Source organism: Streptomyces sp. NPDC002994, assembly GCF_040611155.1.
Classification (GTDB): domain Bacteria; phylum Actinomycetota; class Actinomycetes; order Streptomycetales; family Streptomycetaceae; genus Streptomyces.
The window spans coordinates 43,472-155,148 of the sequence record NZ_JBEXNQ010000005.1; the positions used below are offsets into that span (position 1 = coordinate 43,472).

104 protein-coding genes, 2 tRNA genes and 2 pseudogenes (1 of these 108 cut by a window edge) are annotated in these 111,677 nt (G+C 70.1%); 36 read left to right on the forward strand and 72 right to left on the reverse strand.

Features of this window, described 5'->3' with window-relative positions; all coding sequences use genetic code 11:
• The first annotated feature begins 236 nt into the window (after positions 1-236).
• Complete coding sequence (locus ABZX79_RS07410; RefSeq protein WP_355253082.1) at positions 237-1,928, forward strand: threonine/serine exporter family protein; 1,692 nt, start codon at positions 237-239, stop codon at positions 1,926-1,928.
• A gap of 15 nt (positions 1,929-1,943) precedes the next feature.
• Here the strand turns inward: ABZX79_RS07410 and ABZX79_RS07415 are convergent, their stop codons facing one another.
• Positions 1,944-2,642: a VTT domain-containing protein gene (locus ABZX79_RS07415; RefSeq protein ID WP_355253085.1), complete on the reverse strand. Its 699-nt coding sequence runs from the start codon at positions 2,640-2,642 to the stop codon at positions 1,944-1,946.
• Between the two features lie 146 nt (positions 2,643-2,788).
• Here ABZX79_RS07415 and ABZX79_RS07420 point away from each other — a divergent pair, with 146 nt between their 5' ends.
• Positions 2,789-3,154, forward strand: a complete 366-nt coding sequence (locus ABZX79_RS07420; RefSeq protein ID WP_355253087.1) for a YbjQ family protein — start codon at positions 2,789-2,791, stop codon at positions 3,152-3,154.
• An 81-nt stretch (positions 3,155-3,235) separates the two neighbouring features.
• Here the strand turns inward: ABZX79_RS07420 and ABZX79_RS07425 are convergent, their stop codons facing one another.
• Entirely contained in the window at positions 3,236-3,994 is a 759-nt protein-coding gene (locus ABZX79_RS07425; protein WP_355253090.1) for a MerR family transcriptional regulator, read from the reverse strand.
• A gap of 122 nt (positions 3,995-4,116) precedes the next feature.
• On the opposite strand from ABZX79_RS07425, the gene ABZX79_RS07430 reads away from it, so the two are divergent.
• A complete protein-coding gene (locus ABZX79_RS07430) occupies positions 4,117-5,535 on the forward strand; it encodes a glutamate decarboxylase (protein ID WP_355253093.1) in 1,419 nt (472 codons plus the stop codon).
• A gap of 49 nt (positions 5,536-5,584) precedes the next feature.
• On the opposite strand, the gene ABZX79_RS07435 is transcribed toward ABZX79_RS07430, so the two are convergent.
• The 7 genes from ABZX79_RS07435 to ABZX79_RS07465 form a co-directional block, all read right to left on the reverse strand.
• Positions 5,585-6,769: an exo-alpha-sialidase gene (locus tag ABZX79_RS07435; protein ID WP_355253096.1), complete on the reverse strand. Its 1,185-nt coding sequence runs from the start codon at positions 6,767-6,769 to the stop codon at positions 5,585-5,587.
• Between the two features lie 116 nt (positions 6,770-6,885).
• Positions 6,886-7,683, reverse strand: a complete 798-nt coding sequence (locus tag ABZX79_RS07440) for an ABC transporter permease (RefSeq protein ID WP_355253099.1) — start codon at positions 7,681-7,683, stop codon at positions 6,886-6,888.
• Positions 7,680-8,639 (reverse strand): ATP-binding cassette domain-containing protein, encoded by a 960-nt coding sequence (locus tag ABZX79_RS07445; protein WP_355253102.1) that lies wholly within the window; start codon positions 8,637-8,639, stop codon positions 7,680-7,682. The genes ABZX79_RS07440 and ABZX79_RS07445 overlap by 4 nt, the downstream gene beginning before the upstream one ends.
• Positions 8,640-8,716: 77 nt before the next feature.
• Positions 8,717-9,334, reverse strand: coding sequence for a PadR family transcriptional regulator (locus tag ABZX79_RS07450; protein ID WP_355253105.1), 618 nt, complete (start codon positions 9,332-9,334; stop codon positions 8,717-8,719).
• Positions 9,335-9,350: 16 nt separating this feature from the next.
• Positions 9,351-9,902 carry a DinB family protein gene (locus ABZX79_RS07455; protein WP_355253108.1) on the reverse strand — a complete coding sequence of 184 codons (552 nt, stop codon included), beginning with the start codon at positions 9,900-9,902 and terminating at the stop codon, positions 9,351-9,353.
• A gap of 90 nt (positions 9,903-9,992) precedes the next feature.
• Positions 9,993-11,450, reverse strand: a complete 1,458-nt coding sequence (locus ABZX79_RS07460; RefSeq protein WP_355253111.1) for an aldehyde dehydrogenase family protein — start codon at positions 11,448-11,450, stop codon at positions 9,993-9,995.
• A 63-nt stretch (positions 11,451-11,513) separates the two neighbouring features.
• The gene (locus ABZX79_RS07465) at positions 11,514-12,377 is read right to left on the reverse strand and encodes a helix-turn-helix transcriptional regulator (RefSeq protein WP_355253114.1); all 864 of its coding nucleotides are present in this window, start codon (positions 12,375-12,377) and stop codon (positions 11,514-11,516) included.
• A gap of 342 nt (positions 12,378-12,719) precedes the next feature.
• Between ABZX79_RS07465 and ABZX79_RS07470 the strand changes: the two genes are divergently transcribed.
• Positions 12,720-13,238, forward strand: a complete 519-nt coding sequence (locus tag ABZX79_RS07470; protein WP_355253117.1) for an ATP-binding protein — start codon at positions 12,720-12,722, stop codon at positions 13,236-13,238.
• Positions 13,239-13,289: 51 nt separating this feature from the next.
• Here the strand turns inward: ABZX79_RS07470 and ABZX79_RS07475 are convergent, their stop codons facing one another.
• The 5 genes from ABZX79_RS07475 to rpmG all read right to left on the reverse strand — a co-directional run bounded on the left by ABZX79_RS07475 (position 13,290) and on the right by rpmG (position 15,492).
• Entirely contained in the window at positions 13,290-13,532 is a 243-nt protein-coding gene (locus ABZX79_RS07475) for a DUF397 domain-containing protein (protein ID WP_189715548.1), read from the reverse strand.
• Positions 13,533-13,649: 117 nt separating this feature from the next.
• Entirely contained in the window at positions 13,650-13,886 is a 237-nt protein-coding gene (gene rpsR / locus ABZX79_RS07480; protein WP_355253696.1) for a 30S ribosomal protein S18, read from the reverse strand.
• A gap of 8 nt (positions 13,887-13,894) precedes the next feature.
• Positions 13,895-15,043, reverse strand: a complete 1,149-nt coding sequence (locus ABZX79_RS07485; RefSeq protein WP_355253120.1) for a GTP-binding protein — start codon at positions 15,041-15,043, stop codon at positions 13,895-13,897.
• The gene (locus ABZX79_RS07490; RefSeq protein ID WP_215133704.1) at positions 15,043-15,288 is read right to left on the reverse strand and encodes a type B 50S ribosomal protein L31; all 246 of its coding nucleotides are present in this window, start codon (positions 15,286-15,288) and stop codon (positions 15,043-15,045) included. Before ABZX79_RS07490 ends, ABZX79_RS07485 begins: the two co-directional genes overlap by 1 nt.
• 39 nt (positions 15,289-15,327) lie before the next feature.
• The gene (rpmG, locus tag ABZX79_RS07495) at positions 15,328-15,492 is read right to left on the reverse strand and encodes a 50S ribosomal protein L33 (protein ID WP_138898864.1); all 165 of its coding nucleotides are present in this window, start codon (positions 15,490-15,492) and stop codon (positions 15,328-15,330) included.
• Positions 15,493-15,542: 50 nt separating this feature from the next.
• Here rpmG and rpmB point away from each other — a divergent pair, with 50 nt between their 5' ends.
• Genes rpmB through ABZX79_RS07510 form a run of 3 tightly spaced genes read left to right on the forward strand, consistent with a single transcriptional unit; the run spans position 15,543 to position 16,618 of the window.
• Positions 15,543-15,779 carry a 50S ribosomal protein L28 gene (rpmB, locus tag ABZX79_RS07500; RefSeq protein ID WP_214973879.1) on the forward strand — a complete coding sequence of 79 codons (237 nt, stop codon included), beginning with the start codon at positions 15,543-15,545 and terminating at the stop codon, positions 15,777-15,779.
• Complete coding sequence (rpsN, locus tag ABZX79_RS07505) at positions 15,779-16,084, forward strand: 30S ribosomal protein S14 (RefSeq protein ID WP_215133705.1); 306 nt, start codon at positions 15,779-15,781, stop codon at positions 16,082-16,084. Before rpmB ends, rpsN begins: the two co-directional genes overlap by 1 nt.
• A 39-nt stretch (positions 16,085-16,123) precedes the next feature.
• Complete coding sequence (locus tag ABZX79_RS07510; protein ID WP_355253125.1) at positions 16,124-16,618, forward strand: hypothetical protein; 495 nt, start codon at positions 16,124-16,126, stop codon at positions 16,616-16,618.
• A gap of 74 nt (positions 16,619-16,692) precedes the next feature.
• Here ABZX79_RS07510 and ABZX79_RS07515 read toward each other — a convergent pair whose 3' ends face one another.
• Together ABZX79_RS07515 and ABZX79_RS07520 are read right to left on the reverse strand one after the other, a co-directional pair.
• Positions 16,693-17,895, reverse strand: a complete 1,203-nt coding sequence (locus ABZX79_RS07515) for a DUF2786 domain-containing protein (protein ID WP_355253128.1) — start codon at positions 17,893-17,895, stop codon at positions 16,693-16,695.
• Positions 17,895-18,311, reverse strand: coding sequence for a helix-turn-helix domain-containing protein (locus ABZX79_RS07520; RefSeq protein ID WP_355253131.1), 417 nt, complete (start codon positions 18,309-18,311; stop codon positions 17,895-17,897). The genes ABZX79_RS07515 and ABZX79_RS07520 overlap by 1 nt, the downstream gene beginning before the upstream one ends.
• Before the next feature lie 87 nt (positions 18,312-18,398).
• Here ABZX79_RS07520 and ABZX79_RS07525 point away from each other — a divergent pair, with 87 nt between their 5' ends.
• The 4 genes from ABZX79_RS07525 to ABZX79_RS07540 all read left to right on the forward strand — a co-directional run bounded on the left by ABZX79_RS07525 (position 18,399) and on the right by ABZX79_RS07540 (position 24,269).
• Positions 18,399-19,235, forward strand: a complete 837-nt coding sequence (locus tag ABZX79_RS07525) for an NAD(P)H-binding protein (protein ID WP_355253133.1) — start codon at positions 18,399-18,401, stop codon at positions 19,233-19,235.
• Positions 19,236-19,308: 73 nt separating this feature from the next.
• Entirely contained in the window at positions 19,309-20,034 is a 726-nt protein-coding gene (locus ABZX79_RS07530; RefSeq protein WP_355253136.1) for an ABC transporter ATP-binding protein, read from the forward strand.
• Positions 20,028-22,178 carry an ABC transporter permease gene (locus ABZX79_RS07535; protein ID WP_355253139.1) on the forward strand — a complete coding sequence of 717 codons (2,151 nt, stop codon included), beginning with the start codon at positions 20,028-20,030 and terminating at the stop codon, positions 22,176-22,178. Before ABZX79_RS07530 ends, ABZX79_RS07535 begins: the two co-directional genes overlap by 7 nt.
• 399 nt (positions 22,179-22,577) lie before the next feature.
• On the forward strand, positions 22,578-24,269 hold the full coding sequence (locus tag ABZX79_RS07540; RefSeq protein ID WP_355253141.1) for a bifunctional 3'-5' exonuclease/DNA polymerase: 1,692 nt from the start codon (positions 22,578-22,580) through the stop codon (positions 24,267-24,269).
• 18 nt (positions 24,270-24,287) lie between these two features.
• Here ABZX79_RS07540 and ABZX79_RS07545 read toward each other — a convergent pair whose 3' ends face one another.
• Together ABZX79_RS07545 and ABZX79_RS07550 are read right to left on the reverse strand one after the other, a co-directional pair.
• Positions 24,288-25,586: a hypothetical protein gene (locus tag ABZX79_RS07545; protein ID WP_355253144.1), complete on the reverse strand. Its 1,299-nt coding sequence runs from the start codon at positions 25,584-25,586 to the stop codon at positions 24,288-24,290.
• Between the two features lie 44 nt (positions 25,587-25,630).
• Positions 25,631-26,152, reverse strand: a complete 522-nt coding sequence (locus ABZX79_RS07550; RefSeq protein ID WP_355253147.1) for a SigE family RNA polymerase sigma factor — start codon at positions 26,150-26,152, stop codon at positions 25,631-25,633.
• A 139-nt stretch (positions 26,153-26,291) separates the two neighbouring features.
• Between ABZX79_RS07550 and ABZX79_RS07555 the strand changes: the two genes are divergently transcribed.
• From ABZX79_RS07555 to ABZX79_RS07575, 5 genes are all read left to right on the forward strand, one after another.
• Positions 26,292-26,702 (forward strand): DUF6479 family protein, encoded by a 411-nt coding sequence (locus ABZX79_RS07555; RefSeq protein WP_355253150.1) that lies wholly within the window; start codon positions 26,292-26,294, stop codon positions 26,700-26,702.
• An 88-nt stretch (positions 26,703-26,790) separates the two neighbouring features.
• Positions 26,791-27,264: a DNA starvation/stationary phase protection protein gene (locus ABZX79_RS07560; protein WP_355253153.1), complete on the forward strand. Its 474-nt coding sequence runs from the start codon at positions 26,791-26,793 to the stop codon at positions 27,262-27,264.
• A 28-nt stretch (positions 27,265-27,292) separates the two neighbouring features.
• The gene (locus tag ABZX79_RS07565; protein WP_355253156.1) at positions 27,293-28,738 is read left to right on the forward strand and encodes a cytochrome P450; all 1,446 of its coding nucleotides are present in this window, start codon (positions 27,293-27,295) and stop codon (positions 28,736-28,738) included.
• 53 nt (positions 28,739-28,791) lie between these two features.
• The gene (locus tag ABZX79_RS07570) at positions 28,792-30,273 is read left to right on the forward strand and encodes an ornithine decarboxylase (RefSeq protein ID WP_355253158.1); all 1,482 of its coding nucleotides are present in this window, start codon (positions 28,792-28,794) and stop codon (positions 30,271-30,273) included.
• 75 nt (positions 30,274-30,348) lie between these two features.
• Positions 30,349-31,164 carry a VOC family protein gene (locus ABZX79_RS07575; RefSeq protein ID WP_355253161.1) on the forward strand — a complete coding sequence of 272 codons (816 nt, stop codon included), beginning with the start codon at positions 30,349-30,351 and terminating at the stop codon, positions 31,162-31,164.
• Positions 31,165-31,255: 91 nt separating this feature from the next.
• On the opposite strand, the gene ABZX79_RS07580 is transcribed toward ABZX79_RS07575, so the two are convergent.
• Entirely contained in the window at positions 31,256-32,602 is a 1,347-nt protein-coding gene (locus ABZX79_RS07580) for an FtsX-like permease family protein (RefSeq protein WP_355253163.1), read from the reverse strand.
• Between the two features lie 3 nt (positions 32,603-32,605).
• Positions 32,606-33,415 (reverse strand): ABC transporter ATP-binding protein, encoded by an 810-nt coding sequence (locus ABZX79_RS07585; protein ID WP_355253166.1) that lies wholly within the window; start codon positions 33,413-33,415, stop codon positions 32,606-32,608.
• 255 nt (positions 33,416-33,670) lie between these two features.
• Between ABZX79_RS07585 and ABZX79_RS07590 the strand changes: the two genes are divergently transcribed.
• A complete protein-coding gene (locus ABZX79_RS07590; RefSeq protein WP_355253168.1) occupies positions 33,671-35,134 on the forward strand; it encodes a Gfo/Idh/MocA family oxidoreductase in 1,464 nt (487 codons plus the stop codon).
• 27 nt (positions 35,135-35,161) lie between these two features.
• Positions 35,162-36,169: an NEW3 domain-containing protein gene (locus ABZX79_RS07595; RefSeq protein ID WP_355253171.1), complete on the forward strand. Its 1,008-nt coding sequence runs from the start codon at positions 35,162-35,164 to the stop codon at positions 36,167-36,169.
• 208 nt (positions 36,170-36,377) lie between these two features.
• Here ABZX79_RS07595 and ABZX79_RS07600 read toward each other — a convergent pair whose 3' ends face one another.
• On the reverse strand, positions 36,378-37,208 hold the full coding sequence (locus ABZX79_RS07600; protein WP_355253174.1) for a DeoR/GlpR family DNA-binding transcription regulator: 831 nt from the start codon (positions 37,206-37,208) through the stop codon (positions 36,378-36,380).
• Positions 37,209-37,354: 146 nt separating this feature from the next.
• On the opposite strand from ABZX79_RS07600, the gene ABZX79_RS07605 reads away from it, so the two are divergent.
• Positions 37,355-38,323 carry a sugar isomerase gene (locus tag ABZX79_RS07605; protein WP_355253177.1) on the forward strand — a complete coding sequence of 323 codons (969 nt, stop codon included), beginning with the start codon at positions 37,355-37,357 and terminating at the stop codon, positions 38,321-38,323.
• Here ABZX79_RS07605 and ABZX79_RS07610 read toward each other — a convergent pair.
• From ABZX79_RS07610 to ABZX79_RS07670, 13 genes are all read right to left on the reverse strand, one after another.
• Positions 38,286-38,840: a 2'-5' RNA ligase family protein gene (locus ABZX79_RS07610; protein ID WP_355253180.1), complete on the reverse strand. Its 555-nt coding sequence runs from the start codon at positions 38,838-38,840 to the stop codon at positions 38,286-38,288. The two genes, ABZX79_RS07605 and ABZX79_RS07610, sit on opposite strands and share 38 nt — an antisense overlap.
• Positions 38,841-38,977: 137 nt before the next feature.
• Positions 38,978-41,257 carry a catalase gene (locus tag ABZX79_RS07615; protein WP_355253183.1) on the reverse strand — a complete coding sequence of 760 codons (2,280 nt, stop codon included), beginning with the start codon at positions 41,255-41,257 and terminating at the stop codon, positions 38,978-38,980.
• 349 nt (positions 41,258-41,606) lie between these two features.
• Positions 41,607-41,680 (reverse strand) — tRNA-Thr (locus ABZX79_RS07620).
• 109 nt (positions 41,681-41,789) lie between these two features.
• A complete protein-coding gene (locus ABZX79_RS07625) occupies positions 41,790-43,325 on the reverse strand; it encodes an alpha/beta hydrolase (protein WP_355253186.1) in 1,536 nt (511 codons plus the stop codon).
• Between the two features lie 136 nt (positions 43,326-43,461).
• Positions 43,462-44,676, reverse strand: a complete 1,215-nt coding sequence (locus ABZX79_RS07630; RefSeq protein WP_355253189.1) for a DNA polymerase III subunit delta' — start codon at positions 44,674-44,676, stop codon at positions 43,462-43,464.
• Between the two features lie 171 nt (positions 44,677-44,847).
• Positions 44,848-48,063, reverse strand: coding sequence for a dTMP kinase (gene tmk / locus ABZX79_RS07635; RefSeq protein WP_355253192.1), 3,216 nt, complete (start codon positions 48,061-48,063; stop codon positions 44,848-44,850).
• A gap of 147 nt (positions 48,064-48,210) precedes the next feature.
• A complete protein-coding gene (topA, locus tag ABZX79_RS07640) occupies positions 48,211-51,123 on the reverse strand; it encodes a type I DNA topoisomerase (RefSeq protein ID WP_355253195.1) in 2,913 nt (970 codons plus the stop codon).
• Positions 51,124-51,335: 212 nt separating this feature from the next.
• Positions 51,336-51,533 (reverse strand): hypothetical protein, encoded by a 198-nt coding sequence (locus tag ABZX79_RS07645; protein ID WP_355253198.1) that lies wholly within the window; start codon positions 51,531-51,533, stop codon positions 51,336-51,338.
• 133 nt (positions 51,534-51,666) lie between these two features.
• On the reverse strand, positions 51,667-53,187 hold the full coding sequence (locus ABZX79_RS07650; RefSeq protein WP_355253201.1) for a methyltransferase: 1,521 nt from the start codon (positions 53,185-53,187) through the stop codon (positions 51,667-51,669).
• 93 nt (positions 53,188-53,280) lie between these two features.
• Entirely contained in the window at positions 53,281-53,862 is a 582-nt protein-coding gene (locus ABZX79_RS07655; RefSeq protein WP_355253204.1) for a small secreted protein, read from the reverse strand.
• A 221-nt stretch (positions 53,863-54,083) separates the two neighbouring features.
• Complete coding sequence (locus tag ABZX79_RS07660; protein ID WP_355253207.1) at positions 54,084-56,501, reverse strand: sodium-translocating pyrophosphatase; 2,418 nt, start codon at positions 56,499-56,501, stop codon at positions 54,084-54,086.
• A gap of 263 nt (positions 56,502-56,764) precedes the next feature.
• Positions 56,765-57,244: an ATP-binding protein gene (locus tag ABZX79_RS07665; protein WP_355253210.1), complete on the reverse strand. Its 480-nt coding sequence runs from the start codon at positions 57,242-57,244 to the stop codon at positions 56,765-56,767.
• A 94-nt stretch (positions 57,245-57,338) separates the two neighbouring features.
• Positions 57,339-57,692, reverse strand: coding sequence for an STAS domain-containing protein (locus ABZX79_RS07670; protein WP_028810414.1), 354 nt, complete (start codon positions 57,690-57,692; stop codon positions 57,339-57,341).
• An 81-nt stretch (positions 57,693-57,773) separates the two neighbouring features.
• Between ABZX79_RS07670 and ABZX79_RS07675 the strand changes: the two are divergent.
• Positions 57,774-60,227, forward strand: a pseudogene (locus ABZX79_RS07675) (DEAD/DEAH box helicase); the annotation flags it as partial.
• On the opposite strand, the gene ABZX79_RS07680 reads toward ABZX79_RS07675, so the two are convergent.
• The 7 genes from ABZX79_RS07680 to ssd form a co-directional block, all read right to left on the reverse strand.
• Positions 60,214-60,672 (reverse strand): Rv3654c family TadE-like protein, encoded by a 459-nt coding sequence (locus tag ABZX79_RS07680; RefSeq protein WP_355253698.1) that lies wholly within the window; start codon positions 60,670-60,672, stop codon positions 60,214-60,216. The pseudogene ABZX79_RS07675 and the gene ABZX79_RS07680 sit on opposite strands and share 14 nt — an antisense overlap.
• Positions 60,673-60,839: 167 nt before the next feature.
• Complete coding sequence (locus tag ABZX79_RS07685; RefSeq protein ID WP_355253700.1) at positions 60,840-61,217, reverse strand: TadE family type IV pilus minor pilin; 378 nt, start codon at positions 61,215-61,217, stop codon at positions 60,840-60,842.
• Positions 61,204-61,404, reverse strand: coding sequence for a DUF4244 domain-containing protein (locus ABZX79_RS07690; RefSeq protein ID WP_355253214.1), 201 nt, complete (start codon positions 61,402-61,404; stop codon positions 61,204-61,206). Before ABZX79_RS07690 ends, ABZX79_RS07685 begins: the two co-directional genes overlap by 14 nt.
• Positions 61,405-61,430: 26 nt before the next feature.
• Positions 61,431-62,222 (reverse strand): type II secretion system F family protein, encoded by a 792-nt coding sequence (locus ABZX79_RS07695; RefSeq protein WP_355253216.1) that lies wholly within the window; start codon positions 62,220-62,222, stop codon positions 61,431-61,433.
• Positions 62,219-63,043: a type II secretion system F family protein gene (locus tag ABZX79_RS07700; protein ID WP_355253702.1), complete on the reverse strand. Its 825-nt coding sequence runs from the start codon at positions 63,041-63,043 to the stop codon at positions 62,219-62,221. The genes ABZX79_RS07695 and ABZX79_RS07700 overlap by 4 nt, the downstream gene beginning before the upstream one ends.
• 35 nt (positions 63,044-63,078) lie before the next feature.
• Positions 63,079-64,227: a TadA family conjugal transfer-associated ATPase gene (locus tag ABZX79_RS07705; RefSeq protein ID WP_355253219.1), complete on the reverse strand. Its 1,149-nt coding sequence runs from the start codon at positions 64,225-64,227 to the stop codon at positions 63,079-63,081.
• Positions 64,224-65,333, reverse strand: coding sequence for a septum site-determining protein Ssd (gene ssd / locus ABZX79_RS07710; protein ID WP_355253222.1), 1,110 nt, complete (start codon positions 65,331-65,333; stop codon positions 64,224-64,226). The genes ABZX79_RS07705 and ssd overlap by 4 nt, the downstream gene beginning before the upstream one ends.
• 452 nt (positions 65,334-65,785) lie before the next feature.
• Here ssd and ABZX79_RS07715 point away from each other — a divergent pair, with 452 nt between their 5' ends.
• Positions 65,786-66,661: an HAD-IB family hydrolase gene (locus ABZX79_RS07715; RefSeq protein ID WP_355253224.1), complete on the forward strand. Its 876-nt coding sequence runs from the start codon at positions 65,786-65,788 to the stop codon at positions 66,659-66,661.
• A gap of 320 nt (positions 66,662-66,981) precedes the next feature.
• Here ABZX79_RS07715 and ABZX79_RS07720 read toward each other — a convergent pair whose 3' ends face one another.
• On the reverse strand, positions 66,982-67,806 hold the full coding sequence (locus tag ABZX79_RS07720) for an oxidoreductase (RefSeq protein WP_355253227.1): 825 nt from the start codon (positions 67,804-67,806) through the stop codon (positions 66,982-66,984).
• Between the two features lie 96 nt (positions 67,807-67,902).
• On the opposite strand from ABZX79_RS07720, the gene ABZX79_RS07725 reads away from it, so the two are divergent.
• Positions 67,903-68,895 (forward strand): ATP-binding protein, encoded by a 993-nt coding sequence (locus tag ABZX79_RS07725; protein ID WP_355253704.1) that lies wholly within the window; start codon positions 67,903-67,905, stop codon positions 68,893-68,895.
• A 225-nt stretch (positions 68,896-69,120) separates the two neighbouring features.
• Here ABZX79_RS07725 and ABZX79_RS07730 read toward each other — a convergent pair whose 3' ends face one another.
• Positions 69,121-70,413 carry a hypothetical protein gene (locus tag ABZX79_RS07730; RefSeq protein WP_355253230.1) on the reverse strand — a complete coding sequence of 431 codons (1,293 nt, stop codon included), beginning with the start codon at positions 70,411-70,413 and terminating at the stop codon, positions 69,121-69,123.
• 280 nt (positions 70,414-70,693) lie between these two features.
• Here ABZX79_RS07730 and ABZX79_RS07735 point away from each other — a divergent pair, with 280 nt between their 5' ends.
• The 6 genes from ABZX79_RS07735 to ABZX79_RS07760 all read left to right on the forward strand — a co-directional run bounded on the left by ABZX79_RS07735 (position 70,694) and on the right by ABZX79_RS07760 (position 78,900).
• Positions 70,694-73,243, forward strand: coding sequence for a SulP family inorganic anion transporter (locus tag ABZX79_RS07735; RefSeq protein WP_355253233.1), 2,550 nt, complete (start codon positions 70,694-70,696; stop codon positions 73,241-73,243).
• Between the two features lie 199 nt (positions 73,244-73,442).
• Positions 73,443-75,410, forward strand: a complete 1,968-nt coding sequence (gene acs, locus ABZX79_RS07740) for an acetate--CoA ligase (protein ID WP_355253236.1) — start codon at positions 73,443-73,445, stop codon at positions 75,408-75,410.
• 188 nt (positions 75,411-75,598) lie between these two features.
• Positions 75,599-77,077, forward strand: coding sequence for a Na+/H+ antiporter NhaA (gene nhaA, locus ABZX79_RS07745; protein ID WP_355253239.1), 1,479 nt, complete (start codon positions 75,599-75,601; stop codon positions 77,075-77,077).
• Positions 77,078-77,147: 70 nt separating this feature from the next.
• Positions 77,148-77,612: a phage holin family protein gene (locus ABZX79_RS07750; protein WP_355253242.1), complete on the forward strand. Its 465-nt coding sequence runs from the start codon at positions 77,148-77,150 to the stop codon at positions 77,610-77,612.
• Positions 77,609-78,607, forward strand: a complete 999-nt coding sequence (locus ABZX79_RS07755) for an alpha/beta hydrolase (RefSeq protein WP_355253245.1) — start codon at positions 77,609-77,611, stop codon at positions 78,605-78,607. The genes ABZX79_RS07750 and ABZX79_RS07755 overlap by 4 nt, the downstream gene beginning before the upstream one ends.
• A gap of 104 nt (positions 78,608-78,711) precedes the next feature.
• Positions 78,712-78,900: a hypothetical protein gene (locus ABZX79_RS07760; protein WP_251061080.1), complete on the forward strand. Its 189-nt coding sequence runs from the start codon at positions 78,712-78,714 to the stop codon at positions 78,898-78,900.
• A gap of 12 nt (positions 78,901-78,912) precedes the next feature.
• On the opposite strand, the gene ABZX79_RS07765 is transcribed toward ABZX79_RS07760, so the two are convergent.
• The 4 genes from ABZX79_RS07765 to nth all read right to left on the reverse strand — a co-directional run bounded on the left by ABZX79_RS07765 (position 78,913) and on the right by nth (position 83,114).
• Entirely contained in the window at positions 78,913-80,295 is a 1,383-nt protein-coding gene (locus ABZX79_RS07765) for a 6-phospho-beta-glucosidase (protein ID WP_355253248.1), read from the reverse strand.
• 28 nt (positions 80,296-80,323) lie between these two features.
• The gene (locus ABZX79_RS07770; RefSeq protein WP_355253251.1) at positions 80,324-81,523 is read right to left on the reverse strand and encodes a MarP family serine protease; all 1,200 of its coding nucleotides are present in this window, start codon (positions 81,521-81,523) and stop codon (positions 80,324-80,326) included.
• Between the two features lie 12 nt (positions 81,524-81,535).
• A complete protein-coding gene (locus ABZX79_RS07775) occupies positions 81,536-82,297 on the reverse strand; it encodes a CoA pyrophosphatase (protein ID WP_355253254.1) in 762 nt (253 codons plus the stop codon).
• Between the two features lie 67 nt (positions 82,298-82,364).
• Positions 82,365-83,114: an endonuclease III gene (gene nth / locus ABZX79_RS07780; protein WP_355253706.1), complete on the reverse strand. Its 750-nt coding sequence runs from the start codon at positions 83,112-83,114 to the stop codon at positions 82,365-82,367.
• 377 nt (positions 83,115-83,491) lie between these two features.
• Between nth and ABZX79_RS07785 the strand changes: the two genes are divergently transcribed.
• Together ABZX79_RS07785 and ABZX79_RS07790 are read left to right on the forward strand one after the other, a co-directional pair.
• Positions 83,492-84,166 (forward strand): Crp/Fnr family transcriptional regulator, encoded by a 675-nt coding sequence (locus tag ABZX79_RS07785; RefSeq protein WP_123460131.1) that lies wholly within the window; start codon positions 83,492-83,494, stop codon positions 84,164-84,166.
• 123 nt (positions 84,167-84,289) lie between these two features.
• Positions 84,290-84,835 carry a Uma2 family endonuclease gene (locus ABZX79_RS07790; protein ID WP_355253258.1) on the forward strand — a complete coding sequence of 182 codons (546 nt, stop codon included), beginning with the start codon at positions 84,290-84,292 and terminating at the stop codon, positions 84,833-84,835.
• 11 nt (positions 84,836-84,846) lie between these two features.
• Here ABZX79_RS07790 and ABZX79_RS07795 read toward each other — a convergent pair whose 3' ends face one another.
• The 4 genes from ABZX79_RS07795 to ABZX79_RS07810 all read right to left on the reverse strand — a co-directional run bounded on the left by ABZX79_RS07795 (position 84,847) and on the right by ABZX79_RS07810 (position 87,240).
• On the reverse strand, positions 84,847-85,677 hold the full coding sequence (locus ABZX79_RS07795) for an MBL fold metallo-hydrolase (protein ID WP_355253261.1): 831 nt from the start codon (positions 85,675-85,677) through the stop codon (positions 84,847-84,849).
• Positions 85,674-86,543, reverse strand: a complete 870-nt coding sequence (locus ABZX79_RS07800; protein WP_355253264.1) for an NUDIX hydrolase — start codon at positions 86,541-86,543, stop codon at positions 85,674-85,676. Before ABZX79_RS07800 ends, ABZX79_RS07795 begins: the two co-directional genes overlap by 4 nt.
• Positions 86,544-86,611: 68 nt before the next feature.
• On the reverse strand, positions 86,612-87,082 hold the full coding sequence (locus tag ABZX79_RS07805) for a RidA family protein (RefSeq protein WP_355253267.1): 471 nt from the start codon (positions 87,080-87,082) through the stop codon (positions 86,612-86,614).
• The gene (locus ABZX79_RS07810; protein ID WP_019355547.1) at positions 87,079-87,240 is read right to left on the reverse strand and encodes a DUF4177 domain-containing protein; all 162 of its coding nucleotides are present in this window, start codon (positions 87,238-87,240) and stop codon (positions 87,079-87,081) included. Before ABZX79_RS07810 ends, ABZX79_RS07805 begins: the two co-directional genes overlap by 4 nt.
• 70 nt (positions 87,241-87,310) lie before the next feature.
• On the opposite strand from ABZX79_RS07810, the gene ABZX79_RS07815 reads away from it, so the two are divergent.
• Together ABZX79_RS07815 and ABZX79_RS07820 are read left to right on the forward strand one after the other, a co-directional pair.
• A complete protein-coding gene (locus ABZX79_RS07815; protein WP_355253270.1) occupies positions 87,311-88,300 on the forward strand; it encodes an ArsA-related P-loop ATPase in 990 nt (329 codons plus the stop codon).
• Positions 88,297-89,622, forward strand: a complete 1,326-nt coding sequence (locus ABZX79_RS07820; protein WP_355253273.1) for an ArsA family ATPase — start codon at positions 88,297-88,299, stop codon at positions 89,620-89,622. The genes ABZX79_RS07815 and ABZX79_RS07820 overlap by 4 nt, the downstream gene beginning before the upstream one ends.
• Before the next feature lie 48 nt (positions 89,623-89,670).
• On the opposite strand, the gene ABZX79_RS07825 is transcribed toward ABZX79_RS07820, so the two are convergent.
• Positions 89,671-90,012 (reverse strand): WhiB family transcriptional regulator, encoded by a 342-nt coding sequence (locus ABZX79_RS07825; RefSeq protein WP_355253276.1) that lies wholly within the window; start codon positions 90,010-90,012, stop codon positions 89,671-89,673.
• Positions 90,013-90,779: 767 nt separating this feature from the next.
• Between ABZX79_RS07825 and ABZX79_RS07830 the strand changes: the two genes are divergently transcribed.
• The gene (locus ABZX79_RS07830; RefSeq protein WP_355253279.1) at positions 90,780-93,044 is read left to right on the forward strand and encodes a transglycosylase domain-containing protein; all 2,265 of its coding nucleotides are present in this window, start codon (positions 90,780-90,782) and stop codon (positions 93,042-93,044) included.
• An 88-nt stretch (positions 93,045-93,132) separates the two neighbouring features.
• On the opposite strand, the gene ABZX79_RS07835 is transcribed toward ABZX79_RS07830, so the two are convergent.
• The gene (locus ABZX79_RS07835) at positions 93,133-93,597 is read right to left on the reverse strand and encodes a GatB/YqeY domain-containing protein (protein WP_355253282.1); all 465 of its coding nucleotides are present in this window, start codon (positions 93,595-93,597) and stop codon (positions 93,133-93,135) included.
• Positions 93,598-93,673: 76 nt separating this feature from the next.
• Here ABZX79_RS07835 and ABZX79_RS07840 point away from each other — a divergent pair, with 76 nt between their 5' ends.
• Both ABZX79_RS07840 and ABZX79_RS07845 read left to right on the forward strand, forming a co-directional pair.
• Positions 93,674-94,624, forward strand: a complete 951-nt coding sequence (locus tag ABZX79_RS07840; RefSeq protein WP_355253285.1) for a metallophosphoesterase — start codon at positions 93,674-93,676, stop codon at positions 94,622-94,624.
• 109 nt (positions 94,625-94,733) lie between these two features.
• Positions 94,734-94,807: transfer RNA gene (locus ABZX79_RS07845), tRNA-Pro, on the forward strand.
• 120 nt (positions 94,808-94,927) lie between these two features.
• On the opposite strand, the gene ABZX79_RS07850 is transcribed toward ABZX79_RS07845, so the two are convergent.
• The 14 genes and pseudogenes from ABZX79_RS07850 to ABZX79_RS07915 all read right to left on the reverse strand — a co-directional run bounded on the left by ABZX79_RS07850 (position 94,928) and on the right by ABZX79_RS07915 (position 105,806).
• Entirely contained in the window at positions 94,928-96,448 is a 1,521-nt protein-coding gene (locus tag ABZX79_RS07850; RefSeq protein ID WP_355253288.1) for a LacI family DNA-binding transcriptional regulator, read from the reverse strand.
• A gap of 22 nt (positions 96,449-96,470) precedes the next feature.
• Positions 96,471-96,821 carry a helix-turn-helix domain-containing protein gene (locus ABZX79_RS07855; RefSeq protein ID WP_355253291.1) on the reverse strand — a complete coding sequence of 117 codons (351 nt, stop codon included), beginning with the start codon at positions 96,819-96,821 and terminating at the stop codon, positions 96,471-96,473.
• A gap of 331 nt (positions 96,822-97,152) precedes the next feature.
• Positions 97,153-98,694: a YfjI family protein gene (locus ABZX79_RS07860; protein ID WP_355253708.1), complete on the reverse strand. Its 1,542-nt coding sequence runs from the start codon at positions 98,692-98,694 to the stop codon at positions 97,153-97,155.
• 69 nt (positions 98,695-98,763) lie between these two features.
• Positions 98,764-99,135: pseudogene (locus ABZX79_RS07865) on the reverse strand (DnaB-like helicase N-terminal domain-containing protein); the annotation flags it as partial.
• A gap of 148 nt (positions 99,136-99,283) precedes the next feature.
• On the reverse strand, positions 99,284-99,445 hold the full coding sequence (locus ABZX79_RS07870; protein ID WP_355253293.1) for a hypothetical protein: 162 nt from the start codon (positions 99,443-99,445) through the stop codon (positions 99,284-99,286).
• A 1-nt stretch (position 99,446) separates the two neighbouring features.
• Positions 99,447-100,055, reverse strand: coding sequence for a hypothetical protein (locus tag ABZX79_RS07875; protein WP_355253295.1), 609 nt, complete (start codon positions 100,053-100,055; stop codon positions 99,447-99,449).
• 10 nt (positions 100,056-100,065) lie between these two features.
• Entirely contained in the window at positions 100,066-100,254 is a 189-nt protein-coding gene (locus ABZX79_RS07880) for a hypothetical protein (RefSeq protein ID WP_355253297.1), read from the reverse strand.
• Between the two features lie 165 nt (positions 100,255-100,419).
• Complete coding sequence (locus tag ABZX79_RS07885) at positions 100,420-100,671, reverse strand: hypothetical protein (protein ID WP_355253299.1); 252 nt, start codon at positions 100,669-100,671, stop codon at positions 100,420-100,422.
• Between the two features lie 141 nt (positions 100,672-100,812).
• Entirely contained in the window at positions 100,813-103,065 is a 2,253-nt protein-coding gene (locus tag ABZX79_RS07890) for a cell division protein FtsK (protein WP_355253301.1), read from the reverse strand.
• A gap of 81 nt (positions 103,066-103,146) precedes the next feature.
• Positions 103,147-103,452, reverse strand: coding sequence for a hypothetical protein (locus ABZX79_RS07895; RefSeq protein WP_355253303.1), 306 nt, complete (start codon positions 103,450-103,452; stop codon positions 103,147-103,149).
• Positions 103,453-103,496: 44 nt separating this feature from the next.
• Complete coding sequence (locus ABZX79_RS07900) at positions 103,497-103,841, reverse strand: hypothetical protein (protein WP_355253305.1); 345 nt, start codon at positions 103,839-103,841, stop codon at positions 103,497-103,499.
• Complete coding sequence (locus ABZX79_RS07905) at positions 103,838-104,854, reverse strand: DUF2637 domain-containing protein (RefSeq protein ID WP_355253307.1); 1,017 nt, start codon at positions 104,852-104,854, stop codon at positions 103,838-103,840. Before ABZX79_RS07905 ends, ABZX79_RS07900 begins: the two co-directional genes overlap by 4 nt.
• The gene (locus ABZX79_RS07910) at positions 104,851-105,510 is read right to left on the reverse strand and encodes a GGDEF domain-containing protein (protein WP_355253309.1); all 660 of its coding nucleotides are present in this window, start codon (positions 105,508-105,510) and stop codon (positions 104,851-104,853) included. Before ABZX79_RS07910 ends, ABZX79_RS07905 begins: the two co-directional genes overlap by 4 nt.
• Positions 105,507-105,806, reverse strand: a complete 300-nt coding sequence (locus ABZX79_RS07915) for a hypothetical protein (RefSeq protein ID WP_355253313.1) — start codon at positions 105,804-105,806, stop codon at positions 105,507-105,509. The genes ABZX79_RS07910 and ABZX79_RS07915 overlap by 4 nt, the downstream gene beginning before the upstream one ends.
• A 636-nt stretch (positions 105,807-106,442) precedes the next feature.
• On the opposite strand from ABZX79_RS07915, the gene ABZX79_RS07920 reads away from it, so the two are divergent.
• On the forward strand, positions 106,443-106,826 hold the full coding sequence (locus tag ABZX79_RS07920) for a winged helix-turn-helix domain-containing protein (protein WP_355253315.1): 384 nt from the start codon (positions 106,443-106,445) through the stop codon (positions 106,824-106,826).
• Between the two features lie 216 nt (positions 106,827-107,042).
• Here ABZX79_RS07920 and ABZX79_RS07925 read toward each other — a convergent pair whose 3' ends face one another.
• The 5 genes from ABZX79_RS07925 to ABZX79_RS07945 form a co-directional block, all read right to left on the reverse strand.
• The gene (locus tag ABZX79_RS07925) at positions 107,043-107,606 is read right to left on the reverse strand and encodes a flavoprotein (RefSeq protein ID WP_355253317.1); all 564 of its coding nucleotides are present in this window, start codon (positions 107,604-107,606) and stop codon (positions 107,043-107,045) included.
• Positions 107,607-107,610: 4 nt separating this feature from the next.
• Complete coding sequence (locus tag ABZX79_RS07930; RefSeq protein ID WP_355253319.1) at positions 107,611-108,846, reverse strand: helix-turn-helix domain-containing protein; 1,236 nt, start codon at positions 108,844-108,846, stop codon at positions 107,611-107,613.
• Between the two features lie 1,080 nt (positions 108,847-109,926).
• Complete coding sequence (locus ABZX79_RS07935) at positions 109,927-110,496, reverse strand: hypothetical protein (RefSeq protein WP_355253321.1); 570 nt, start codon at positions 110,494-110,496, stop codon at positions 109,927-109,929.
• Positions 110,497-110,548: 52 nt separating this feature from the next.
• Positions 110,549-110,701, reverse strand: coding sequence for a hypothetical protein (locus ABZX79_RS07940; protein WP_355253323.1), 153 nt, complete (start codon positions 110,699-110,701; stop codon positions 110,549-110,551).
• Positions 110,702-111,006: 305 nt separating this feature from the next.
• Positions 111,007-111,677, reverse strand: partial view of a site-specific integrase gene (locus tag ABZX79_RS07945; protein WP_355253325.1) — the 3' portion only. 517 nt of this gene lie beyond the right edge of the window; the window shows 671 of its 1,188 coding nt (coding positions 518-1,188); its start codon lies beyond the right edge, outside the window — the gene reads right to left on this strand; the stop codon is at positions 111,007-111,009.

Genomic DNA, 111,677 nt, shown 5'->3' on the forward strand with positions numbered 1-111,677 from the left:
GGGCGCGGCCGGCCGCCCCCCCCGCCCCCCCCGGGGGCACCCCCCCCACCGGGGGGGGCCCCCCCCCCCCCGGGGGCCCCCCCCCCCCGCCGTGTGTTGAGCGGCGCGCAACGGGAAGGTGTCCGTCCGCATACTGGGCTTGTCGGGCCTTGGCCATGGCTTGGGCTCCCGGGCCCGGGCCCGGGTCGGGCAGGCGTGCTGACGTACTGGATCAAGGAATCGAAACGAGGCAAGTAGTGGCGGAGCCGAAGCGCGGCGGCAGCGGAGCCGAGAGTGAGGGCCCCGAGGACCGCAAGCCGCAGTCGGACGAGGCGCGCAGCGCCTTTACTCCGCCGGCCGGGGTGGAACAGCCGGAGCCGGTCGACGAGGACAGTCCGACCTCCGAGTTCGCACTTCCGCGGGGCACGACCACCGGGGAACACCCCATTCCGCCGGAGACCTCGGCCTTCGACACCCCGAGCACCTACAGCGCCCGGAACGCGCCGCCCGCGTTCACCCCGGCCTACGGGGTGCCCATGGTCCGGCTGACCAAGGAAGCGCCCTGGCAGGACCGGATGCGTACGCTGCTGCGCATGCCGGTGGGCGACCGTCCGGTCCCGGAGCCGGTGCAGCGCCACGACGAGGCCGGGCCCGCCGTACCGCGCGTGCTCGACCTGACGCTGCGTATCGGCGAGCTGCTGCTCGCGGGCGGTGAGGGCGCCGAGGACGTCGAGGCGGCGATGTTCGGGGTGAGCCGGGCGTACGGGCTCGACCGCTGCGAGCCGAACGTCACCTTCACCCTGCTCTCGATCTCGTACCAGCCGTCGCTGGTCGAGGACCCGGTGACGGCGAGCAGGACCGTACGCCGCCGGGGCACCGACTACACGCGGCTGGCGGCGGTCTACCACCTCATCGACGACATCACGTCGCCGGACACCGACGTCACGCTGGAGGAGGCGTACCGCACGCTCGCGGAGATGCGCCGTAACCGCCACCCGTACCCCGGCTGGGCGCTGACGTCGGCCAGCGGGCTGCTGGCCGGTGCGGCTTCCGTGCTGGTCGGCGGTGGGCCCGTGGTGTTCCTGGCGGCCGCGATCGGAGCGATGCTCGGTGACCGGCTGGCCTGGCTGTGCGCGGGGCGCGGGCTGCCGGAGTTCTACCAGTTCGTTGTGGCGGCGATGCCGCCCGCCGCGATAGGGGTGGCGCTCACGCTGGCACCGACTTCGGCGATGTGGGACGTCCGGCCCTCGGCCGTGATCACCGGTGGGCTGTTCGCGCTGCTGCCGGGGCGGGCGCTGGTCGCGGGCGTACAGGACGGCCTGACCGGCTACTACATCACCGCGTCGGCGCGCCTGCTCGAAGTCATGTACTTCTTCATCGCGATCGTCATCGGCGTGCTGACCGTGCTCTATCTGGGAGTGCAGCTGGACGCCGAGCTGCACGCGGCGACGTCGCTGGAGACCGTCGAACGGCCGGTGACGCAGATCCTCGCGTCGATGCTGCTCTGTTTCGCCTTCGCGATCCTGCTTCAGCAGGAACGTAACACCGTGCTGATCGTGACCCTCAACGGCGGAGTCGCCTGGCTTATCTACGGTGCGATGCACGACGTCGGAGAGATCTCGCAGGTGGCTTCGACAGCGGTGGCGGCCGGTCTTGTGGGCCTCTTCGGGCAGCTGTTCTCGCGCTACCAGTACGCCTCGGCGCTGCCGTACGTCACGGCTGCGATCGGTCCGCTGCTGCCGGGCTCGGCGACGTACTTCGGACTGCTGGGCATCGCGCAGAACGACCTCAACAAGGGGCTCGCGTCCCTGTCGAGCGCGGCGGCCCTGTCGCTGGCCATCGCCATCGGGGTGAACCTGGGTGGCGAGATCTCGCGGCTGTTCCTGAAGGTGCCGGGGGCGGGCCGTGGGGCGAGCCGCCGCGCGGCCAAGCGGACGCGCGGCTTCTGACTCCTCTGCCCGGCGTCAGCGCTTGGCGTGGCGGCCGCGCGAGGCCGGGGGCATGCCGTCGGCCTCGCCGCCGTCCTCGGCGGCCGCTGCCTTCTTGTTCTTGCTGCGGGCGCGCAGGTACTCGATGACGATCGGGAGCACCGAGATCAGCACGATCAGGATCAGGATCGCTTCGATGTTCTTGTGTACGAAATCGACCTTGCCGAGCGAGGCGCCGAGCAGCGTGACGCCCGCGCCCCAGAGCACGCCGCCGATGATGTTGTACGTGATGAACGAGCGGTAGTTCATCCTGCTGACGCCGGCGATGATCGGCGTGAAGGTGCGCACGATCGGCACGAAGCGGGCCAGCACCAGCGACTTCGGGCCGTACTTCTCAAAGAAGTCGTGGGCCTTCTCCACGTTCTCCTGCTTGAAGAGCCGGGAGTCCGGGCGCGTGAAAAGGGCGGGGCCGACCTTGCGGCCGAAGAGATAGCCGACCTGGTCGCCGATGATCGCCGCGAGGACGACCAGCGTGCAGACCAGCCACAGCGGGGTGTCGAGGGCGCCCGTGGTCACCAGCAGGCCGGTGGTGAACAGCAGCGAGTCGCCGGGCAGGAAGAAGCCGATGAGCAGGCCGGACTCGGCGAAGACAATGACCAGCAGGCCGATCAGACCGAACTGCTCCAGCAGATAATTCGGCTCCAGCCAGCTCGGTCCGAGCGCAAGCGTATTCACGGGTACCGGGCTCCAGGGTGGGATCGTCTGCGGGTTTGCTGCCCAAAGCTATCAACGCCGACGGGGGCCTTCTGGTTCCAGTAGCCCCCAAGGGGATGCGCCGGGGACGCACTGGGGCAAAGCTGTGCGGCAGGAGGTGGATGCGGATGAGCATCGAGGATTACGGCGGTGGACAGGGCACCCAGTCAGATGTGCTGGTGGTCACCACGAACGACGCACCCGGATACCGGGTGGACCGCGTCATCGGAGAGGTCTTTGGTCTCACAGTCCGCTCGCGGCACTTGGGCAGCCAGATCGGCGCCGGGCTGAAGTCGATGATCGGCGGCGAACTCAAGGGGCTCACCAAGACGCTGGTGGAGACGCGCAATCAGGCGATGGAGCGGCTGGTCGAGCAGGCGAGGGCGCGTGGTGCCAACGGTGTGCTGATGATGCGTTTCGATGTGACCGACGCCGCAGATGTGGGCACGGAGGTGTGCGCTTACGGCACGGCGGTCGTCCTCTCCAAGGAGTGACGAAGGTGCCCGTCCGGCCTCGGGGCGCCTCCGGGGCCGGACGGAACGGTTCGTTACTGCCGCTCCCGCACTGCCGCGCGGCTACGCGTGGCGGGCGGCGTTGGCCAGGATCGCCTCGCGCAGGTAGGCCGCCAGGCCGGGCTTCGCCGCGTCGATGGACGTGGTGAAGCGCTCGTCGGCGACGTACATCTCGGCGAGGCAGACGTGCATGTCGTAGCCGCAGTCGTAGTGATTGCGGCCGATCAGGGCGCGGTGCTCCTCGGCCAGGTCCATGGCCCGGACGGAGTCCGGCGCTGCGCCGGCCTCCATGGCGGCGACCAGGCGGGCGGTGTTCTCGTCACCCTCCGCCTTGATCCGCAGCCAGTCCTCCTTGGTGTACGACGCGGCCCTGCGCTGCGACTCCTTGTACGCCTCGCCGGCGCCCCAGCGCTGCTCGACTTCCTCGGCGTACTGCTCGGGGTCGTGGTCGCCGAAGACCTCGAACTTCTCTTCCGGGGTGAGATTGATGCCCATCTTCCGTGCCTCCATGGCGGTTTCGACGGCGGCGGCCATCTCCTGAAGTTTCGCGATCCGGCCGGACAGCAGCTCGTGCTGACGCCGCAGGTGCTCCCGCGGGTCCACGGCCGGGTCGTCCAGGAGAGCCGCCACCTCGTCGAGCGGGAAGCCGAGCTCCCGGTAGAACAGGATCTGCTGCAGCCGGTCCAGGTCGGCGTCGTCATAGCGCCGGTGGCCGGCGTGGCTGCGGCCGCCCGGGGAGAGCAGTCCGATCTCGTCGTAGTGGTGCAGTGTGCGCACCGTCACTCCGGCGAATCCGGCGACCTGTCCCACGGAGTAGCTCATCGCTTCCGCTCCTTCTGCTTCCTTTTCTTGGTACGCCCTCAGCCTGAGCCCTCACGTCACGTGAGGTGCAAGCCTTGTTCTTTGGAGTGTTACGTCCACTTATCCGCCCTTATGGTGAGCGCATGGCACTTCACCGAGGTGGTACGGGCCGGGACAGTCAGCAGCACCGCAGGCTCGCCCTCAATCCCTTCTACGGCGCGGCCGATCCGGTCGGCGGCATGGAGTCCGCCCCGCCCCGGCACCGGCTGCCCGACGGGCCAATGGCTCCCGCGACGGCGTACCAGCTCGTGCACGACGAGCTGATGCTCGACGGCAACTCCCGGCTCAATCTCGCCACCTTCGTCACCACCTGGATGGAGCCTCAGGCGGGCGAGCTGATGGGGGAGTGCCGGGACAAGAACATGATCGACAAGGACGAGTACCCGCGCACGGCCGAGCTGGAGCGGCGCTGCGTCGCCATGCTCGCCGAACTCTGGAACGCCCCGGATCCGACGGCGGCCGTCGGCTGCTCGACGACCGGGTCCAGCGAGGCGTGCATGCTCGCCGGGATGGCGCTCAAGCGCCGCTGGGCGATGAGGAATGCCGACCGTTATCCGGGCCGGGCCCGGCCCAACCTGGTGATGGGGGTCAACGTCCAGGTCTGCTGGGAGAAGTTCTGCAACTTCTGGGAGGTCGAAGCGCGCCAAGTGCCCATGGAGGGAGACCGTTTCCATCTTGACCCGCAGGCCGCCGCTGCGCTCTGCGACGAGAACACCATGGGGGTGGTCGGCGTCCTCGGCTCCACCTTTGACGGCTCCTACGAGCCCGTCGCGGAGATCTGCGCGGCCCTGGACGACCTCCAGGAGCGGACGGGTCTCGATGTTCCCGTGCATGTGGACGGGGCGTCCGGCGCGATGATCGCTCCTTTCCTCGATGAGGATCTGGTGTGGGACTTCCGGCTGCCGAGGGTCGCTTCCATCAACACCTCGGGACATAAGTACGGTCTGGTCTATCCCGGGGTCGGCTGGGCGCTGTGGCGCTCGCCCGCCGAGCTCCCGGAGGAACTGGTCTTCCGGGTCAACTACCTGGGCGGCGACATGCCGACCTTCGCCCTCAACTTCTCCCGGCCGGGCGCGCAGGTGGTCGCGCAGTACTACACGTTTCTGCGGCTCGGCCGGGACGGGTACCGGGCTGTGCAGCAGGCGTCGAGGGACGTGGCGCGGGGGCTGGCGGAGCGCGTCGAGGCGATGGGCGACTTCCGACTCCTGTCGCGGGGCGACGAGTTGCCGGTGTTCGCCTTCACCACCGCCTCCGATGTGCGGAGCTTCGATGTTTTTGACGTGTCGCGGCGGTTGCGGGAGCGGGGGTGGCTGGTGCCGGCGTACACCTTTCCCGAGAACCGGCAGGATCTCGCCGTCCTGCGGATCGTGTGCCGCAATGGCTTTTCCGCGGATCTCGCGGGGTTGTTGATGGAGAGCCTCGGTGAGCTGCTGCCCGAGCTGCGGGCGCAGCGGGAACCGGCGACTCGCGACGCGGCCGCCGCGACGTCCTTCCACCACTGAACCCGTAACGCCGCTGAGCTGAAGGCGCGGACACCAGCAGGGTGTGGGGTCAGTTCTCGCAGGTGCCTACCGTGAACGTCGTCCAGCGCTCGCCGTCCGCCGATATTCGGTGCCCGCAGGCGCCGGCCGTCACCAGGCGGCCGAGCGGGACCGTCGACGCGTGACCGAGGCCGGGGCCGCGCCCCGTCCGGTGGAAGGTGCGGCCGCCGTCCGGGCTGGTGAAGGTGCCGCTCTCAGCGTGGAGGCGCAGGGCGTCGCCCTTACCCGGAACGAGCACGCCCGCCAGCGTGCGCGGCTCGCGCTCCCGGCCCGTCGTCCAGGTCCGCTCCCAGGTGCGGCCGCCGTCCCTGCTGCGGTGAATCGCCCGTACCGGATTCTTGACCGGCTCGCCGGCCGGCAGTTCTCCCATCTCCGCCGCGTAGACGACGCCGTCGCCCACTGAGACCCGCACTCCCCAACCAGGCTTCTTCACCGGACTGTCCAGCATGCTCGTTGTCCAAGTCCGGCCCGCGTCACGGGATACCGCTACCGCCGGTGCCCCGGACGACGGGTCCTGCCCGGAGACCCACCACGAGCCGTCGGGCTCGGCGTACGTCGCCGGGTGCAGCCGTCCCGCCAGCGGTGGATTCGCGTTCAGTTGCCGAAGCCTTCCGTCGTCGGGGGACATCACCATGAGACGGTCCTTCGGGCACTCCAGCCCGTCGGGGGCCGTCGGAGGCCCGCAGAGCGTAGAGAGCGCGGCTCCCTTCGGGATCGACCGCACCTCCCCGGCGCGCTTCACGTCACGGACCTGCCAGGTCCGCCCACCGTCCGCCGTGAACCAGGTGCGGTGCCGGTCCTCCTCGATCCAGTCCCGCATCCATGCCCGGCCCGGGCCGAGCACCCTCAAGTCCGCCGAGATGCCGTCCGTGCCCGACTTTTCGGTCAGTGGTGCCTTGCGAAGCCGCCACTGCGACGCCCCCTTGTCCAAGATCGCCACATACTGGCGGCAGAACCCGTTCTCGGGCCGCTCCACGTCCTGCACGCACTTCGCGAGCAGCGCGAAACCGCTGCCGTCCGCTGCCAGGCCCACCATGTGTGCCCAGCCGGGCAGATCACGTCCGGACGGCACCTTCGGCGGCTGCGACGCCTCTTCCGATGGTGGATCAGGCGTTGTCGAACATCCCGCCAGCATCGCCAGCGCGATGAGCACGGCGGCGGTCAGCGCCCCGACTGTCGTGAGCGGCTTGCGCATTGCACTCCCCCGGTCTCGCGGTCTGCGGTCTGCGGTCTCGCCGTCGACCACTTCTCCTTCTGGTACACCGCAGACCGCGCCCGGGTTCCACTTCTCCACACGTCAGTTCGTGAGCTTTAGTGGCTCAGTCGTGCGAACCGCCTTACCGCCAGCGGAAAGAACACCGCCACCAGAACCACCGGCCACACCACCGCCAACAGCCCAGCATGCTCCGCAGGCCAGGAGCTTCCTGCCGCCGCTGGGTTGCCGAAGAGGTCGCGTACCGCTGTGGCCGTCGCCGACAGCGGGTTCCATTCGACGAAGGCGCCGAGCCATCCCGGCATCGACTCCGGAGTCGCGAAGGCGTTGGAGAGGAAGCCCACCGGCCAGACCAGGATCTGCACCGCCTGGACCATCTCCGGCTTGCCCGCGACCATCGCCAGCTGGATGCCGATCCACAGCATCGCGAAGCGGAGCAGCAGCAACAGCCCGATCGCGCCCAGGAATCCGAGCACCCCGCCGTGCCAGCGCCAGCCGATCGCGTAGCCCACCGCCACCAGGACCGCCAGGCCGGCCGCCGACTGCAGCATGTCCGCTATCGCCCGCCCCACCAGCACCGCGCCCGAGGTCATCGGCATCGACCGGAACCGGTCGATGACCCCCTTGTTGAGGTCCTGGGTGACCGCGAGCATCGTCGCCTCCAGGCCGAAGGCCATGGTCAGCGCCAGCATGCCGGGCACCAGGAAGTCGACGTAATCGCCCGACACGCCCTTCCCGCCGCCGACCAGGAACCCGAACATCAGCAGCAGCATCACCGGGAAGACCAGGCCGACGATCACCTGCACCGGCTGCCGCGCCCAGTGGGCGAGTTCGCGCCGCGTCATCGTCCAGGAATCGGTGACCGCCCATCCGACAGCCGCACCCGTGCCGCTCATGCCGCAACCTCCTTCGTGAGGTGCAGGAACGCCTCGTCGAGCGTCGGCCTGCGCAACGCGATGTCCTCCGCCTCGATCCCCGCCGCCTCCAGCGCCCGTACGATCCCGGTCAGCGCCGCCATCCGGTCCGCCACCGGCGCGCTGATCCGCCGCCGGTCCACGTCCGTCTCCGCGTCCGGGCCCATCAGCGTGGCCGCCGCGCCCAGTTGCCGTGCGTCGTGCAGCACCACGTCGATCCTGTCTCCGCCGACCTTGGCCTTCAGCTCGTCCGGCGTGCCCTCCGCGACGGCCCTGCCCCGGTCGACCACCGTGATCCGGTCGGCCAGCTGGTCGGCCTCCTCCAGATACTGCGTCGTGAGCAGTACGGTCGTACCTCCCCCGACCAGCGACCGCACCGCGCCCCACACCTCCGCGCGTCCGCGCGGGTCGAGCCCGGTCGTCGGCTCGTCCAGGAACAGCACCTGCGGATCGGTGCTGTGCCCATTACCGATCAGCGAGGCGGCCAGATCCAGCCGCCGCCGCATGCCTCCGCTGTACTTCCCGACCGGCTTGCGCCCCACGTCGGCGAGCCCGAACCGCTGAAGCAGCTCGTCGGCCCGTGCGCCCGCCCGGCGCGCCCCCAGGTGGTACAGCCGGCCGAACATCTCCAGGTTCTGCCGCCCGCCCAGCCCCTCGTCGACCGCCGCGTGCTGCCCGAGCAGCCCGATCTGCCGCCGCACCTCGCGGGAATGCGACCGTACGTCGTACCCGGCCACCTCCACCCGTCCCGCGTCGTGCCGCAGCAGCGTGGCCATGATCCGGACGATCGTGGTCTTGCCCGCGCCGTTCGGCCCGAGCACGCCGTGCACCGTGCCGCGCCCCACCACCAGGTCCAGCCCATCCAGGGCCCGCTTCTCCCCGTACCGCTTCTGTACTCCTTCGACGACGATCGCCGCGTCGGCGTCAGCCAATGCCATTCATCCCCTCCAGCGTCGTAGTCAAACTTGACTACGACGCCAAAGGTAAGCCCGCCCGCGCCATTCGTCAAACTTGATTAGCTGGCGTACGGATTCTCCTGGCCCTCCGCCAGCACCCCCACAAAGGGCTCACCGCCCTCACCCGCGAAGGTGTACGCCCCGCCCTCGATCCGGGAGATGAGGCCGCGCGTCCACTCCGCCCCCGCGTCCGCCGAGTGGACCCACATGTTCATGATTTCGCCGATGTGACCGATCGACTCCGGTCCGTCCTCCGGCGTGTAGTAATCGGTGACGGCCGACCGCCACCCCTCCAGCCCTCGCACCCGCTCGTTGAGCAGCTCGACCGCCTCGGCCCGCTCCAGGTCGACGATGAAGCCGATCCCCGCCGACAGCACGTCCATCTTCTGGTCGTACGTCGTCAAGGCCTCGCGGAGCAGCCCGAAGTACTCCTCAGTGCCCTTCTCCGTGACCTCGTACTCGGTCCTCGGCGGGCCGCCGGCCGTGCTCGGCGCGATCTCGTGGGCGTGCAGCAGTCCCTGCTTGGCCATCTGCTTCAGCGCGTGATAGATCGACCCGGGCTTGGCGTTGGACCACTCGTGGGCGCCCCAGAACTCCAGGTCGTTGCGTACTTGATAGCCGTGCGCGCGCCCGTGCTGACGGACGGCGCCCAGTACCAGCAGCCGGATCGCTGACATCGCCGCACCCTTCTACTCAACTTTGAGTAGAGAGTACGCGCTCCAGCGCCACCAGCTCGAACGCCGTCTTGCCGTCCAGGCTCTCGCGGATGATGTCGGCGTGGCCCGAGTGCCGGGACATCTCGGCGATCAGCCGCAGCAACAGCCACCGCATGGAGACCCGCTCCGAGTCGGGGAACCACGGCTCGTCCGGCAGCGGGAACGTGTCGTCCAGGCTCGGCACCGACCGGATGAACTCCTCGGTCTGCCGCGCGACCTTCTCCCAGTACGCCAGCCGGCTCTCGACCGTCTCGTCACCGACCAGCCGGAAGCTCTCGTGCCAGGTCTCCTCGGACCGCTGCACCTCCGGCGCGACCTGCTTCGCCCGGGACAGCCAGCCCTGCTCCACCTCGGAGACGTGCTTGAGGAGCCCGGACAGCGACAGCTCGCTCGCGCTCGGCTTCGTCGCGGCCTGCTCGTCCGTCAGCCCGAGCAGCGCCCGCCGGATTCCGCCGCGCTCGGCGTCCAGGAAGGCCAGGAGCGCGCCACGCTCGTCACCGGGGGCCTCTGCGTTCACGTGTACGACCATGATGTCCGCCTCTTGTCGTCGTCTCGTCGTCGAACTGACAAGACCTACGCTACGAACCCTCGCGGACAGCTTCTGTCCGCAACTCCCCCGTCAGAACGGAAACTTCGTCCGCCCGTGCTGCACGGAGATCCACTTCTGCGTGGTGAACGCCTCCACCGCCGACTCCCCGTTCAGCCGCCCGATCCCCGACGACTTCTCGCCACCGAAGGCCACCTGCGGTTCGTCCTGCACCGTCGAGTCGTTGATGTGGATCATCCCGGTCTCGACGCGCTTCGCGAAGCGCACGCCCCGCTCCAGGTTCCCCGTGTGGACCGCCCCGCTCAGCCCGTACTCGCTGTTGTTGGCGATCCGTACGGCCGCGTCCTCGCCGTCGAACGGGATCAGCAGGACCACCGGACCGAAAATCTCCTGCGCCAGGATCGGAGAGTCGGCCGGCAGCCCGCTCAGTACGGTCGGCTCGACAAGATTGCCGCGCGTAGAGCCTCGTACGAGCGCCGTCGCGCCCTCGGCGAGCGCCTGCTCCACCAGCCCCGTCAACGCCTCCGCCTGGAAGGTGTTGATGACCGGCCCGATGTGGGTCCTGGCGTCGGCCGGGTCGCCGGTGACCAGGGACCGTACCTTCGCGACGAACTTCTCCGTGAACTCCGCCTCGACCGAGCGGTCCACCAGGATGCGGTTGGCGGCCATGCAGACCTGCCCCTGGTACACGAAGCGGCTGAAGACCGCGGCGTCCACCGCGTAGTCGACGTCCGCGTCGTCCAGGACGACCAGCGCGCTGTTGCCGCTCAGTTCGAGCACCGCGCGCTTGAAGTGGCTCGCGGCGACGGCGGCCACGTGCCGCCCCACCTTGTCGGAGCCCGCGAAGGAGATCACCTTCGGCACCCGGTGCTCTATCAGCGCGTCACCGATCTCCGCGATGTCCGTGATCAGCACATTGAGCAGCCCGGCGGGCAGCCCGGCGTCCTCGAAGATCTTGGCTATCAGGCCGCCGCCGACGACAGGCGTGTTCTGGTTCGGCTTGATCACGACCGCGTTGCCCAGCGCCAGCGCCGGGGCGACCGATTTGAGCGTCACCAGGAAGGGGAAGTTGAAGGGGCTGATGACACCGACGACCCCGACCGGCAGCCGGTAGACGCGGTTCTCCTTGCCCTCCACGGGCGAGGGCATGATGATCCCCTCGGGCCGCAGCGCGCTCTGCATCGCCTCGCGCAGGAACTCCTTGGCGAGATGGACCTCGTACGCCGCCTTCAGCCGCGTACCGCCGAGCTCGTCGATGATCGCCTCGATGATCTCGTCCTCGCGGTCCTGCGTGATCCGCAGGGCGCGCTCCAGGACGTCCCGCCTCTTGTACGCACTCGACGCGGCCCAGGCCGGCTGCGCGCGCTCCGCCGCCAGATAGGCCTCGTCGACCTCGTCCACCGAGGCCACCGTGATCGCGGCGAGCTTCTCCCCGTTGTACGGGTTGAAGTCGATGATGTCCCACGAGCCGCTGCCGGTCCGCCACTCGCCGTCGATGTACTGATGGGCCAGGTCGGTGAAGAAGGACATGCGATCCCTTACTGCAGGGTGAGCAGGTGCGGACTCCTGATGAAACCTCATCCTACTGGCGGGTTACGTGAGTTGGAGTAGACCGCGCAGCACGTCCCGGGATTCCGCCGCGCTCGGGCTGTCCTTCTGGAGCCGCTCCATCACCCGCCGGTACTGGGCGACTTCCTCGCGCTTGTCCAGGTACAGCGCGCTGGTGAGCTGCTCCAGGTAGACGAGGTCCGAGAGATCCGACTCGGGGAACTGCAGCATCGTGAACGCGCCGCTCTCGCCCGCGTGTCCGCCGAAGCTGAACGGCATGACCTGAAGCGTGATGTTCGACTGCTCGGAGACCTCGATGAGGTGCTGCAACTGCCCCCGCATCACGGCCCGGTCGCCGTACGGACGGCGCAGCGCCGCCTCGTCGAGTACGGCATGGAAGTGCGGCGCGCGCTCGGACACGAGCACCTTCTGACGCTCCAGGCGCAGCGCGACCCTGCGGTCGATCTCCGCCGCGCTCGCCTGCGGCATGCCGCGGGAAACGACGGCGTGCGCGTAGCTCTCGGTCTGCAACAGCCCGTGAACGAACTGGACTTCGTAAATCCGGATGAGGGAGGCGGCACCTTCGAGTCCGATGTACGTCTGGAACCAGCCAGGCAGCACATCGCCGTAACTGTGCCACCAGCCCGCCACGTTGGCCTCCCGCGCCAGGCTCAGCAGCGACTCGCGCTCCGCCTGGTCGGTGACGCCGTAGAGCGTCAGCAGGTCCTCGACGTCCCTGGCCTTGAAGCTCACCCGTCCCAACTCCATGCGGCTGATCTTCGATTCGGATGCTCGGATCGAGTAGCCGGCCGCCTCGCGGGTGACCCCCCGCGACTCACGCAGCCGCCTGAGCTGGGATCCCAGCAGGATGCGCCGCACCACAGAGCCGCTCGACTCACCTGCGGTCACTTCTCCAGCCCTCCCCAGTCCGACAGTTCAGTAGCGGAGCGCCATCCCCCAGGTCTCCGAGAGCCGCAGTCTGCCATTAAAACGCTTCAGCCCGTACTCATCCGATTACGGAAATGGCAAGAGCTGTACAAGTCACCAAAAGAGGCGGCGGGGAGAAATGAGCAAGAACCGGCACGGGGTCGGACAGGTCCGGCGCGTGCACGTGCATCTGCCCTTGCATCTGCCGTACGCATTCGGAACCATGGTCCGCGCGCACCTGCATGCTCTTTCGTGCTGTCGCCGTACTACCGCCGCATCGCTACCGCTGTATCGCAACGACCGCGAATCCCGGGAGTGCCTCGCATGGGGACGAATGGATCGACCGTGCTCGAGCCGTTCGAGCCGTTGGAGCCGTTAAGACAAGGCCTTCCCCCCATCGACCCCGCGGAGGTCTCCAGCTCGGCCTCCTGCGCGCTGCCACCCAGGTACGAAGCGGTGCGCGGAGCCCGCCAGTTCACCAAGTCCACGCTGGCGCAGTGGGAGCTCGGCGAGTGCTTCGACGACGTGGCACTGGTCGTCTCCGAGCTCGTCACCAACGCGCTGCGGCACGCATTGCCGGCCGACACCCCGCGTACGAGCGAGCAGGACCCTCCCGTACGGCTGCATCTGATGCGCTGGACCTCGCGTCTGGTGTGCGCCGTGCGCGACCCCAGCCACGAGAGCCCGGTGACGCGTGAGCCGGACAACTTCTCCGCCGAGTCCGGACGTGGCTTGTTTTTGGTGGATTCATTCAGCGACAGCTGGGGATGGCACCCGCTCGCCGGGACGCTGAGCGGCAAGGTCGTGTGGGCGCTGTTCCGCCTCAGGAGCGAACAGCAGTAACACAGAGTGAACGGCTGGCGGGTTGGCGGGTGGCGGACCGGTTGATTCCGGTCAGCCGCCTGCTGTCAGGTGGTCGAACTCGCCGTCCTTGATGCCGAGCAGCATCGCCTCGATCTCGGCAGGTGTGTAGACGAGAGCGGGCCCGTCCGGGTGCCGCGAATTGCGGACTGCCACATTCCCGCCCGGCAATTTGGCAAACTCCACACAGGACCCCTGTGAGTTGCTGTGCCTGCTCTTCTGCCAGACCACCCCGTGAAGCTCTGTGGCCGCCATGCCGTTGTACGCGTGGTGCACAGGTCGCTCCCGGAAAGTGCAGATGTCAACTGCCCCGGATCATAGCTTTGTTCACTTGCGGATGCATGGGCAGATGCACGTGCACGCGGGGTGCTCTCCTGATTACAGCACTCCGGATCAGCGCGAGAGGTACGGCAACAGCGCCATCTCCCTGGCGTTCTTGATGGCCCGGGTCAGCTGCCGCTGCTGCTGGGCGGAGACCCTTGTCACACGTCGGCTCCGGATCTTCCCGCGATCCGAAATGAATTTCCGCAGCAGGTCGGTGTCCTTGTAGTCAATGTACGTAATCTTCGCCTCGTCCAGTGGATTGGGTCGGGACTTGAGGGGCTTACGAGGGTCTTTACCTCGGGACAGGCGGGACATCATGCCTCCAGAAGGGAATCAAAAGCGGGCGGCAGGAGCTTCCACGCATCACGCCCCGCCGCGTATTCGGCATCGGTCAACAAGCAGGATTCGAGGAGCTCTTCGAGCCCACCACGGTCGAGTCCCGGTGAAGTGAAGACCAGGTGCTGGCAGCAGTCCCCGTGCTCGGGGTGCCAGTCGAGCGCGGCCGCGGCCCGGCGTACGGGCGGGACCATTTCCCAGGCGGCGTCCGGCAGCGAGGCCAGCCACGGCCCCGCACTCTCCACACACAGCGCGCCGCCCGCCGCGTCCCACGCCATCAGCGTGTCCGGCCGGTCGGCGAGCCAGAACCGGCCCCGGCTGCGGGCGGCCGCGCAGGTCAGGTCCTCCAGTGCTTCGTACAGCCGCTCCGGATGGAAGGGGCGGTCGCGGTGCCACACCAGCGTGCCGACGCCCTTGTCGTCCGCGTCCTGCGGAAGCAGCGCGCACGCCGGGTGCTGGCGCGCCGCAGCGGCCTCTGTGTCGAAGCCGGCGAAGGCCGCCTCGGCCAGCTCGCCGGAGGCCGCCCTGACCCGGCGGGCCGTCGGGTGCAGCTGCGCGAGGAGCGCGTCGTCCTGCTCGTCCGCCTCCTCGCTGTCCACCACCGCGAGGACAGGGGCGTACTCCAGCTGCCGCGCCCACGTGTCCGCGACCGTGCGCTGGTCGGTCGCGGCCGCCGCCAGTCCGGCCTCGGCCAGATCGTCGCCGCAGCCGAGGTAGGGCAGGAGCAGCGCGGGGTCGACGGCCGTCATGACGGCGGTCAGGTCGAGTACGTCGCCGCCGTGCGCGACGACGACCTCCGCCATCGCCTTGGGCTCGACCGAGTCCCACAGCTCGACGACCGCGAGCCGGGTGAGGCCGCTGCCGGCCAGCCGCTCAAGCTCCGGCACCAGGTCTTCGCGCAGGGCGCAGCACGCGCAGTCGTTGACGAGCGGCGCGTCGCCCGACGAGCTCTCGCCGTGGGTGTCGCGGACGGTGCGGCGTACCGTTCCTTCAGCCGCGGTCGAGAGGTCGTGATGCAGGGCGACGCTGCCGGGGACCCGGCGCAGCAGCTGCTCCACCACCTCCTTACGGGCGTCGGAGTGCAGGCCGCCGACGATGACGACCGGCAGCTTCCCCTTCTGGCTCACTACTTCGCTCCGTAGCGGCGCTCGAAGCGCTCCACGCGGCCCGCCGTGTCCAGTACACGCGCCGTGCCCGTGTAGAAGGGGTGGCTCTGCGAGGAGATCTCCACGTCGACGACGGGGTACGTACGACCGTCCTCCCACTCCACCGTCTTGTCGCTGGTCATGGTGGAACGGGTGAGGAAGGCGAAGCCGCCGGCCTTGTCGCGGAAGACCACGGGGCCGTACGACGGGTGGATTCCGGGCTTCATGAAGTGATGCCCCTTTCTGCTCTGGTCACTACTGCTCGGTCAGCGCTCTTCGCGGAAGTCGACGTGCCGGCGGACGACCGGGTCGAACTTGCGGAGCGTCATGCGGTCGGGGTCGTTACGGCGGTTCTTGCGGGTCACGTACGTGTAGCCGGTCCCCGCCGTGGACCTGAGCTTGATGATCGGGCGGACTTCGTTGCGTGCCATGTGGTTAGTATATGGAAATGGTTCCCATTATCAAAGAGGAGTGATTGACCTTGTCCGCCCACTGCCAGCTGACCGGCGCCCAGCCGGGATTCGGCAACAACATCTCCCACTCGCACCGGCGCACCTCACGCCGCTTCGACCCGAACATCCAGCGCAAGCGCTACTGGCTGGCCAGTGAGGGGCGCCATGTGCGGCTCGTACTCAGCGCCAGGGCGATCAAGACCGTCGACCTGATCGGCGTCGAGGCGGCCGTCGCCCGCATCCGCGCGCGAGGAGTGAAGGTCTGATGGCGAAGAAGAGCAAGATCGCCCGCAATGAACGGCGCAAGGTCGTCGTCGAGCGGTACGCCGAGCGGCGGGCGGAGCTGAAGGAAATCCTCCGCAAGCCCGGAACGGGCGAGAGCGAGCGTGCGGCCGCGCTGGCGGAGTTGCGCCGTCAGCCGCGCGACGCGAGTGCGACGCGCGTACGAAACCGGGACAGTGTGGACGGCCGGCCCCGGGGCCACCTCCGGAAGTTCGGGCTCTCCAGGGTGCGGATGCGGGAACAGGCGCATGCCGGTTTCCTCCCGGGCGTACGCAAGTCCTCCTGGTAGCTTGGCGCGTTCCGACCTACCGAAAGTGGGGAGTCCGGCGTGCGTGAGCTTGTACGTACCACCGTCTCGGCAGCGGCCGTCGCGGCAGCCCTCGTACTGACCGGCTGCAGCAGCGACAGCGGCGGCAGCACGGGCGGCGACAAGGGCAGGGACAAGGGCGGCAGCGGGCAGAGCAGCGCTCCGCCCGCCGGGGACCAGGGGGCGTCGGCGGACGTCTCCGGGTCCTGGGTCGCGACGACCGACGGCAAGATCGTCATGCTGGTCGTCCAGGGTTCCGACGCGGCTGTCGCGGGCGAGCACGTCTGCTCCGGCACGGTCGCCAAGGACGCCAAGGACACCAAGGTGACGTTGAGACTGAAGTGCCCCGACGGCAACGCCGACCGTACGACCGGGCTTGTCACGCCGGGCGCGGGCGGCAACACGATCACCGTGAAATGGGGTAGCGGGATCGTGGACTCCTACAAGAAGTCCGCCGTCGGCGACAAGCTGCCGGAGGGCATTCCCACGGACCTGCCCAAGCTGCCGGGTTCCTGACTCACTGGCTTACGTTTCGGCTCCTCACGAGGCCGCGGCTCCTCACGGGGCCGCGGCCTTCGTCGTCCAGGGAGTCAGCGGGTCACGCCGGGACGGCGCGGCATCGTCGCCCGGTCCGCGGCCGCCGTGCCGTGTTCCCACCCCGCGTGGTCGTTGACGCCCCGTACCCGCGTCGACGTCGTCTCGGGGAACATCCGCTCCGCGCGGTCCTCCACCGCCACGTCCCGCGCCGCCAGCACCGGCAGCAGCGAGCCGCCTGCCTCCTCGGTGACGTGTTCCGTCGCCTCGGACAGGCGGTGGCCGACCCGGCTGGCGTACGCCGTCAGGAACGCCTGGCGGAAGGCCTTCGTACGCTTGCGGCCGCCCGCCCGCTGGGCCGCCTCCGCCCGGGTCATCGCCGCCGTGCCCTGCACGAGGAGGGAGGTGTAGAGCAGCTCGACGGATTCCAGGTCGGGTTCGAAGCCGACGACCGTGGAGAAGCCGAGCCCGCTGTTCCACACCGCGCGGCAGCGGTTCGCGGAGGCGGCGGCGTCGAGCAGGATCGCCTTGGCCGTCTCGTACGGCGCGTCGACGCCGATCCGGCACGCGACCGGTACGTCACCGGTGTGCCCCTGGGCGGCGAGCAGCGCGGCGTCGATGCTGTGGCGCGCCATCAGCTCCTGCGCCTTGGTGGTGAGGGCTTCCGCCTCCTCCGGATAGTCGGTCGCCTCCGCCTTGGCCAGCAGCGCGCGGATGCGGGTGAGCATGCGCGGCTCGTCCGGGGTGGGTGAGTGCGGGCGTACGTGCACGGGTTCGCCCGGGGGCGGGCCCACCGGCTCGATCGCGGGCAGCCGGACGAGGAGGCGGAAGAGCTCCAGGAGCGCCGTGGCGAGCGAGAAGCGGTCCGCCCGCTCGCGGGCCGCGAGGGCGTCGGCGTAACGGTCGTCACTGCCCCACCACACCTCGGCCGCCTCCAGGTCGCGGAGCTGCGCCTCCCAGCGGGGGGCCGTTCTGGCGTACCTGCGGTTCTCGGCGGCGATCAGGTCGGTGGTCAGGCGCACGTGGCGGTCGTCGAGGTCGCGGCGGACGATGCGTACGACATCGGCGGGTTGCCAGCCGCGCTCCCAGGCGCGACGTACGAACTCCTCACCCCGGCGCAGCAGTTCGCGGCCTGCTTCGGCCCAGGGAGCTGCGGCGGCGAGCGAGGCGCCGAGGTCCAGGCCGGCGTTGTCGTCGGCGGCGTACACGGCTGCCGCGACGGCCTTCTCGATCTGTTCCTTCTGTTCCTTCTGTTCCATCAGCGGATTCCCGAGGCTCGGGCGTGGGCCGCGTCCCATGCGCTGCGGGAGTCGGCCATCGCCTCCCGGTGGTCCAGGGACCAGACCGACAGGGCCTTGAGCACGTGAGTGAAGGAGTGGCCCATCGGCGTCAGCTCGTACTCGACCTGCGGCGGAATCGTCGGGTGGACGGTCCGCGAGAGCAGGCCGTCGCGCTCCAGGCGGCGGACGGTGAGGGTCAGCATGCGCTGCGAGATGCCGGGCAGGGCGCGCTGGAGCTGCCTGAACCGGCGGATTCCTGCGGCCAGTTCGACCACGACCAGGACCGACCACTTGTCGCCGAGCCGGTCGAGCACGTCGCGGATTCCGCAGTCCTCCTGCGGTTCGTCACAGCTGATCACGGGGTCGGTGGTTACTCCCGTGTGCCCCACTGACATCAATGTGCCTCCTTACGCGATCGCGCGCCGCCACCAAGGATGGTCCCAGTTACCAAGAGGAACCACGAACGCGGGGAGAGTCATTCCATGTCGAAGATCCTGGTCACCGGTGCGTCCGGTGGTCTCGGCCGGCTCGTTTCACAGCGCCTGGCGGACCGCGAGGACGTAGTTCTGGGTACGAGGAACCCCGCTCCCGGGGGCCGCCGTATCGACTTCGACGACCCCGCGTCCCTGGTCGAGGGCTTCGCCGGGATCGGGACGCTGCTGCTGATCTCCGCGGGAGAAGGGGAGGACGACGTCGTCATCGCGCGCCACGAGGCGGCGATCTCCGCCGCCGAGGACGCGGGCGTACGGCACATCGTCTATACGAGCCTGTCGTCCGACGGTGACCATCTGCCGTACGCGCTCGCGCACCGCTGGACCGAGCGGCGCCTGCGCGGGAGCAGCCGGCTGGAGTGGACTGTGCTGCGCAATGGGCTGTACGCCGAGTTCCTGGCCCACATCGCGGCGCCCGGCCCCGACGGGCGGATCACCGCACCGCTGGGCACCGGGCGGCTCGCCGCGGTGGCACGGGAGGACCTGGCGGAGGTGGCGGCTCGGGTGGCGGTGTCGGCGGCGTCGCATGTGGGGCTTACGTACGAGCTGACCGGGGAACGGGCGTTGGGCGGCGCGGACTTGGCGGCGGCTCTGTCGGTGCCGTACGAGCCGGGGAGCCTGGCGGGGGCCAGGGCGGCGATCGCGGGGGCGGGCAAGGCCGCGGCCTTCCAGGTGCCGATGCTGGTGGGGACGTATTCCGCGATCGCGGGCGGCTTCATGGACGGGGGCGACGGTAGGGAGAGCGAGCTGGCGCGGCTGCTGGGGCGGGCGCCTCGGTCGGCGCTGGATGTGTACGTGGAAGCGGTGGGCGGCGGGCGAGCGGCGTAGGTAGGGCCAGGCATACCTCAAGAGTCGGCTCAGGGGTCGTGCCCGGCGGGCCGCGGCGCGGAAGTCTGGGCACATGATCACACCGGCCGTGCGGCTGACCGCACTCCACAGGACATACCGCGAGGTCAAAGCCCTCGACGGGGTCGACCTCGACTTCGACAGCGGGACTTTTACCGCCGTCATGGGGCCCTCCGGTTCCGGTAAATCGACACTCCTCCAGTGCGCGGCGGGGCTCGACCGGCCCACCTCCGGGACGGTCACCGTCGGCGGCACCGAGCTGGGCGGGCTGAGCGAGCGCGGGCTCACGCTGCTGCGGCGGGACCGGATCGGCTTCGTGTTCCAGGCGTTCAACCTGCTGCCCTCGCTGACCGCCGCGCAGAACGTCTCGCTGCCGCTGCGGCTGGCCGGCCGGCGCCCGTCGCGTACGGAGGTACGGGCGGCGCTCGCGCGGGTCGGCCTCGGCGGGCGGGCCGGGCACCGGCCCGCCGAGATGTCGGGCGGCCAGCAGCAGCGGGTGGCGATCGCGCGGGCGCTGATCACACGGCCGGCGGTGCTGTTCGCGGACGAGCCGACGGGGGCTCTGGACTCCTCGACCAGCCGTGATGTGCTGGTGATGCTGCGGGAGTTGGTGGATACCCAGGCGCAGACCATCGTGATGGTCACGCACGACCCGGTGGCCGCTTCGTACGCGGACCGGGTGGTCTTCCTGGTCGACGGCCGCGTCGCGGACGAGGTCCATTCCCCCACCGCCGAGCAGGTCGCGGCCCGGATGACCGGTCTGGAGCGTACGCCGTGCTGATCGTCGCCCTGAGTACGTTGCGCAGTCGCTGGGCCACCTTTGCCGGGAGCTTCGTGGCGCTGACGATCGGCGTCGGCCTGATCGCGATCATGGGGCTCGGCCTCGCCTCGACCTTGGACCCGCCGGAGCGCGCGCCCGAGCGGTTCGCCGCGTCACCGGTGGTGGTCAGGGGCGACGACCGGCTGACGGTGGAGGTGGAGCGGGGGCCGGACACGGCGTGGGTGTCGAAGAAGCTGGAGCATCCGCGTCCGGTGGACACGCGGCTGGTGGGTGAGTTGCGGGAGCTGGGCCCTGTGGTCGTGGACACCGGTGGGGGTGATGCGGTGGATGCGGTGGGGGTGGATGCGCCGGTTGAAGCCGTGCGGCGGGTGGTCGGGGAGCGGGCTCAGGTCCTGACCGGGGACGAGCGGCGGCTCGCCGACCCCTGGGTCGAGCAGGACGCCGAGGCGCTGGTCGCGGTGAATTCGGCGCTCGGGACGGCCGGTGGCATCACCACCTTCGTGTCGGTCTTCGTCGTCGCGTCGACGTTCGCCTTCGCCGTCGCGGTGCGCAGGCGCGAGTTCGGGCTGCTGCGGACTGCCGGCGCCACGCCCGGCCAGCTGCGGCTGCTGCTGCTCACCGAGGCCGCTGTGGTGGGTGCGCTAGCGGGTGGCGCCGGGTGCCAGTTGGGGGTGTGGGGCGCGCCCCGGCTGGCCCGCGCCATGGTCGACGGTGGGCTGGCGCCGGAGTGGTTCGCCATCGGCGACGAGTCCTGGCCGCTGCACGCCGCCTTCTGGACGGGGCTGCTGGTGGCGCTCGCCGGGGCAGGGGCCGCGTCGTGGCGGGCCGGGCGCATCGGCCCGGCCGAGGCGCTGCGCGAGTCGTCCGTCGACAGCGCCGCGATGCCGCTCGGGCGGCGGCTGCTGGGGTACGGGCTGCTGCTGGCCGGGGTCGGCCTGCTGGTCTGGTCCCTCGCCACCGACCCTTCCCACCTGCTCAAGCGCAAGACGTACATCACTCAGCCCATGGTCCTGATCGTGGGTGTGGCGCTGCTCGCTCCCCTTCTCGTACGTCCTGTGGCGCGCGCCCTGCCGCTGCCGGGGGCGATCGGGATGCTGGTCCGCGAGAACACGGCCGCCTCGTTGCGCCGTACCGCCGCCATCGCGGCGCCCGTGCTCATCACGGTGGCGCTCGCGGGTTCGCTGCTCGGGTCCGCCGAGACGATCACAGCGTCGAAGGCGGGGGAGGCGCGGGCGCGGACGGCTGCGGATCTGGTGGTGACGGGGGAAGGGGACGGTGGGCTGCGGGTGGGCGGCCGGGTGGCGGGTGCGACGCTCTCGCCGTCGGCGTCCACGGCTGTGTACGTACGGGAGGAGCGCAGCGCGGTGATCCGTTCCGACGCGCGCGCGGTGACCGACCCGGCGGCGCTGGCGGAGGTCGGCCGGCTGCCGGTCGTCGCGGGCGATGTGCGGGATCTCGACGACCGGTCGATCGTCGTCAATGAGGAGTGGGAGCGGCCCGTGGTGGGCCGGCAGGTCGATGTGTGGCTCGGCGACGGGCGCGCGGTGAGGCTGCGGATCGTGGCGGTGCTGGGGGTGGGGACGGGGGACAACGGTGCGTACGTCACGGCTGCGAACGCGCCGTTGGCGCCGGTCGACCGTATCGACGTAAAGCTGTCGGAGGGGGTGGAGGCGGGGGCCGTCGCTGCGGCGCTGGGCACGATGACCGGGGGGCAGGTCGCCACGGTCGACGACTGGCTCGCGGCCAGCCATCCTCGGACGAGTGCGACGACCCGCAACGGGCTGTGGCTGGTGCTGGGCATCGCGCTCGTCTACACGGCCATCGCGCTGGCCAACACGCTGCTGATGGCCAACTCGGCCCGGTCTGCGGAGCTGAGTTCGCTGCGGCTGAGCGGCGCGACGCGGGCGCAGGTGCTGTGGGTCGTCGCGGGCGAGTCGCTGTTCGCGGTGGCGATCGGCGCGGTGCTGGGGGCGGCGGTGTCGGCGGTCAACCTGGCGGGGATGGGGGCGGCGCTGAGCGGCTTGTCGGTGCGGGTGGTGGTGGCGGTGCCGTGGGTGGAGGCGGGTCTGGCTGCGGGGGTGTGTGCGGTGGTGGCGGTGCTGGCGGGGCTGCTGAGCTGCCCCCGGGCGACGAAAACACGCTGAAGGTCACCGGCGCCGCCGCTGCGCGGGGCTTGTCGCCTACCCGCCCCTTCCCGCTGTGACACTCTGCGGCTCCGCCGCGTGGGGGGCAAGCCCCAGCCCCCAGACCACACAGACGCCCTACGGGCGTGTCCTCAAACGCCGGACGGGCTGGAAAATCCAGCCCCTCCGGCGTTTGAGGAGCGGGGTCTGGGGCGGAGCCCCAGCTGCCCCCGGCCGACTTCAGCCCGTCCGGCGTTTGAGGACCGGGGGGCTGGGGCAGCGCCCCCCACCACGCGGCGGAGCCGCAAAGTGTCACAGCGGGAAGGCGCGGGTCGGGGAAAGCCCGGCGCAGCGACCCGACGCACCGCACGCATCGCCACCCGCGGCCCGTTGTCAGTGCCGGGTGCCAGACTCGCACCCATGAGCGATCGCTGGGCCGTCGCCGCGACGGACGGAGGTGGGGCGCTGCTCGTGCCGCTGGGGCGGGACGGGCGGCCGGCCGGTGACGTGCGCGAGGAAGCCGATCTCGTGGCGGCGGTCCGCTCCAGGCCGAGCGTCGGCCGGTGGGTATGGCGGTCCACCGCCGAGATCTACCCGCGCCTGCTCGCCGCAGGCGTCCGCGTAGAGCGGTGCTACGACATCGAGGACGCCGAGTCACTGCTGCTCGGCCACGAAGGCCGACACGGCGAACCCCATTCCGCAGCGGCAGCCTGGGCACGGCTGCACAACCACCCCGTACCTCCCGATCCCCCGCAGCGCCCCGCCGAGCCCGGCTCGCAGTCCTCGCTCTTCGAGCCACAACCGGTCCCGGTGCCGTTCGAGGACCTGCTGGAGGTGTACGCCGATCAGCAGCACAGGCACGGCGCCGCCGAGCACCCCGACCGGATGCGGCTGCTGACCGCCGCCGAGTCGGCGGGGATGCTGGTGGCCGCCGAGATGAACGGCGCGGGACTGCCGTGGCGGGCGGACGTGCACCGGGCGGTGCTGGACGAGCTGCTCGGCGAGCGGTACGCCGGCGGCGGCGACCCGCGCCGCATGGCGGAGCTGACGGACGAGATCTCGGCGGCGTTCGGCAGGCGCGTACGGCCCGAGCTGCCCGCCGATGTGATCAAGGCCTTCGCGCAGGCCGGGATCAAGGTGAAGTCCACGCGGCGATGGGAGCTGGAGGAGGTCGACCATCCGGCGGTGGCACCCCTGATCGCGTACAAAAAGCTGTACCGGATCCATACGGCGCACGGCTGGGGCTGGCTCCAGGACTGGGTGCGCGCGGGCCGGTTCAGACCGCAGTACCTGCCGGGCGGCACGATCACCGGCCGGTGGGTCACCAACGGCGGCGGCGCCCTCCAGATCCCGAAGGTGATCCGGCGCGCGGTCATCGCTGACGACGGGTGGCGGCTCGTGGTCGCCGACGCGGACCAGATGGAGCCGCGGGTGCTGGCCGCGATCTCGCGCGACCCGGGGCTGATGGACGTGGCGGGACAGCCCGGCGACCTCTACAAGGCGGTGTCGGACCGCGCGTTCGCGGGCGACCGCGAGATGGCGAAGCTCGCCGTGCTCGGCGCTGTGTACGGGCAGACCTCCGGGGACGGTCTGAAGAACCTGGCCGCGCTGCGAAGACGCTTCCCGCGTGCCGTCGTGTATGTGGACGACGCGGCGCGCGCGGGCGAGGAGAAACGGCTCGTACGGACATGGCTGGGCCGGACCTGTCCGCCGGCGGCGGGCTCCGGGGACGAAGGGGAAGCCGGCATTCCGCAGGACGAGCCCGAACAGGCTGCCGACGGCGGCGAGTTCACGCCGGGGTACGCGTCGTCGAACGCCCGCGCGCGGGGCCGCTTCACCCGTAACTTCGTCGTGCAGGGCAGCGCCGCCGACTGGGCGCTGCTCATGATGGCGGCGCTGCGGCAGAGCCTGAAGGCCGCGGGGCTCCGGGCGGAGCTGGTGTTCTTCCAGCACGACGAAGTGATCGTGCACTGCCCCGCCGAAGAGGCGGAGACAGTCGCGGAGGCGATCCGCGCGGCCGGTGATCTGGCCGGGCGGATCGCCTTCGGGGAGACGCCGGTGCGCTTCCCCTTCACGACGGCGGTCGTGGAGTGCTACGCCGACGCGAAGTGAAGTGCCGGACGGCGAGGACTACTTCGCCATCCCCTGCATGCCTTCCAGCTCGTACCACTTGTCGCTGAGCGCGATGGCCCTGAGCTGCTTCATGCTGAGCGCGGGCTCGGCGCGGGTGGGGGCGTTGTGAGGCGTGTCCGAGTTGAGTGCCGAGACGAGGACACGGTCGCCGTTCTTCCTCATCACGTCGGCCGTCCACATCACGGCGCCCGCCACGTCCTTGTCACCCGCGCCACGGCGCTCGATGACGGTCGTCCCGTCGGGCAGGGTGGTGACCTCACCAGTCTTCTTGAGGTCGTCCAGCACGGACCCCATCCCCCGCTGCACCCCCACCTCGACCAGGCTCTTGCCCTTGCCGTCGTCCACCGTGACGTAGGCGGAATCGACCTGGCCGCCTTCGGTGGACGTCGTCAGGCCCTCGGGCAGCAGCGACTTGAACAGCGTCGAGAACTCGGCGGGATCCGTCTTCGCTACGTCGGCCGGCTCCTCCACGCTCCCGGCCGCCGGCAGGTCCTTCAGCGCCTTGTGCCACTTGGGCGAGGTGGCCAGCGCGCCCAATTGCGCCGGGGACAGCGGCGGGTTCGGACGGCTGATCTCCGCGTCCTTCTGCGCCGGGGCGTTCCATTCGCTCACATCGACGAGGTAGCCCTGCGGCGTGACGACCGTGGCGCGCCAGGACTTCGTGTCCACGCGGCGGTCCGGGTACTCGTACCCCTGGAAAAGCATCAGCGTGGAGCCGTCGTCCAGCTTCTTGCTGCTGCACGCGTCGTGCGGGGTGTAGGTCTGGTCCGGGCACTCGATGTGCTGGCGGGAGAACTCCGAGCCGGGGTCGACGCGATTCAGGCTGAGCGTGATCGCCGCCTTGCCCTTGCCGTCGTCGATGACGCCGAAGACGGCGGGGCCCAGCTCGTCACCCGTGCCGCGTGCCTGCGCGTCGGTCAGCTCGCCGACGGGCAGCACGCTCTTGAACGTCTTGATCATCTCGTCCGGGGAGACCGCTCCCGACCCCGGCCGCCCCTGGGGAGCAAGGGGCGCCGCAGGCGTCACCGCGGCGGGTCCCGCCACCGAGATCCCGCCGGTGCCGACGCCCACCAGTCCGCCCGCGTACGCCCCGACCGTGCCCACCAACGCCAGCGCCGCCACACTGCCGGTCACGGCGGCGACGCGCCGACGACGCAGGGCACGGCGGCCTCGGGCCATACCGGCGTCGACGAGCCCGGCGGGACGCTCGCTGGAGAAGCCGTCGCCGGTTCGGCGGAGCGCGTCGCCGAGTTCTTCCTCGAAGGGCTCTGAGTGGTCTGAGTGGTCTGAGGGCATGGTGAAACCACCACTTCCTGTTCAGTACTGGACGAGGTCAAGTGTTAGCGGGAGGCGAACTCGGCGAGACTGCCGCCGAGCTGTTCGCGGAGCTTGCCGAGCGCCCGCACCGATCTGGTGCGTACGGCGGCGGAGCTGACGTTCATCGCATCGGCGGTCTCCTCGATGCTGCGGTCCTCCCAGTACCGCAGCACCACCACCGCCCGGTCCTTCGGCGCCAGCCGCGCGAGCGCGTGGAGCAGCGCCAGCCGCAGGGCCGGGTCGTCCCCCGCCGAGCCGCCCGTCGTACCGCCGGTGTCGGGCAGCTCTGCGAGGGGGCGCTCGGCCGACGAGCGGCGCCGCTGATGCGTGAGGAACGTGCGTACGAGAACGGTCTGGGCGTACGCCGCCGGGTTGCCGATCCGGGAGACCCGCCCCCACAGCAGGTACATCCGGCCCAGCGTTTCCTGCACGAGGTCCTCGGCGAGATGGGTGTCACCGCTGGTCAGCAGGCATGCCGACCGGAACAGGTGGGTGGAGCGGCCTGCCGCGAATTCCCGGAACGCCTCCGTGCGGGACTGGCGCATGTCCTCCCCTTCTTCGTCGGCGTCTGTGTCCGGCAGCTGTGTCCGGTGTCGCCTTCACCCCACTGACGCGGTGGCACTGAGGAAATGTTTCACCTGTACGGCGGCTCATGACTCGGGCGCGCGTGGGTACCCGCCGCGCATGAGCGCACTCCAGAGCACGAGAACCAGCGAAATCGCCGGTCTCGCGGACCCCATGGCCGCGAGTGACCTCGTCATCGGCATCGCGCCGTTCATCGCGGGGCTGGCCATCGCGGCTGCTCTGATCGCCGCCGTGTGGTGGGGCATCCGCATCAGGAACCGCGAGCCGTCTCCTCCCACGCCCCAGGAGCAGCCGCACCGGCCGGACGACTCGGGCCCGCCCGAGGTCACCGAGCGCCGGGAACCCGACGAGGTGACGCCACCGGAAGGCGGACGCGGACGACTCCTCCCGCACGAGCTCAGAAACACCGGTAACGCCTCCGGCCGGCACAGCGAGGCGGACCCGAAGGGCCGGCCCCGGTGGGACGACAAGTCCGGTGGTGCGTTCGGCAGCGGAGGCCCCGGCGGCTAGGTCGCCGAGAGGCGAAACAGTGGCACCCGGCCAGAGACTGAACCCAGAGAACGAAGACAGACAAGAGTGTCGATAAGGAGCAAGCTGCATGACGGCCCTCAAGAGCACCCTTCCCGAAGCCGCCCGTCAGACCACCGCGGACGCCCTCCAGGGCGCACTGGTGGACCTGCTCGGCCTGTCACTTCTCGCAAAGCAGGCGCACTGGACGATCGTGGGCCCCCGCTTCCGCTCCATCCACCTCCAGCTCGACGAGGTGGTCGCCTTCGCCCGTTCGTACGCCGACGTCGTCGCGGAACGCTCGTCGGCCATCGGCGTCGCACCGGACGGCCGTGTCGAGACGGTCGCCAAGACCAGTGAACTTCCCGAACCCGCGAACGGCTGGACCCAGGACAGCGAGGTCGTGGCCCTGATCGTCGACGCGCTCGGCACCGTCGGCCTCAGGATGCGGGAGCGGATCGACGCGACCGACAAGCCCGACCCGGTGACCCAGGACATCTTCATCGGCCTCACCGCGGAGCTGGAGAAGCAGCGCTGGATGTTCCAAGCCGAAAACCAGCACTGAGGCCCACCAGCACTGAGGGAGCCGCACGATGGCCGGGACCGAACGAGCCGCCGGATGGGCCGACGGGACGGGACGTGGCAGACAGGGTGAGCTGGACGAGCCCGGAGAGTTCGGTGAGCTCGGCGAACGCGGTGAGCGAGCCGCACGCCGCGCCTCGACCCCCGCCCGCGCGTCCGCCCGGGACACCGCCCGCATCGCCGCCCGGGTGGCTCTGCCCGCCCTCGCGGGCGGCGTCGTCATCCGCCGCAAGCAGGGCGTGGCGCTCGCCGCCCGCCTCGACGCGGACCGCCACGCGGTGGAACTCCTGAACGAACTGCGCAGGCGGTACGGTCCCGGCCCGCTGCACCTGCGCCTGGCGGGCCGCGACGTCGCACTGCCCCTCTCCGCCGAGGACGCTCAGCGCGTACTGGAAGAGACACCGGAGCCGTTCAGCCCGGCGGCGCGCGCGAAGCGCGACGCGCTCGGCCACTTCCAGCCACACGGCGTGCTGGTCTCCACGGGCCAGGACCGTGAGGAGCGCAGGGCCTTCAACGAAGACGTCCTGGAAGCCGGGCGGCACCTCCACCACCTCGCCCCGCACTTTGTACGCACCGTGCGCGAGGAGGCCGACGAGCTGCTCCTCACAGCCGGGCCACTGGACTGGGACACCTTCGGCGCGGCCTGGTGGCGGATCGTACGCCGCGTCGTCCTCGGGGACGGGGCACGCGACGACACCACGCTCACCGACCTCCTCGGGCGGCTGCGCGGCTTCGGCAACTGGGCGTCTCTGATCCCTCCACGCGTCACCGCCGGCCCGCGCGAGCGCTTCCAGCGGCGGCTGCGCGCCCACCTCGACCGCGCCGAGCCGGGCAGCCTCGCCGAGGCGCTCGCCCAGACGGCCGCCAAGCCGGGCGTCGACCCGGCGGGGCAGGTGCCGCACTGGATGTTCGCGTTCGACGCCGCCGGCATCGCGGCCGCGCGGACGCTGGCGCTGCTGGCGACCCACCCGGCGCAGGAGCAGCAAGTACACAACGAGCTGGCCATACCGGACCTCACCCGGCCGCAACTGCTGCCCTACACGCGGGCATCCGTCATGGAGTCCGTGCGGCTGTGGCCGACGACGCCGTTCCTGCTGCGCGAGAGCACCCGGCAGACGCGGTGGGGCGAGGGAACTCTGCCCGAGGGCACGGCGTTCCTTGTGTACGCCCCCTACTTCCACCGGGACGGTTCAGCGCCGTACGGTGACCGCTTCGTACCGGAGATCTGGCTGGACGGCACGGCGCAGACCGGCCCCGAGCTGGTGCCGTTCAGCGCGGGACCCGGTGTGTGCCCCGGCGAGGACCTCGTCCTTCTCGTCACGTCGACGCTCGTGGCCGCGCTCATGGAGCGTCATGACTACCGGTTGCGCGATCCTGGCCGGCTGCGCCCCGGCGGCCCGCTGCCGTACACCTTCAATCACTTCGCTCTGCGCTTCAGCGTGGTCGCGAGGCATTGAGGCCGCGCGGCATTGAGAGGCATTGACCGGACCGTTCGAGGGACTCGTACGCCATGGACCACACCCACGCCCCGATATTGGAAGCACTCGAGCGCTACCACGAACGCGGCGAACTGGCCTTCACGCCGCCCGGACACAAACAGGCCCGGGGGGCGGATCCGCTCGCCAGGAAGGTCCTGGGCGACGCGGTGTACCTCTCCGACGTCCTCGCCACCGGCGGCCTCGACGACCACCGCAGCAGCGGCAACGTGCTGCTGCGCGCGGAGAAGCTGATGGCCGACGCCGTGCACGCCGAGCACACCTTCTTCTCCACCTGCGGCAGTTCGCTGTCCGTCAAGGCGGCCATGCTCTCGGTCGCGCATCCGCACCAGAAGCTCCTGCTGGGCAGGGACGCGCACAAGTCGGTCGTCTCCGGCCTGATCCTCTCCGGCATCGAGCCGGTGTGGGTCGATCCGCAGTGGGACGCGAAACTGAACCTGGCGCATCCGCCGTCCGCCGCGGACTTCGAGGAGGCGTTCGAGCGCGAGCCCGAGGCGCGCGGCGCGCTGGTGACCAGCCCGACGCCGTACGGGGCTTGCGCCGAGCTGTCCGCCATCGCCGAGATCTGTCACGCCCGTTCGGTCCCGCTGATCGTCGACGAGGCGTGGGGCGCTCATCTGCCGTTCCACGAGGGGCTTCCGTCGTGGGCGATGGACGCGGGCGCCGACGTCTGCGTGACCAGCATTCACAAGATGGGCAGCGGCCTCGAACAGGGCTCCGTGTTCCATCTGCGGGGCGACCTGATCGACCCGCAGGTGCTGAAGTCCCGCGCCGATCTCCTCGGCACCACCAGCCCGTCCGTCATCATCTGGGCCGGACTCGACGGCTGGCGGCGCCAGATGATGACGCAGGGCCACCAGCTCCTGGACGACGTACTGCGCCTCGCCTCCCACGTACGGGCGGAGATCGAGCGGATCCCGGGCCTGCACGTCAACGACCGCACCGACTTCACCGGTCCGGGGAAGGCCGCCGACTTCGACCCGCTGCCGGTCATCATCGACGTCCAGGCGCTGGGTACGACGGGCTACCGGGCCGGGGACTGGCTGCGCGAGCGGCGCAGTACCGACATGCACCTCATCGACCACCGCCGGATCGGCGCGCAGCTCACGCACGCCGACTCGCGGGCGACGACCGCGCCGCTGCTGGACGCGCTGAAGGATCTCGCCAACCACGCCGAGGAGTTGGCGGGTGCGCCGGTCGTCGACGTACCGGCCGGGCCGCAGATGCGGCTGGAGCAGACGTGCCTGCCCCGGGACGCGTACTTCGGCCGCACCGAGGACGTACCGCTGGAGGAGGCGGTGGGGCGGGTGGCCGCCGAGATGATCACGCCGTATCCGCCGGGGATTCCGGCCGCGCTGCCGGGCGAGCGCCTGACGGAGCCGGTGCTGCGCTATCTGCGCACGGGCCTGGACGCGGGCATGAACGTCCCGGATCCGGCGGACCCGAGCCTGAAGACGGTACGCGTGATCGCCGACCGCGACCGCGACCACGCCTGAGTCGGCCGACGGGCGGTTGTCAGTGGTGGGTGACACGCTGGTTTCAAGGGAGGGTCTTCGACCAAAGGAAGCGTCATGATCACCACCGACTTCGTGCCCGGTTCGCCTTGCTGGATCGACCTGGGCTCCCCCGATGTCCCCGCCACGGCCGACTTCTACCGCACGGTCTTCAACTGGGAGTTCCAGACCTACGGCCCGCCCGACGCACAGGACGCCAACGACTTCGGCGTGCTGAAGCGCGACGGCAAGAGCATCGCCGGAATCGGGAAGCTCACCGAGGAAGGGGCCCGCTCGGCCTGGATGATCTACTTCTGTACGCCGGACGCCGATGCCACCACCGGTGCCGTTGAACGGGCGGGCGGCACGGTGCGGGTCGCCCCGATGGACGCCGCCGAAGAGGGGCGGATGGCTCAGTACACCGACCCGCAGGGCGGTCAGTTCGCCGTCTGGCAGCCGGGCAAGACCAAGGGCATGGAAGCCGCTGACCAGCCCGGCACCCTGTGCTGGACGGAGCTCTACACCACCGACGCGGCCGCCGCGAAGGAGTTCTACGGCAGCCTCTTCGGCTGGACCACCCAGGACATGGAACTGCCGGGCGGCGGCGGGACGTACTCAATGATCACCCCCGCCGGCCAGCCCGAGGAGCGCATGCACGGCGGCCTCATGCAACTCCCGCCGGACGCACTCACCCTGACCGGCGGAAAGCCCTACTGGCACCCCGTGTTCGCGGTCGAGGACTGCGATGCCACAGTCGCCAAGGTCACCAGTAACGGCGGCAGCGTGCAGATGGGCCCCGAGGACGCCGAGGGCGTCGGACGGCTGGCTGTCTGCGTCGATCCGAACGGTGCGGACTTCGTGGTGCTCACGCCGTCCACGCCGATGCCGGCCTGAGAGGGGCTGACACCCCGGGAAAGCAATGGGGCCAGGCCGGCCCTGTGCCGACCTGGACTCCGGCGGCCCGGCGCCCGGCGCCCCAGCGCGCTCAAGCGGCCACCGTTACCGCCACCGCGCGCACCGCCGGTGTGCGCAGCGTGCGGTGAGCCGTCCCCAGGCTGGTGACGAGCGTCGCGGCCGCGGCGACCGCCACGATGCCGAGCCAGATCCCGAGCCCCTGGCCGACCGGGAGGATCTCGTCCGTACGGACGTAGGTGAACGGGACGATCCCGGCGAGCCCCGCTGCCGTGCCGAACAGCACCCCGGTCACGGTCAGTACGAGCCCCTCGCAGCCGACCATCCCCAGCACCTGCCCGGGAGTGGCCCCGGCGAGCCGATGCTGGCCGAACTCGCGGCGCCGGTAGGAAGTCGCGGCGTACAGGCTGTTGATCAGCACGACGCAGGAGAAGACCACGATGATGCCGACGACCACGAGGTTCAGAGTCTCGAGGTTCTTGTCCTCCACCGACTTGGTGAGGCCGGAGGCCTTGATCGCGTCGCTCTCGACGGCCTGCATGTAAAGCGTCGCGGTGGCCATGCCGGTGAAGAGGATCAGCGGCATGAGTACGCCCGCAAGTTCCGCCGCCCTGCGGCGCATGTTGTGCACCGTCAGATAGCCGCTGGGCCCGGCGAGAATCTCGATCGGCCGCCCAAGCCGGCCCAGCAGCGCCCGCAGCAGCACCGGTGAGAAGACCGCGAAGCCCACGGCCAGCAGGATCGCGCCGTACGCCGCCGGGGCCATCGCCATGGGATCGGTGCCGTCCAGGGCGAGGGTCGTGAGCGCCGACGCCGTACCGGCCGCGAGTGCGCCGTACCCGGCGAACTTCCGCCCCCGGCCGGTCGGTTTACGTACGGCCGACGAGGCTTTCGTCGCCCGGCGGACCGCCAGGAACGCGGCACCGACCGAGGCCAGCAGGGCGATGCTGACACCCGACACGAGCGCGACGGTCCCGAACACGTACTCCACGCCGACGGCGACCTGCCCGCTGTCCTGGAACATCCCGAGCAGCGCCCGCCCTGCGAACATCGCGGGCACCACCGCGAGCACCGCCCCCACCACGCCTACCACGGCCGATTCGCCGACGACCATCCGCTTGATCTGCCCCGGAGTCGCACCGGTGCTGCGCAGCAGGCTGATTTCCTCGCCCCGCTGCCGTACGTTCACGGTGAGCGTCGAGGCGATGGCGAAGAACACCAGCAGCGACCCGTAGCCGCCGACCACGGCGGCCGCCGTGGACATCGACTCGGCGCTGACGTCGTCGACCCCGCGCGCCCCTGCCGTGTCGTGCAGCGAGTTGAACGTCATGATGATCGCGGCCCCCAGGAAGGCGGACAGCAGCGTCGCGACGAAGCGCCCGGGGCGCTGCCGGACCGAGCTCATGGCCAGTGCGAACATCGCTCACACCCCCGCCGGAACATCGCCGCGGTCGCTGCCCCGGTCGTTGTCGCTGTCGCCCAGGTGCGCGAGCCGCTCCGCGACCGCGTCCACAGTCGGCGCGTTCAGATGCCCCGCCAGCCTGCCGTCCGCGAGGAAGACGACGGTGTCCGCGTAGGACGCGGCCACCGGGTCGTGCGTCACCATCACCACCGTGCGGCCGTGGATCCGTACCGCTGCCTGGAGCAGCCGCAGTACGTCGCGCGCGCTGCGCGTGTCCAGCGCGCCGGTCGGCTCGTCCGCGAAGACCACGCTGGGCTCGGTGACCAGCGCCCGCGCGATGGCGACGCGTTGACGCTGCCCCCCGGACAACTGGTCGGGGCGGTGGCCGAGGCGGTCACCGAGACCGACCTGGGTGAGGATGTCCCGCGCCCGGTCGCGGTCGATGCGGCGACCGGCGAGCTTCAGCGGAAGGGTGGTGTTCTGCGCGACGGTGAGGGTCGGCAGCAGGTTGTACTGCTGGAAGACGAAGCCGATCCGCTGCCGCCGGAACTTCGTCAGCTCCGCCTCGGTGCCGCCGGTCATCTCCTCGCCGTCGACCATGACCTGCCCCGCGTCCGGCCGGTCGAGGCCCGCCGCGCACTGGAGGAGGGTCGACTTCCCGGACCCGGACGGCCCCATGACGGCGGTGAAGGTTCCGGCACCCAGGCTCAGCGTCACCCCGTCCAGGGCGGTCACCGCGCTGTCCGCCGCCCCGTACACCTTGCGGAGCGAAACGAGCCGCAGGGCTTCGGCCGCCCTGCGGGTGTGCTCCTGCGTTGTGCGGCGGAACATCCTCATCAACTCCCTCGTGGCACGTGCTGTGCCGTCGGAATTGACGCTACGGACGGGGAGGCGCGGCGCCGATGGCCGTAGACACCGGCTGACGGTGTACCTGGGTACACCGCCACTTTGCCCTCTGGACGGCCCCGGATGCTTGATTTTGTTCGTAACAGGGTTCCTGCGAACACCTATTGACATGTAACTGGCGATCCGGCCAGAGTCGACCCCGCAAGTGATGCCGGTCACGTCACGAGGAGCGTTGTCGCCATGCCCGAAATCCCCTCAGTCTCACGTCGCTTGCTACTCGGAGGAACGCTGGCCACCGGAGCTCTCGCGGTGGGAATCGGCGCGGCCGGGAGCGCGGCTGCCGCGCCCACGTCCGCCCAGTCCGCCACTTCGGCCGCTTCCGCCGCTTCCGCCGCGACTCCCGGCCGCAGGCCGGGCCAGAAGTCGATGATCAACGTGCCCTTCGAGCCCCACAAGACCGTCCGCGTCGGCGTGATCGGCCTCGGCAACCGCGGCTCCGGAATGACCACGGGCTGGTCCGTGGTCCCCGGCTGCGTGGTGACCGCCGTCTGCGACATCCGCGCCGACCGCGCCAAGCGCACAGCCGATCAACTGGTCGCCAAGGGCAAGCCGCGCCCGGCGGAGTACGGCGGCTCGGCCGACTCGTACGCCGAAATGCTCAAGCGCGACGACATCGACCTCGTGTACATCGCGACGCCGTGGGAGTTCCACTACGAGCAGGGCAAGGCCGCGCTGCTGGCGGACAAGCACGTCGTCGTCGAGCTGCCCATCGCGACCGAACTCCGCGAGCTGTGGGACCTCGTGGACACCTCGGAGCGCACCCGCAAGAACCTGATGCTGTCCGAGAACTGCAGCTACGGCCGCAACGAGCTGGCGATGCTGAAGGCGGCGCACGAGGGCCTGTTCGGCGACATCACCAACGGCCACGGCGGCTACCTGCACGACCTGCGCGCGCTGCTCTTCTCCAACACGTACTACACCGACTCCTGGCGCCGCCTCTGGCACACCCGCAGCACCGCGTCCTTCTACGCCATGCACGGGCTGGCCCCGATCGCGGCGGCCATGGACATCAACCGCGGCGACCGCATGACGACGCTGAAGGCGACCGCGACCGCGCCGAAGGGCCTGGCCGACTACCGGGCGCGTTTCGTCCCCAAGTCCCACCCGTCATGGAACGAGACGTACATCAACGGCGACCTGGTGACCTGCGCGATCGAGACCGCGAAGGGCCGGACCATCCGGGCCGAGCACGAAGTGAGTTCGCCCCGCCCGTACAGCCGCATCAACTCCATCGCCGGGTCCCGCGGGATCTTCGAGGACTACGCGGGTACGTCAACGACGGGCGGCCGCATCTACGTCGAGCCGGATCACGGCGGCCACTCCTGGCGCGACTTCTACACGTACCGCAAGGAATTCGACCACTGGCTGTGGAAGAAGATCGGCGACGACGCCGCGAACAACGGCGGCCACGGCGGCATGGACTACGTCCTGCAGTGGCGCACGGTGCAGCTGATGCGCGCGGGGCTGGTCCCGGACATCGACGTATACGACTCGGCGGCCTGGTGCGCGCCGGTTCCGCTGAGCGTCATGTCCCTGGCGGACAAGGGCCGTCCGGTCGCGATACCGGACTTCACGCGCGGCGGCTGGGTCAACCTGCGCCCCGGACTCGACTCGCGCACCAGCGAGATGCCCCCGGTTTCCTGACCAGTCGGCCACCCGAAGGAGCACGTCATGAGATCAGCACGACTGATCGATCGGCTCAGAGTTGTGGCGGTCGCGTTGGCGGGCGCGGTCATGTTCGTCCCCGCCCAGGCGGCGGCCGCGGCCCCGGCCGGTCCGGAGGCGCCGGCGGCTGCCAGGACCGAAGTGACCATCTCGCCCGTGGACCTCGACGGTCCGGCCATCTCGACAGTGAAGGTGACCGTCAAGAACGCCGGCCCGCAGCGCATGCGTTCACTGAAGGTGTCGTTCGCCGGACCGGTCGGCTGGGCCGTCCAGCCGTCCGTACGCGCCGTGGACGGCTCCCTCACGACGGGCGCCTCGGCCAGTACGACGTTCCAGATCCAAGTCCCCGAGAAGCGGCCGGGTTTCGTGATCCGTACGTTCACGGCGACCGCGACGTACCAGGGCGGGGACGGCCAGGGCACAGCCACCGGCACCCGCTCCGAGCGGTCCGGGACTCCGCAGGCGAGCCTGTCGGCGGCGTACAACAATGTGGCGATCACCGACGAGTCCGCGACGAAGGCGGGCAACTACGACGGTGAGGGCAACAGCTTCTCGGCGCAGAAGCTCGCCGCGGTAGGCCTGACACCCGGGGCCACGGTCAACGCCCTCGGCGCCAAGCTGACCTGGCCGAACGTTCCGGCCGGCACGAAGGACAACGTGGCGAGCTCCGGGCAGGCCGTCACGCTGGGCGGCAAGGGCAGCAAGCTGGTGTTCCTCGGCTCGGGCGTCACCAGCGGGGCGACGGGCAGCGCCACGGTGTACTACACCGACGGGACTTCCGGCACGGGGTCGTTCGGCTTCCCCAACTGGTCGTTCGACCCGGTCACGGCGCACGGCGCGACGCTGGTCAAGTCGACCGACGGCCGCAACCGGCAGGACGGATACGGCAACGCGACGGTGAAGTACAGCGTGTTCGCGAACTCGGTCGCGCTGGACCCGGCCAAGACGGTCGAGTTCGTGGTCCTGCCCGCGAACGCCAACGTCCACATCTTCGACATGGCGATCGCGCCCTGAGTGGGAAGGGGGCTGGCGCGGGTGCCCCGCGGGCCAGCCCCCTGGGCAACTTCAGCCCCTCCGGCGTTTGAGGAGCGGGGTCTGGGGCGGCGCCCCCACGCGGCGGAGCCGCAAAGTGTCACAGCGGGAAGGGGCGGGTAGGGGAACAACCCCGCAGGGCCCGCCCGCCGCACCCCGCACCCCGCACCCCGCACCCCGCACCCCGCACCTAGACAGTGATCACCTTGATCCCCGCGTCGCGGAGCCGACCGGCCGCCTCCCCCGAGATCGCCGAATCCGTCACCACGACATCGATACGATCCAGCCCACAGATCCGCGCAAACGCCCGCTTCCCCATCTTGGAAGAATCAGTCACAACGATCACCCGGTGCGCCCGCTCCGCGAACAGCCGGCTCACGCTCGCCTCATCCTCCTGATGCGCCATGATCCCCAGGTCAGGATCCACCCCGTCGACGCCGAGTATGACGACGTCCAGCACGACCTCGTGGAGTACGCCCGTGGTCAGCGGCCCGACCAGCTCGTACGTCTGCGGCCGAGCCACCCCACCCGTAACCACGATCTTGATCTGCGGCCGCACCGCCAACTCACCCGCGATGTTCAGCGCATTGGTGACCACGGTCAAAACGGGCCCGGCAGCGAAACCAGCACCAGCAGCCCCGCCCGCACCCGAATCACGCCGACCACCACCACCGCCACCGGCCCGCAACGCCAGCGCCCGCGCCACCTCAGTCGTCGTCGTGCCCCCGTTGAGACCCACCACATCCCCGTCGGCGACCAGTTCGGCCACCGCCGCCGCGATCCGCTGCTTCTCGGACGCGTGGCGCGAGGACTTGTACCGCAGGGGCAGCTCGTACGACACCCCGTGCGCGATCGCGCCGCCCCTGGTCCGCACGAGCATCTGCTGCTCCGCGAGTTCGTCGAGATCCCGCCGGATCGTCGCGGCGGAGACCTCCAAGGTACTGGCGGCCTCCTCGACCTCCAGCCTCCCCTCGGCGGCCAGCAGCTCCAGCAACGCACTCCACCGCTCATGCTTCGACATGCGGTCGTACTCCTTCACAACATGGACTGCGAGTTCAGCATCGTGGATACTTCCCCACACGGCGGGTCAGCGCTCGAAACTGCTTGGAACGCCAGGTTTCCAAGCAAGTTCAAGCAAGAAATCCACATCATATGGGGGTACGTCCAATGTCCACCGCAGCTTCCTCCACGTCCCACACCTCCCGCACCTCGGCCGAGATCGCCACTCAACCTGCCACATGGGCCCAGGCGGCCAAGTCGCTCCCACTCCACACGGACGCCCTGCCGCGCCGCGGCGAGCGCGTCGCCGTGATCGGCTGCGGCACCTCCTGGTTCATGGCCCAGGCGTACGCCGTACTGCGCGAGAGCGGCGGCCACGGCGAGACCGACGCCTTCGCCGCCTCGGAGTTCCCGTACCGCGACGGCTATGACCGCGTCGTCGCGATCACCCGTTCCGGCACCACCACGGAGGTCCTGGAGGTACTCCGCCGCGTGAAGGGAAGCGTCCCCACCGGCGCGATCACAGCCGACCCCCAAACGCCGGTGATGGACGCCGCGGACGCCATCGCCGTACTGGACTTCGCCGACGAGGAGTCGGTGGTGCAGACACGCTTCGCCACGACCGTCCTCGCCCTGCTGCGCGCCCACCTGGAGGCGGAGGACGCGCTTCCGGCCGGCGTACGCCCGCTCTCGGAGGCGATCAAGGACGCCGAGCGCGCCGTCACCGTGCCACTGGCCGCCGAAGTGCTCGGCGCCGAGCAGTTCACCTTCCTCGGCACCGGCTGGACGTACGGTCTCGCACTGGAGGCGGGGCTCAAGATGCGCGAGGCGGCGGGCGCCTGGACCGAGGCGTACCCCGCCATGGAGTACCGGCACGGGCCGATCAGCATCACCGGCCCCGGCCGCGTGGCCTGGATCTTCGGCACGCTGCCGGACGGCCTGGCGGAGGACATCCGGAGCGTCGGCGGCACGATGACCGCCGAATCGGAAAGCAGCGCCGAAGGCGGCCTGGACCCGCTGGCCGACCTGATCCGCGCTCAGCGCCTGGCGGTCGCGCTCGCCGAGTCCCGCGGCTACGACCCGGACAAGCCCCGCAACCTCACCCGGTCCGTGGTCCTGGAGAACAGCCCGGCGTAACACCGTCGCTCCCTCCCAGCGGGTACGCCGTACGGTCGCGCCAGCCGTCACCGTCCCGGACGATCAGGTGGACCGCCCCTACCCGGGCGGTCACCGGCAGGGCGGGCGCGCACTCCGCCTCCAGGGCGTCGTACGCGCGCTGCCAGGTCTCCGGGCCCTCATGGTTGGCGATCGTCAGGTGGGGGTCGAGCCCCTCGCCGAACAGGCCCCGGTACGGCACCGCTTCGGGCCAGCGCCCGGTCAGTTCCTTGGTGAGCGCCCGCACAGGATCGGCCGGCTGAGGATCGAGGAACAGAACACCGGGGTACCGCCCGAACTCGGCGAACGTCAGCTCGAAGGCGTCGTACGACCCGAACAGGTCCAGCAGTTCACCATGCACCCGCCCGTCTATCCGGCTCTCGTGCAAGAACGGGTAGAGCACGGTGACATGAGCGGGAAAGCCGGCCTTCACCAGCGGATCGGCCTCGGGAACCTTGATGGTCAGAGCCGTGTCCCCGGCAACATCCGCCCACCCCACTGCCCCGCCCCCGCTCTCCCGGTGCGAACCATGAGCACCATGACCACCAAGAGAACCAAGAGAACCACGTCACCGGCGCGACCGCCGTCGGTCGCCCCGGTGACGCGTCTCACGAAACGGGATGTCCGCCCAGCCGGTCAGACGCCGATGGGGAAGCGGTCCCACACCCGGTGCCGCCCCAGAAGCTGCGTGATCTGCTCCAGCGTGCCGGTGCCGCTGTCGCCGCACACCACACCCGGCGCGCCGACGGGAACGCCCGCGGATTCAAGGACCCGTTCGGCCCCCGCCCAGCCGCCGATGACCTTGCCGTGCCGGAACGCCTCCAGCAGCATCAGCTGCACGCGCGGATCGGTCGCCGCGCCGGCCGGCGCCACCGCCTCGGCGGCCTTGGCGTCCCGTACGCCGTAGGCGTCACTGCCGATCCCGGGCACTCCCACCACCAGAAGGGCGTCGTACTCGACGGACCGGGCCGTGACGTAGGTGCGCTGGACCGCGACCGGGTCGCCGCCGCCCTCCAGCTTGCCGCCCGCCGGGGCGATCACCAGCGGGACCATCCCGGCGTCCAGCACCGCCTGCCGCACCGACCGCACTCCGTCCAGGTCGCCGTCGGCGTCGGCGATGATCCCGATGATGCGTCCGTCCAGCGGCCAGGTCTGCCCGAGCTGGGACAGGGCCGGGCTCGGCTCGGGGCTCGCCAGCGTCACAGTGGCGGCCGGCGCGGGCAGACCGAGTCCCATCGCCACCTGCTCACACAGCTCCGGGTCGATGTTGGCGAGCACCTTCAGCCCGCGCTCCTTGATGGCCGGCTCGTAACACTTGCCCAGCTCGAAGGTGTACGCCGCGATGATGTGCTCGCGTTCGACGGGCGTCATGCTGAGCCAGAACAGCCGGGGCTGGCTGAAGTGGTCCGCGAAGGACGCGGGCGCCTCGCGGACCTTCTTCGCCGCCGGCACTTCCCGGGGCACCTCGATGTACGCCCCGGTGTCCGCGCCCGCCTGGAACGGACAGCCGCCGTCGAGCGAATTGGGCCGGTAGGGGGCGGCGCCGGTGTGTACGGCCGTCTGGTGCATGCCGTCGCGCAGCATGTCGTTGACCGGCGCGTGGGTGCGATTGACGGGGATCTGGGCGAAGTTCGGCCCGCCGAGACGGGTGATCTGCGTATCCAGATACGAGAAGAGCCGGCCGCTGAGCAGCGGGTCGTCGGTGATGTCGATGCCGGGCACGAGATGCCCGGGATGGAAGGCGACCTGCTCGGTCTCGGCGAAGAAATTCGACGGGTTGGCGTTGAGCGTCAGCAGCCCGATCGGCTGTACGGGCGCCAGCTCCTCCGGGACGATGTTCGTCGGGTCGAGCAGGTCGATGCCCTCGAACACCTGCTCCGGGGTGTCGGGAAAGGTCTGGATGCCCAGCTCCCACTGCGGATGGGCGCCGGCCTCGATCGCGTCGGCGAGGTCCCGGCGGTGGAAGTCGGGATCCATGCCGTTGATGAGCTGCGCCTCCTCCCACACGAGCGAATGCACACCGAGCTTGGGCTTCCAGTGGAACTTCACCAGCGTCGTCGCGCCTTCGGCGTTGACCAGCCGGAAGGTGTGGACGCCGAAGCCCTCCATCATGCGGAAGGAACGCGGGATTCCGCGGTCCGACATGTTCCACAGGGTGTGGTGGGTCGCCTCGGTGTGCAGGGTGACGAAGTCCCAGAACGTGTCGTGCGCGCTCTGCGCCTGCGGAATCTCCCGGTCCGGATGGGGCTTCCCGGCATGGATGATGTCGGGGAACTTGATCGCGTCCTGAATGAAGAAGACGGGAATGTTGTTGGCGACGAGGTCGAACGTTCCCTCGTCCGTATAGAACTTCGTCGCGAAACCACGCGTGTCCCGCACGGTGTCCGAAGAACCGCGCGACCCGAGGACGGTCGAGAACCGCGTGAACACCGGCGTCTCGACGCCCTTCCCGAGGAAGCCCGCCTTGGTGACCTGCGCGGCGGTCCCGTACCCCTGGAAGACACCGTGCGCAGCGGCGCCCCGCGCGTGCACGACCCGCTCCGGAATGCGCTCGTGATCGAAATGGGTGATCTTCTCGCGCAGGTGATGGTCCTGCAGCAGCACAGGCCCTCGGTTGCCGGCCTTGAGGGAGTGATCGGTGTCGTACAGGCGCGCGCCCTGAGCCGTGGTCAGGTACGCGTCACCCTGCGCCATGTCGGCTTGAGCGGCCCCGGTGGGCCTGCCCGTGGGGCTGACCGTCTCCGGGCCGCTCTGGTCGGGCTTGGGCGGCAGCGGAGCCCGCAGGTCGGTCGGCTCGTCGACCGGCGGCGCCTCGGCACCGGGCCGGCCGGGAATACCGTCTTCGGGACCACCACCACCCCGCAGCACCTCGGCGGCCTTCGCCGCTGCCGATTTCAGCGGATTCTTCTCGCTCATCTGGTCTCCAACCGTGTGGGGGCAACGTCACAGCTATGACCCGGACCGCAGAAGAGGAAACGGCACCCCTCCCCCGCGACGGCCCGCACCCACACCCGTGACGGCGCCCGCCCGAGTACCCACCCCCCAATCCCCGAACCAGCCGAATTCATGGGGACGGCCCCGCACCCGTCGAGTGCCCGGACGACGAGATCCCGGCTCTGTTCCTCCGCGACGACGACAACCACCAGCGGGACACGCTGGAAGGCTTCCTGCAGACCCCGCCCGGGGCGTCCCAGCCGTGCGGCTCGCCATGCCCCGGGCATGAAAAAACCCCAGGTCACGGCGAGTGAGTCCTGGGGTTAATCCGAGCCGCCTTCGGGATTCGAACCCGAGACCTACGCATTACGAGTGCGTTGCTCTGGCCAACTGAGCTAAGGCGGCGCCGCTGCCGACACCATGGTGCGATCAGCAGCGGGCACAAGTCTACACAGTTTCGAGGGGTGCTCCGCCCAGCCCTGTCTGGAGCACATCCACGCAGGTCAGCGGCAGGTCAGGAGCACTTCTTGCCGTCCTTCGGGGCTGTGCCCTCCAGGAGGTAGGTGTTGATCGCCGTGTCGACGCAGTCGCTGCCGCGCCCGTACGCCGTGTGGCCGTCGCCGTCGTACGTCAGGAGCGTGCCGGAGTCGAGCTGGCCGGCCAGGGACTGAGCCCACTTGTACGGGGTCGCCGGGTCGCGGGTGGTGCCGACCACGACGATCGGCGCGGCGCCCTTCGCCTCGATGCGGTGTGGGGTGCCGGTGGCCTTCGCCGGCCAGTAGCCGCAGGTCAGGGAGGCCCAGGCGAGGCCCTCACCGAAGACCGGGGACGCCTTTTCGAAGGCGGGAAGCTCGTTGCGGACCTCGTCGGGGCCGGTGAAGGCCGGGGGGAGGTCCAGGCAGTTCACGGCGGCGTTGGCGTACATGAGGTTCGTGTAGCTGCCGTCCGCGGAGCGCTCGTAGTACGTGTCGGCCAGCGCGAGCAGCTCCGCTCCGTCCCCGCCCGTCGCACGGGTGAGAGCGGAGCGCAGCTGCGGCCAGGCGGACTCGTCGTACATCGCCGCGATCACGCCCGTGGTCGCCAGGGACTCGCCGAGCGGGCGACTCTGGCCGGTCGGGACGGGCTTCGCGTCGAGCTCGTCGAAGAAGCCCTTCAGGCGCTCGCCCGCCTCGTTCGGCGTACCGGTGCCGAGCGGGCAGTCCTCGCGCTTGACGCAGTCCGCGGCGAACGCCTGGAAGGCGGTCTCGAAGCCGGCCGTCTGGTCGCGGTTCATCTCCCGGGCGGCGAGGGACGGGTCCATCGCGCCGTCGAGTACGAGACGGCCGGCGCGGGCGGGGAAGAGTTCGGCGTACGTCGCACCCAGGAAGGTCCCGTACGACGCCCCGACGAAGTTCAGCTTCCCGTCGCCCAGCACCGCGCGCAGGATGTCCATGTCGCGGGCCGCCTCGACGGTGGAGACGTGCGGCAGGATCGCGTCCGAGCGCTTCTCGCAGCCGGCCGCGAAGCCCTTGAACGACGTGACCAGCTTGCCGGTCTCCCCCTGGTCGTCCGGGGTCTGATCCACCTGTGTGTACGCGTCCATCTCCTTGCCCGTCAGGCACTCGACGGGCTCGCTGCGGGCCACGCCGCGGGGGTCGACGGCCACCATGTCGTACCGCGCGCGGACCGGCGCCGGATAGCCGACCGCCGCGTACGCCTGGAGGTAGCCGATCGCGGCGCCGCCGGGGCCGCCCGGATTGACCAGGAGGGAGCCGATGCGCTTGCCGGGGCCGGTGGCCTTCTTCCGTGAGACGGCCAGCTTGATGTCGGCCTTTTCCGGCTTCCGGTAGTCGAGCGGGGCCTTCATCGTGGCGCACTGGAAGCCGGGGGCACCGCAGTCGCGCCAGCTCAGCTTCTGCGCGTAGTACGTCGCGAGGGCGGCCGGGGCGGCCCTCTGCGGCGCTGACGCCGAGGCACTGGGTGACGAACCTCCCGACGAGCAGCCGGAGATGAGCAGCCCGGCAGTCGCGAGCGCGGTGGCGGAGATCCGGATCAGGTGCCTGGTGTCCATGCTCGGAGCGTAGTGCGGCCATCGCGGATCGTGCGGAGATCGGCTCGTACGAGTGATCCGGTCAACCGGGGCGGGAAGCACGACGGGAGGTGGCGCGGCGGTGGCGCGGCGGTGACGCGGCCGCCGGATCAGTGGCTCAGCCGGCGCGCAGCGCCACCGTCATCGCCTCCACCGCGAGCAGCGGCGCGACATTGCGGTCCAGCGCCTGCCGGCAGGCGATGATCGCCTCTATCCGGCGCAGGGTGCGCTCCGGGGTCGAGCTCTGCGCGATGCGGTCGAGGGAGTCCCTTACGTCCTCGTTGGCGAGGGCGACCCGCGAGCCGAGCTGGAGCGCGAGTACGTCGCGGTAGAACCCGGTCAGGTCGGTCAGCGCGAGGTCGAGGCTGTCCCGCTGCGTACGGGTGGAGCGGCGCTTCTGGCGGTCGGCCAGCTCCTTCATCGCGCCGGCCGTGCCGCGCGGCATCCGGCCGCCGGACGCCGCGCCGAGCGCCGCCTTCAGGTCGTCCGTCTCCTTGACGTCGACCTCCTCGGCGACCTGCTTGGCGTCCTCGCCCGCCGCGTCGACCAGCTCCTGCGCCGCCTTGAGGCAGCCCCCGATGTCGGCGACGCGCAGCGGGAGTTTCAGCACGACGGCGCGGCGCGCCCGCGCCCGCTCGTCGGTGGCGAGCCGGCGGGCCCGCCCGATGTGCCCCTGAGTGGCGCGCGCGGCGGTCGCGGCGGTCGCGGGGTCGATCCCGTCACGCCGTACGAGCACGTCGGCGACGGCCTCGACGGACGGCGTGCTGAGCGTGAGGTGGCGGCAGCGGGACCGGATGGTCGGGAGGACGTCCTCCAGCGACGGTGCGCACAGGAGCCAGACCGTACGGGGAGCGGGCTCTTCGATGGCCTTGAGCAGTACGTTGCCCGCGCCCTCGGTGAGCCGGTCGGCGTCCTCCAGGACGATGACCTGCCACCGGCCGCTCGCCGGGGACAGCTGGGCCCGCCGGACGAGCTCGCGGGTGTCCTTCACGCCGATGGAGAGCTGGTCGGTACGGACGATCTCCACATCGGCGTGCGTGCCGACCAGGGCCGTATGACACCCGTCACAGAACCCGCAGCCCGGAGACCCGCCGAGCGCCCGGTCGGGGCTGACGCACTGCAACGCGGCGGCGAACGCGCGGGCGGCGGTGGAGCGCCCGGAGCCCGGCGGGCCGGTGAAGAGCCAGGCGTGCGTCATCTTCGACGCGGCGGGGGCGAGGGTCGCCCCGGACCGGTCGGCGACGGCGGTCACGAGCGCGTCGGCGTCCTTGGCGGCGGCGGCCAGCTGCGCCTGAACCCGCCCCTGCCCGACCAGGTCGTCCCATACGGCCATGGTGTTACCGCCTTCGCCGTGCGCTCACGTTCTTGCGTTCTTGAATCCCGACGCCCCTATTGTGGTCGACCCCACTGACATCGCCCGCCCACCTGGCCAACTCAAGCCGTCCGGCGCTTGCGGACCGGGGTCCGGGGGCCGGGGCGGAGCCCCGGCTTCGGGAAGGCACGCCTACCGGCGCCCGCCCCGCCCCCTCTGCCCACCGTCGTCCTCGTCATCGTCGGCGTCCCGCCCGCCCAGCAGCTCGTCCGCCAGCGACGGCAGATCGTCGAGCGGCGTCTCCTCCGCCCAGTCGGAGCGCCGACGCGACGCACGCGCGTTCTGGCCGGCAGTCGGGTGCGCGGCCTCCGGATCCAGCCACGGCAGCTCGCGCGTACGTTCATTGCTGTCTTCGCCGTCGCGGCGGTCCTCAGACGCTTCGTCACGGAAGAACCCCGGCGGCACCCGGTCCGAAGGCTCGTCCCGCACCTGGGGCAGCACCGCCGTCTCGTCCGCGGGCCGCACGTCACGCACCGGCGGCAGGACGGCAGTCTCGTCGGCCGCCGGCCCCGCACCCCGTGCGTCCCGCCCATCCCGTACATCCCGCACCGGCCGCAGCACGGCCGTATCGTCCGCAGCACGCGCGGCCGGCGGGTCTTCCTTGCGCATGTCGACACGCGGCGTCTCCACCGTCTGCGTCACCTCGTCCGGGCGCACGACCGGCGTAGGCACAGTCAGCTCGGCGTCGGACGGTTCCGGCTCCGCCGCGACCGGGGCCGAATCCATCGACGCGGCCGACGCCGCCGACGACACCGCCGCCGCTGCGGCAGCAGCCTCAGCCGACTCCGCGAGCCGTCGCGCCTCCTCCGCCCGCAGCAGCGCCTCTTCCGCCCTGCGCTGCTTCTCCCGGCGGCGTTCCTCCGCCTCGGCCCGCAGCCGGGCCTCCTCCGCGGCCTGCCTGCGCAGCCGTTCCTGCTCGGCCTCCCGCGCCTTCTCCTCCGCCTCGCGGCGCAGCCGCTCCTCCTCGGCCAGCCGGCGTGCCTCCTCGGCCCGCCGACGCGCCTCCTCCGCCTGCCGTTCGACCTCGCGCTGCCGCGCCTCTTCGATCTCGCGGCGCTTGCGCTCCTCCTCCTCGGCGCGGAGCCTGGCGAGCTGTTCCTGCCGCTCGCGCTCCAGCCGCTCCTCCTCAGCCTTGCGCGCGGCCTCCTCCTCGGCGAGCCGCCGCGCCTCTTCCTCGGCGGCCTTCCGCGCGTCCTCCTGTGCCTTCACCTCGGCGTCGGAGAGGGGCAGCATCCGGTCCAGCCGGTGGCGTACGACCGTGGTGACCGATTCCGGGTCCTGACCGGCGTCCACCACCAGGTAGCGCCCCGGATCGGCGGCGGCCAGCGTCAGGAAACCGTGCCGCACGCGCGCGTGGAACTCCGGCGGCTCGGACTCCAGCCGGTCCGGCGCCTCGGTGAAGCGTTCGCGCGCGGTTTCCGGCGAGACGTCGAGCAGCACCGTCAGATGCGGTACGAGTCCGTCCGTAGCCCAGCGCGAGATACGGGCGATCTCGGTCGGCGACAGATCGCGCCCCGCGCCCTGGTACGCCACCGACGAGTCGACGTACCGGTCAGTGATCACGACAGCGCCGCGCTCCAGCGCCGGACGTACGACGGAATCGACGTGCTCCGCCCGGTCGGCGGCGTACAACAGCGCCTCAGCCCGGTTCGACAGACCCGCGCTCGACACGTCCAGCAGGATCGAGCGCAGCCGCTTGCCGATGGGCGTGGCGCCGGGCTCGCGCGTGACGACGACCTCGTGGCCCTTGTTGCGGATCCACTCGGCGAGCGCCTCGACCTGGGTGGACTTGCCCGCCCCGTCGCCGCCCTCCATGGCGATGAAGAAGCCCGTCGCGGCGGGCGCCTGGTCGGGCTCGCCGCCCCGCAGCGCCTCGCGCAGATCGCGCCGCAGCGGCACGCCCTGGCGGTCGTCCGCCTTCGCGAGTACGAGCGCGGCCACCGGCAGCAGCAGCGCCCCGACGAGCATCAGGGTGAAGGCCGCGCCGCCGTGGGCGAAGACGAAGCTGCCGCTGGCGAGGCGGTGCGGGCCGATCGCGGCGGCGAGAACCGGGGCCACGACCGCGCCGAGGGCCATGTAGACCCGTACGACGGCGTGCAGGTGCTCGGTCGTACGTGCCCGCCGGAAGTCCTCGGTCTCCTGGTCGAGCAGCGTGTGCCCGGTGTTCGCGGCGACTCCGGCGGAGAAACCGGCCAGCAGCGTGATCATCAGAACAGTCGCCGTGTCCGGCACCACGCCCATGGCCAGCAGCGCGATGCCGGTGACGGCGATCGCGAGCGACAGCAGGCGGCGCCGCGACAGCGTGGGCAGCACCTTCTGCGCGCTGCGGATCCCGATGACGCTGCCGCCGGTCAGGGCGAGGAAGAGCAGGGCGAAGGTGACGGGACCGCCGCCGAGGTCCTTCGCGTGCAGTACGGCGACGGCCGCCGCGGCGGCGACCGCTCCGGCGACCGCGGCGCAGGCCAGGACGATGAGCCGGATCGCGCCCGTGCGTCCCTTGTCCACGCCCGTGCCGGTCTTGGGCCGGCGCAGGCCCTCCAGCGGCGAACGCGCGCGGGGCGTCTGAGCGTCGGGCAGTTCGAGGAAGAACAGCGTCGATACGGATGCGGCGAAGAGCCCCGCGGCGACGTACGACCCGAGGGCCGCCTGGTGCTGCGAGAACCAGTCGATGCCGGTGCCGAGCAGATTCCCGACCAGCGTCGCGGCCAGCAGCACGGCGGCGGCCGCGGGCAGGGCGACGAAGCTCGTACGCAGCGACAGCCGGCGCAGCGCGTCCAGGTGGTCGGGCAGCGGCCGTACCGTCGCGCCCTCCGGGGGCGGGGCGGGCAGCAGCGCGGGGGCGGCGCCCTCCTTGGCGACCGTCCAGAAGCGCTCGGCCACGCCGGCGACGAAAGCGGTGATCATGAGTACGGCCTGCGCCGTGTCAGGCGTCCAGTCGATCCACAGCGGTGCGACGACGAGGAGGCCGAGCCGCAGCCCGTCCGCGCCGATCATCGTCCAGCGGCGGTCGAGCGGCCCCGACGGCCCGGTCAGCGTGGAGACCGGGCCCAGGAGCAGGGCTCCGAAGATGAAGGTGGCAAGGATCCGAGCCCCGAACACCGTGGCGACCGCGAAGGCCGCACCGCGATAACCACCGCCGAACGACCCTTCCGAGATCGCCACCTGAAGCGACAGCAACAGCAGCACGAGAAGGGCGAGGGCGTCGCCGGTATTGCCGACGAGCTGCGCGCTCCACAACCGCCTGAGCGGGGGAATGCGCAGCAGGGCTCGTACGGCTCGCTCGCGTGAGTCTGCGGCTAGTGCGTCGGAGGTAGGGCTCACGACCGTTGGCTGCTCGGCTCGCGTCATCCGCCCAGCCTATCCGGACGCCGCTGCTCCCCGGAGGCCGCGCCCGAACAAACGTCTGCTCCGAGCCCCATCCGGCCCTCGCACCCGAACACGGAAACAGCCCCCGGCGCCGAAAGGGCACCAGGGGCTGTGAACATCCTGTGACTACTACTCCTCCGAAGCAGAAGCCGAAGCCGACGACGCCTTCTTGGCCGGAGCCTTCTTGGCGGCGGTCTTCTTGGCAGCGGTGGTCTTCGCCGCCGTCGCCGTGGTCGTCTTCTTGGCCGCCGTCTTCTTCGCCGCGGCAGTCTTCGCCGTGGTCGTCTTCTTGGCGGCGGTCTTCTTCGCCGTGGCCTTCTTCGCCGGGGCCTTCTTGGCGGTCTTCTTCTTCGCCGGGCCCTTGGCGCGCTTCTCGGCGAGGAGCTCATAACCCCGCTCGGGGGTGATGTCCTCCACGCTGTCGTCGGTCCGCAGCGTCGCGTTCGTCTCGCCGTCCGTGACGTACGGGCCGAAGCGCCCGTCCTTCACGACCACCGGACGCTCACTGACCGGGTCCGTACCCAGTTCCCTGAGCGGCGGCTTCGCTGCCGCGCGGCCCCGCTGCTTGGGCTGGGCGTAGATCGCCAGCGCCTCTTCGAGCGTGATCGAGAAGAGCTGGTCCTCGGTCTCCAGGGAGCGCGAGTCCGTGCCCTTCTTGAGGTACGGGCCGTACCGGCCGTTCTGCGCGGTGATCTCGACGCCCTCGGCGTCGGTGCCGACGACGCGCGGCAGCGACATCAGCTTGAGCGCGTCCTCCAGCGTCACCGTGTCGAGGGACATCGACTTGAAGAGCGACGCCGTCCGCGGCTTGACCGCGTTCTTGCCGGTCTTCGGAGTGCCCTCGGGAAGGATCTCCGTGACGTACGGGCCGTACCGGCCGTCCTTCGCCACGATCTGGTGGCCCGTCGCCGGGTCCGTGCCCAGCTCGAAGTCGCCGCTCGGCTTGGCCAGCAGCTCCTCGGCGTACTCGACGGTCAGCTCGTCGGGCGGCAGGTCGTCCTGCACGTCGGCGCGCTGGTGGCCCTCCGCGTCCTTCTCGCCGCGCTCCACGTACGGGCCGTAGCGGCCGACGCGCAGCACGATGCCTTCGCCGACCGGGAAGGAGGAGATCTCACGGGCGTCGATCGCACCGAGGTCGGTGACGAGCTCCTTGAGGCCGCCGAGGTGGTCGCCGTCGCCGTTCCCGGCGTCCGCCGCACCGCCCGGAGCGACACCGGCGATGCCCTCGTCGCCGCCCTCACCGAAGTAGAAGCGCTTCAGCCACGGCACGGCCTGGGCCTCGCCTCGCGCGATGCGGTCGAGGTCGTCCTCCATCCTCGCCGTGAAGTCGTAGTCGACGAGCCGGCCGAAGTGCTTCTCCAGCAGGTTGACCACGGCGAAGCTCAGGAAGGACGGCACGAGCGCCGTGCCCTTCTTGAAGACATATCCGCGGTCGAGGATCGTGCCGATGATCGAGGCGTACGTCGACGGGCGGCCGATCTCGCGCTCTTCGAGCTCCTTGACCAGCGAGGCCTCGGTGTAGCGGGCCGGCGGCTTGGTGGCGTGCCCGTCGACCGAGATCTCCTCGGACGAGAGCGCGTCGCCCTCGGCGACCTGCGGGAGCCTGCGCTCACGGTCGTCGAGCTCGGCGTTCGGGTCGTCGGCGCCTTCGACGTACGCCTTCATGAAGCCGTGGAAGGTGATCGTCTTGCCGGAGGCGGAGAACTCGACGTCGTTAAATGTCCCAGTGCGGCCGTCGCTCGCCCGGCCGCCGATCTTCACCGTCACGCTGTTTCCGACGGCGTCCTTCATCTGGGAGGCGACGGTGCGCTTCCAGATCAGCTCGTACAGCCGGAACTGGTCGCCGCTCAGGCCGGTCTCGGCAGGGGTGCGGAAGCGATCGCCCGAGGGGCGGATCGCCTCGTGCGCCTCCTGCGCGTTCTTGACCTTCGCGGCGTACGTGCGGGGCTTGTCCGGCAGGTACTGGGCGCCGTACAGCTGCGTCACCTGGGCGCGGGCCGCCTGGACCGCGGTGTCGGAGAGCGTCGTGGAGTCCGTACGCATGTACGTGATGAAGCCGTTCTCGTACAGCTTCTGCGCGACCTGCATCGTGGACTTGGCGCCGAAGCCCAGCTTGCGCGAGGCCTCCTGCTGGAGGGTCGTCGTACGGAACGGGGCGTACGGCGAGCGGCGGTACGGCTTCGACTCGACCGAGCGGACGGCGAACGGCGAGTCGGCGAGAGCGGCGGCCAGGGAGCGCGCGTTCGCCTCGTCGAGGTGAAGGACGTCACTCTTCAGTTGTCCCACGGAGCTGAAATCGCGGCCCTGGGCGACGCGCCTGCCATCGACCGTCGTCAGGCGGGCGACCAGAGAGGACGGGTCGGAGGCGTCACCGGTGCGTCCCGTGGAGAACGTGCCGGTCAGGTCCCAGTACTCAGCAGAACGAAAAGCGATGCGCTCGCGTTCCCGTACGACGACGAGACGTGTGGCGACGGACTGGACACGTCCGGCGGACAGCCGGGGCATGACCTTCTTCCACAGGACCGGCGAGACCTCGTAGCCGTAAAGACGGTCGAGGATGCGGCGCGTCTCCTGTGCGTCGACCATGGGCTTGTTCAGGTCACGCGGATTGGACACGGCCTCGCGGATCGCGTCCTTGGTGATCTCGTGGAACACCATCCGGTGGACCGGAACCTTGGGCTTCAGGACTTCCAGGAGGTGCCACGCGATGGCTTCGCCCTCGCGGTCCTCATCGGTGGCGAGGAAGAGTTCGTCGGACTCCGCGAGGAGCTCCTTGAGCTTCCTGACCTGCGACTTCTTGTCAGCATTGACGACATAGATCGGCTGGAAGTCGTTCTCTACGTCGACGCCGAGGCGGCGCACCTCGCCGGTGTACTTGTCGGGCACCTCGGCGGCGCCGTTCGGGAGGTCGCGGATGTGCCCGACGCTCGCCTCGACGACATAGCCAGGGCCGAGGTAGCCCTTGATCGTCTTCGCCTTGGCGGGCGACTCGACGATGACGAGTCGGCGGCCGCCGTGTGCGGTCTCGCTGGTCGGGGACAACTTGGCTCTTCTCTCCGGTCGACACTCAGTGGTCCATACGTGACGCTGCGGAGTGTGACGGTACAACCCGTCCCCGTGTCAAACGGCAAAAGCCCGCAACGGCCACTCGAACGGTAACCCGACTCCCGGCATTCCTGCCGCCCGGACCGCCCGACCACCTCTGCGGGACCCCACTTAAGACCTCGTGGAGATGCCGTGTGGATCTCTTCCGATCAGATCCGGCCGAAACACCACACTCCGAGAACGACGAAGGCCACTCCGAACGCGGTGGCCAGCGCGAAGGAGATCGCGGGGCTCGTTCCGTACGCCACCGGCGCGCGGTGCAGAGCGCGCGCCCCCGTCCACCACAGCAGTCCGGCCCCGAACAGCGTGAACGCCGCTCCGGCGAAAACCGCTGGCCCGCTCTCCATCCCCGTAACCCCTCACCGTCGCCGACCTGGCTCCCCGGACGGTGAGGCTGGCACCCCAGGAACACCGCCCGGCGACCTGGACGCGAACTGCCGGTGAACGGCGTGTGGGCGGCAAGGGGCTGAGCCGGCCGGCTCAGTCCAGCGGCTCCAGGAACGCCTGCTCGACCAGCAGCCGGATCGCCTCGGGCGTACGGTCCCGCAGCAGCACCGGGTCCTCCCCGAGCAGTTGCGCGATGGCGTCGAGGATGCGGCCCGCGCTGAGCGACCCGTCGGACACCCCCGCGAAGCCCGCGCCGACCGTGTCGACCTTCGTCGCGCGCCGCATGCCCCGGTTCTGGCGCAGCACCACGTACTCCGGGTCTTCCGCGCCCGGCAGCCCGATCTGCTCCTGCACGACTTCGTCGGCGAGCTTGAAGTGGCCGGCGAGCAGCGCCGCGTCGTCGTGCGTCCGCAGGTAGTCCTGGCGCTCGAAATGGGCCCGTACGACCGGCCCGAGCGGCTGTTCGACGGGGTGCGGCCACTCCTCGATGGTGATCGAGGGATTCTCGGCGCCGGACTTGCGCAGCGTGATCCAGCCGAAGCCGACGCCCTTGGTCTTGCGGGCCTCGAACTCGTCCAGCCAGGCGTCGTATAGCGCGGCGTACTGGGCGGGATCGGAGCGGTGGTCGCCGCTGTCGCGCAGCCACAGTTCGGCGTACTGCGTGATGTCCTGCACCTCGCGCTGCACGATCCACGCGTCGCACCCGCGCGGCACCCAGGAGCGCAGCCGCTCCTGCCACTCCTCGCCCTCCACGTGCTGCCAGTTGGCGAGGAACTGCGCGTACCCCCCGTCGTTCAGGCGCTCCCCCGCTCCCTGAACGAGCAGGCGGCACAGATCGTCCCCGCCCATTCCCCCGTCGCGGTACGTCAGCCGCGCACCCGGCGAGATGACGAAGGGCGGGTTGGACACGATCAGATCGAACGTGTCCTTGCCGACCGGCTCGTAGAGGGAGCCCTCGCGCAGATCGGCTTCGGGCGCCCCGGAGAGCCCGAGGGTGAGCCGCGCGAACTGGAGGGCGCGCGGGTTCAGGTCGGTGGCGGTGACCTTCACCGCGTGCTGCGCGGCGTGCAGGGCCTGAATGCCGGACCCGGTGCCGAGGTCGAGGGCGCTGGAGACCGGCGCACGGACGGTGATCCCGGCGAGCGTGGTGGACGCGCCACCGACGCCGAGGACGACACCCTCCTCGCGGGTGCCCGCGCCACCGGCGCCGCCGACCGCGCGGCCGAGGTCGGAGACGATGAACCAGTCCTGGCCCTCCTCGCCGCCGTAGGGCCGTACGTCCACAGTGGCCCGTACGCCGCCGTCCGCGCCCCCGCCCCCATCCGCACCCTCGCGCACCAGCCAGCCGTCGGCCAGGCACTGCTCCAGGGGCAGGGCGGCGCGGGCGCGGGCGGCCGGCACGGCCTGCTGGAGCAGGAAGAGCCGCACGAGCGTTTCGAGCGGGCTGCCGCCGCGCGTGCAGCGCAGAGCGGGCACGGTCTCGCTGCGGGCGAGCGCCGCGTACGCGGGCGCGCCGAGCAGTTCGAGCAGCCCGTCGGCGGTGAATTCGGCGGCGAGGAGCGCGTCGCGGAGGCGGGCGGAGCTTTCGGGCGCGGGGAGTCTGGTCGTACTCACCCGGCCATTGTCACCGCTGCCGCTGACAAAAGCCGCGCGGCCCGGCCCCCTTGTGGGGTACCGGGCCGCGCGGCAGGGCCGTATGCGCCGCGATTACGCGTCCGGGGACGCCGGGGAGGCGGGCGTCGCGCCCGGCTTCCGGCAGCCGGGCTGCTTGGCCATCGCCTGGCCGACCTCGCCCGACTGGAGCTTCTGGAGCGCGCGGTCGCCGCTCCTGCTGATCTTGTTCAGTTCGTCCGCGACGCCCTTGAGGCCGTCCGCGAACTTCGCCTGGTCGTCGGTGTCGAGCCCGTCGACCTGCTTGCGCAGCCCGGCGTACGCCGCCGAGGACGCGTTGAGCTCCTTGACCGCGTCCCTCTGGGTCGTCTCGCCGTCGTCGACCGGCGGGGCGCCCGCCTTGTCCACGGCGGTGGCCATCGCCTTGTAGGCGTCCGAGATCTGCTGGAAGGCCCGGGAGTCCGTCCGCTGGACGTCGACGGGCTTGCTGTTGTCCGCGGTTTGCTTCTGGATGGAGGTGTTGGCGTCCGAGATCTTCTTCAGCTGGGGCTGGACCTGGTCGCAGACCGTCTTCGCCCAGTCGTTGACCTTGTCGTCACTGTCGTCGTCGCCGCAGCCGGACAGCGCCATTGCCAGTACCGCACCGCCGGACAGCGCGGCCGCAAACTTCTTGTTCACCGGATTGGTCCCTTCCAAGGCTCTCGGCCCCGGAACATACACGCCAAGTGGGCGACAACCGCATGCCGTGCGTCCATTACATACGCTATTGAAGCCATTTGCACCAAGCGAGAGACACCTCACGAAGCAGCCGCGGAACAGCGGCGGACCCATAGCGGCGGGCGGACGCCGCGTCAGCACGCGCCGTCCGCCCGCCCACTGATCAGGCGTTACGACTACTCCTACGAGACGACCTTGGACGGCACCGGCGGATCCGCCGGCTTGGGTACCCGTCCGGAGACTCCTCCGGAGTTGTCTTCGTCACCCACGGCGATTCCGCGCCGCTTGGAGACGTACACCGCGCCGACGACGACGGCGATGGCGAGCGTCGCCACCACCGCGCGCACTCCGGCGCTGGCGTCGGCGCCGTAACTGAACTGCACCACCGCGGGAGCGATGAGCAGCGCCACCAGGTTCATCACCTTCAGCAGCGGGTTGATCGCGGGACCCGCGGTGTCCTTGAACGGGTCGCCGACCGTGTCGCCGATGACGGTCGCGGCGTGGGCGTCGCTGCCCTTGCCGCCGTGATGACCGTCTTCGACGAGCTTCTTGGCGTTGTCCCACGCGCCGCCGGAGTTGGCGAGGAAGACGGCCATCAGCGTGCCGGTCCCGATGGCGCCCGCGAGGAACGAGCCGAGCGCGCCGACGCCCAGCGAGAAGCCGACCGCGATCGGCGTCAGCACGGCCAGCAGGCCCGGTGTGGTCAGCTCGCGCAGCGCGTCCTTGGTGCAGATGTCGACCACCCGGCCGTACTCCGGCTTCTCCGTGTAATCCATGATCCCGGGGTGCTCGCGGAACTGCCGCCGCACCTCGAAGACCACCGCGCCCGCCGACCTGGACACCGCGTTGATCGCCAGCCCCGAGAAGAGGAAGACGACCGCGGAGCCGAGCATCAGCCCGACCAGGTTGTTGGGCTGGGAGATGTCCATCTGGAGCCCCAGCTCCCCGACTTTCGCCCCGACGTCGTCGCGTGCCGTCGCGATGGCGTCCTTGTACGAGCCGAACAGCGCGGCCGCCGCGAGGACCGCGGTGGCGATGGCGATGCCCTTGGTGATGGCCTTGGTGGTGTTGCCGACGGCGTCCAGGTCGGTGAGGACCTGCGCGCCCGCGCCCGTGACGTCGCCGGACATCTCGGCGATGCCCTGCGCGTTGTCGGAGACGGGGCCGAAGGTGTCCATGGCGACGATGACACCGACGGTGGTGAGCAGGCCGGTGCCGGCCAGGGCCACCGCGAAGAGGGCGAGCATGACCGACGTACCGCCGAGCAGGAACGCGCCGTACACGCCGAGGCCGATGAGCAGCGCGGTGTAGACGGCGGACTCCAGGCCGATGGCGATACCGGCGAGGACGACGGTGGCGGGGCCCGTCAGCGAGGACTTGCCGATGTCCCTGACGGGGCGCCGGTTCGTCTCGGTGAAATACCCCGTCAGTTGCTGGATCAGGGCGGCCAGGACGATGCCGATGGCGACGGCGACGAGCGCCAGCACCCTCGGGTCGCCCTCGTGTCCCTTGACGACGGCGTCGGTGACGCCGTCCAGGTCGGCGTACGAGGACGGCAGGTAGACGAAGACCGCCACCGCGACCAGGACGAGCGAGATCGCCGCGGAGATGAAGAAGCCGCGGTTGATGGCGGACATTCCGCTGCGGTCGGCGCGCCGCGGGGCCACCGCGAAGATGCCGATCATCGCGGTGACCACGCCGATCGCCGGAACGATCAGCGGAAAGGCCAGTCCGGCGTCGCCGAAGGCCACCTTGCCGAGGATGAGCGCCGCGACGAGCGTCACGGCGTACGACTCGAAGAGGTCGGCCGCCATGCCCGCGCAGTCGCCGACGTTGTCGCCCACGTTGTCGGCGATGGTCGCGGCATTGCGCGGATCGTCCTCCGGGATGCCCTGTTCGACCTTGCCGACCAGGTCGGCGCCCACGTCGGCGGCCTTGGTGAAGATGCCGCCGCCGACTCGCATGAACATCGCGATGAGCGCGGCGCCGAGTCCGAACCCTTCCAGCACCTTGGGCGCGTCGGCGGCGTACACGAGGACCACACAGGAGGCACCGAGCAGGCCGAGGCCCACCGTGAACATGCCGACCACGCCGCCCGTACGGAAAGCGATCTTCATTGCTTTGTGCGAGACCGCCGTAAGATCCTTTTCCGGCTCACCCTCCGCCGGAGTGGCTTCACGCGCGGCGGCTGCCACACGCACATTGCTGCGTACGGCCAGACGCATCCCGATGTAACCCGTCGCCGCCGAGAAAAGCGCGCCGACCAGGAAGAATACGGAACGTCCGGCGCGCTGCGTCCAGTTGTCGGCCGGAAGCAGCAAGAGCAGGAAAAACACCACGACGGCGAAAACGCCGAGTGTGCGCAACTGCCGTGCAAGATAGGCATTCGCGCCCTCCTGCACCGCCGCCGCGATCTCTTTCATCTTGTCGGTGCCTTCGCCGGCTGCCAGTACCTGACGTACCAGCAGCTGGGCGACGACCAGGGCCGCCAGTGCCACTACGGCGATGACGATCACGATGATCCGGTTCTCGTCGGTGAGTACCGCTGCCGCGAGAGTAGAGGGGTGGTCCAGCTGCTGCGATGTGAAGAGCCCCGCCATTCGTCCTCCTTGACGCTCAGCGCTCAAGATGTGGACGGATTGTAGGGAGCGGAAGCTGATCAAAACAGAGCGCCGCAAACCGAATTGACCTTCGCTTGCCACTCAGCAAATGATCGCGTTCCCGCAATCCCCTCGAAAGCGGTAATGGGGCAAACGCATTGGCGATTTCGGAATGATCTCCCAGAAAGATCTAGGGAAATACGAAAGGCCCTGCTCAGCAGGGCCTCACGGAAAAGATCCGGTCCACAAGGACCGGCAGAAGATCAGGGGGAAACGGCAGCCGGTGTCGTCGGCCAGGTCATGCGGATGGTGCCGCCGGACGCGCCGGTGACGACTTCGACATCGTCGACGAGTCCACTGATGACCGCCAACCCCATCTCGTCCTCACCGTCGGCATCGGCGTCGGATTCGGCGCCGGCTCCCCCGGACTCGGACCCGGCCCCGGTGGCGCCACGCACCCCGGGGACCGATCCGGCCGCACCGCCACCCGAACCAGGCACCTCGTCCCCGACCTCGATGGAGAACGACTTCTCCTCCTCGGTCAGAGCGACCCGGACCGGAGCCGAGATGCCATTGCTGCGGTGGAGTCCCACCGCACGGGTGCACGCTTCGCCGACCGCGAGTCGGACTTCGTCCAGCACCGCCTCGTCCACCCCGGCCCGGCGCGCCACGGCGGCCGCCACCAGGCGGGCCGTCCTGACGTGCTCGGGCTGGGCGCTGAAGCGGAGTTCAACGGTGGCCATCTGCGGTCCCCCTCGGACGTACGGGCGTGCTTCTCAGGGGCCCAGGCCTGCGGCCCGGTGCCCCTGGTCCTTCTTCCGGTGGTCCCGGAAGCCGTCAGTCGGTGGCGTTGACGGCTTCGTCGACCGAGGTGTGAATGGGGAACACCTTGGTCAGCCCGGTGATTCGGAAGATCTTGAGAATGCGCTCCTGGTTGCAGACCAGACGCAGCGAGCCCTCATGGGCCCGCACACGCTTGAGTCCGCCCACGAGCACGCCGAGCCCGGTGGAGTCGAGGAAGTCCACGCCCTCCATGTCGACAACCAGGTGGTAGCTGCCGTCGTTCACCAACTCGACCAACTGCTCGCGCAGCTTGGGCGCGGTATACACATCAATCTCGCCACCGACCTCGACGACCGTACGGTCGCCACCAGGTCCAGACACGTTGCGAGTCGACAGGGACAGGTCCACGGATCCTCCAGCACCTTGCTATCGAGCGGCCGCCCCCCTGAGGTCTCCCCGGCGGAGCCAGAGGACGGAACGCCAGCCGCGATGGCATTCAATCACTTACCTGCAGGCATGCACGATGCCTTGGAACCATTGTCCTTCACGCCAGTGACACACTCGGTGCCGATGGCCAAGAATCACCGTCCCAGCAGACCTACGGAGAATGCGGGTGCGCGCCCCTCTCCCCGTACGGTCCTCCACCGGCTCTCCGCAGGCGAGAGCCGGTCCTCGCGCATCACTCATACGGAGCACTTGCCCCCACGTGCGGGTTCTCATGCAGTGTGGCCCGACCGCATCCGTACGGAAGTGATCGCGGCGATTCAGGCCGCCGGGATCGAGCATCCGTGGACCCACCAGGCGCAGGCCGCCGAGCACGCACTGGACGGCGAGTCGGTCGTCATCTCCACCGGCACGGCGTCCGGCAAGTCGCTCGCCTATCTGGCCCCCGTCCTCACCACCCTCCTCGACGGCTCCGAAGCACCGAACGGGCGCGGCACGACGGCCCTCTACCTCGCCCCCACCAAGGCCCTCGCGGCCGACCAGCGCCGCGCGGTGAAGGCCCTCGCCGCGCCGCTGGGCAACGCCGTCAGGCCGGCGGTGTACGACGGCGACACGCCGGTCGAGGAACGCGAATGGGTACGTCAGTACGCCAACTACGTCCTCACCAATCCGGACATGCTCCATCTGGGGATACTCCCCTCCCATCCCCGCTGGGCCTCCTTCCTGCGCGCCCTGCGCTACGTCGTCATCGACGAGTGCCACACCTACCGCGGAGTCTTCGGCTCGCACGTGGCCCAGGTGATCCGCCGTCTTCGCCGCCTGTGCGCCCGCTACGGCGCGAATCCCGTCTTCCTCCTCGCCTCCGCCACCTCCGCGGAACCCGCCGTGTCCGCCGGCCGCCTGACCGGCCTCGCCGTCCGGGAGGTCGCGGACGACGCCTCCCCGCGCGGCGAACTGGTGTTCGCCCTCTGGGAGCCGCCGCTCACCGAACTGCAGGGCGAGAAGGGAGCGCCCGTACGCCGGACCGCGACCGCCGAGACCGCCGACCTCCTCACCGACCTGACCGTGCAGGGCGTCCGCTCGGTCGCTTTCGTACGCTCCCGGCGCGGCGCCGAGCTGATCGCCCTCATCGCCCAGGAACGCCTGGCCGCCGTCGACCGCTCGCTCCCGGCCCGGGTCGCCGCCTATCGCGGCGGCTACCTCCCGGAGGAACGCCGCGCCCTGGAGCGTGCCCTGCACTCCGGCGAGCTCCTCGGCCTCGCCGCCACCACCGCACTCGAACTCGGCGTCGACGTGTCGGGCCTGGACGCCGTCGTCATCGCCGGATACCCCGGCACCCGCGCCTCCCTCTGGCAGCAGGCCGGCCGGGCCGGCCGTTCGGGTGAGGGCGCCCTGGCGGTCCTGGTCGCCCGCGACGACCCGCTGGACACGTACCTCGTCCACCATCCCGACGCCCTGTTCCGCCAACCGGTGGAATCCACCGTCCTGGACCCCGCCAATCCGTACGTCCTCGCCCCCCATCTGTGCGCCGCCGCTGCCGAGCACCCGCTCACCGATGCCGACATGGAGCTCTTCGGCCCGGCCGCCGCCGAACTCATGCCGCAGCTGGAGGCTGCCAACCTGCTCCGCCGCCGGGGCAAGTCCTGGTACTGGACCCGCCGGGAGCGGGCCGCCGACCTCACCGACATCCGGGGCGAGGGCGGTCGCCCCGTGCAGATCGTCGAGGCGGACACCGGCCGGCTCCTCGGCACGGTCGACGCGTCAGCCGCCCACGCCTCCGTCCACGACGGCGCGGTCCACCTCCACCAGGGCCGTACGTACCTGGTGCGGCACCTGGACCTGGACGACCCGCACGGCGCTGTCGCCCTGGTCGAGGAGGCGAACCCGCCGTACTCCACCACCGCCCGCGACACCACCGCCATCTCCGTCCTGGAGACCGACACCGAGATCCCGTGGGGCGAAGGCCGCCTCTGCTTCGGCTCTGTCGAAGTCACCAACCAGGTCGTCTCCTTCCTCCGCCGCAAACTCATCACCGGCGAAGTGCTCGGTGAGACCAAACTCGACCTCCCTCCCCGGACGCTCCGCACCCGCGCCGTGTGGTGGACGGTCACCGAGGACCAGCTCGACGCCGCCCGCGTCAACCCGGAGCAGTTGGGCGGCGCCCTGCACGCCGCCGAGCACGCCTCCATCGGGATGCTCCCGCTCTTCGCCACCTGCGACCGCTGGGACATCGGCGGCGTCTCGATCCCGCTCCACCCGGACACCCTGCTGCCGACGGTCTTCGTGTACGACGGCCATCCGGGCGGCGCCGGGTTCGCCGAGCGGGCCTTCCACACCGCCCGCCAGTGGCTGACGGCCACCCGTGAGGCCATCGCGTCCTGCGAGTGCGAGGCGGGTTGCCCCTCGTGCATCCAGTCGCCCAAGTGCGGCAACGGCAACGACCCGCTCAACAAGCGCGCCGCCGTCCGCCTCCTCACCGTCCTCCTCAGGGGAGCCCCGGCCGACCAGGCCGCCCTGGATACCCCGAATGGCCTGGATACCCAGGTTTCGCCGGAGGCCCCGAAGCCTCCTGCTGCCACGGAGAGCCCCTCGGAGTTAGTCCGGCAGCCACGGGCCCGGCGTGCCCCGCCCGGGCCCTCACGGCCACCCTGTAAGGCCCCGCACCGGCCTCCACCGTTACGTCGGAGACCTCGCCGTACACGGAACACCTCACCAGCCGCGCATGCTGAGCCGATGCCACCTCGGCCGCCTCACCGCAGGCGGCGGCCTCACCCCGCATCCATCGCGCCGCGGCCGCGAGGGCCGCCAGGTCCGCGGCACCGCCGGCCCGATGCCGCGCCACCACCGCCTGCCCGGCCGCCAACGCCCCCGCAAACACCGCCCCGAGCACGGCCACAGCCACGACGGCCAGCACCGTGGCGCCCCCGAGATCCCCCCGCCCCAACCCACTGCGCTCCCCCCGGCCGGCCCGGCGGCCGACGCCACCCGGATGGCCGCCACCCCAAAGGCCGACGCCACCCCGATAGCCGGCACCACCCCAACGGCCGGAACCAACCCGGGGGCTCCAGGCACCCCGCTCATGCCGCACACCACCGCCGCTCCACCTCCCCCTCATACCGGCACCCCCACGCTCTCCTCGGCCAGTGCCACCGCCTCCGCCCGGAGCGTCAGGGACAGCGCGCCGAGGCCCGGGGAGGGGGCCTCGACGGTCACCCGCACCAGGTCCCCCTCCCTGCCGATCGTGACGCGCGCCCCGCGCGGCGCCGCCTGCCGGGCAGCCGCGACGGACGCGACCGCCGGCTCCTGCCGTGCGGCGGCCCTGGCGCCCGCCCTCGCCGCGTCCACACACTGGATCTGCGCCGAGGTCGCCATCAGCGCCCAGATCAGCGCCATGGTGAAGAGCACCAGCGCCGGCACCACCACGGCCGCCTCCGCCGTGACATAGCCCCGGTCCGCACGTCCCCGTTCGCCGGCCTCAGAACGGCACATTGAGTGCCCTCCCCACGACCGCTTCCAGTGCCCCCGCGACCATGTCGCTCGTGACGACTTTGTAGAGCACCGCCGCGAACGCGCAGGCAGCGATCGTCCCCATCGCGTACTCGGACGTCGTCATCCCCGCGTCCCCGCCACCGGCCGCCCCGCACACCAGCCTGCGTGCCCGCGCTCGCACCCGCATCCACACCCACATGTCGACCCCCAAGGTCAGTTGCCGTTCATCAGTCCGCTCGCCAGCCCGATCACCACGGGCGCCACTCCGACCACCAGGAAGGCGGGCAGAAAGCACAGCCCGACCGGCCCGACCATCAGCACGCCCGCCCGCTGCGCCCGGGCCGCGGCCTCCCGCGCCCGTTCCGCTCTGAGGCCCTCGGCCAGCCGGGCGACGGGTTCGGCCGCCGGAGCCCCGGTGGCGCCCGCCCGTTCCAGACAGCGGGCCAGCCCCGCGGCGCCAGGTATCGCGCCCAGCCGCCCCCACGCGTCGGCCGGTTCACCTCCGAGCCGCAGCTCGGCGGCGGTCCGCGCCAGCCGCTCACCCACCGGGCCGCCGAGCGAATCCCCGACCGCCTCCGCCGCCTCGCGCGGCCCCGCGCCGGCCGAGATACAGGCCGCCAGAAGATCGGCGGCAAGCGGAAGTTGGCGGGCATCGACCGGGCCCTCTTCGCGCGGCTTGCGCCCCCGCTGCCACCGCACGGTCCCGTACGCCGCGACCGCCCCGACCGCGCAGCCGGTCAGCCCACCGACCAGCACGTACCCGGTGACAACGGCTGCCAGCGGCGGCCCCCAGCGCAGCAGCCGCACTCCGTACTCGGGCCTCCACCGCCACCCGCGCCCGAAGCCCGCCCCGGCCGCGCCTGCCGCCTCCATGGCCAGCAGCGCCGCCAGCCGCCTGCGCAGCAACCGCTCCCGCCGCCGCCCGGCCAGCGCGAGCGCCAGCCACACCGCGGTGGCCGCGACCGACACCACCACCCCCAGCCTGTGGACAATTTCCCCGCTCATGAGCCCTCCCCCCGTCGTACGATCCGCCGGGCCCAGAAGAGACCCGCCCCTTCCAACAACCCGCCGACCAGCAGGCACCCCAGCCCGGCCGGAGTGTGCAGCAGCACCCGCAGCGGTCCGGCCCCCAGCGCGCTGCCGATCAGCAGCCCGGCCACCGGAAGCAGCGCCAGGAGCGCCACCGTCGCCCACGCCCCCGTCAGCTGCGCCCGGAGATCCTCGCGCTGGTCGCGCTCGGCCCGCAGCGCACCCTCCAGGCGGTCGAGCCCGGCCGCGAGACCGGCGCCGCCGTCCACTGCCACCCGCCAGCAAGCGGCGACCCCCACGAGCCCGTCCGCCCCCGGCTCCCGCGCGGCCCTGCGCAGCGCGTCGGGTACGTCCCCGCCGAACCGCGCCGCGGCCAGCACGTCGGCCTCCGCCCCGCCCAGGCCACCGGTGCCCGCCGCGGCGGTGAACAGCGCCTGCCCCGGCTGCCTCCCGGCGCGTAACTCGCCCGCCACCGCCGCGCACAGCGCGATCACCTCGTCCGCCCGCTTCCCCCGCTCACGGCGCCTCACCCCGGCCAGCAGCCGGCGCCGCACCAGCGGCACAGCCACCGCTCCCGCGACCAACGGCAGGACCGACTCGCCCAGCACGGCCACGAGCACCGCGACCGGCACACAGAGCCACTCCCGCCCCAGCCGCCCCCGCACCGGCGCCGCCAACCGCTCCCACAGCGCGCCCGGGCCGCCCGGGTCCACCGCCCCGCCCGCGAGCATCAGCCGCGCCCGCCGCAGGTCCCGGTCCCGCCCCGCCAGCAGCCAGGCCGCCGCCCCCGCGCACATCGCCGCCGCATACACCGGCGCCGCGCCCGCGCCCGTCACAGCGCACCCCCGATCAGCGCACGCAGCCGGAGCCAGCCGCGTTCGTACGAGAAGGCCTCCGCGCCCCACCGCAGCGCCGGCACGGTCACCACCAGCCCCGCCGCGTCCCGCTCCAGCACATGGACCTCGGCGACCCGCCGCAGCCCGCCCCGGCCGCGCGCAAGATGCACGACCACCGACAGGGCCGCCGCCAACTGGCTGTGCAGCGCCGCCCGGTCGAGCCCCGCGGCCGCCCCGAGCGCCTCCAGCCGCGCCGGGACATCCGTCGCCGCGTTGGCGTGCACGGTCCCGCACCCGCCCTCGTGCCCGGTGTTGAGCGCGGCCAGGAGCTCGGTGACCTCGGCGCCCCGCACCTCGCCGACCACCAACCGGTCGGGCCGCATCCGCAGCGCCTGACGCACCAGGTCCCGCAGCGTGATCTGCCCCGCGCCCTCCTGGTTCGCGGGGCGCGACTCCAGGCGCACCACATGCGGGTGATCGGGCCTCAGCTCCGCCGAGTCCTCGGCCAGCACGATCCGCTCCCGCTCCCCGACGAGCCCGAGCAAGGTCGAGAGGAGCGTGGTTTTCCCCGTGCCCGTGCCCCCGCTGATCAGGTACGAGAGCCGGGCTTCGACGATCGCCCGCAGCAGTCCGTCACCGCCCGGTGGCACCGTCCCGGCCTCGACCAGTTCGGCCAGCGAGAACGCCTTGGGCCGCACCACCCGCAGCGACAGGCACGTGGAGCCGACCGCCACCGGCGGCAGCACCGCGTGCATCCGCGTCCCGTCGGGCAGCCGGGCGTCCACCCAGGGCCTCGCGTCGTCCAGCCGCCGCCCCGCCACCGCCGCGAGCCGCTGCGCGAGCCTGCGCACGGCGGCCGCGTCGGCGAACGAGACGCCAGTGAGCTCAAGGCCGCCGCCCCGGTCCACCCACACCCGGTCGGGCGCGGACACCAGCACATCCGTCACCGAGGGGTCGGCGAGCAGCGGTTCCAGCGTCCCCGTCCCCACCAGCTCGCAGCGCATTTCCTCGGCCGCCCCCAGCACCTCCGCGTCCCCCAGCAGCCGCCCCTGCGCCCGCAGCGCGGCAGCCACCCGGGCCGGCGTCGGCTCCGCCCCGCTCTCGGCGAGCCGCTGCCTCACGGCGTCGAGCATCCCCGCGCTCACGAGACACCGCCCCCGGCGAGCGCCTGCTCCCAGAACGCCGTACAGAACCGGGCCAGCGGTCCACGGGCACTGCCACCCGGTGGTGAACCGCCGGCCTGCGCCTCCAGCAGCCCCGACTCCACCGGCAGCTCACCGGCCAACGGCAGCCCCAGCAGCCCCGCCACCGACTCCTCGTCCAGGCCCGCGGCGTACGGCCCGCGCACCACCACCCGCAGGTCCCGCAGCACCATGCCCGCGGTGGACGCCACCCGGCTCGCCGCCGCGACGGCCCGCAACTCCGCGGGCACCACCAGCAGTCCGAGGTCGAGCTGGGCCAGCGCCTCGGCCACGGCCTCGTCGACCCGGCGCGGCAGGTCCACGACCACGACCCCACCACGCCTGCGGGCGGCGGCCAGCACCGAGCGCATCGCTTCCGGCGGGATCACCACACGGTCGCCGCGGTCCCAGCTCAGCACGCGCAGCGCATGCAGCTCGGGCAGCGACTCTTCGAGCGCGCCGCTGGCGACCCGCCCCCTGGACTCCGCGAAATCCGGCCACCGCATGCCTTCCACGGCTTCCCCACCGAGCAGTACGTCGAGGCCGCCGCCCAGCGGATCGCCGTCGATGAGCATCGTGCGCAAACCCGTGCGGGCGGCGGCCACCGCCAGCGCACACGCCAGAGTCGAAGCCCCTGCCCCGCCCCGCCCGCCGAGCACTCCCACGGTCAGGGCCTGGCGCCCCACGCCCTCCGCCACATCGGCGATGCGCTCGACGAGCCAGCTCTCCGCGTCGGGCAGCCGCAGCACGTGGTCGGCGCCGATCTCCACCGCGCGCCGCCACACATCGGGGTCGTCCTGGTCCTTGCCCACGAGCATCACGCCGCGTCTGCGCACTCCGCCGCGTCCGAGCACCGCCCCGCGCACCCGGTCGGCGGCGTCGTCACCGACGAGGATCAGCGGCGCGCTTTCCCAGCTGCCCCTGCGCTCGGGCACCGCGTGGTGGACTTCCGGTTCGGCGCCCGCGGCGGCGCACAGCCGCAGCAGATCGTCGAGGAGGTCGACGTCCTCGGTGACGATCAGCGGTCCGCCCTGCCGCGCTCCGGCGGCCGGCTGTCGGTCGGGTGTCATGGATCCGGCCACGATCTCCGCCCCCTTCTCACTGCGATTCCTTGCGTCCACGAACTTCGTGGACGCAATCACCGTGGGGGGATCTGGGAAATCGTGTGGATCTTGCTGAAAAACGGGGGACAACTCATCGGTTGTGAATATCCCGCTCACCTATACCAGTGACTTCCGGAGAGCGGCGGAACGACTACGCAGCGTCACGCGTCTTGTGAGTGGAAGGCAGCCGCGGCACGGGCCGAGAAGGGCGAGGAGGGGGAGAATGATCAGAACCGGAGGGCGAAACCGCGTCCGGACATGCGACGACCCCCGTCGGGGGGGAGAACGGGGGTCGTCTCCACGGCCGACTCGGGGGGGGAGGAGTCGGACCGGGGTAGCACGGTCGCGAACGATCCGTGACTTCCATGGTGTACCCGAGAGCCTTCTCAGGCAAACCCACGCGCCACAGCGTACGCCGAATGGTGGGCGCCTATGCTCGCCTCGTGGAAAAACGCTCCTTGCCGCGAACAGCCGCCTTCTTCGACCTCGACAAGACCGTCATTGCGAAGTCGAGCACGCTGACCTTCAGCAAGTCCTTCTATCAAGGCGGACTGATCAGCCGCAGAGCTGCTCTCCGCACGGCGTACACCCAGTTCGTCTTCCTCGCCGGAGGCGCGGACCACGACCAGATGGAGCGCATGCGCGAGTACCTCTCCGCGCTCTGCAAGGGATGGAACGTCCAGCAGGTCAAGGAGATCGTCGCCGAGACACTGCACGACCTGATCGACCCCATCATTTACGACGAGGCGGCCTCCCTCATCGAGGAGCACCACACCGCCGGCCGCGACGTCGTGATCGTCTCCACCTCGGGCGCGGAGGTGGTCGAGCCGATCGGTGAGCTCCTGGGAGCCGACCGCGTGGTGGCGACCCGGATGGTCGTCGGCGACGACGGCTGTTTCACGGGCGAGGTCGAGTACTACGCGTACGGCCCCACCAAGGCCGAGGCGATCAAGGAGCTCGCGGCGTCCGAGGGGTACGACCTGGCGCGCTGCTACGCGTACAGCGATTCGGCCACGGACATCCCGATGCTCGAGTCGGTCGGCCATCCCTGCGCGGTCAACCCGGACCGGGCGCTGCGCCGCGAAGCACTCGCCCGCGAATGGCCGGTTCTCGTCTTCAACCGGCCGGTCCGGCTCAAGCAGCGGCTGCCCGCCTTCTCCATGCCGCCCCGCCCCGCGCTCGTCGCCGCGGCCGCGGTCGGTGCGGCCGCCGCCACCGCAGGGCTGGTCTGGTACGTCAGCCGCAGGCCCGGCCGGCGAGCCCGTCGGCAATGCGAAAACTTTGCCCGCATTTGAACCGATACGCAAAGAAGCACGTCCAGGGCTTTCGCTTCCCCGGCTTCAGGAGTACAAATGAATTAACGGCCCGCGAGACCAGGGACATCCGAGAGGATGACCTAAAACGCAGTAAGGCCCCACGGACCGAGCATGGAAGTTGAGCACCCACGCGACGTCGACCCGTCGATTACGGGCCAGCCGCACCAGGTGACGGGCAAAGTTCCCGACCTGATGGGCATAAATTCGAGGACGCATGGTAACTCGGCGGACATGCCAGCGGCGGTACCGTTCCACTGGTACCGCCGCAACCCTTTGTCCGGCCGAAAAGCGCCCCCGGCTCAGGCAGCTCCGCGCTGAAGCGCCTCGCAGACGGCCGTCGACTCCCGGGCCCCCAGCTCCACCGCACGCCCGCAGTGCGTGATCCACGCCGCCATACCCTCCGGCGTCCCTGACACGTAGCCCTCCAGCGCCGCGACGTACGCCGCGCGCCCCAGCTCTCCGTGCCCGACCTCCGCCGGGCAGACCGACTTCGGGTCGAGGCCGCTGCCGATCATCACAATCCGCCCGGCGGTGCGCGCCACCAGGCCGTTGTACGAGCCGAACGGGCGCAGCGCCAGCAGCTCGCCGTGCACCACGGCCGCCGTCACCAGCGCAGGCGCGGAACCGCCCGCGATGATGAGCTCCGAAAGCCCTTCGAGCCGCCCTGCCACCTCGTCGGCGCCCGGCAGCGGAAGCTCGATCAAAGGCTCGTCCACGGGCTCGCCCGCGAGCCGCGGCCGGCCCACCAGCTCGTCGGACACCCCTGCCCCGCCCGCCGCCACCAGGTGCAGCCGGGCCAGCACCCGAAGCGGCGACTGGCGCCAGATGGACAGCAGTTGTCCGGCCTCGGCGGTCAGCCGCAGCGCCGCTCCGACCGTCCGCGACTCCTCGTCGACGCTGAAGTCGGTACGCCGACGTACCTCCTCCAGCGCCCAGTCCGCACCCGCGAGCGCCGCCGAGCCGCGAGCGCCGCGCAGCGCCGCCTCCGCGGTGATCTCGTTGCTGCGGCGCCGCATGACGCGGTGCCCGTAGACGCGGTCGACGGCCTTGCGCACGGAGTCCACGGCCTCGGGCACGCCGGGCAGCGCGCCCAGCGCCGCGAGTGGGTCAGCAGTCGTACTCATAAGTAAGGAGCCTACGCATCCATAGCACTCACCCCACCTTGGAGTGGTCTTCTTCACTCACTGTGCGCACAGCACGCAATCATGCGATTACCCTTGGTGAACATGAAGATCGCTTTCGTGGGGAAGGGCGGCAGCGGCAAGACGACGCTGTCCTCGCTCTTCATCCGCCACCTCACCGCCAACGAAGCCCCGGTCGTCGCCGTGGACGCCGACATCAACCAGCACCTGGGCGCCGCGCTCGGTCTCGACGAGGCCCAGGCCGCGGCGCTGCCCGCCATGGGTGCGCACCTGCCCCTCATCAAGGACTACCTGCGCGGCGCGAATCCCCGTATCGCCTCCGCCGAAACGATGATCAAGACCACGCCGCCGGGAGAGGGTTCGCGCCTGCTGCGGGTGAGCGAGGACAACCCGGTGTACGACGCGTGCGCCCGTACCGTGCGGCTCGACGACGGTGAGATCCGGCTGATGGCCACCGGGCCGTTCACCGAGTCCGACTTGGGTGTCGCCTGCTACCACTCCAAGGTCGGGGCGGTCGAGCTGTGCCTCAATCACCTCGTCGACGGCCCGCACGAGTACGTCGTCGTCGACATGACGGCCGGCTCCGATTCCTTCGCCTCGGGCATGTTCACCCGCTTCGACATGACCTTCCTGGTGGCCGAACCGACCCGCAAGGGCGTCTCCGTCTACCGCCAGTACAAGGAGTACGCGGCGGACTTCGGCGTATCCCTCAAGGTCGTCGGCAACAAGGTGCAGGGCCAGGACGACATCGACTTCCTGCGCGAGCAAGTGGGCGACGACCTGCTGGTCACCGTCCGGGCGTCCGACTGGGTCCGCGCGATGGAGAAGGGCCGCCCGTCCCCATTCGAGCTCCTGGAGGCTGACAACCGCCTCGCCCTCCAGACCTTGCAGGACGCCGCGGAGGACTCGTACGCGGAGCGCGACTGGGAGCGTTACACGCGCCAGATGGTGCACTTCCACCTGAAGAACGCGGAGAGTTGGGGCAACGCGAAGACGGGTGCCGACCTGGCTGCCCAGGTCGACCCCGCCTTCGTGCTCGGAGAGGCGCTGCTCGTCCCCCAGCCCTCCTAGAGCCGCAACCACCCATCCCCCGGCCGCGGGCCCGGACGGACGGAGTCCGGCACAGCGCCCCGAAGCCCGAGAGGCGCCCCCGGCGCCGAGCGGCGCGAGGGGCGCAGAAGGAGGAACCTGCCTGGCTGCCCAGGTCGACCCCGCCTTCGTGCTCGGAGAGGCGCTGCTCGTCCCCCAGCCCTCCCAGGCGACCCGCCTTCGTTCTCGGGGAGCGTTTCGTGGAGGTCAGTGCCGTTCAGCCGGCTTGACGTGGGAGGCCGTCCCTGCGCTGGGGGCGGCCGCCGTGGGCCGGGTGGTCAGGAAGGACGCCCAGCCTTCCTGCGGGTTCTCCCCGACCTCCAGGGTGCGCATCTTCGCGAGCACCTGCGGGTCCTGTGCGTCCAGCCAGTCGACGAGTTGCTTGAAGGAGACGCAGCGCACGTCCCGCTTCACGCAGACCGTCTTGATCGTCTCCTCGACGGCGCGCATGTACGTGCCGCCGTTCCAGGACTCGAAGTGGTTGCCGATGATCAGCGGGGCCCGGTTTCCGTCGTACGAGCGGTCGAAGGCCTGGAGCAGGCCGTCGCGCATCTGGTTGCCCCAGAACTCGTGCTGGGCCGGATCACCCTTGACCGTTCCCGACTGGTTGACCATGAAGTTGTAGTCCATCGAGAGCGTTTCGAAGGCCCGTCCCGGCACCGGCACCAGCTGGAGCGGAATGTCCCACATGTCCTGGGTCTTCTTCGGCCACACCTGCTTTCCGATACCGCTGGAGTCGTAGCGGAAGCCCAGCTCCTTTCCGGCCGCCATCATGTTCTTCTGCCCCTCCAGGCAGGGGGTGCGGGCGCCGACGAGCTCCTTGTCGTAGTCGAACGGCAGTGGCTTGGCGTCCTTCAGGCCCGAGTTGGTCTTCCAGCGCTTCACGAACGCCTTCGCCTGTGCGATCTCGCTCTTCCACTCCTCCGTGGACCAGGTGCCGACGCCCCCGTCCTTGCCGCAGAAGTGGCCGTTGAAGTGCGTGCCGATCTCATTGCCGTCCAGCCACGCGCCGCGCAGCTGTTCCACGGTGTCGCTGATTCCCTCGACGTCGTTGAAGCCGATGTCGGAGCGGCCCGGTGAGTGCTGAGGCGGGTCGTAGAGGTGCCTCTTGTCCTCGGGGAGCAGGTACACGGCACTGAGGAAGTACGTCATCGTCGCGTCGTACTTCTTGCCGACCTCGCGGAAGTGGGAGAAGAGCCGCTGGCTGTCCTCCCCCGCCCCGTCCCAGGAGAAGACGACGAACTGCGGCGGTGTCTGACCAGGCTTCAGCCTGTGCGGCTTGGTCAGATGGGGCTGCTTTCCGGTGTACGCCGTCGAGCCGTCGCCGATCAGGCGTACCGCACTCATGGGCGCCGGCCTGGGCGCGTTCTTCTTCGCTCCGTGGGCGCCTTGCCCGGCGCCGGGGGCGCCCTGGCCGGCGGATCCCGAGCAGGCTGCGAGCGAGCCTGCCAGGGCCACGGCGGCGACGCCGAAGACGATCCTCTTCGTGGCGGCCATCATCCGCCCACCCTCTTCCGTCAGGTTTCGTGCGCTGCAGTGCCGACACAGCGCGGCAAACCTCGCACGGCCTAGCGGAGGAATAAATACGACAAGCCGCTTAAATTCCTTATTCACCAGTACGGGTGAAACGTTGGCCCATTTAGACCTAATTACCCCCTTCCTTCTTTACTCTGCATTACCATTCATTTACCGAGAGTTGAAAATCCCGCCGCTGCACGCCGTGACCCACGGCCGCGTCCCAACATTCCGCGACCGCGCTGCCCCGGAGGAGACGGGAACCATGTCTGCCTGCGTCCCCACCCGCACCGACCACTCTTCGCGCGCCACCGGCGCACCCCGATCCGAGCGTCCACACAGCCCGCCGCCCGGCGACGGCCGCCGACGCCGCTTCCGCATCGCGGGAGCGGACGTGTCCGCCTCGATTACCGTCTTCCTGATCGCGCTGCCGCTCTCCCTCGGTATCGCCCTCGCCACCGGCGCTCCGCTTCAGGCCGGCCTGGTCGCCGCCGCCGTCGGCGGCCTCGTCGCCGGCCGGTTCGGCGGGGCTCCCCTCCAGGTCAGCGGACCGGCCGCCGGCCTCACGGTGGTCACGGCCGACCTGATCCAGCAGTACGGCTGGCGCACGACCTGCGCCATCACCGTCGCCGCCGGCCTGGCCCAACTCGCCCTGTCCTCAGTGCGCGTGGCCCGTTCCGCGCTCGCCGTCAGCCCGGCGATCGTGCACGGCATGCTGGCCGGCATCGGCGCGACCATCGCCCTCTCCCAACTGCACATCGTCCTGGGAGGCACCCCGCAGAGCTCCGCCGTCGAGAACGTGCGGGGCATGCCCGCTCAATTGGCCAACCTCCACGGACCCGCAATCCTGGTCAGCGCGCTCACCGTCACCGTGTTGCTCCTGTGGCCGCACATTCCCGGGCGTACGGGCCGGATCGCCCACAAGGTGCCGGCCGCCCTCGTCGCGGTGCTCGCCGGTGCCGCGCTCGCCGCGCTGACCCGGATGAAGGTGCCGCGCGTCGACCTGCCGTCCTGGAGCAGTCATGCGCTGCCGGGACTGCCGGAAGGGCCGGTGCTCGGCATCGCCGCGGCCGTGCTCACCGTCACGCTGGTCACGAGCGTGCAGTCGTTGCTGTCGGCTGTCGCCGTCGACAAGTTGGTGTCCGCCCGCAAGACGCCGCCGACCGAAGGGACGCGTTCGAACCTCGACCGCGAACTGGCGGGCCAGGGCGCCGCGAACATCGTGTCCGGGGCGCTCGGCGGACTGCCGGTCGCCGGTGTCGCCGTACGCAGCGTCGCCAATGTGTCGGCAGGCGCGGTCAGTCGGCACTCCACGATGCTGCACGGAGTGTGGATCGTTCTCGCCGCGCTCTTCCTGGTGCCAGTCATCGATCTGATCCCGCTGCCCGCGCTCGCCGCGCTGGTGATGGTCATCGGCTTCCAGATGGTGAGCGTCGCTCACATCCGCAGCGCCTCCCGCCACCGGGAGATGCTGGTTTACGTGGTGACGGTCGCCGGGGTCGTTCTCTTCGGTGTACTGGAAGGTGTGGCGATGGGGATCGGGGTGGCGGTCGCGGTCGCGCTCCACCGGCTGGCCAAGACTCATGTCACCACGGAGACGACGGCCGACGGCGTCCATCACATCAGGGTGCGCGGCCAGTTGACCTTCCTCGCTGTGCCCCGGCTGAGCCGTGCCCTGAGCCAGGTGCCCCACGGGGCCGACGCGGTCGTCGAGCTGGACGGCTCCTTCATGGACCACGCGGCGTACGAAACGCTCCAGGACTGGCAGACCGCGCATGCCGCGCAAGGCGGCCGGGTGGAAATCACCGGGCGTTCGGGTCACCGGTTCACCGGGCCGGCCCCCGGCGCCGATTCGCCGGACTTCGCCGAACTCACCGACTTCACCGACTTCACCGACCCCAACTTCTCCGGCTCCCCCGACTCGGCCGGTCCCGCCCGTTCCACGCAGTCCACCCACACCTGCTGCCGGCCGTGGACCCCTTGGCGCAACCACCACTGCGACAACCATGCCGCCGCCCCCTCAGCCGTCGGGGTGGGCCTGCCGACCCGCAGTGCCGGCCAACTCGCCACCGGGCTCAGCGCGTTCCAGCGCAACACGGCGCCGCTGGTGCGCGACGAGCTGGCCCGGCTCGCCCGTGAGGGGCAGACGCCGTCGCAGCTGTTCATCACGTGCGCCGACTCCCGGCTGGTCACCAGCATGATCACGTCGAGTGGCCCCGGTGACCTCTTCACCGTACGCAATGTGGGCAATCTGGTCCCGCCACCCGGTGCGGAGAGCGCGGACGACTCGGTCGGGGCGGCCATCGAATACGCCGTGGACGTACTGAAGGTGCAGTCCATCACTGTCTGCGGCCACTCCGGCTGCGGCGCGATGCAGGCCCTGCTCAATACGCCGGTCAACACGCCGCTCAACACGCCGCTCAACACGCAGCCGGACGAGGCCCAGACGCCACTGCGGCGCTGGCTGCGGCACGGCGCGCCCAGCCTGGAGCGGATGAGGAGCAGGAAACACTCCTGGGCGAGGATCTCGGGGCGGCTGCCGGCCGACGCGGTCGAGCAGCTCTGCCTGACCAACGTGGTCCAGCAGTTGGAGCATCTGCGTACGCACGAGGCGGTACGGCGGCGGCTCGACGAGGGCACACTCGAACTGCACGGCATGTACTTCCATGTCGGCGAGGCCCAGGCCTATCTGCTCCAGGACGGTATGCGGATCGGCGAGACCTGCGAGGTCTTCGACCGGGTCGGCCCGTCCGACGCGGAAGGCCCCGAAGGCCCTGAAGGCCTAGAAGGCCCACTCGAAGAGTCGCGCGCCTGAACCGATCCGCCTCCGCGTCCGTGAGACCGTATGGCCCCTCCCCGCACCGCCCTGCGAGGAGGGGCCGTACGCCGCCACCAACACCGGCCCGGATGCGGCCCGCCGCAGCTCACAGGTCTAAACCAATTCCCGGAAGGCTCTTGTCACCCGGGCACGGGACTGATGAGCTAGGGCACGGGACACATCGGACGCCCTGGGAATGGGAGATGTCGTGAGCAACGAAAGCCTGGCCAACCTCATGAAGGAGGAGCGCCGCTTCGCGCCACCCGCCGAGCTGGCGGCGAACGCCAACGTCACGGCGCAGGCGTACGAGCAGGCCGAGGCAGACAGGCTGGGCTTCTGGGCCGAGCAGGCCCGGCGGCTCACCTGGGCCACCGAGCCGACCGAGACACTCGACTGGTCGAATCCGCCCTTCGCGAAGTGGTTCGCCGACGGCGAGCTCAACGTCGCGTACAACTGCGTGGACCGCCACGTCGAGGCCGGCCACGGCGACCGCGTCGCCATCCACTTCGAGGGCGAGCCCGGCGACAGCCGCGCGATCACCTACGCCGAACTCAAGGACGAGGTCTCGCGCGCCGCCAACGCCCTTACGGAGCTGGGCGTACGCAAGGGCGACCGGGTCGCCGTCTACCTGCCGATGATTCCCGAGGCCGCCGTGGCGATGCTGGCCTGCGCCCGCATCGGAGCCGCGCACTCGGTCGTCTTCGGCGGCTTCTCGGCCGACGCCGTCGCCTCCCGCATCCAGGACGCCGACGCGAAGCTCGTCATCACCGCGGACGGCGGCTACCGGCGCACCAAGCCCACGGCCCTCAAGCCCGCGATCGACGAGGCCGTCGCCAAGTGCCCGCAGGTGGAGCACGTTCTGGTCGTACGCCGCACGGGTCAGGACACGGCGTGGGACGACAGCCGCGACGTGTGGTGGCACGACATCGTCGGGCGCCAGTCCGCCCAGCACACCCCCGAGGCCTTCGGCGCCGAGCACCCGCTCTTCATCCTCTACACGTCCGGCACGACGGGTAAGCCGAAGGGCATCCTGCACACCTCCGGTGGCTACCTCACCCAGGCGGCGTACACCCACCACGCCGTCTTCGACCTCAAGCCGGAGACCGACGTCTACTGGTGCACGGCCGACATCGGCTGGGTGACCGGCCATTCGTACATCGTGTACGGGCCGCTCGCCAACGGCGCGACGCAGGTCATGTACGAGGGCACGCCCGACACCCCGCACCAGGGCCGCTTCTGGGAAATCATCCAGAAGTACGGTGTCACGATCCTCTACACCGCGCCGACCGCGATCCGGACGTTCATGAAGTGGGGGGACGACATCCCCGCCAAGTTCGACCTGAGCAGTCTCCGCATCCTCGGCTCGGTCGGCGAGCCGATCAACCCCGAGGCGTGGATCTGGTACCGCGAGCACATCGGCGCCGGCAAGACGCCGATCGTGGACACCTGGTGGCAGACCGAGACCGGCGCGATGATGATTTCGCCGTTGCCCGGCGTCACCGAGACCAAGCCCGGATCCGCCCAGCGCGCGCTGCCCGGCATCAGCGCGACCGTCGTCGACGACGAGGCGAACGAGGTCCCGAACGGAGGCGGCGGCTACCTCGTCCTCACCGAGCCCTGGCCGTCCATGCTGCGTACGATCTGGGGCGACGACCAGCGCTTCATCGAAACCTACTGGTCCCGTTTCCCCGGCAAGTACTTCGCGGGCGACGGCGCCAAGAAGGACGACGACGGCGACATCTGGCTGCTCGGCCGGGTCGACGACGTGATGCTGGTGTCCGGCCACAACATCTCCACCACCGAGGTCGAGTCGGCGCTCGTGTCCCACCCGTCCGTCGCCGAGGCGGCGGTTGTCGGCGCGGCCGACGAGACGACCGGTCAGGCCATCGTCGCCTTCGTGATCCTGCGCGGTACGGCGTCCGAGACGGACACCCTCGTGGCCGAACTGCGCAACCACGTGGGCACCGCCCTCGGCCCCATCGCGAAGCCCAAGCGGATCCTCCCGGTGGCCGAACTGCCCAAGACGCGCTCCGGAAAGATCATGCGGCGGCTGCTGCGGGACGTCGCGGAAAACCGGCAACTGGGCGATGTCACCACGCTCACCGACTCCTCCGTGATGGACCTGATCCAGACCCAGCTGCCGAGCGCCTCCAGCGAGGACTGACCGCTCCCAACCGCCTCACCAGCGTTCAGAACGGGCACCCGGCTCACCGCGCCGGGTGCCCGTTCTGCCCATTACGTTCGTAAAGTGACGATTCACCGGATTACGCCCTTGCATGCCCCCGGTAGAGTGTCTGTTCGCGTAAGGAACGCGTCAAAACTCAAGAGGTGTGCCGGGAAGTCTGGTCGGCAATGTGTTCCATGCTGCCCACCGACCGGAGGCCCCACCCCGTGACCGCGCCCCGCCCCACCGCGCCGCCCAACCCGTCCAACCCAACGCCCCCGCCCAGCCCCCGCAAGTTCCTCGGACGGCTCTCGCTGCCCGAGCGCACCTTCGTCGCGGACGCGCTGCGCACCGAAACCGTCGGCGGCGTACTGCTCCTCATCGCGGCGATAGCGGCACTGATCTGGGCGAACACCGGCCTCAGCGACAGCTACGAGTCCGTACGCGCCTTCCACGTCGGCCCCGCCTCCCTCGGCCTCGACCTCTCCGTCCAGCACTGGGCCGCCGACGGCCTCCTCGCCGTCTTCTTCTTCGTCGCGGGCATCGAACTCAAGCGCGAACTCGTCGCCGGCGAACTGCGCGACCCCAAGGCCGCCGCGCTCCCCGTCATCGCCGCCCTCAGCGGCATGGTCGCGCCGGCCCTCGTGTACGTCCTGGTCAACGTGACCGGGGACGGGTCCCTGGACGGCTGGGCGGTCCCGACCGCCACCGACATCGCCTTCGCCCTCGCCGTCCTCGCGGTCATCGGCACCTCGCTGCCGTCCGCGCTGCGCGCCTTCCTGCTCACCCTGGCCGTCGTCGACGACCTGTTCGCGATCCTGATCATCGCCGTCTTCTTCACCAGCGACCTCAACTTCCTCGCACTCGGCGGCGCGGTCGTCGGTCTGGCCGTCTTCTGGCTGCTGCTGCGCCGGCGCGTGCGCGGCTGGTACCTCTACGTACCGCTCGCCCTGGTGATCTGGGGCCTGATGTACAACAGCGGCGTCCACGCCACCATCGCCGGTGTCGCGATGGGCCTGATGCTGCGCTGCACCCGGGACGAGAACGGCGAGGCCCACTCCCCCGGCGAGCACATCGAGCACCTCGTACGACCCATCTCGGCGGGCATCGCCGTGCCGCTGTTCGCGCTGTTCTCCGCCGGGGTCACCGTCTCCGGCAAGGCGGTCGGCGAAGTGTTCACCCGGCCCGAGACCCTCGGCGTCGTCCTCGGTCTGGTGGTCGGCAAGGCGGTCGGCATCTTCGGCGGTACGTGGCTGGCGGCCCGCTTCACCAAGGCCGAGCTCAACGACGACCTCGCCTGGCCCGACGTCTTCGCCGTCGCCTCGCTGGCCGGCATCGGCTTCACGGTCTCGCTGCTCATCGGCGAACTGGCCTTCACCGGGAACGCCGAGCTGACCGACCAGGTCAAGGCGTCCGTACTCATCGGGTCGCTGATCGCCGCCGTACTTTCCGGGATTCTGCTCAAGCTCCGGGTACGCAAGTACCGCGCGATGGTCGAGGACGAGGAGCGCGACGAGGACCAGGACGGCATTCCGGACATCTACGAGCTCGGTCAGCCCGATTACCACCTGCGGATGGCCGCGATCCACGAGAAGAAGGCCGCGGAGCACCGCAAGCTGGCCGAACTCGCGGGGGCTTCCAGCGGCAAGGACGACAGTCCGGCATGATTCGACATCAGATCCAGACGCAGCAGACGCAGCAGACACAGCAGACGTAGCACTGAAGAGGGAGAGAGCTATGAGCGACCCCGCCCGCACGGTGACAGCCGACAGCGTCGACCGCAGCCTCGGCCAGTTGGTCGCATCGGCGACCGCCGAAATGTCCGCACTCATGCACGACGAGATCGCGCTGGCCAAGGCCGAGCTGCGGCAGGACGCCAAGCGCGTCGGCATGGGCGGTACGGCCATTGGTGTCGCGGGGGTGTTCGCGCTCTTTTCGCTGCCGGTGCTGAGCTTCGCCGCGGCGTACGGCATCCACAACCTGGGGCTCGGGCTCGCCTGGTCCTTCCTGATCGTCGGCGGAGCGTTTCTGCTGCTGGCGGGCCTGCTGGCGCTGATCGCCGTCTCGAAGTTCAAGAAGGTCAAGCCGCCGGAGAAGAGCATCGCCTCGGCCAAGCAGACGGCGGCCGTACTCCAGGGCGTCAAGCCGCATCCGCGCCAGGTCGGTGACAAGGCAGTGGCTGTGGCACGCTCGTCCACATGACCGTCCCAGATTCCGGCTCCGGCGCGACCGCTCCTGCTCCCACCTCTGCTCCAGCCCCTGCTCCCGCTCCGGCTCCGGCTCTTTCTCCCGCTTCTGTCGTACGCCCCGACGGCCCGTGGACCCACCGCGATGTCGCGGCCAACGGGGCGCGCTTCCACATCGCGGAAGTCGGGGACGGACCGCTCGTGCTGCTATTGCACGGTTTCCCGCAGTTCTGGTGGACGTGGCGGCACCAGATGACCGCGCTCGCCGACGCCGGGTTCCGGGCCGTCGCGATGGACCTGCGGGGCGTGGGCGGCAGCGACCGTACGCCGCGGGGTTACGACCCGGCGAACCTCGCGCTCGACATCACCGGCGTAGTGCGCTCGCTCGGCGAGCCGGACGCGGCGCTCGTCGGGCACGACCTGGGCGGGTACCTGGCGTGGACGGCGGCCGTGATGCGGCCCAAGCTCGTACGCCGGCTCGTGGTCTCGTCGATGCCGCATCCGCGGCGCTGGCGCTCGGCGATGCTCTCCGACGTGTCCCAGACGCGGGCCGGATCGTACGTCTGGGGCTTCCAGCGGCCGTGGCTGCCGGAGCGTCAGCTCATGGCGGACGACGCGGCGTTGGTGGGCCGACTGGTCCGGGACTGGTCGGGGCCACGGCTGCCGGACGACGAGGACGTCGACGTATACCGGCGGGCGATGTCGATTCCGTCGACGGCGCACTGCTCGATCGAGCCGTACCGGTGGATGGTGCGGTCGATGGCACGGCCCGACGGCATCCAGTTCAACCGGCGTATGAAGCGGCCGGTACGGGTGCCGACGCTGCATCTGCACGGATCGCTGGACCCGGTGATGCGGACGCGCAGCGCGGCGGGTTCCGGCGAGTACGTCGAAGCGCCGTACCGATGGCGGCTGTTCGACGGTCTGGGCCACTTCCCGCACGAAGAGGACCCGGTGGCGTTCTCGACCGAGCTGGTCAACTGGCTGAAGGATCCAGAGCCGGATCGCTGAGCGGCTGAACGCTTGTCCTACGAACAGCCAATTGCCTGACGCATAGGCCAATTGGCTGCCCCCGACGCGATTACGGACCTTGGGGCACGGGCAAACGTCGGGGTATGGGCTGGACGCACGACTACGGTGACGCAGCACGCAACCGCCGCTCGGCCACAGCGCTGAGCACCCACGAAGGGGGCGGTCCGCAGGATCAGGGCCACGGCCCGCCTTCCCGCGCGATCGGGATCCCACGCATCCTCCGCCGCCGGGCCCGCTGGGTCTCGGCGCGGCTGCGTCACCCTCGCGACTGAAGCTATCTGACGCTACCGAACCCCGGACTTGAGATAATCGAGTCCGGGGTGCACGCTCCGGTAGCCGTCGAGCAGCTTCCGTGCCACCCCGACCGAGTCGACGAGCGGGTGCAGGGCGAACGCCTTCACCGCTGCCCGCGCCGACCCGCTCTCCGCCGCTTCCAGTACGCACCGTTCCACCGCCTTGACCGCGGCCACCAGGCCCGCCTCATGGCCGGTCAGCGGTGATACGGCGACGGGGCGGGCGCCGGTCGCCTCGACCAGGCACGGGACTTCGATGACGGCTGCCTCGTCGAGCAGCGACAGGGTGCCCCGGTTGCGGACGTTGAGGATGAGCGTGGCGCGTTCGTCGCGGGCGATGGCCCGCATCAGGACGAGCGCGACGTACTCGTAGCCACCGGACTCCAGATCGTCGGCGGCGCGCTCCCCCGCGCCCGCCGCCTCCCGGTTCTCCGTCATGTACGTGGCTTCGCGCTCGGCGCGGGTACGGTCCCACGCGGCCAGGGCGCCGGACGGCGGCGACCCGGGCGTACGGTCCGCCATGTCCGCGTAGAAGCGCGCCTGCTGGTCGCGGAGAAAGGCGCCGCGGGTCTGCTTCGCCTCGCGGTAGGCGGTGACCGTCTCGCGGTTGAAGTAGTAGTAGTGCAGGTACTCGTTGGGGACCGAGCCGAGCGAGCGCAGCCACTCGGCGCCGAAGAGCCGGCCCTCCTCGAAGGAGGCCAGCGCGCTCTCGTCCTCGAACAGGGCAGGGAGCAGGTTGCCGCGGCCGGGTTCGTCGTCGGCGTACACCCCCCGGAGCCAGCCGAGGTGGTTCAGGCCGACGTAGTCGAGCCGGGCCGCCGCCGGGTCGGCGATGCCCAACACGCCGGCGACGCGGCGGCCGAGGCCCACGGGAGAGTCGCAGATGCCGATGACGCGGTCGCCGAGGTGGCGGGACATGGCCTCGGTGACCAGGCCGGCCGGGTTGGTGAAGTTGATGACCCAGGCCTCGGGCGCGAGCCGCGCCACGCGTCGCGCGATGTCGACGGCCACCGGGACCGTACGCAGTCCGTACGCGATGCCGCCCGCGCCGACCGTCTCCTGGCCCAGGACGCCTTCGGCGAGGGCGACGCGCTCGTCGGCGGCCCTGCCTTCCAGGCCGCCGACCCGGATGGCGGAGAAGACGAAGTCGGCGCCGCGCAGGGCGTCGTCGAGGTCGGTGGTCACGGTCACGGCCGGCGCGTCCGGGAACCCGTCCGCCTGGTCGGCCAGTACGCGGGCGATCGCCGTCAGCCGCGCCCGGTCGAGGTCGTGGAGGGTGACGTGGGTGACGCGGCCCTCGGCGCGGTCGCGCAGGAGCGCTCCGTACACGAGGGGGACCCGGAAGCCGCCGCCGCCGAGGATCGTCAGACGCATGGGATGGTGACCCGCCTCTCGGAGCGCCTCAGAGCGCGCATGCCTCGCTGTCGACCTGCTGGTTGGCGGCGCGGCCGAGGCGGACGTCCTCGCGGACCTCGTCGGCCGTCAGGGCGTACCCCGTGTCGGCGTCGTCGAGGGACTTGGCGAAGACGACGCCGTAGACCTTGCCGTCGGGCGTCAGCAGCGGGCCGCCCGAATTGCCCTGCCGGACGGTCGCGAAGAGCGAGTAGACGTCGCGCTGGACCGTGCCGCGGTGGTAGATGTCGGGGCCGTTGGCGTTGATCCGGCCACGGACGCGGGCGGACCGGACGTCGTACGCGCCGTTCTCCGGGAAGCCCGCGATGATCGCGCCGTCGCCGCTGCGGGCGTCGGTGTCCGTGAACTGGAGTGCCGGGGCGTCGAGGTTCGGAACGTCCAGTACGGCGATGTCGCGCTCCCAGTCGTAGAGCACCACCGTGGCGTCGTACCGCCTGCCCTCACCGCCTATCTGCACGGTCGGCTCGTCCACGCCGCCGACGACGTGCGCGTTGGTCATGACGCGGCGCTTGTCGAAGACGAAGCCGGTGCCTTCGAGGACCTTGCCGCAGCTCGGCGCCGTACCAACGACCTTGACGATGGACTTCTTGGCGCGGGCGGCGACGGGGCTGCCGGCGAGCGCCGGGTCCGGGGCCTGGACCTCGGTGATCGGCTCGTTGGAGAAGGGGCTGAAGACCTGCGGGAAACCGTTCTGCGCGAGGACGGAGCTGAAGTCCGTGAACCACATGCTCGCCTGTTCGGGCATCACGCGCGAGACGCCGTGAAGCACCTTTGAGTTACGCACCTCCTTGCCCAGCGTGGGCAGCGAGGTGCCGGCGAGCGCGGAGCCGATCAGCCAGGCGACCAGGAGCATCGCGACGACGTTGACCAGCGCGCCGCCCGAGGCGTCCAGGACGCGCGCGGGCGACCAGGTGATGTATCTGCGGAGCTTGTTGCCGAGGTGGGTGGTGAAGGCCTGGCCCACCGAGGCACACACGATCACGACGATGACCGCGACGACGGCAGCCGTCGAACTGACTTCCGATCCGTCAGTCAGCTGGTCCCACAGGAACGGCAGCAGATAAACCGCGACGAGGCCACCGCCGAGGAAGCCGATCACCGACAGAATGCCGACGACGAATCCCTGTCGGTACCCGACGATCGCGAACCACACCGCCGCGACCAGCAACAAGATGTCCAGGACGTTCACATGGCCACCCTGTCACGCGTGCCAGTCGAGCGGGACCTGCCGGGTGCGGTCCCAGGGCCGCTCCCATCCTGCGTAGTGAAGAATCTTGTCGATCACGCCCGCCGTGAAACCCCAGACCAGAGCGGGTCCGGCCAGGAATGCCGGGCCGCTGTGACCGCGCGGGTGCACGCTCGTCACGCGGTTGGCAGGATCCGTGAGATCCGCCACGGGGATCGTGAAGACGCTCGCCGTCTCAGCCGAATCGACGACGCCGACGGGGCTCGGCTCGCGCCACCAGCCGAGGACGGGCGTCACGACGAAGTTGCTGACGGGGATGTAGAGGCGGGGCAGTACGCCGAAGATCTGGACGCCGGAGGGATCGAGTCCGGTTTCCTCCTCGGCCTCGCGGAGCGCGGCGCGCAGCGGGCCCGTCGTCTCCGGATCACCGTCGGCGGGGTCGAGGGCGCCGCCGGGGAAGCTCAGCTGCCCCGCGTGCGAGCGGAGGCTGCCCGCACGCTCCATGAGCAGCAGCTCAGGGCCTTTCTCGCCCTCGCCGAAGAGGATCAGTACGGCCGACTGGCGTCCGGCGCCGCTCTCCGGCGGCAGGAAACGGCTGAGCTGCTCGGGGCGTACGGACCGGGCGACGGCGGCCACCGGATCGAGCCACCCGGGCAGCCCACGGCTCGTCACGGCGACTTCGGTCGGACCGGCCGCCTCGGCGGTCCCGGCCACCCCGGCTGTCCCGGCGGCCGTCCCGGCCGTCCGGCCGTCGTATGTCTCGCTCCCACGCGTCATAGGCACCCCCGTCGTCACAACGCCCGAACCGGGCCCGTTCGTTCCGCGCGACCGCGCGCCGCCCCCGTCACTCGGCGGCTCCCAGCGGCGGCGCCGGCGCTCCCGGGTAGCCGGGCGGGGGCTTCAGCCGCTGTCCCGGGTAGCCGCCCATCTCGTACTTGAGGAGCTTCTTCGCCTTCTCCGGGTCCGTCTCGCCCTCGCCGTAGGACGGGCACAGATGCGCGATCGGGCAGGCGCCGCAGGCCGGTTTGCGGGAGTGGCAGACGCGGCGGCCGTGGAAGATGATCCGGTGCGAGAGCATCGTCCACTCGGTCTTCGGGAAGATCGCGGCGATTTCCGCCTCGATCTTCTCCGGGTCCTCGCTGTCGGTCCACTTCCAGCGACGTACGAGCCGCCCGAAGTGCGTGTCGACGGTGAGCCCGGCGACGCCGAAGGCGTTGCCCAGCACCACGTTGGCGGTCTTGCGGCCGACGCCGGGCAGCGTGACGAGGTCCTTCAGGCGGCCGGGAACCTCGCCGCCGAAGGTGTCCCGGAGAGCGGCGGACAGTCCGATCAGCGAGCGGGCCTTCGCGCGGAAGAAGCCCGTCGGCCGGATCAGCTGCTCCAGCTCCTCGGGGTCGGCTGCCGCCATGTCCTCCGGCGTCGGGTACTTGGCGAAGAGGGCAGGGGTCGTCTGGTTGACCCGCAGGTCGGTGGTCTGGGCGGAGAGGACCGTCGCGACCAGCAGCTCGAAGGGGCTCTCGAAGTCGAGCTCGGGATGGGCGTACGGATAGACCTCGGCGAGCTCGCGGTTGATCCGCCGGGCGCGGCGGACCATGGCGAGGCGCGACTCGGGCTTGGCGGCCGTGGCGGGCTTCGCAGCGTTCGCGGCGTTCGCCCGCTTGGGCGTTTTTACCTCTTTTGTGGCTTTCTTTGGCTGCGTCGGAACTTGTTCGCCCACAGCGGAATTACGGCCTTCAGTCACCTGTCCGGCCCCCTTGGGCTGCACTGTCACCGGCGTTTTGGACACCCGGCCAGCCTAAAGCCCGGCACTGACATCCGCCCCGGTCACAGCCAATTGCCACCCCAATCGGCCCCCTGCCGCACGGTCGGGCACGCCGGTACGTCAAACTTGTGATTGATCGCACTGTTTTACCGTCCGGCATCATGGTGACCACGGTTCCCGTGATGAGCAGGTCGACAAGGAGAGAACTCGTGGACGACGTTCTGCGGCGCGCCCCGCTCTTCGCGGCGCTCGATGACGAGCAGGCCGCGGAGCTCCGCGCCTCAATGAGTGAGGTGACGCTCGCTCGCGGCGACGCCCTCTTCCACGAGGGCGACCCGGGCGACCGCCTGTACGTGGTCACCGAGGGCAAGGTGAAGCTCCACCGCACCTCCCCCGACGGCCGCGAGAACATGCTGGCCGTCCTCGGACCCGGCGAGCTGATCGGTGAGCTGTCGCTCTTCGACCCGGGCCCGCGCACCGCCACCGCAACCGCCCTGACGGAGGTCAAGCTGCTCGGCCTCGGCCACGGCGACCTCCAGCCCTGGCTGAACGTACGCCCGGAGGTGGCCACGGCCCTCCTCCGTGCCGTCGCCCGCCGGCTGCGCAAGACCAACGACCAGATGTCCGACCTGGTCTTCTCCGACGTGCCGGGCCGTGTCGCCCGCGCGCTCCTCGACCTGTCGCGCCGCTTCGGTGTGCAGTCCGAGGAGGGCATCCACGTCGTGCACGACCTGACGCAGGAAGAGCTGGCCCAGCTGGTCGGCGCCTCCCGCGAGACGGTCAACAAGGCCCTCGCGGACTTCGCGGGCCGCGGCTGGCTGCGCCTGGAGGCGCGGGCCGTGATCCTGCTGGACGTGGAGCGCCTGGCGAAGCGCTCGCGCTAGTACGAGCCTGTACGACGCGAGAAGGGCCGTCCCTGGTGGGGGCGGCCCTTCCCCGTTTTCGGCCCGGTGTCAGTGGCCGGGGCTATTCTGCGAATACGGTCGGTGACGAGCGAGGAGGCAGCGATGAGCGTCATGGACGACGTGCTGCGGCACGCGGCTGAGCAGATCGCCAAGGAGCACGAAGGCTTCAAGGTCGAGGTCGTGGGGGGCCGCGTCGTGATGACACCGCAGAGCAATGTGCAGAGCTGGACGATCAGGCGCGTACAGAACGCGGCCGACGCCGCGGGAATCAGCGAGGAGCGGCTCATCTCCGACGTGCTGATCAAGTTCCCCGGCGACCCCGACCGTGTACCCGACGTGACGATCCTGACCGAGGGCGCGAAGGAGCCTTACACGTACGAGGACATACTGGCCGCCGTCGAGATCGTGTCCACCAAGGACGACGTGAACGACTACGAGATCAAGGTCCAGCAGTACGCCCGCTACGACGTCCCCATCTACTTGATCATCGACCCGTTCCGGGGGGAATGCACCCTGCTCACGGGACCCAGGGGCAACGATTACGAGGCGCGCGAGTACTACACGTACGGCGAGACCATCACGCTTCGACTCGAAGACGGGTCCACCGTCCCCATCCCCACCGATGAGTTCAAGCGCAAGGACGCCTGACCAGCGCCGTACTAGATCAGGCCGTGCTCCCGCAGATACTCCAGCTGCGCCCGCACCGACAGCTCGGCCGCCGGCCACAGTGACCGGTCCACGTCCGCGTACACGTGGGCGACGATCTCCGACGCGCTGACGTACCCGTTCTCGACGGCCGTCTCCACCTGCGCCAGCCGGTTCGCCCGGTGGGCCAGGTAGTACTCGACCACGCCCTGCGCGTCTTCCAGTACGGGCCCGTGCCCCGGCAGCACGGTGTGCACCCCGTCGTCGACCGCCAGGGAACGCAGCCGCCGCAGCGAGTCCAGGTAGTCGCCGAGCCGCCCGTCCGGATGCGCCACCACCGTCGTGCCCCGCCCCAGGACGGTGTCGCCCGTCAATACGGCCCGGTCGGCAGGCAGGTGGAAGCACAGCGAGTCGGCGGTGTGCCCCGGCGTCGGCACCACGCGCATCTCCAGGCCCCCGGTGGTGATGACGTCCCCCGCCGCGAGCCCTTCGTCCCCGAGCCGCAGCGCGGGGTCCAGGGCCCGTACGGACGTACGCGTCAGCTCGGCGAACCGCGCCGCGCCCTCCGCGTGGTCGGGGTGCCCGTGCGTGAGCAGGGTCAGCGCGACGCGCTTGCCCGCCTTCTCCGCGGTGTCGATCACCGTCCGCAGGTGTACGTCGTCGAGCGGCCCCGGGTCGATGACGACCGCCAGCTCCGAGTCCGGCTCGGAGACGATCCAGGTGTTGGTGCCGTCCAGGGTCATCGCGGAGGCGTTGGGAGCGAGGACGTTGACGGCGCGTGCGGTGGCCGGCCCGGAGAGCACCCCGCCACGGGGCTGTCCGGGAAGCGCGGCGGCGTCAGTCATGCGGTGCCTCCTGTGCTCTGGATCCGCTTCGTGAATTCATCGTGGCCCGGCCAGCTCAGAACCACCTCGTCGCCGACCAGCCGCGCCTGCGCGAGGACCGGCGTCATGTCCTGCTGCGCCGCGCCCGCGAGGGCCTCGGCGGCGGTGGCGTACGGCTGGAGCGTACGCAGTGTCGAGATCGTCGGCGGCATCATCAGCAGCTCGCCCTTGTCGTAGCCCGCCGCCGCCTCCGCCGGTCTGATCCACACCGTGCGGTCCGCCTCCGTGGAGGCGTTACGGGTCCGCTGGCCGGCCGGCAGCGCGGCGACGAAGAACCACGTGTCGTACCGCTTCGGTTCGAACTCGGGGGTGATCCAGCGCGCCCACGCGCCCAGCAGATCGGACCGCAGCACCAGGGACCGGCGCTGGAGGAAGTCCGCGAAGGACAACTCGCGGGCCACCAGCGCCCGGCGGTCCGCCTCCCACTCGTCACCCGTGGTGTCACTGACCACGGTGTCGGCCGTCGGGCCGGCGAGGAGCACACCCGCCTCCTCGTACGTCTCGCGCACCGCCGCGCACACGATGGCCTGCGCCGATGCGCGGTCCACCCCGAGGCGAACAGCCCAGTCGTCCAACGACGGGCCCGCCCAGCCCACCTGGTGGTCGTCGTCGCGAGGGTCCACTCCCCCGCCCGGGTACGCGTACGCGCCTCCGGCGAAGGCCATGGAGGCGCGTCTGCGCAGCATGTGGACGGCGGGGCCGCCGGCCGTGTCCCGCAGGAGCATGACGGTGGCGGCCCGCTTGGGGGGCGCGGCGGTGAGCTCGCCATGGGCGAGGGCGCGGATCCGGTCCGGCCACTCGGGCGGGTACCACTGACCATTGGACATGGCCGGAGGCTATCCGCTCCCGGTTGGATGTTCGAGAGCACCGGGGTCAGGAGGCCGCGACCCGGTCGTCACGCAGAAACGAGCTCGACCTGGATCTCGATCTCGACCGGCGCGTCGAGCGGCAGCACCGTAACTCCCACCGCGCTGCGCGCGTGCACGCCCTTGTCGCCGAGCACGGCGCCCAGCAGCTCGCTCGCGCCGTTGATCACGGCCGGCTGGCCGGTGAAGTCGGCGGCGGAGGCGACGAAGCCGACGACCTTCACGACACGCGCGATGCGGTCCAGGTCACCGGTGACCGACTTGACGGCCGCCAGGGCGTTCAGCGCGCACGTACGCGCCAGGTTCTTGGCCTCTTCGGGCGTCACCTCCGCGCCGACCTTGCCGGTACACGGAAGCTTGCCCTCCACCATCGGGAGCTGGCCCGCGGTGTAGACGTACACGCCCGACTGCACGGCCGGCTGGTAGGCGGCGATCGGCGGCACGACCTCAGGCAGCGTCAGGCCGAGCTCGGCGAGCTTCGCCTCGACCACACTGGTCATGCCTGCTTCTCCCGCTTCAGGTAGGCCACCAGCTGCTCGGGGTTGTTCGGTCCGGGGACGACCTGGACGAGCTCCCAGCCGTCCTCGCCCCAGGTGTCCAGAATCTGCTTGGTCGCGTGCACGAGAAGGGGCACGGTCGAGTATTCCCACTTGGTCATACGCCGACTGTAGTGCCTGCCACAGACACCTCCTGCGTAGCCCGGGCACCGACTGGTTAGGCTCAAAGACGTGAGCAGGCTCCAGGTCGTCAGCGGAAAAGGCGGTACCGGAAAGACCACGGTGGCCGCGGCACTCGCGCTCGCCCTCGCGACGGAGGGCAAACGCGCCCTCCTCGTGGAGGTCGAGGGCAGGCAGGGGATCGCGCAGCTCTTCGAGACGGAAGCACTTCCGTACGAGGAGCGGAAGATCGCGGTCGCACCGGGCGGCGGGGAGGTGTACGCCCTCGCGATAGACGCCGAACGCGCGCTTCTCGACTACCTCCAGATGTTCTACAAGCTCGGAGGAGCCGGCCGCGCGCTCAAGAAGCTCGGCGCGATCGACTTCGCGACCACCATCGCGCCGGGTCTCAGAGACGTGCTGCTGACCGGCAAGGCGTGCGAGGCGGTCCGCCGCCGGGACAAGCAGAACCGTTACGCGTACGACTACGTCGTGATGGACGCACCGCCCACCGGCCGGATCACGCGCTTCCTGAACGTGAACGACGAGGTGGCGGGTCTGGCCAAGTTCGGCCCGATACACAATCAGGCGCAGGCGGTGATGCGCGTACTCAAGTCACCGGAGACGGCCGTCCACTTGGTGACGCTGCTCGAAGAAATGCCCGTCCAGGAGACCGCCGACGGCATCGCCGAGCTGCACGCCGCCGAGCTGCCCGTCGGCAACGTCATCGTGAACATGGTCCGCCCGCACCTCCTCGACGAGGACGCCCTGCGCACCGCCGCCGGTGAGCAGCGCACCGCCGTCGCCAAGTCGCTCTCCCAGGCGGGCCTGGGCGGGGCGCGCCGCGGCGGCCTCGCGGAGCGCCTGGTGGACCCGCTCCTCGAACAGGCCGCGGAACACGCGCAGCGCGTCGAGCTGGAGCGCGAGCAGCGTGCCGTACTGGCGGGGCTGGACCTGGCGACGTACGAACTGCCGCTGCTCGGCGAGGGCATGGACCTCGCCGGGCTCTACCGGCTGGCGAAGGAACTGCGGACCCGTATCGCCCCTGGGGGAACCACATGACCGTGAGTGCCACGGACAGCAGCATGGGCAACAGCATGGACGCGACACCCACCCTGGACATCGACCCGCTGCTCGACGACCCGGCCACCCGCATCATCGTGTGCTGCGGCGCGGGCGGTGTCGGCAAGACGACGACCGCTGCGGCGCTGGGTGTACGGGCGGCCGAGCGCGGCCGGAAGGTCGTCGTTCTGACCATCGACCCGGCCCGCAGGCTCGCCCAGTCCATGGGCATCGACGAGCTCGACAACACCCCGCGCCGGGTGAAGGGCATAGACGAGACGGCCGGCGGCGAGTTGTCCGCGATGATGCTCGACATGAAGCGGACCTTCGACGAGATCGTCGAGGCGCACGCGGACGGCGAGCGGGCCCGCGCGATCCTGGAGAACCCCTTCTACCAGTCCCTGTCGGCCGGTTTCGCGGGCACGCAGGAGTACATGGCGATGGAGAAGCTGGGCCAGCTGCGGGCCCGCGACGAGTGGGACCTGATCGTCGTGGACACCCCGCCGAGCCGCTCCGCGCTGGATTTCCTCGACGCGCCGAAGCGGCTGGGGTCGTTCCTGGACGGCAAGTTCATCCGGGTGCTGATGGCGCCCGCGAAGGTGGGCGGCCGGGCCGGGATGAAGTTCCTCAACGTCGGCATGTCGATGATGACGGGCACCCTCAGCAAGCTGATGGGGGGCCAGCTGCTGCGCGACGTACAGACGTTCGTGGCCGCCATGGACACCATGTTCGGCGGCTTCCGCTCGCGTGCGGATGCGACGTACCGGCTGCTCCAGGCGCCCGGTACGGCGTTCCTGGTGGTCGCCGCACCGGAGCGGGACGCCCTGCGCGAGGCCGCGTACTTCGTCGAGCGGCTGGCGGCGGAGGAGATGCCGTTCGCCGGGCTCGTACTCAACCGGGTCCACGGCAGCGGCGCCCCTCAGCTCTCGGCCGAGCGGGCACTTGCCGCCGCAGAAAATCTTGACGAGGGCCGCATTGTGGATCAGGAGGCCGGGAAGGCTGGAGTTCGTGACTCCTCGGCGCCCTCTCCCGAAGCCGAATCCACACCGGACCCCACCTCCGAGAGCCACAGCCACAGCCAAACCCACCCCACCCACACGGTCGAGCAGTTGACCGCGGGTCTGCTGCGCCTGCATGCCGAACGTATGCACGTACTCGCGCGTGAACAGCGAACGCGCGACCGCTTCACCGCACTCCACCTCGAGGTGGCGGTGGTCGAGGTGGCCGCCCTGCCGGGTGATGTGCACGACCTCGAAGGGCTTCGGGCCATCGCTGACCGGCTCGCCGCGAATGATGCCGTCGAGCCTGTCGAGTCTGCCTAGCCGGTGAGCTCGTCCGGTCGGACCGACCCGCCGGACCAACCGGCCGGACTAACCCACAGCGGCGAACTCGATGTACGCCCCGGTCTCGTCGTCCTCGGGCAAAATGCCCGTGCTGCGCTCGTACTCAGTACGCGCTGTCTCAAGGAGCCGACGCCAGGAGGTGACGGTGGGGCGCCTGCGCAGAAGTGCGCGCCGCTCCCGCTCCGTCATGCCGCCCCACACGCCGAACTCGACGCGGTTGTCCAGCGCGTCGGCCAGGCACTCGGTCCGCACCGGACATCCCGTGCACACCGCCTTGGCCCTGTTCTGCGCTGCTCCTTGTACGAACAGTTCGTCCGGATCGGTAGTGCGACAGGCTGCCTGCGCACTCCAGTCGGTTACCCAGCCCATACCGGCGCCGTCCTCTCCCGAATCGAGGCTCCCCCACGGCGACAGCGGCATATTCACCGCTGCCAGTTGAGGACGTTACGGAAGGTGGGCACAGCGCAACACCCCCTTCGGGCCCAATCTTGAATGGCCCGAACGGACTATGTGTAAGCGACAGATCACCCGACGGAGTGAGGCGAGGGCATACGTAACCAACCCGGCAAAGCGGGGTAGTTCGGATGGGCCACAACGGATACCCGGTGACGCATGAGGCTGATTCGGACATGCCTCTGCCAGATTTCGGAACTACGGGATGTGACGCAGGTGATGCCAGGGGGGCGGGGGCTTGATGCGAAACCGCACTGCTGTGACAGTTGGGAGCAGCTTAGGCCAAGGCATATACGCGTGTCCGGCGAATGAGAACGTAGACACGACACAACACCTCACGGTGTCAGGCCGTCACGTCTCCCGGGACGAGGCCACCGTTCACGGCTCGCCTCCAGAGCCTGTCGTGCCATTCGTTGGCATCGGGAGCGGGCTTGGTGGTGAGCCCGGGGTTCGGTCCGGTCTCGATGAGGTGAAGCAACGACCATGCGACGCCGTAACAGTCGTCCGGGCCGAAGCATGCGACCAACGCCTTGGCCTCCTCCACCGTGACCGGCCGGGAGATCGCCTCAAGCTGCTGGACTCGGAGGTGCGGCCGGGCATGCAGATGTCACGGCTTGGTACCCGAACATCCCGAGAAGCACCCGCTCATCGGAACGCCGCCAACAACGGATTAGGCTGCCCCCATGCCAAAGAAGCGCTCGGGCGGGGGTCTCACCGGGACCCAGCAGGCCGCCAAATTCCTCGGTGTCGCCGCGCTCTCCGGAGCCGTGCTGGCAGGCATCGCACTGCCGGCAGCCGGAGCGCTGGGCCTCGCGGCCAAGGGAACGGTCGAGGGGTTCGACGAGATCCCCGCGAACCTCAAGACGCCGCCACTGAGTCAGCGCACCACCATCCTCGACGCGCAGGGCGGTTCGATCGCCACGGTCTACTCGCGTGACCGCACCGTCGTGGACCTGAAGGACATCTCCCCGTACATGCAGAAGGCGATCGTCGCGATCGAGGACGCGCGCTTCTACGACCACGGGGCGATCGACCTCAAGGGTGTGCTGCGCGCCCTCAACCGCAACGCCCAGACGGGCGGCGTCACGCAGGGCGCGTCGACCCTCACACAGCAGTACGTCAAGAACGTGTTCGTCGAGGAGGCCGGCGACGACCCCACCAAGGTCGCCCAGGCCACCCAGCAGACACTCGGCCGCAAGGTGCGCGAACTCAAGTACGCCATCCAGGTCGAGGAAGAGCTGGGCAAGAAGAAAATCCTCGAGAACTACCTCAACATCACCTTCTTCGGGCAGCAGGCGTACGGCATCGAGTCCGCGTCCAAGCGCTACTTCAGCAAGTCCGCCAAGGACCTCAAGCTGGAGGAGGCCGCGCTGCTGGCCGGCATCGTGCAGTCGCCGAGCCGCTACGACCCGGTCAATGACTCCGAAGAGGCGACCAAGCGGCGCAACACCGTGCTCCAGCGCATGGCCGACGTCCGTGACGTCTCGCAGGCAGAGGCGGACCGGGCAAAGGCGACGCCGATCAAGCTGAATGTCAGCAGGCCGAAGAACGGCTGCATCACCGCCGTCAGCGGCGCGGGCTTCTTCTGTGACTACGTGCGCGAGGTCTTCCTGTCCGACCCGGTCTTCGGGAAGACGAAGGAGGACCGGGCCAAGGTCTGGAACCAGGGCGGCCTGAAGATCCGTACGACGCTGGACCCGCAGGCACAGCAGTCGGTGCAGGCGTCGATCAAGGACCACGTCTACCAGTCGGACAAGATCGCGACGGCGGTCACGCTCGTCGAGCCCGGCAGCGGCAAGGTCATCGGGATGGGCCAGTCCAGGCCGTACGGCTTCAAGAGCAACGAGACGACGATCAACTTCTCCGCCAACAAGAACATGGGCGGATCGGCGTACGGCTTCCCAACCGGCTCGACCTTCAAGCCGTTCGTGGCGGCCGCGGCCATAGAGCAGGGCATTCCGGCGACGAAGACCTACTCGGCGCCGTACGACATGCCGTACCCGAGCCCCGTGCAGACGTGTGGCAAGCCGTGGGTCAACATCAGCGACACGGTCGAGAACGAGAACGAGTCCGAGGTCGGCCCGTACGCGATGAAGGAGGCCATGGCGAAGTCGGTCAACACCTACTTCGTCCAGATGATCTCCGAGATCGGCATCTGCCCGGTGACGCAGATGGCGAGCAAGCTGGGCGTCATCCAGGCCGACGGGCAGAAGCTGAAGGAAGTGCCCGCGATCTCGCTGGGCACGGAGGGCATGTCGCCGCTGACGATGGCGAACGCGTACGCGACCTTCGCCAACCGGGGCACGTACTGCACGCCGGTCTTCATCGAGTCGGTGGTGACCGCGCAGGGCAAGGACCTCCCGGTGCCCAGGTCGACGTGCTCGCGAGCGATGTCCGAGAAGACGGCCGACACGATCAACACCCTGCTCAAGGGTGTGGTCGACTCCGGTACGGGTCAGCAGGCGGGGCTCACCAGCCGGGACAACGCCGGTAAGACGGGTACGACGGACGGGCGCCACAACGCCTGGTTCGTCGGGTACACGCCGAACCTGGCCGGTGCGGTCTGGGTCGGCGCGGCCGGCGCCAAGCAGGTCCCGATGGAGAACATCACCATCGGCGGCGTCTACCACGACAAGGTCTTCGGTGGTCAGGTCCCGGGGCCGATCTGGAAGGACGCGATGAGCGGCGCGCTGGACGGCAAGCCGGCGCCGGGCTTCAACACCGTCCACATCCCGAATCCCGACAAGGACAAGGACAAGGGCGACCGGGACCGGGGCCGGGACCGGGGCGACGACGAGGACGAGGGCGACCACGACGACGGCAAGCCCGGCGACGGCGGCGACGACGGGGGCGGCAACCCCTGGCCCGACATCTCGATCCCGCCGGACCTGATCGGCGGCGGCAACGGCAACGGCAACGGCGGAGGACGCGGCGGCAACGGGCCGTAGGGCGCGTTACGCGTCAGACACGACGGCGGAGGGGCGCTCGGTGGATTCCACCGGGCGCCCCTCCGCCGTACTCATCTACATCTACTGCTCAGCCGGCCAGGAGCTTCTTCACCGCGGCGGCCACGCGGCCGCCCTCGGCCCGTCCCGCCACCTTCGGGTTCACGATCTTCATGACCGCACCCATCGCGCGCGGCCCCTCGGCGCCCGCGGCCTTCGCCTCTTCGACGGCCTGCCCGACGATGGCGTTCAGCTCGTCGTCGCTCAGCTGCTGCGGCAGGTACGCGTCGAGGATCTTGCCCTCCGCCAGCTCACGCTCGGCCGACTCGGTCCGGCCGCCCTGGGTGAAGGCCTCGGCCGCCTCGCGGCGCTTCTTCGCCTCCTTGGCGATCACCTTCTGCACCTCGTCGTCGGAGAGCTCGCGCGCCGTCTTGCCGCCGACCTCCTCCTTGGTGATCGCGGTGAGGGTGAGCCGGAGCGTGGACGAGATCAGCTCGTCGCGCGCCCTGATGGCGGCGGTGAGGTCTTCCTTGAGCTTGGACTTGAGCGTGGTCATAGGGCAAGTGTGGCAGGTACGCACCCGCTTGCGCCCGCCGATTTCGCGGGCGGGGACCGTCTGCGACGATGGGCGTATGCGCGCACGTTACGGGGTACCCCTGAAAATCACCGCAGGAATCACGGCTGTTGGCGCGGCCGGCGTCGCGTACGCCGCCGGGTTCGAGGCCCGTTCGTTCCGCCTCCGGCGCGTCACCGTGCCCGTACTCCCACCGGGTGCCCGGCCCCTGCGCGTACTCCAGGTCTCGGACATCCACATGGTCTGCGGGCAGCGCAAGAAACAGCGCTGGCTCCAGTCGCTGGCCGGCCTGCGCCCCGACTTCGTCGTCAATACGGGCGACAACCTCTCCGACACGGACGGCGTACCGGAGGTGCTGGACGCGCTCGGCCCGCTGATGGAGTTCCCGGGCGTCTACGTCTTCGGCTCGAACGACTACTACGGCCCCAAGCTCCGCAACCCCGCCCGCTACCTCCTGGAAAAGGCCCAGGGCAAGTACGGCCTCAACGGCAACCCGCCGGCCGTCGGCGCCGTACACAACCCGTGGGAGCGGCTGCGCGACGGCTTCGACGCGGCGGGCTGGGTGAACCTGACCAATACGCGGGGCAGGCTCAAGCTCGGCGGCCTCGACACCCTGGAGATCGCCTTCACCGGCGTCGACGACCCGCACATCAAGCGGGACAGGTACACCGAGGTCGCGGGCGGCCCGGACCCCTCGGCCGACTTCTCCATCGGCGTCGTCCACGCCCCGTACCTGCGCACCCTCGACGCCTTCACCTCCGACGGCTACCCGCTGGTACTGGCCGGCCACACGCACGGCGGCCAACTCCGCGTCCCCTTCTACGGGGCGCTCGTCACCAACTGCGACATCGACACGGACCGCGCCAGGGGTCTCTCGACCCACTCCGCCGACGGCCGCCGCTCGTACCTCCACGTCTCAGCAGGCTGCGGCACCAACCGCTACACCCCGGTCCGCTTCGCCTGCCCACCGGAGGCGACCCTGCTGACGCTGACACCCCGCGACCGCTGATCACGCCCGAATCCACCCGGCCCCCACCTGCGGCCCCGCGAAAACCGGATTTCGCCTCCGGCCGCGCGTCCGCTAAAGTAATCGATGTCGCCGCAACGCGCGCGACAATCGGGGTGTAGCGCAGCTTGGCAGCGCGCTTCGTTCGGGACGAAGAGGTCGTGGGTTCAAATCCCGCCACCCCGACAGCTAAAACACCAGGTCAGGCCCGGTCTCCTTCATCGGAGACCGGGCCTGATTTGTGTTTCCGGCTGCCTGGGGAGTGGCTGGGGAGTGGATCAAGGAAATTCACTCCCCAGGGACCGGCTACCGAAGTGCTCTCAGGCGCTCCTGCAAGAGGTCGTTGAGCACCGCCACCGGAGACGTGGGACACATCGCCAGCCGAGCATCGAGCGACGCTTCCCACGCGGCGGTGAGGTTCGCCATCAGGTCCTCGCGCATCTGCCGGGTGATGTGCGAGTAGCGGGCCTGCACCGACCCGTCGATGTGCCCCATGCGCTCATCCATCAGCTTCGGCGGAGTACGGAACCCCTCCATCAGCGTCTTATGCGTGTGACGCAGCCCGTGAGGCGTCAGCCCCTTCGCGATTGGCACCCAGCACGCATCTGCCCGCGCTTGTGCCCCTCTCCCCCGCGCCGGGACACCGGGCCATGGGTCGGCGAGCACGGGCACGGGCCGCGCTGCCTGCGGTGCCTTCTTCGGGTACCAGCCTGTCGCAGCGGGCTGGAACAACCAGGTCGCGAATCCATTCCGGCGCCAGTGCGCCGCAGTCTCCCCCGACGAGCCGCCACGGACGTAGCCGAGTTCCGCTATCGCGATCTCGACTCTGATGCGCGTCGGCTCGGCGACGGAGGCCGGCCGGTTCAGCACGTTCGAGACCGTTCCCGTGGAGACACCAGCGCGGCGAGCGACGTCGACCAGCTTCGCGCCCACTTGCCGGGCCGCGTCGTTGGCCGGGCCCAGGCCACGGAACACGTACGTGAGTCCGTGGCACTGGCAGGGCTTCGGCTTGGTCCGCGTGATCTGGCCAGCGACCAAGCCGGACAGCCACGCTGGGGTGTCAACGGTCCGATACGAGTCGTCCTTGGGCGGGCAGCGATGCAGCTCGCCCGTGTCCAACTCGTAGAGCTGCCATTCCACCCGTATCGACGCCGGGCGTACGAACTCGGTCTCCAGGCCGACGATTTCGCCCCAGCGCTTACCGGTGTAGCCCTTCAGGACCGTTGCCACGAACTCGTCGTCGCGGCCGGACAGCAGCGATGCCCGCTCGGCAACAAGCAGGATGCCGAGGGCGTCGGTCACCACCTTTTCGGGGCCTCGGTTCCGAGAGCGTCCGGCGCGCTTGCCCCGGCCCCGCCGCTTGGTTGCAGGGTTGGCATCCCGAAGCCCCTCATCCACCGCATCGGCGAGGATGAGATGCAGCGTGCCGCGCCAGGTCTTCACACTGGACGCTGCGTAGAGCGCCCTCTCCTTCTTCTCCCAGGCACCGATGTCCGTGGACTGGATGTCGGCGATGGCTTTCGCCTCGAACTCAGGGAGAAGGTGCTCCTCGATGTGTCGCTTGTAGTTCTGCATGGTGGACGCGGCCAGGTCCTGCGCCGCGTACCAACGGTTCACGTACTCGCCGAAGGTCTCCTTTCCGGCGTTCGGGTCGCGCCAGCCAACCTGCCTGACCTTGGCTTCGTGGTCGTTCGCCGCCTTCGCAGCGTCGCGCTTGGTGCTGTAGCGCACCGTGGCGCCATTGGGGTCAACGACAGTGCGGAGTACGCCGGGCGCGATCCAGTACCGAGCGCGGTAGTAGTCACCGCGTTTCTCTCCGAAGCCCATTACTTCCTTCCCTCTTGGTGGTTCACGCGGCTGACGCCGAAGAGTCTGAGCGGACTGCCCGACGCGGGCGCTTCGCTCGGAGGCCGGCAGTCGGCGCAGGCTGCTTCGTACGGCGGCGTTGCGGGGCGGCCCCCTCTTCAGTCGCTGGCCCCTGGTTCCGGAGCGGGCGCTCCTCAAGGACGCAGATGATCTCTGCGAAGTGCTCCGCCGTGAAGCGGTAGCCACCGCCGCTCCTTACGAACGGGATCCGGCGACGACGCGCCTGCTCCTTCACCCACCACTCGGAACAGCCGAGAGCTTCGGCGACCTCTGCGGGACGGAACAGGTGCGGCAGAGCGACCGGAGCGACGCTGCGACGGCTGTGACGGGTCATGCCTGCCTCCCGTTCGCGGGGCCATTGGCCGCCGCAGAAACCGCAGAATCCGCAGAAAACTGGGATTGGCGGCTTGACCTGTGCCGATGCGGCGCACGGCTGGGTGCCGCAAAAATCGCGAGAATCGCCGCAGAAATAGGCGTAGTTGGCCGTGCCGGGGTGGGGCCTGAGGACCGCTGGGATTTGTGCGGGACTTTCGGCGATTTTTGCGGCAGCCCCCGCGCAGGGAGCTGGTTGTGGCTTCGCCGCTGGTCAGCGGCGGTGCCTTGGGATTTGTGCGTATTCTGCGGTTTCTGCGGGCCGGTTCCTGTGCGCGGGGCCCTGGGGGTGCTCATGTGCGGCCCTCCCTCAGGTGGGGGTGGATGAGGTAGCGGGGGGCCGGCGGGCGTCCGCGCTTGCCGGTGCGGGGCGGGGTGTCGCTGCGGAGGTAGCCGTGTTCCTCCAGCAGCGCGACGGTCGGTTCGAGGTCGGCGACGGTGGGGAATTCGGAGCGGGACAGCTTGGCGAACAGGTCGCGGCGGCTGACGCTCTCCCACTGGTTGGCCGCGAGTACGTCCAGCAGGCTGCGGGCGCGTGCCTGGGTGGCGTCTGCGCCCATGAGGTCGAAGACGGTCAGGGCATGGGCGGTGAAGTAGTCGGCGACCTCGATTGCGGCGGCCATGGTCGCTTCACTGATGGGCTTGCCGTAGCCGTCTTCGAGGTGGTCGGCGAGGTGGAGGAGTCCGGCGATGCGGGCAGTGGCGCCGATGAGCTTGCCCGCCCACTTGCCGACGTGCCCCAGGCGCCCGCCCCTGGCGCGGAGCTGCGGCTCAAGGCGCTTGTCGAACGCAATGAGGGCCGCGTCAGCCTGGGGTGTGAGCTGGATGACGGCGGGGTCGGTCCAATCCGCCAGCGACAGCGTCAGCGCGGTGACGCTGTTCTCGTAGCGGGAGGCGACCTCTTTGGGCACCGGGTCGGGGTTGATCTTGCGGTAGCCGACCAGGGAGACGGGCAGCGAGTACAGGAAACGGGCCAACAGGCCACGTCCGTCGAACCCGCGGTTCTTGCCGATGTCCTCCAGTACGGAGGGCTGGACGGCAAGGCCCATCGTGAGCGCGGGGGCCTCGATGTACTCCTCGCGGCTGCGGCGGTCCACGCGCAGCCGGTCGCCTGCGTGGCCCTTGAGGAAGACCTCCATGTTGGGGGTACCGGAGTAGCGTCCGGCGATGATGTCGAAGATGCCGCCCTCGGCCGACATGACCGCGAGCCTGCCGCCCTGGTCGGCCAGCAGCGTGGCGATGACCTCCGGGGTGGCATCGTCGGCCAAGAGGCGGGGGCGAGCGGGAACTTTGAGGGATTCGGCAGCTTGGGCCAGCCCGATGGCTTCGGCAACCAGCCCGTCCTTCTCGGGGCCCTCGGCAGACGCGGCCTTCGTTGCGGCCTTGTCGGCGGCTTCCTGGGCCATCTTCGCGGTGAGTTCGGCTTCCACGATCCGCCCGGACGCCTCGGCGACCATGAGCGCTTCGGAGTGGTAGAGCGGGTTCGTCATCGCCGCGAAGACCGCCGACTTCCGGTTGGCCGGACCGAGCGCGACGACGACGAACAGGTTCGTGGGCTCGCGCCAGCGTCCGCGCACCTGCACGACCGCACGCCCGCCGGCCGCTGTCGCCAGGACCGAGAGCGCCAGGGCCCCGGCCATGTCGGGCGGGGTCTGGGTTTCCTCGGCGACGGCTGCGACGTAGTCCGCGAGCCAGCCCGGCAGCGCGCGGACGGGGAAGGGCGGGAGCTCGGGCTGGGCGTTGAGCGGGATCGGCTCCGGCCACACCCCGGGCACGGTCTCCGCCCCGAGCGCCAGCGCTTCGCGCAGGTCGTCGTCCGTGGCGTCCGGCGACATTCCGGCCTGCACGATGCGGGTGCCCGCTTCGATGCTGCGGCGGCGCTGGGCTTTGCCGTGGACGATCTCCGCGTAGTAGGCGGCGTTGGCGGTGGTGGGCACCGCCTGCACGAGGGTGAACAGGTACTGCCTGCCTCCGACCTTGCCGAGGTCGCCGACCTGGTCGAGGTAGTGGCCCAACGTGATCGGGTCCACGGGCTGGCCCTGCCCGTGCTGGGTGAGGATCGCGCGGTGGATCGTCTCGTGGGCGGGGCGGTAGTGGTCGGCGGGGTCCATCGCGGCGCTGACCTCGGCGATGACATCGGGGGCGAGCATCAGGGAGCCGACGACGGCTTGTTCGGCTTCCAGGTCGTGGGGCGGCACGTGTTCCATACCGGTCGCGGCGGGGCCGCGCAGGGGCACCACGGTGCCGTACTGCTCCGGGGCGGGTTCAGGTGTCATGCTGAGGGTCTCCTGTTCTGTCTTCGGGCAGGGCGGGGAGACCGGGGGCGGCGGTGTGTCCTTGCACGGGAGTGCCGCCGCCCTCGGGCGTTCATCGGGTCAGGTCATGCACCAGCCGGAATCGCAGCCGGGGGCAGGCTGCGGCGACTCACGCGGCGTCCTCCTGCGCTGCGGCCGTCGCGGCGGCCATGTCATCGAGCTGCAAGAGCAGTTCGCCGAGGTGCTGGAGGGTGATCTCGCGGGTGTAGGGCATGGACCAGCGTCCGCAGCCCAGCCGTACGGTCACGACCTCGTCGGGATTGATGTCCATCTCAGTTCTCCTTGGTGATCTCGATGGCGGGGAGTTCGGGCAGACCGGCGCGGGTGAGTGCGCCGGGGTCGAAGCCGGGGAGCGCTTCGCGGTGGATGAGGGCCTGGGCGAGGGCCTGGGCGTAGGCGGCGCCTTCGCGGGCAACTTCGATCTGTGCCCCGGCGCCCAGGGCTACGACGCGTTCGATGTGGGCGTGTTCCTCGCGCCGCTGGGTGGTGTGCCGCTCGTGGGCGAGGGCGTCGCGGCGGTCGGTGCGCCAGTAGCGAGCGGCGATGCCGTAGGCAGCGGTGGTGGCCAGGGCCCACAGCAGCAGCGGCAGCGGCAGGCCGTCGGCGTACCCGGCCACGCCCGCCAGGGCCAGTGCGCCGGAGCTGGCGAACGCGGTCCCGGCGATGACAGGGTCACCGGCTCGGCCGGCCGATGCGAAAGCGCCGGCGGTCGCGGCCCCGGCGGCCAGGACGACCATCAGGGCCGCGTTGCCGGTGGAGTGCTCGGCGCCGTTGGCGTTCCAGATCCGCCCCAGGACCAGCACTGTGGAGGTGGCCACGGCTGGGGCCGCTTTGGGGGCGGCGAGGGCGAGCCAGTGGCGGGCGACGATGGGTTCGTTCATGACCAGCCTCCTAGAGGTTGCTCAGGGCGTCGACGACAGCGGTCGTGAGGTCGTTCATCGGCTTGGAGGCGCCAGTGGAGGCGAGGTAGAAGCCGAACGTCGTGGCGATGAAGGCGGAGCCGTAGCCGAGGGTCTTGGAGCGGAGGAGGAAGAACAGGACGAGTCCGAACAGGGCGACGAGAGAGACGGTGATGGCCACGGTGGAATCTCGCTTTCGGTGGGCGAGGAGGGCTGGTTAAGGTCCGCAGGTCCCCGGGCGCTGGCCAGTTCGGGGATTTGACCGGCGACCGCGCCCGCCTAGCTCCTGCTCGGAGCGGGGTCCGTCTCATGACGGGCGGTCGCCGGTCGTCGTGTGTTCGCCAGGTCAGCGGGTGCCGTCGCGATGGATGCGGGCGGCGACGTTGAACAGGTGGCGGCCGACGCGTATGCGCTTGCGGTCACCTCGGCAGCGGCGGCAGGTCTTGCCGGGCCGGAGCTTGCCGCGCCGGTCATTCTTGAGCGCGTAGCCGAAGCCACGGCACTTGCGGCAGTTGCCGAACGGCGAAGCCGCACACAGCCCGCCGTAACACAGTGTGATTGCGAGCAGGCAGGCGATAGCGAAGAGGGTAGGGGGCATGAAGGGCCTCCAGGGGCGGTTTTCGGGGGTTTCCGCAGGTGGGCCGCTATGCGCTAGCGACCTGATCAGGGCCCGTATGGGCCGCTATCGGGGCTGCTATCGATAGCAGGTCGGCCCGCTATCGATAGCAGCCCCGGGCGGTCAGCTCGCGTCCCGGTTTCGGTTACGCTCCGCTACTGCGGTGGTGATGTCGTCGCGCTTGATTCCGCGCTTGTTGACGAACTTGCCGTCGATGCGGCGCCCGACCTGCCCGGCGGCGATGCCGTAGGGCTTGAGGGCTGCGGTCAGGTGCGCGGTCTGCTCCTCGCCGCTCATGCGGGCCCAGTCGCCGTAGCGTTCGGGCCGCAGCTCCGCGAGGCGCTCCACGACGGTTTCGTTCCACACCTTGGCCTCATCGGCGGGCATGACCGCGAGGATGTCGGCCAGCAGGGTGTCCGCGACCTTCTCCTTCTTCGGCGCGTCGAGGTCGGGCAGTGTGCCGGCCGCAGCGCGGGCGGCCTTGGCGCGCTCGCAGATCTTGTCTGCGGTGGCGTTGTCGATGTAGTAGGAGCGGACGATCTGCGGGTTCGGCCCCGCCCCGACCAGGTAGCCGATGCCCAGGTCTTCGGCGGTGAACGAGGTGGCGCGGATGCCGTTCTTGTACATCGAGGTACCGAGCACCATGTCGTTCTCGGGCTGGCCCATGACCTGAAGGCAGAAGCGGATGCCGACGTTGGCGCTGATGGCCTTGGGCAGGCTGTCGGCGTCCGGGCGCTGGGTACCGAGCAGCAGGATCACGCCCAGGGCGCGGCCCCGCTTGATGATGGCGGTGGCCAGTTCGGCGGCCTTCTTGCCGAACTTCTCGTGGGTGAACACTTCCTGGCACTCGTCGATGGACATCACCAGCGGGTGCAGCCCAAGGGACTTCTTCGCCGCGAGGGCTGGGGTGACCTTGTTCTCCGGGCAGATGTCCTTGGGCAGCTTGTTGATGACCCGCGCCCGGCGGTCCAGCTCTCCGTAGACGTACTCCATGGCCTCCACACATCCCTCCACCGTGGCGTCATCTCCGGGGCCGGAGCCGTAGGAGTGCGAGATGGGCTCGAACGAGGAGAAGTCACCGGTGCCCTTGAACTCCCAGGTGTGCAGCTCAGCGGTCGGGTCCATGGCTGCAGCCAGTAGCAGGATGCGCAGGGCGAACGTCTTGCCCCGCCCGGGCATGGCGCCGGTGAGGAAGTTCGCGTACATCAGGTCGAAGCCGACCTGCCGGCCACGCGGGTCCGTTCCGTACGGGACGGGCTTGAACAGGGACGCCGTGCCGGTCTTGAGCAGCGGCCAAGAAGGCTGCGGGGCGCGGGCCATGTCCTGATCCCCCACCCACAGCATCACCCGCCCCGGGTGCTCCCCCGGTACGGGCTCGGGCCACACGCAGCCCAGCGACTTGCGCAGACCCGAGGCGAGCCGTTCCCGCCGGTCCAGCACATCGGACACGGTCACCCCGTACGGGAGATCCAGGTCCGCGCGCCAGCCCTTGCCGTCCCGCTGGATCGGGGCCTTGAACTCGATACCTGGCTTGCCCTTGGCCGCCTGCTTGTTGATCTCCGCGATACCGAGAGCGGCGAACGCCCGGGCCACGATGTCCGAGGTCAGGCGCTGCACCTGCGGCAGGTCCACCGCACGCGTGATGACCGGCGCATCCTCGGGCCGCCCCGCATGCCCCAGAGCCAGCAGCAGCGCGCTGACCGACACGGCCTGAAGCCACCCGGGGGCCAGCACGTACAGGGCAAGTGCTGCACCCATACCGATGAGCGAGGCGAGTACGGCGACCAGGGTCCGCAGCCTGACCCGAGCGTCGCGCTGCCGGGAGAGCTTGAGGTAGGTGGCGGCGTCTTCCTTCTCCACCATCGCCAGCCGCACGGGCTCGCCTTCCTTGTCCGCAACCCAACGCAGGGTGCCGCCCACGAACTTGGCGGCCCCGCGCGGCGACAGCAGCGCCAGACGGGCCGCGTACACCGGGGAGCGGAAGGCGTGGTACCCGGCCTTGTGGCCGTAGTGCCCTGCCACCCAACCGGTGGCGGCCTTGAGTTCCGCCGTGGACTTCAGCCACATCGGCACGACCGGGCGGCGCTTGGCGCCCTTGAGGCGGTCCATGAATCCGGGCCCCGCCGGGGCCGGTCCATCCACCATCACCCGGGCCGACCCAGCAGCCGACCGCGTCGGGGCCGGGTCGCCCGACTCGCCAGCCGACTCCTTCGGGGTCGGGTCGGCCGACTCGCTCGCGTTGGAGTCGGCCGACTCGGTACGGGCCGACCGTGCCTTGTCGAGGTCGACCACTTGCGCCCCGGAGTCGGGTCCGGGGGTGGCGGCCATGTCGGCTTCGAGTCGGTTGAACAGTTCGCTTTCGTCGTCGTGGTTCACTGACGATTCCTTCCAGGGATGGGAGGAGCGGCGGGGCCCGGACGCTGTCCTTGGCCGGTCGTGACCGGGCCCCGTGCTACTTCAGAAAAGGGACGGTGGTTCTTCGCTCTGTTCCTCAAGGGCCGCCGCCCTCGCGGCGGCGCTGACCCCGGCGACGCAGCGCGGGCACCAGGCCCGCAGGTGCTCGACGTCGCGCACCTCGGCGTCAGCGGTGGTGCCCGTCGGCTGCTTCGGGGCGATCACCAGGCGGGTGCCGTGGCCATGACTCTCACGGCACATCCCGCCCGGGATGTGGGTGCGGCCACAGGCGCCCTCGCACTGGCAGCGCCAGTCGGCCGCATCCATCACCGCGTTGAACAGCTCCGCGCCTGCAATCGGGGAGCGCACGGATCACGCCGCCAGCAGGTACGGGAAGTTCGTGAGGGGGCCGATCATGCCGCCACCGCCGTCGCGAGCTCCGGGTCGGTGACCGGCAGCGGGCCGTAGCCGTGGACCTCGATCCACACCCCGTCCCACTCCGTCTCGGCGCGGAGCGAGGCGGCCGTGGGCAGCAGCGCGTGCGTCACGTCCTCGGGGAGGATGCCCAGGGCTTCGCGCCATGCCTCGAAGTCGGCCAGCCCCTCGTGCACGCTGATCACGATCACCGGGGCGAACTCGTCCGGCCGGTAAGTGGTCCGGACCATCACATCCGTGACAGGGAGGTAGCCGAACCCCCCGGACATCTCAGCGAGGGTGCGAACGGCGGACTCCAGTCGGCTCAGATTCTCAGCGCTCATGCTGCTTCTCCCTCTTCCTGGTCACTCTCGGACTGGCCGAGTCCATCGCTGTCGCGCTGGTCGTCGGTGGGGGGTTCGGGGCGGAAGCGGGCCGCCTCAGCGCGTTCCGCCTTGAGTGCGTCGCGCAGCATCCGGGCGTTGGCCTGGGAGGTGTGAACGGCCTTGCGGATCGCGTCCGCGTTCAGGTCCGCATCGGCCCAGCCAGCGGTGGCGGTGCGTGCGTCCGCGAGCAGTTCCTCCGGCGTGCGGACCGCCTTCGCCTTCGCGGTCTTGCGCGGGGCCCGCGGCTTGCGCTCCGGCACCTTGGGCGGCTGTGCGTCGGCGGGCGGCAGCTCCGGTAGCGGCTCCTCATCAGGCGCAGTGGCCGGGGTGAGGTCGCCCATCTTCAAGAGGACCCGGGTGCGGTGCGGGGTGCGGCGGCGCCACTGACGGCCGTGCATTTCCCGGAGCTCCGCGCGGGCCAACTGCCGCTGCTGTTCGCGCTGAAGGGCTTCGCTGTAGGAGGTGATCTCCCACAGCGTCATCCGCCGCCACAGCGCGAACGTCGATACCGGGGCGAGCAGCCAGCGGGAGCGGCGGATCTTCTCCATCCGCGTCCCCGTCACTGCCCCGATGCGGACGGCGTAGATGTGGGCGGCGATCTCGGAGAACACCACCCATAGCAGCGGCATCGTGCCGTGCGCGAGCTTCGCCGACATGCCATGTCCGGCCGCGATGTTGAGCCAGCACGTCACGCCCGTGAGAATCCACGGCACGAAGCGCACCCAGGCGAGCGGCATGTTCATCCGGATCAACATCAGGTTGGCCACGGTGAACGCGGGAATCGCCGCGTCGATGCCGACTGGCAGCATCCACGGCTGACCGAAGCCCCACCGTTCAGCAGCCGACGACACCGCGTCGAACGACGACGCCAGCCCCAGCGCACCGACCCCGGCGGCGGCCAGCGCGCCGATGCCCATCAGCCCCATCTCGCCCCGCTTCAGCGGCGGGGCCCCTTCGGATGTGGTGGTCATGGCATGCTCCCTTCCGGGCCGGTGGTGTGGTGGGTGCCGCGTCGGCCGGCGCGTCGGCCGTTGACCGTTGCCCGGATCGGGCTGAGGTGTTCGGTGAGGGAGCAGCCACCGCCGTTGCGCTTGGCCGTGTACATGGCCTCATCCGCCCGCCGCAGCAGCGCCGTCAGCTCCGGGCCCTCGTTGGCGTAGACAGCGACCGCACCGACGGACGCGCCCACCGCGAGCGAGCCGCCCTCGAACGGGACGGGCCGCGTCAGCGACCGGGCCAGGTCATCGGTGAGCCGCTCCAGCTCCGCGCGATCACGGACCTTGGTGGCGGCGGCGAACTCATCCCCGCCGAACCGGGCCACGATCCGGTTGTTGATGGGCCCCCAGCTCTGCAGCCGCTCAGCGGTCGCGGTCAGGACCGCATCACCGGCGGCATGCCCGTGGGTGTCGTTGACCTGCTTGAAGCCGTCCAGGTCGATCATGTAGACCGCACTCTGGCCACGCGCCACGGCCCGGCCAGCGCGCTCGGTGAACGCGTCGCGGGTCAGCAGACCGGTCAGCGGATCGCGCCGGGCAGCCTCGATCCGGCGACGCATCCACAGGCTGTGCACAGACCATCCGGCCGTGAGCGGAAGCGCTGCGGCCAGTGCCGTCATGGTGTGACTCATGCCGCAACCCCCGAAGCGCGCGAGCCGCTACGGCGACGGGCGGGCGGCGGCGTAAGCGGGATGACGTTCAGCAGGTTCGGCGCCTGGGCCTCGATCGTCTCCACGGCGAGGCGCGTCACGGTGTCGAACAGGCTCGGGTCGTCGGCGAGGATGTCGCGGGCCGCGTCCAGACGGGCCGCGCGCTCCATCTCGCTCTCACCCTCCACCCCGAGCCACAGCTCCAGCGGGGTACCGAGAGCCAGTTCAAGGCGGTCGTCGTCGGTGACGACCTGATGGCCAGCGATGAAAGACTTCATGGGATTGCTCTCCTGATCTCAAGCGGGCGGGGAGATCCGGAGCGGCGGCGATGTCCTTTGCACGGGAGTGCCACCGCTCCGGCAGGTCGAAAGGGCTGAACGTGCAGCCAGCCCCATAGGTAGAGCGCGAGCTATCCGGCTCCCCTCAGCCCCGCCCGTACGAGACGGGCGGAGGAGGCAACCGGCCGCAGCGGTGAAAGCGCTACGGAATGGGCTGTGCCGCGAGAGCTGCACCGGACTAGGGCCCGGGCCCTCTGGCGCGGCGGTCCTGCGGTAAGGGCTTCACTGGCGGGCCGTTGCCACGGCGCTCCAGTCCCGAGCCTGGGAATCGGGCGCGTCATCGTCACTGCTCTGACGCCAGCAGGGCGGCGCACGCCGGGTGGCACCCCGAGGGGTGTTCTCCAGAGCCAGCACGCAAGGAAGGGGCCGCCGACGACGTCACCCGGTCGTCACGGGGACAGGGACTTTCACCCCGTCGATTGGCACGCTGTTCAGTTCTCAACGAACGGTCGCTTCCTTCGAACCCGTTTCACGGGGCCCTCCGGGCGATGAGTTCAGATTGACCTAGGTCAATCTGACTGTCAAGGGAGGCTCAGGCAGAATCGGAAATTGACCTAGTACAGCTACGCTCGGGGCATGGATTCCAGCCCCGAAGCGCCCAAGCCGACGGCCAAAGAGATCGCCACGAACCTGCGCGGGCAGATCGCAGACGGCACGTACGGGCCCAACGCCCAACTCCCGCCAGCCCGCAAGCTGGCCAAGGAGTTTGGTGTGCAGCTCATGACGGTGCAGAGCGCTATCCGACAGCTCCGAGACGAGGGGTTGGTCGTCACCCAGCAGGGGCGCGGAACGTTCGTCCGCGACCCCGCCATGCCACTCGGCACGGAGGCCGGCAGCAGTCCAGCATTCACCGCCCTCGCCTCGGAGCTCAGCGTGATTCACGAGACGCTCCGGCAGCTCGGCGACCGGCTCGACCGCTTGGAGCAGCTTGTCGGGCGTGAGACTCCGCCCTCGCAGTGAGGTCATCCGCTCGGCGCAGTAACCGTGCGGCCGTGGCGCGCGCCTCGCTCAGACTCGTTTTGATCAGCGCGAGTTCTGCGGGCGTGAGGCCGTCCCACTCGTTCGATCGCTCGTTGATCCTTGGCATGCGAACGAGCATGTGGCTGAGAAACACGAAGGACCCGGACAGAGTGTCCGGGTCCTCTTTCCTTGCAGGTCAGGTGCCTTGACGGCTCATCAGCGAGTCGATGAGTCGACGGCGGCGAGCACGGCATCCCAGGGCAGCCCGCGCCCAGCAGCCCCCTCGCGCGGCTCGTAGAGCGGCCAAACGTCCGGCCCGTACACGAGACGTACATCCGCTTCGCGAAGCGTGTCGATGTGCCGCCGCCACGCGGGATGGCGGGCGTGGGCAGCATTGACGCGCGGGAAGACGACGACCGGCAGGTCTAGTGTGCCGATCGCCTCGCCCACCTGCGTGAGTGCCTGATTGTCTGCGATACCCGCAGCCAGCTTGGCCACAGTGTTCGCGCTCGCCGGGGCGACGACAAAGCAATCCACGGGAGGGTGTGGCCGCGCCTCGCCCGGAAGCCGAGGGGTATCCCGTACGGGCAACCCTGTCAGCTTCTCCAGTTCCTCGACCTCCCCGATGGACCGCAGCCACTCGCCGGCCGTCGGCGTCAGGGTCACCGCGACCCGCCAACCGCGCTCGACGGCGGGCTCCACCAGGCCGGTCCGCAGGCTCTCCACTCCACCGGCCCCTGTGCCGACAACACCGAGCACTCCCCGCGCATTCGCTCTCACCGACTTACTGCACCGCCTTACATCGCTGCGCCATGATGAACACCTCGGACGAGCGGGTGCCGCCGCTCACGGGTGACTGCTTGATGAGATCCCGCAGCGTCTCCCGCACACGGGGATTGTTGCGTACGAGCTGCGGGGACGTGCGCTCGGCCGTACGCAGCTCGGTGAAGGCGTCGTCTCCACGGCCTGCCAGGGTGAGCGCGCGAGCGTAGTCAATGCGATGGGAGACGCCGCGCTCAGGCTGCATGTGGTCCACGTCGACCTGCCCGTTCTCGACGACGTACGAGACGTTGTCCAGGTCAAGTTCAGCCGACAGCTTGTGCAGCATGACGTTCGTCGGGCCGAAGCTGGTCTGCCAGTGGTTCGCGTCCGAGCCGAGGCGGTTGGCCAGCGTCTCGGCCCGACCAAGCAGATTCGTCGCGGTGGGCCGGTCCTGATGGCGAGCCGCCGCGATAGCGGCGCGCAGGTGAATCATCCCGAGCAGGCTCAGCGCTTCCGGGTCGTCCTCCTCGATGCGGGAAGCCAGCCACGTCGCCGTGGTCTCGCCCAACTCCATTGCGTCGTCGTACCGCCCGTTGGCGAGCAGCGCATGTGTGCCGGAGCGGGCGGCGGAGGCCAGTACCAGCGGATCACCGGACTCATCCGCCGCCCGCATCGCGCGCTCAGCGGCCAGCCACGAGATATCCGACTCGCCCACCTTCGCGAGCGTCGTTGCGGCGAGGTGGTGCGTCCGGGCGGAGACTGCCCAGCAGTCCAGTCGCTGCTGTGCCGAGCGCGCCGCACGATCCTCCAGTTCCTGTGCGGCCTGGAGCAATCCGGGGAGCGCGGCCACGACGTTGCCGAGCCGCCCGCCCTGGTAGTCGGCCCAACTCCGCTCCACCATTGGCCGGACCGTAGCGGGCATGGGTAGTTGCGCCTCTGCCTGCGGCCCGAAGAGCAGCCGGGACAGGCGGCGGGGGCTCATGAGCGCGTCACGCACGGCAGGTACGTCATCCTGCTGTTTGTCGTCCTCCATGAGGACCGTCTGGCCGATCAGGTCCCCGAGCGGGACGCGCATAACGCGCGCCAGCTCGGCGAGCATGTCGATTCGGGGCGGCTGCCGCCGGCCGGTCTCCGCCTTCGCGAGCCAGTCCGTGCTACGCCCCACGAGACCGGCCAGCACCTCTTGGGTGTAGCCCCGGCGCTTGCGGTAGAAGGCGATCCGTTCCCCAATGCTGAGGTGATCTCCAAGACCACGCATACGTGCTGCCCTCCTGCGAGTTGGAGCCAATCTCACGGTATCGAGCCGGTCACAGGGCGGACAGGTGGTCTCGCCATGCGCACCGGCCTAGAACGAGGATGGGCGACCCCAAACGAAGAGACCCGGACGGTATGTCCGGGCCTCTCATGAACATTGGGCCGCCTCGGACCCGTGCCTTCTTTGAGCGAGCCCACTCAACGCGGACAGAGCTTCCCACTTCGTCCAAAGCCGCTCCGCCGACCTCACGACAGCTCTCAGCATGTATCGGGCGGTCGAGGAATCTCACGCCTCACAATTACTGCGGGGCTTCGCGAGAATATCGAGGGGCGCGCTGGCCTAGAGTGCAAGCGGGCTTTGTCCTGCAACTGAAATGCCCGGACAGGGGGCTGCTCTGGGGCATGGCGGGGCCGGTACCACGAAACGCGCGTCGGCGAGTTCCAACTAACGCGCGCTATCTCAACTGCATCGTTCGTGGAAATCTTATGCCTTCGCCCCAGGGCATCAACTGCTCCCATAGACGTCACGTTATCCAACATGTCCACTACTTCTTTTTGGATACTCACCTCAATCGAGCTGAGAGGTTCGAGCGTGACTGGGAGAGGTGCAGGAGTGAGCTCAAATGTCCGCAACTCATCCTCATGCAGCTCCTCACAGTGAATGGAAGATATCTGCACTGCCCTGCGACCGCGGTTCATGACGGTGAAGGAAATAAGCATCTCCTCGGCCAAGCGGACACCGTCCCGCTCCACGTGGCGCAGGGTTCCACGTGCCGTAGGTTGCTGCTCATCCGAGCTAGCCAAGTAGGTAAAAGTCGCGCTGACAGCGATCCTCGGGTTATCCCGGAAACGGGTCGCTACCTGGAAGGCTGCAACAGCTGTGGCTACAACCGCGCCGTAAAGAGCAATCCATTCCGCTGACTCCATCACACCCTCAGTTCGATTGTTGCTTCTCGGGAAACTCTACGGAACTGTGGCGCTTCTGCTCCTCACCAGTGAGCGGTCGGCCGCACGACGGGAATCAGACCGATTCCCTTGCCTGGCCCTTCAAGAGAGGACATGGCCTCAAGGTGCCACCGACAGCTCACTTCGTGCCATCGTCATCCAACGCCGCCTGCGCGGCTTCAATGAACGCGTCTACGGCCATGTCCAGCTTTCTCAAGCGGTCTTCAGCTTGACGAAACGCTTCCCTTAGGACATCTCTCCTGGGAAGCCTACCCGTAAGTGACGCCAATGAAGACAATAGGGCAAAAGAGCGGTTGCAGACAGATTTGGCGGTTGTTGTTGCGCTCTTCGGTCCAGCTAGTTGGACGCGCGTTAGGACTTTCATGACATTGGCATGGAGTCTATAGGACTCCGTCAACAGGGAATCGGCATCTCTGACTCCTGATGATTGGAAGTGCCGATCCAATTCGTCCTGATCCTCTGGGGGGCCTTCCTCGAACAAAGGCGCGGCGTGCGCCATCTGCTCCCTGACTGTCGCTATGAACTCCTCATAGACTGCGTGCCGTGAATCACGGCGTTGCCGCCGATGTTCGGCACGCGCTGCGATCTTGGCTTGTTCACGTGTGGCCCACCCAGTAGCAAACGCCGCCCCCGTCGTCGCGGAAGCGCCCGCCAGCGCGCCCAGCACTGCGGCCAACCCTGCATCCATACGGCAGAGTCTGACAGGTCCGAACTCGCTGGGGATCTTGTTTTGGCTGAACTCAACTGAGCTGATAGATAGCCTTGTCGATGCATGATCTCGCGTCGGCGGCGTACAGCGCGGTCCGGGATAGCTCGGCGAACGCCTTGAGGTACGTGCGGATCTCGCCGGGCGCCGTGATGTTGATCTCCACCGTCAGAGTCTCGGTCGCCACGCCCGTAGTCGCATCGAGAGTGCCAGCCGTGCCCGAACTGGCCGGGGACCACGGGGAATGCCGGGAGTGAGCGGGGAGTGGATCTTGGAAGGCGTGCCTATCATCGCCTCACGAGACCAACTCAAACCAAGGCCCTGACCTGCACTGCCGGTAGAGGACGCAGGTCAACGGTCTTTCCGTACCTAGTTCGGGACGAAGAGGTCGTGGGTTCAAATCCCGCCACCCCGACAGCTAAGCAGCAGGTCAGAGGGCCGGTACTGATTCCAGTACCGGCCCTCTGGCTTTGTGCGTGACTATCTGCGTGACTACCGCTTCGGAGGCGGGGGCGTACCGAAGATGCCGTCCATCGCGATGGCCCCGGTCTGGATCACCGGGCGGATCTGCTTCCGGTAGACCTCCTCCGTCACGGCCGTGCTGGAGTGGCCGACGAGCCGGGAGATCTCTTCGAGCGGGATGCCACGGTCCGACAAGATCGAGACGAACGATGTCCGGGTCTCCCGAGGCGTCCACTCGTGAGGCTCGATCTCGATGCCGGGCATCTGCGCGGCTTGGGCGAGAACCTTGCGAAACTCGCGCCGAACGTTCGCGGCATCCAGCTCAGTACCCACGGCCGAGGTGAAGACGAGCCCGGTCTCCTGCCACTGATCACCGGCCGCGAGGCGCTGCCAGCCCTGACGCTCCCGCTGGATCTTGAGCGCGTCGACAGCCCGACCGGGGAGCGCGAGGGTGCGGCGGGACTTCTTGGTCTTGGTGTCGCCGGAGCTCCGGACCGAGCGCCATACAGCGATGTGCGGCGGAATCTCGGGGATCGCGGTTGGGTCTCCGTCGAGGTCGACGTGATCCCAGCGCAGAGGGCGCATCTCCTCGGTACGGCCGCCGGTGAGGAGCGAGACCACGAAGTACGCGTAGAGCGGGGAATCTTCCGCAGCCACGAGTACGGCGTCGGCCTGCTTGAGCGTGAGGGACTTGGACGGCC

What these genes read in the sequence shown, in the direction of transcription:
- ABZX79_RS07695 (WP_355253216.1), bottom strand. Translation starts at nt 62,222, where the DNA reads ATGAGCGGGGAAATTGTCCACAGGCTGGGGGTGGTGGTGTCGGTCGCG.
- acs (WP_355253236.1), top strand. Translation starts at nt 73,443, where the DNA reads ATGGGAGATGTCGTGAGCAACGAAAGCCTGGCCAACCTCATGAAGGAG.
- ABZX79_RS07560 (WP_355253153.1), top strand. Translation starts at nt 26,791, where the DNA reads ATGACGGCCCTCAAGAGCACCCTTCCCGAAGCCGCCCGTCAGACCACC.
- ABZX79_RS07455 (WP_355253108.1), bottom strand. Translation starts at nt 9,902, where the DNA reads ATGGTCGTACACGTGAACGCAGAGGCCCCCGGTGACGAGCGTGGCGCG.
- ABZX79_RS07435 (WP_355253096.1), bottom strand. Translation starts at nt 6,769, where the DNA reads ATGCGCAAGCCGCTCACGACAGTCGGGGCGCTGACCGCCGCCGTGCTC.
- ABZX79_RS07600 (WP_355253174.1), bottom strand. Translation starts at nt 37,208, where the DNA reads ATGTCGAAGCATGAGCGGTGGAGTGCGTTGCTGGAGCTGCTGGCCGCC.
- ABZX79_RS07420 (WP_355253087.1), top strand. Translation starts at nt 2,789, where the DNA reads ATGAGCATCGAGGATTACGGCGGTGGACAGGGCACCCAGTCAGATGTG.
- ABZX79_RS07430 (WP_355253093.1), top strand. Translation starts at nt 4,117, where the DNA reads ATGGCACTTCACCGAGGTGGTACGGGCCGGGACAGTCAGCAGCACCGC.
- ABZX79_RS07630 (WP_355253189.1), bottom strand. Translation starts at nt 44,676, where the DNA reads ATGGCCGTATGGGACGACCTGGTCGGGCAGGGGCGGGTTCAGGCGCAG.
- ABZX79_RS07850 (WP_355253288.1), bottom strand. Translation starts at nt 96,448, where the DNA reads ATGGGCTTCGGAGAGAAACGCGGTGACTACTACCGCGCTCGGTACTGG.
- ABZX79_RS07825 (WP_355253276.1), bottom strand. Translation starts at nt 90,012, where the DNA reads ATGGGCTGGGTAACCGACTGGAGTGCGCAGGCAGCCTGTCGCACTACC.
- ABZX79_RS07810 (WP_019355547.1), bottom strand. Translation starts at nt 87,240, where the DNA reads ATGACCAAGTGGGAATACTCGACCGTGCCCCTTCTCGTGCACGCGACC.
- ABZX79_RS07840 (WP_355253285.1), top strand. Translation starts at nt 93,674, where the DNA reads ATGCGCGCACGTTACGGGGTACCCCTGAAAATCACCGCAGGAATCACG.
- ABZX79_RS07875 (WP_355253295.1), bottom strand. Translation starts at nt 100,055, where the DNA reads ATGAACGAACCCATCGTCGCCCGCCACTGGCTCGCCCTCGCCGCCCCC.
- ABZX79_RS07425 (WP_355253090.1), bottom strand. Translation starts at nt 3,994, where the DNA reads ATGAGCTACTCCGTGGGACAGGTCGCCGGATTCGCCGGAGTGACGGTG.
- ABZX79_RS07805 (WP_355253267.1), bottom strand. Translation starts at nt 87,082, where the DNA reads ATGACCAGTGTGGTCGAGGCGAAGCTCGCCGAGCTCGGCCTGACGCTG.
- ABZX79_RS07735 (WP_355253233.1), top strand. Translation starts at nt 70,694, where the DNA reads ATGTCTGCCTGCGTCCCCACCCGCACCGACCACTCTTCGCGCGCCACC.
- ABZX79_RS07795 (WP_355253261.1), bottom strand. Translation starts at nt 85,677, where the DNA reads ATGACTGACGCCGCCGCGCTTCCCGGACAGCCCCGTGGCGGGGTGCTC.
- ABZX79_RS07935 (WP_355253321.1), bottom strand. Translation starts at nt 110,496, where the DNA reads ATGGATGCAGGGTTGGCCGCAGTGCTGGGCGCGCTGGCGGGCGCTTCC.
- ABZX79_RS07830 (WP_355253279.1), top strand. Translation starts at nt 90,780, where the DNA reads ATGCCAAAGAAGCGCTCGGGCGGGGGTCTCACCGGGACCCAGCAGGCC.
- ABZX79_RS07765 (WP_355253248.1), bottom strand. Translation starts at nt 80,295, where the DNA reads ATGCGTCTGACGATCCTCGGCGGCGGCGGCTTCCGGGTCCCCCTCGTG.
- ABZX79_RS07900 (WP_355253305.1), bottom strand. Translation starts at nt 103,841, where the DNA reads ATGAGCGCTGAGAATCTGAGCCGACTGGAGTCCGCCGTTCGCACCCTC.
- ABZX79_RS07450 (WP_355253105.1), bottom strand. Translation starts at nt 9,334, where the DNA reads ATGTCAGCGATCCGGCTGCTGGTACTGGGCGCCGTCCGTCAGCACGGG.
- ssd (WP_355253222.1), bottom strand. Translation starts at nt 65,333, where the DNA reads ATGACACCCGACCGACAGCCGGCCGCCGGAGCGCGGCAGGGCGGACCG.
- ABZX79_RS07755 (WP_355253245.1), top strand. Translation starts at nt 77,609, where the DNA reads ATGACCGTCCCAGATTCCGGCTCCGGCGCGACCGCTCCTGCTCCCACC.
- ABZX79_RS07835 (WP_355253282.1), bottom strand. Translation starts at nt 93,597, where the DNA reads ATGACCACGCTCAAGTCCAAGCTCAAGGAAGACCTCACCGCCGCCATC.
- ABZX79_RS07580 (WP_355253163.1), bottom strand. Translation starts at nt 32,602, where the DNA reads ATGTTCGCACTGGCCATGAGCTCGGTCCGGCAGCGCCCCGGGCGCTTC.
- ABZX79_RS07660 (WP_355253207.1), bottom strand. Translation starts at nt 56,501, where the DNA reads ATGGCGGGGCTCTTCACATCGCAGCAGCTGGACCACCCCTCTACTCTC.
- ABZX79_RS07860 (WP_355253708.1), bottom strand. Translation starts at nt 98,694, where the DNA reads ATGTCGCCGGACGCCACGGACGACGACCTGCGCGAAGCGCTGGCGCTC.
- ABZX79_RS07775 (WP_355253254.1), bottom strand. Translation starts at nt 82,297, where the DNA reads ATGACGCGTGGGAGCGAGACATACGACGGCCGGACGGCCGGGACGGCC.
- nth (WP_355253706.1), bottom strand. Translation starts at nt 83,114, where the DNA reads ATGGTCCGCCGCGCCCGGCGGATCAACCGCGAGCTCGCCGAGGTCTAT.
- ABZX79_RS07565 (WP_355253156.1), top strand. Translation starts at nt 27,293, where the DNA reads ATGGCCGGGACCGAACGAGCCGCCGGATGGGCCGACGGGACGGGACGT.
- ABZX79_RS07530 (WP_355253136.1), top strand. Translation starts at nt 19,309, where the DNA reads ATGATCACACCGGCCGTGCGGCTGACCGCACTCCACAGGACATACCGC.
- ABZX79_RS07790 (WP_355253258.1), top strand. Translation starts at nt 84,290, where the DNA reads ATGAGCGTCATGGACGACGTGCTGCGGCACGCGGCTGAGCAGATCGCC.
- ABZX79_RS07575 (WP_355253161.1), top strand. Translation starts at nt 30,349, where the DNA reads ATGATCACCACCGACTTCGTGCCCGGTTCGCCTTGCTGGATCGACCTG.
- ABZX79_RS07800 (WP_355253264.1), bottom strand. Translation starts at nt 86,543, where the DNA reads ATGTCCAATGGTCAGTGGTACCCGCCCGAGTGGCCGGACCGGATCCGC.
- ABZX79_RS07930 (WP_355253319.1), bottom strand. Translation starts at nt 108,846, where the DNA reads ATGCGTGGTCTTGGAGATCACCTCAGCATTGGGGAACGGATCGCCTTC.
- ABZX79_RS07820 (WP_355253273.1), top strand. Translation starts at nt 88,297, where the DNA reads ATGACCGTGAGTGCCACGGACAGCAGCATGGGCAACAGCATGGACGCG.
- nhaA (WP_355253239.1), top strand. Translation starts at nt 75,599, where the DNA reads ATGTGTTCCATGCTGCCCACCGACCGGAGGCCCCACCCCGTGACCGCG.
- ABZX79_RS07520 (WP_355253131.1), bottom strand. Translation starts at nt 18,311, where the DNA reads ATGTCAGTGGGGCACACGGGAGTAACCACCGACCCCGTGATCAGCTGT.
- ABZX79_RS07470 (WP_355253117.1), top strand. Translation starts at nt 12,720, where the DNA reads ATGGGGACGAATGGATCGACCGTGCTCGAGCCGTTCGAGCCGTTGGAG.
- ABZX79_RS07700 (WP_355253702.1), bottom strand. Translation starts at nt 63,043, where the DNA reads ATGTGCGCGGGGGCGGCGGCCTGGCTGCTGGCGGGGCGGGACCGGGAC.
- ABZX79_RS07685 (WP_355253700.1), bottom strand. Translation starts at nt 61,217, where the DNA reads ATGTGCCGTTCTGAGGCCGGCGAACGGGGACGTGCGGACCGGGGCTAT.
- ABZX79_RS07645 (WP_355253198.1), bottom strand. Translation starts at nt 51,533, where the DNA reads ATGGAGAGCGGGCCAGCGGTTTTCGCCGGAGCGGCGTTCACGCTGTTC.
- ABZX79_RS07625 (WP_355253186.1), bottom strand. Translation starts at nt 43,325, where the DNA reads ATGGACACCAGGCACCTGATCCGGATCTCCGCCACCGCGCTCGCGACT.
- ABZX79_RS07760 (WP_251061080.1), top strand. Translation starts at nt 78,712, where the DNA reads ATGGGCTGGACGCACGACTACGGTGACGCAGCACGCAACCGCCGCTCG.
- ABZX79_RS07550 (WP_355253147.1), bottom strand. Translation starts at nt 26,152, where the DNA reads ATGCGCCAGTCCCGCACGGAGGCGTTCCGGGAATTCGCGGCAGGCCGC.
- ABZX79_RS07615 (WP_355253183.1), bottom strand. Translation starts at nt 41,257, where the DNA reads ATGAGCGAGAAGAATCCGCTGAAATCGGCAGCGGCGAAGGCCGCCGAG.
- ABZX79_RS07585 (WP_355253166.1), bottom strand. Translation starts at nt 33,415, where the DNA reads ATGTTCCGCCGCACAACGCAGGAGCACACCCGCAGGGCGGCCGAAGCC.
- ABZX79_RS07690 (WP_355253214.1), bottom strand. Translation starts at nt 61,404, where the DNA reads ATGCGGGTGCGAGCGCGGGCACGCAGGCTGGTGTGCGGGGCGGCCGGT.
- ABZX79_RS07750 (WP_355253242.1), top strand. Translation starts at nt 77,148, where the DNA reads ATGAGCGACCCCGCCCGCACGGTGACAGCCGACAGCGTCGACCGCAGC.
- ABZX79_RS07905 (WP_355253307.1), bottom strand. Translation starts at nt 104,854, where the DNA reads ATGACCACCACATCCGAAGGGGCCCCGCCGCTGAAGCGGGGCGAGATG.
- ABZX79_RS07545 (WP_355253144.1), bottom strand. Translation starts at nt 25,586, where the DNA reads ATGCCCTCAGACCACTCAGACCACTCAGAGCCCTTCGAGGAAGAACTC.
- ABZX79_RS07540 (WP_355253141.1), top strand. Translation starts at nt 22,578, where the DNA reads ATGAGCGATCGCTGGGCCGTCGCCGCGACGGACGGAGGTGGGGCGCTG.
- tmk (WP_355253192.1), bottom strand. Translation starts at nt 48,063, where the DNA reads ATGACGCGAGCCGAGCAGCCAACGGTCGTGAGCCCTACCTCCGACGCA.
- ABZX79_RS07525 (WP_355253133.1), top strand. Translation starts at nt 18,399, where the DNA reads ATGTCGAAGATCCTGGTCACCGGTGCGTCCGGTGGTCTCGGCCGGCTC.
- ABZX79_RS07915 (WP_355253313.1), bottom strand. Translation starts at nt 105,806, where the DNA reads ATGAAGTCTTTCATCGCTGGCCATCAGGTCGTCACCGACGACGACCGC.
- rpsN (WP_215133705.1), top strand. Translation starts at nt 15,779, where the DNA reads ATGGCGAAGAAGAGCAAGATCGCCCGCAATGAACGGCGCAAGGTCGTC.
- ABZX79_RS07715 (WP_355253224.1), top strand. Translation starts at nt 65,786, where the DNA reads ATGGTGGGCGCCTATGCTCGCCTCGTGGAAAAACGCTCCTTGCCGCGA.
- ABZX79_RS07885 (WP_355253299.1), bottom strand. Translation starts at nt 100,671, where the DNA reads ATGCCCCCTACCCTCTTCGCTATCGCCTGCCTGCTCGCAATCACACTG.
- ABZX79_RS07595 (WP_355253171.1), top strand. Translation starts at nt 35,162, where the DNA reads ATGAGATCAGCACGACTGATCGATCGGCTCAGAGTTGTGGCGGTCGCG.
- ABZX79_RS07605 (WP_355253177.1), top strand. Translation starts at nt 37,355, where the DNA reads ATGTCCACCGCAGCTTCCTCCACGTCCCACACCTCCCGCACCTCGGCC.
- ABZX79_RS07870 (WP_355253293.1), bottom strand. Translation starts at nt 99,445, where the DNA reads ATGGACATCAATCCCGACGAGGTCGTGACCGTACGGCTGGGCTGCGGA.
- ABZX79_RS07855 (WP_355253291.1), bottom strand. Translation starts at nt 96,821, where the DNA reads ATGACCCGTCACAGCCGTCGCAGCGTCGCTCCGGTCGCTCTGCCGCAC.
- ABZX79_RS07665 (WP_355253210.1), bottom strand. Translation starts at nt 57,244, where the DNA reads ATGGCCACCGTTGAACTCCGCTTCAGCGCCCAGCCCGAGCACGTCAGG.
- ABZX79_RS07460 (WP_355253111.1), bottom strand. Translation starts at nt 11,450, where the DNA reads ATGTCCTTCTTCACCGACCTGGCCCATCAGTACATCGACGGCGAGTGG.
- rpmG (WP_138898864.1), bottom strand. Translation starts at nt 15,492, where the DNA reads ATGGCACGCAACGAAGTCCGCCCGATCATCAAGCTCAGGTCCACGGCG.
- ABZX79_RS07555 (WP_355253150.1), top strand. Translation starts at nt 26,292, where the DNA reads ATGAGCGCACTCCAGAGCACGAGAACCAGCGAAATCGCCGGTCTCGCG.
- ABZX79_RS07515 (WP_355253128.1), bottom strand. Translation starts at nt 17,895, where the DNA reads ATGGAACAGAAGGAACAGAAGGAACAGATCGAGAAGGCCGTCGCGGCA.
- ABZX79_RS07570 (WP_355253158.1), top strand. Translation starts at nt 28,792, where the DNA reads ATGGACCACACCCACGCCCCGATATTGGAAGCACTCGAGCGCTACCAC.
- ABZX79_RS07720 (WP_355253227.1), bottom strand. Translation starts at nt 67,806, where the DNA reads ATGAGTACGACTGCTGACCCACTCGCGGCGCTGGGCGCGCTGCCCGGC.
- ABZX79_RS07590 (WP_355253168.1), top strand. Translation starts at nt 33,671, where the DNA reads ATGCCCGAAATCCCCTCAGTCTCACGTCGCTTGCTACTCGGAGGAACG.
- ABZX79_RS07445 (WP_355253102.1), bottom strand. Translation starts at nt 8,639, where the DNA reads ATGGCATTGGCTGACGCCGACGCGGCGATCGTCGTCGAAGGAGTACAG.
- ABZX79_RS07440 (WP_355253099.1), bottom strand. Translation starts at nt 7,683, where the DNA reads ATGAGCGGCACGGGTGCGGCTGTCGGATGGGCGGTCACCGATTCCTGG.
- ABZX79_RS07910 (WP_355253309.1), bottom strand. Translation starts at nt 105,510, where the DNA reads ATGAGTCACACCATGACGGCACTGGCCGCAGCGCTTCCGCTCACGGCC.
- ABZX79_RS07490 (WP_215133704.1), bottom strand. Translation starts at nt 15,288, where the DNA reads ATGAAGCCCGGAATCCACCCGTCGTACGGCCCCGTGGTCTTCCGCGAC.
- ABZX79_RS07920 (WP_355253315.1), top strand. Translation starts at nt 106,443, where the DNA reads ATGGATTCCAGCCCCGAAGCGCCCAAGCCGACGGCCAAAGAGATCGCC.
- ABZX79_RS07730 (WP_355253230.1), bottom strand. Translation starts at nt 70,413, where the DNA reads ATGATGGCCGCCACGAAGAGGATCGTCTTCGGCGTCGCCGCCGTGGCC.